Raw genomic sequence first — 110,905 nt, 5'->3', positions numbered from 1 at the left:
GCGGCTTGGCGCTCGGCGAAGCAGTGTTCCGCTCGCTCTGCGAGGCGCTGCAGGCCGGCAGCTACCGCGCCGGCGACCGCCTGCGCGAGGAAGAGGTCGCCCAGCGGCTGAAGGTCAGCCGCACCCCGGTGCGGGAAGCTCTCGGGCGGCTTGCGGCACGTGGGTTCGTCGAACCTGCCGGCGGCCGCGGCCTGATCGTACGCAACCTCGACATCTCGGAGGTGCTCGAGCTCTACGCCATGCGCGAGATCATGGAGGGCGCCGCCGCCCGACTTGCCGCCGAGCACGCGTCTGCGACCGAGGTCGACGCGCTCAGGGACATCGAGCAGACCTTCGTGGAAGCGTCGGGGACTGATCCCGCCGAGATGGCGCGGCTCAACCGCGCCTTCCACGAGGCGATCTGCCGCGCCGCGCGCAACCGCTATCTCGACAACGCTTCGCGGGAATTGCAGGACTGGATCGCCCTGCTCGGTCCAACCACGTTCACCGTATCCGGTCGCCCGTCGACCAGCCACGGCGAGCACCAGGCCATCATCGACGCCATCGCGGCTCGCGACGGCGGCAAAGCGGAGCAGCTCGCGCGCACACACATCCGCGAAGCGCTGCGCTGTCGGCTGAAGCTGTTGCAAAAACAATAGCAGAGCGCCGCCTCAGGCGACCAGTTCCGCGACGATCGCCTTCAACACGTCCCGCACATCGCCCGGACTGAGCCGCACCTGCAGTCCGCGCTGACCGCCATTCACGTACACGTAATCATGTGCGAGCGCGCTCTGCTCGATCACGGTGCGCACAAGCTTCCGCTGCCCGAATGGGCTGATGCCGCCAACCTTGTAGCCGGTGAGGCGCTCGGCCTCAGGCGGCTTCATCATCTGCGCCGACTTGCCGCTAACAACAGCGGCGAGCTTCTTCATCGAGACTTCCTGATCGGACGGGACGATCACGCAGACCGGCTTGCCGTCGACCAGCGCCATCAGCGTCTTCAAGACGCGCGCGGGATCCTCGCCGAGTGCGGATGCAGCCTGAAGGCCGATGCTCTCGGCGTCGGGATCGTAGTCGTAGGTGTGGACAGTGAAGGCAACACCGGCGGCCGTGAGCGCGCGTGTGGCTGGGGTGGCTTTGGACATGGACGATGTCTAGCACCGCCGCTGCGAGGAGCGAAGGGACGGCGACACGGGTGGACACATGCACCACAGCCTCAGCGTCGTCCCGGCGAAGGCCGGGACCCATAACCACAGGGAGGAGTTTGGAGAAGACTCGTCGTTCGGTACGCCCACCATCCGCTAACGAGACACCTCGCGGTATGGGTCCCGGCCTTCGCCGGGACGACACCGCAGGCATTGTGTCGCCAAATAACCGGCGAGCGCGCTGCCCTACTCCGCCGCGTCGCGCATCTCGGCACGTTCGGCCCTGGCCGCGCAGAACTTGAACTCCGGGATCTTGCCGAACGGATCGAGCGCCGGATTGGTCAGGAGATTGGCCGCCGCCTCCGCGTAGCAGAACGGCATGAACACCATGTTCTCGGGAACGTCGCGGTCGGAGCGGACCTTGACCTCGACCGCGCCGCGGCGGGTCTCGAGCCGGATGAAATCGCCGGGCGCGAGCTTCTTCCTGTGCATGTCCTTTGGCGACATGAACGCGACCGCCTCGGGCTCGATCTGGTCGAGCACCTGCGCGCGGCGGGTCATCGAGCCGGTGTGCCAATGCTCGAGCACGCGGCCGGTCGAGAGCACCATCGGATATTCGGCGTCGGGGATCTCGTCCGGCGGGATGACGTGAGCCGGAACGATCTTGCCGCGGCCGCTGGCGGTCGGGAAGCCCGTGGTGAAGATGATCTCGTTGCCGGGCACGTCGGGACCGTCGACGGGATAGGTCACCGCGCCTTCGCGCACCAGCCGCTCCCAGGTGATGTTCTTCAGCGACGGCATCAACTCCGCCATCTCGGTGAAGACCTCGCCGGGACCGGCATAATTCCACGGCAGCCCCATGCGCTTGCCGATCTCCTGGATGATCCAGAGATCCTGCCGCGCATCGCCCGGCGGCTTGATCACCTGGCGTGCGAGCTGCACGCGGCGATCGGTGTTGGTGAAGGAGCCTTCCTTTTCGGCAAACGCCGAGGCCGGCAGGATGACGTCGGCGTGGAACGCGGTCTCCGTGACGAAGAGATCCTGCACCACGAGATGGTCGAGCATGGCAAGCGCCTGGCGCGCATGCTGGAGATCGGGGTCGGACATCGCTGGATTTTCGCCCTCGATATACATGCCCTTGATCTCGCCGGCATGGATCGCGTTCATGATCTCGACCACGGTCAGACCGCGCACGGGATCGAGATCCTGGCCCCACAGCTTCTCGAAGGCGCCGCGCATGTCGTCGCGGCCGACCGGCTGATAATCCGGCAGGAACATCGGGATCAGACCGGCATCGGAAGCGCCCTGCACGTTGTTCTGGCCGCGCAGCGGATGCAGGCCGGTGCCGGGACGCCCGACCTGGCCGGTGATCAGCGCCAGCGCAATCAGGCAGCGCGCATTGTCGGTGCCGTGGACATGCTGGCTGATGCCCATGCCCCAGAAGATGATCGACGATTTTGCCCGCGCATAGGTTCGCGCGACCTCGCGCAGGGTCTGCGCCGGGACACCGCAGATCGGCTCCATCTTCTCCGGTGTGAACTCCTTGATCTTCTCCTTGAGCTCCTCGAACCCCTCGGTGTAGCCGGCGATGTACTGATCGTCGGTCAGCCCTTCGGTGATGATCGTGTGGATCATCGCGTTCAGCATGGCGACGTCGGAGCCCGGCTTGAACTGCAGATGCTTGGTCGCATGGCGCGACAGCGTCTGCCGGCGCGGGTCCATGACGAACAGCTTTGCGCCGTACTGCTTGACCGCGTTCTTGATGAAGGTCGCGGCGACTGGATGATTCACGGTCGGATTGGCGCCGATCACGATGATGACCTCGGCGTCCATCGCAGCCGAGAACGGCGCCGACACCGCGCCCGAGCTCAGGCCTTCGAACAGCGCCGCGACCGACGAGGCGTGGCACAGACGGGTGCAATGGTCGACATTGTTCGAGCCGAAGCCGGTGCGCACCAGCTTCTGGAACAGATAGGCCTCCTCGTTGGAGCCCTTCGCCGAACCGAAGCCGGCCAGCGCCTTCACGCCCTTCTCGTCGCGGATCTTGACCAGGCCTTTGGCCGCGATGTCGAGCGCTTCTTCCCAGCTCGCTTCGCGGAAATGCGTGAACGGATTGGCCGGATCAACCTGGTCGTTGGAATCCTTCTTCGCGTTGGGCAGCCGCACCAGCGGCTTGGTCAGGCGATGCGGATGATGGATGTAGTCGAAGCCGAAGCGGCCCTTGACGCAAAGGCGGTTGTGATTGGCGGGGCCGTCACGGCCCTCGGCATAGATCACCTTCTCGTCCTTGACCTCATAAGTCACCTGGCAGCCGACGCCGCAGAACGGGCAGAGCGAGTCCACCTTCTTGTCGGCATAGACGACACGGGTCTGCTTCTCGTCCAGCATTACGGCCGGCATCAGGGCCCCGGTCGGACAGGCCTGCACACATTCGCCGCAGGCGACGCAAGTGGACTCGCCCATGGGATCGTCGAAATCGAACACGATTTTCGAGCCGTGACTACGATAGGCCATGCCGATGACGTCGTTGACCTGGACCTCGCGGCAGGCGCGCACGCACAGGCCGCACTGGATACAGGCGTCAAGATTGACGCGCATGGCCGGATGGCTGGCGTCGGTCGCCCAACGCTCGGCGGCGGGGAAGCGACTCTCGGTGACCCCAGTGGTTTCGGCCCAGTGCCAGAATTTGGAGTCCGGATCGTGCGAGGTCTCGCGCGCCGGCTGGTCGGCGACCAGCAGCTCCATGACCATTTTTTGCGCTGAAACCGCGCGCGCGCTCTCGGTCTTCACCTTCATGCCGACCGATGGCGTGCGCTTGCAGGACGCCGCGAGCACGCGCTCGCCCTCGATCTCGACCATGCAGGCGCGGCAATTGCCGTCGGGGCGATAATCCGGCGCGGGCGAGTAGCACAGATGCGGAATCTCGCGACCCTGGCGTTTTGCGACTTGCCAGATCGTCTCGCCTGCATTGGCCTCGACCTGCTTGCCGTCGAGCTCGAACGTAATCTTCGTCATTCGGCCGCTTCCTTGAACTCGTCAGGGAAATATTTAATCACGGTGGCAAGCGGATTCGATGCCGCCTGTCCGAGCCCGCAGATCGAGGCATCGCGCATCGCCTGGCTCAATTCGTCCAGGAGAGCGCGGTTCCAGACCGGTTGCTGCATCAGCAGCGCGGCCTTCTGGGTTCCGACGCGACACGGCGTGCACTGGCCGCAGCTCTCGTCCTCGAAGAACTTCATCAGGTTCAATGCGGCCGCGCGCACGCTGTCCTTTTGCGACAGGATCACGATCGCGGCAGAGCCGATGAAGCAGCCGTATTTTTCAAGCGTGCCGAAATCGAGCGGGATGTCGTCCATCGCCGCCGGCAGGATGCCGCCGGACGCACCACCCGGGAGGTACGCGTAGAACTGATGGCCATCGGCCATGCCGCCGCAATATTCGTCGATCAACTCGCGCACGGTGATGCCAGCAGGCGCGAGCTTCATGCCGGGATTCTTGACGCGGCCCGAAACCGAGAAGCTGCGCAGGCCGTGCCGCTCATGCCGGCCGTGGCCCTTCCACCAGTCGGCGCCCTTCTCGATGATGTCGCGCACCCACCACAAGGTCTCAATATTGTTGATCAAGGTCGGCAGGCCGAACAGACCGACCTGGAATGGATAAGGCGGCTTGTGCCTGGGTAAGCCGCGCTTGCCCTCGATGCTTTCCAGCAGCGAGGATTCCTCGCCGCAGATATAGGCGCCAGCGCCGCGGCGCATGTGCAGCGTCGGACCGCCCGGCGGCAGCTTCGCGATCTCACGTTCGAGGATTTCGCGCGAGGCCGGATATTCGTCGCGCAGGTAGATGTAGATATCCGAGGCCTGCACCACATGCGCACCGATCAGCATGCCCTCGAGGAAACGGTGCGGATCGCTCTCGAGATAGACGCGATCCTTGAACGTGCCGGGCTCGCCCTCGTCGCCGTTGATCGCCATCAGGCGCGGGCCGGGTTCACCAAGCACCGCGCGCCATTTACGTCCCGTCGGGAAGCCGGCGCCGCCGAGACCGCGCAACGAGGCGTCGTCGAGCGCCTTCAGCAGGTCGTCCGTCGGTAGTTCGCCCGAGCACAGGCGATTGAGCAGCTTGTAGCCGCCGCCGGCGACATAGGCTTCATAGCCGATATAGTTGGGCAGATGCGCGTGGGTATCGCCAGCCTTCGCCGCCGCCATGACATTGGCGACCGTGGCGTGATCAACGAAGTTGTGTCCGACTTCCGCGGCAGGCGCCGTGTCGCAGCGGCCGACGCAGGGCGCACGCACCACGCGGATGCCGGGACCTGACGCGTCTTGCAAATCCGCGAGCAGCTTCTCTCCGCCGAGCATCGCGCAGGTCAGCGAATCGCAGACGCGGATCGTCAGCGGCGCGATATCGGGCTCGCCTTCCTTTACCACGTCGAAATGCGCATAGAAGGTCGCGGTCTCGAACACTTCGGCGAAGGCGAGCTTCATCTCGTCGGCGAGCGCGGCGAGATGCGCGGCCGATATCTGGCGGTACTGATCCTGGATCAGGTGCAGATATTCGATCAACAGGTCGCGACGCCGCGGTCGGTCGCCGAGCAACTGCGCGATCTCATGAGAGGCGGTGGGATCGACCTGCCGTCCCTTGGGTGTGGATTTGGCGCGCTTCCGTCCCTGGCCGGGATGTTCGAACTCGCGAACCTTGTGAACGTCGTCGTTGCTGCTCATGGAGACGTCGCGTTCTCTTCAAATGCGTGATGAGTTTGGACCGGACCGCCAAGGCGATCAGTCTTCATTTCCCGACTCGATCAAACGGAACCACCGGTTCCTGCGTCCCGCCGATCAAGCCAAATTCGACGCAACTCTAATCCCTGGTATGCCAGATGCAAGAGAATTTAGAGCGTCTCTAGAATGATTTAGGACGCAGGCGGTCGCCCGCCGTGCCCTTTTGCGCAAGCGTCGGATGGAACCCGATCTCAAGTCTTGCTCATGCACTCTTCAATGTAGAACCAGCGATCGTCGCCGGCGAGGCCCTTGGACTTCACGTCGGCGCGGCAGGCTTTCAGCTTCGGCTTGTTGGTTGCCCATTTCGCCTTCATGTCTTTCAGCTTCTGCATGGTGAGCTTCATCTTGCCAGGTTTGGCTTGCGTCGCTGCAGCAGGCGCCGCCGGCGGCGTCGCCGTCTGCGCGGATGCGGCATGAAGGCCAGCGACGAGCAACACGGCCGCGAGGCAAATTCGAAGGCAAATTCGGGTGCGAATCATTTCAATCCCCCTAAGTCCCATTTCTGATGATGTCCGAAAGGCCAACGAAGCGGGACGCCTGATGAGCATCCCGCTTCTGTCTCGACGACGGTCAGAAGATCTTGACCGCGCTCTCCAATGTCTTCCAAACACCCCAAAGCAGGGGGACGCCGACGAACGCCCAGAACAGCGCCGCCTTGGCGTCAAGCCCGCCAAATCCGATGCCGTAGGAGCCGTGCGGCCCCGCGGCGGCGGCGCTGGCGCTTGCAGCCTGCAACTTGGCGACATCGGCGTCCTTCATGTGCCACTTCGAATCGACCGGCTTGATCAGATAGTTGCAGATCAAGCCCGCAATCAGCATCGCACAGAGGATGTACATAGTCGTGTTGTAGAGCTGATCGCGCGGCACGCCTGCCGCGAGCTGGAACTCGCGGATGTAGTTGACGACGACGGGACCGATGATGCCTGCGGTGGACCACGCCGTCAGCAGCCGGCCATGAATGGCGCCGACGAACTGGGTTCCGAACATGTCGGCGAGGTAGGCCGGCACGGTGGCGAAGCCGCCGCCATACATCGACAGTATGATGCCGAAGCCAAGCACGAACAGGAGCTTCGAACCCATCGCGGCAAAGGTCGGCGCCAGCGCGTAGAGCACGATGCCGAGGATGAAGAACGTATAGTAGGTGTTCTTGCGCCCGATCTTGTCCGACAGCGATGCCCAGAAAAAGCGGCCGCCGATGTTGAACAGCGACAACAATCCGGCGAAGCCCGCGGCGATCGCGGCGATCTGCGCCTTCTGTCCCGCATCGAGCGCGTTGAAGCCCACCTCCGGCAGGCCGATCAGCTTGCCGGCGAAGATCTCCTGCAGCATCGGCGATGCCATGCCGATCACACCGATGCCGGCCGACACGTTCAGGCACAGCACCCACCAGATCAGCCAGAATTGCGGCGTCTTGTGCGCGTCGTTGAGATGGACGTTGGCCTTCGAGATCATCGCGTTGGCCTTCGACGGCGCGGTCCAGCCCTCGGGTTGCCAGCCGGGCGGCGGCAAGCGATAGCGGAACGCGCCGATCATCATGAACACGAAGTAGATGACGCCCATCGTGACGAAGGTCTCCCAGACGCCGACCGAGGTCGGGGTCTTGAAGTAGTTCATCAAGAGGTTAGCCAGCGGCGCGCCGATCATGGCGCCGCCGCCGAAACCCATGATGGCCATGCCGGTCGCCATGCCGCGACGGTCCGGGAACCACTTCACGAGCGTCGAGACCGGCGAGATATAGCCAAGACCGAGACCGATGCCGCCGATCACGCCCGAACCCAGCCACAACAGCCAGAGCTGATGGGTGTAAACCCCGATCGCACCGAGGAAGAGGCCGCCGCACCAGCACAAGGCCGAGACGAAGCCGGCCTTGCGCGGGCCTACGCGCTCCAGCCAGCCGCCCCAGACCGCAGCCGCGATACCGAGCAGCACGAAAAAGAGCGTGTACATCCACCCCATGCTGGCGACCTTCCAGTCGCAGCTGGTCGTGAACAGCTCCTGAAACAGTGACATGTCGGCACACGCCTTCGGCGCGGTGACTCCGATGGCGCGCGACAGCGGCAACCAGAACACCGAGAAGCCGTAGGCCATGCCGATACAGAGATGGATGCACAGCGCAGCCGGCGGCACCAGCCAGCGATTGAACCCGGCGGTCGCGATGGTCCGCTCGCGATCCAGAAAACCTGCGCCGGCACCCGAAAGTGTTCCAGCGCTCTCGATGGTAGACATGCATTCCTCCCCAAAAGCCGCCCTTCTGAACGGCCTGCCACGACGGTCCTGTTCCTCAGCCTGCAGCGCAGCCTTTGTCCCTGCTGCTCCGCACAATGATCGACGCGCGCCAGGATCGTCACGCGCATCCGAGACGTTAAACCCCTAACCGTGGGGACTATGCCCGACGCCACGGCCGGGCTTCTTTCGACGGCCCATTTGCTCCGCATATCGCAGGCACGACTCGACCTCCGCGTCTCGGCGGAGGACCTCAATTGGGGCAGAAGTGATGATCGATGTCGATAGACAAAAGGTAGGTATCAACCGAGTGACCGCGAGCTAAGTGGGCGGCGCACCATTGATATTTTCTATCGATCGATCGGCCTTCTCAATCAAGAACACGATGCGCGCGTCGTTGCGCTCGGTGATCTCTACCGTGTCGCCGGTCTCTCGGATCAGGTTCGGAATGTCAATCACCGACAGCGGATCGGTGCAGTACACTTCGAGCTGATCCCCCGGATGCAACGGCTTCAGCGCTTTGCGCGTCTTCAGGGCGGGCAGCGGGCATTTCAGTCCGGTGAGATCGAGCGTCGTTCTGGTCATCGGCGCAACATGGCGGGAGCGACCGATGGCGTCAACGCCGAGCCAGCACCAGCATCACGTTCAGACTCAGAGCAAATCGGCATAGGACAGGAAACCCACGCTCTGCCCCGGCTCGACACGCGTGACCTCCTCATCGAGCTCGATGAGGCCGTCGGTGTCGACCAGAGACGACAACAGCCCAGCCCCCTCGCGTGGAAACTTGATTGCCTCGAGTGCGCCGTCCTGCGTGCGCCGCAAGGAGGCGCGAACATATTCGCGTCGGCCCGCCTTCTTCTTGTAGGTGAATGCCGCACGCACCGGGATCGGCAACAGCGGCGCCGGCAGGCTGCCCGCAAGGGCCAGCACCGTCGGCCGCACCACATGCACAAAGGTGACGAAACTCGCGACGGGATTGCCCGGCAATCCGATCAGCGGCGTGCCCTCAATGATGCCCATCGCCACGGGCCGTCCCGGCTTGATCGCCATCCGCCACAACACCAGCGAGCCGATGCTTTCGACCGCGGCCTTGACGTGGTCCTCCTCTCCGGTCGAGACGCCGCCGGTGGTGAGGATCAGATCGTGCGTGCCTGCGACCTGCTTGAGGCCATTCGCAAGCGAGGTACGTTCGTCGCGCAAAATGCCGAGATCGCTGACCTCGCAGCCGAGCCGGCGCAGCATCGCCATCAGCATGAAGCGGTTGGAATCGAACAGCTGCGAGGCCGCGCGCGGCTCGCCGGGCGAGGTCAATTCGTCACCGGTCGAGAACACCGCGACACGGATGCGCCTGACGACGTCGAGCCCGACCAGGCCGAACGCCGCCGCGAGCGCGACATGTTGCGGCAGCAAGCGCTGGCCTGCGCGCAGCGCGACGTGGCCCTGGGGGATGTCCTCTCCCGCAGGGCGGACATTCGCGCCCGGCTTCAGCCCCGGCGGCAGCACAATTCGGCCGGCGTCATCGACGCGGACGTCTTCCTGCATGAAGACGGTTTCGGCATCCGGCGGCATCGGCGCGCCGGTGAAGATGCGCGCGGTGTGGCCGGCCTTGATCGGCGCTAGTGCCAGACCGCCAGCCTGGATGCGGCCGTCGAGCGGGAGTGCCCGCTCGGCGCTGTCCGGAAGATCGGCGTTGCGCACGGCGTAGCCGTCAACAGCGGAATTGGTGAAGGGGGGCAACGGCAGCGGCGCCGCGATATCGCGGGCCAGCACCCGCCCATCAGCATCGATGAGCCTTACGGTTTCGAGATCGACAATCGCGTTGACGCGGGTCGTGATCAGGCCAACCGCCTCGTCGACCGACATCATCGGTCCGCCGAAGGCAAAACAATCGTCCGACAATTGCGCCATGGTGCCTCGTCAGCGCATCGCAGCGCTTTTCGCGACCGCTTCCTCGACCGGCATCGCCGCGCGCAGCAGCAATTCCGCGGCAGCGGCGATATCGTCGAGATGGACGGTCGGCAGTCGCGTTTCAATGGCGACATCGGCCGCGATCCCGTAAATTCCGGGATCATCGGGAAACAGCAACGGCTTGTCGTTGGCCGCGCGATGCACCTCGATCTTGCGATGCGGCTCGCGCTTGAAACCCTCGACCACGACGAGGTCAACGGCTGACAATTTGCTCAACAGTTCCGGCAGACGCGGCTCCGCCGCCCCGCGCAATTCGTGCATCAGCGCCCAGCGATTTGACGAAGCAATCAGCACCTCGGCCGCGCCGGCTTCGCGATGGCGCCAGGAGTCCTTGCCGGGAACGTCGACGTCGAACTGGTGATGCGCATGCTTGATGACCGAGACGCGCAACCCGAGCGCATTGAAATGCGGGATCAGCCGCGTCAACAGCGTGGTCTTGCCCGCACCGCTCCAGCCCGCAAGGCCGATGACTTTCATTCCAGCTCCGTCTCCGCGAGCGACCAGGTCCCTGATGGAACCACTCTCTCTTCCGTCATTGCGAGCGCCGCGAAGCATCTACGAATGGATCCACAGCGGCAGCCCGGATTGCTTCGCTTCGCTCGCAATGACGAATGGGCGGCATTTCGTTCGCTCGCTAGCATGCTTATATCGGCTTGACTCGAATGTCATGCTAACGTCGCGGCCATGATGAAGATCGACAAAGCCCCAGTGCCCCTGATCGTCCCTGATACCGACGACCCGCGCCTCACCGAGAGCGTGACCGGGACCGACCAGTCCGGCGCCAGAATCGAGATCAAGGTGCCGGTGGAGCGCCCGCTGACGCTCTACCTGAATTCGCAGGAGATCGTCACCATGATGACGATCGGCGACTATCCGGAATATCTGGCGCTGGGCTATTTGCTCAACCAGAACATGCTGAAGTATAATGACGCGGTCACCGAGGTCGAATACGACGACGACCTCCAGGTGGTGGTGGTGCGCACCGAGCATCACACCAATTTCGAAGCCAAGCTGAAGAAGCGCACGCAGACATCGGGCTGCGCGCAGGGCACCGCCTTCGGCGATCTGCTGGAGGCGGTCGAGAGCGTGGCGTTGCCGAAGGCGGAGCTGCGGACCTCCTGGCTGTACCAGATGACGCAGACCATCAACACCATGCCCTCGCTCTATCTGGAGGCCGGTGCGATCCACGGCTGCGTGCTGTGCAGGGAGGGGGAGCCGCTCTGCTACACCGAGGATGTCGGCCGTCACAACGCCGTCGACAAGATCGCGGGCTGGATGTACCGCCACGGCGTCGATGCATCCGACAAGATCCTCTATACCACGGGACGGCTCACCTCTGAGATGGTGATCAAGACGGTCCGCATGGGAATTCCGATCCTGGTGTCGCGCTCCGGCTTCACCGCCTGGGGCGTCGATCTCGCCCGGCAGGTGGGCTTGACGCTGGTCGGCCGCGCGCGCGGCAAACGCTTCATCGCGTTGTCGGGGGAAGAGCGCATCGTCTACGACCAGAACCTCGCTTATGTCGAGGAGGAATCGGCCAAGCACAAGCGCAAGGGTGAAGGTGGTGACGATTAGCTGTCCGACCACGCAAGGCGTGCTGCTCGCCGGCGGCCTCGCGCGGCGCATGGGCGGCGGCGACAAGCCGATGCGCACTATTGGCGGCCGCACCATTCTGGAACGCGTGATCGCGCGCCTATCACCCCAATGCAGCGGGCTGATCCTCAATGCCAACGGCGATCCCGCCCGCTTCGCCGCGTTCGGTTTGCAGGTCGTCGCCGACGACGTGCCCGGCTTTCCCGGTCCACTCGCCGGCATCCTTGCCGCGCTCGACTGGACCGCGGCGAACCGGCCTGAGGTGGAATGGGTGCTCAGTGCCGCCGGCGACTGTCCATTCCTGCCGCGCCATCTGGTCGCGCGCTTGCATGACGAACGCATCGCGGCGAATGCCGAGCTCGCCGTTGCGGCGTCGGGCGGCCAGTCGCATCCGGTGATAGGCTTGTGGCGCGTTGGCTTGCGAGACGAACTGCGTCACGCGCTGGTGGTCGAGGATCTCCGCAAGATCGACCGCTGGACCGCGCGTTATCCGCTCGCGACCGTGACGTGGCCGAGCGAACCGCTCGATCCGTTCTTCAATGCCAATACGGTCGAGGATATCGCGGAAGCCGAGCGGCTCGCCGCACTGGATGCGGCGTCCTAACCAAGCTCTACGCCGGCCGGAATCCGGCCCGCTCCAGCGCGGCACGCGCTTCGTCCGAGCCGAGCGCATCGAGAAAGGCCCGCACGGCCGGACGCTGCTTCCGCGCCGTCACCAACGCGAAGTCATAATGCTCCTCCGCGAGCGGAATGAAACCGAGGCCGACCGCCTTGGCGACCGGCGCAATGGTCATGCCCCAGTCGGCGCGATGCTGCGCGACCGCCGCGGCCACCGCGTTGTGCGAGCGTGGCTGGTTCCAGTAGCCTTCCGGGCGCGCACCACCGAGCAACCGGTCGATCAGGATGCGCGTGCCGGCGCCCTGGTTGCGGTTGACCATGATGCAGGAGGGATCAGCGAGCGCCGCGACGACGGCGTCCTTCGCGCTGTGGCCTTCGAAACGCTTGTCGCCCTTGCGGAACACGATGCCCTGCATCCGTCGCCAGCCCGGCACGAGTTCGAGACCTTCGACGAGGTAAGGCGCATTGTAGGTCTCGCTCTTGTCGTCGAACAGATGGATCGGCGCCAGATCGCATTCGCCGCGCCGCGCCGCCGCAAGTCCGCCGAGACTGCCGACCGCGATCGAGCGCACGGTCAGCCCGGCATGCGCGAGTTGCGCCGTGACGAGATCGAGGCCGGCGCAATGACTGCCGACGATGACGAGATCGGGCACCCGCACATGCGGCGTGAACAGCGTCACCTCGGCTTCGGTCCCGGCCGGCATCTGGTCGGCGAGTGCGTCGATGCGCAGAAAACCGTCGGCCTGCGCGAACGACGTGATCGCACCGGACCCCTTGCCTGAGGGATAAGCGATCAAGCCGTCCTTGCCTTCGACCAGCGAGACCATGACGAATTCGGTGCGGCCGAGCTCGGAAGCAATGCGCACCGGCACGGTCGCGTTCACCTTGGCATCGGAGCGCGGCGGCAGTCCGGCCATTTTGCGCAGCACCGGTACGATCATGTCGTGAAAGGTGAACATCGCCGAGGTCGGAAAACCCGGCAGGATCACCACCGGCTTGCCGTCGCACACCGCAAGACACAGCGGCTTGCCGGGCTTGAGCGCAATGCCATGCGCGATGATGCCGGGCTGGCCGAGCCGACCGATGATGCGATGGGACAGGTCGCCCGCGCCTTTCGACGTGCCGCCGGAGAGCACCAGCATGTCGGCGTCCGCCAGCGCACGCCGCATGGCGGCTTCGAGCTGAGCTTCGTCGTCGGGAATGGCGCCGAGGAAAACCGCCTCTCCGCCGTTCTCGTCGATCGCAGCAGTGACGATCGCGCCGTTGGTATCGTAAATCGCAGCAGGCGCGAGCACCTCGCCGGGCGGAACCAGTTCGTCGCCGGTGGAGATCACGGCCACACGAGGTTTGCGCACGACGCTCACCTCGGCAAGACCGCAAGCCGCCAGCATGCCCACCTCGCGCGAGCCCACGATCGTGCCGGCGCGCAGCAGCGCCTCGCCGCGCGCGATATCGGATCCTGCGTAGGATATGAATTGCCCGGGCGAGGCGGCGCGACGGACGTCGATGGTGGCCGATCCCGCCGGCTGGGTATGCTCGACCATGACCACGGCATCGGCACCGCGCGGCAGCGGACCGCCGGTGGCAATCGGCGTTGCCGTTCCCGCCGCCACTTGCAGCGCGGGTACGGTGCCGCAGTGAATAGTCTCGCCATTCAGCCCGAGGCGAACTTGCGCACCTTCGCCGGCTGTCGCAAGGTCCGCTGAGCGCACCGCGAAGCCGTCGACGTTGGAACGGTCGAACGGTGGCACGTCGATTGGCGCAGTGATGTCTTCAGCAAGCGACGCGCCGAGCGCTGCTGCGAGCTTGCGTCTTTCGCTTGGGATCGCGCGAGGGAACAGCGCAGCCTCGAAGCGTGCCAGGGCCTCCTCGCGGGAAAGGATTTTCAGGAACTGTTCCTGTTCGAGTGCGCTGCGGACTTGCGATTGCGGGATCATGGTCATGCTAAACCCATATCATTCCCGCATCAGATAGGCATCGACCGGCGCGCCCGCTGCAAATCCCTCGTGGCCGGCGGGAACAAGCAGCCATGCATCAGCACGGGCCATTGCCTGGAGCGGCCATTCTCCTACCGCAAGCGGCACCCACGCATGATGTTCCTCGGCCAGCAGGACCATTTCGGCGATGCCGACGCTGGATGCAATTTTTCGCGCGAGCGGCAAGACTATCTGTCGGCGCGGCTGCCGCGCCGACAGAAGGTCGACGAGCGGCAGCACGAGCGCGAGCCAGACCGCGAGCGCATGGTCCGGCGATCCGGGCAAGCCGACGACAGGAATGGTTCCCAGCCGCCCGATCGCGGCGGTGCGTCCGGGCTGGAGCGCAAGACCATGGGCGATCACGTCACCACCCTGGGCCAGCGCCGTGACCGCGGCATCCTTGCGACCGACGCCGCTGCCGCCGATCGTCAGCAGGAGATCGCAGGTAGGCGTCCCCAACGTCTCCGCGATCGATCCCGCGTCTCGCGCGCCGGCCTCGCTCGTCTGCACATCCAGTCCAGCGGCGCGAGCAATGTCCGCGATCAAATGCATGGTCAGCGTTGCACCTGATACATTGACAATGCGCAGCCGCGGACGGCGCACGCTCAGCCGGTCCAGCCCGGCGGCGCGCGCGAGCAAAAGAGCGGCAGGACCGACCGGATACCCCTCTGCGGCGGCAGGCGTTCGTCCGTCGATGTCGCTTCCTGCGCGCCTGACGCCCTGCCCCGGCACGCCCTCCGCCAACACCTGGGCGAGCGGACCAGACACCTCGACTGCGTCAGCATCGAGCACACAGTCGCATCCCGCCGGCATCGCGTCGCCGGCATCGGCCCAGGCGGGCGCTGTCGGCAGCGGCAGCGGTGAATAGGAGGACGCGCCGACCAGATCATTGGCGCATAACGCCCAGCCGTCCGCGGCAGCGACGTCACGAGACGGTCGAGCCGCGAGCAGCGGATTGCCGGCCGCGATGCAGCCGGCCGCTTCGCTCAGCGGCAACTCCACCGGCGCGAGCGGATCAAGCCCTGTCAGCAACGCGGCGAGCGCGGCGTCGAGCGGCGTCAGGGATGGCGGCAGGCGCTGGGTCATTCGTCATGGTGGACCATGCATCGCCCGGTTTGGCAACCGCCGGCGATGCGACCGTCAGCCGCCCGACTTGTCCGCATTGGGGAAGAACAGCTGTTGTCCGTCGACCTGGTATCCGGCGATCGCCGCCTGCCCGTCCGGCGAGATCAGCCAGTCGACGAAGTCTTGCCCCAACTCCTTCTTGACGTTCGGAAACTTCGCGGGGTTCACCAGCATCACGCCATACTGATTGAGCAACCGCTTGTCGCCTTCGACGACGATGTCGAGATCGCCGCGATCCCGAAAAGCGATCCAGCTGCCACGGTCAGACAGCACATAGGCGTTCGCCGTGCGCGCTGCGTCGAGGGCTGAGGCCATGTCCTGCTTGGCTTCGCGATACCAGGCGCCCTTGGTGCGGGCGATGTCGATGCCGGCGACGATCCAGAGCGCGAGCTCCGCGGCATGGGTGCCCGAGCGGTCGCCGCGCGTCACGAACGGTACGCCCTTGGCCTCGATCGCCTTCAGCGCAGTCGCGATGTCCTTGCCCTTCACGCCGGCGGGATCGCTCTTCGGCCCGATCAGCACATAGTCGTTGTACATCACGTCGAAGCGCTTCACGGCAAAACCGTCGGCGACGAATTTCTCCTCCTGCGGCCGTGCATGCATCAGCACGACGTCGACTTCGCCCCTTCGTGCCCCCTCGAGCACCTCGTCGGCGCGCCGCGCGATCACCGTCACCTCGATGCCGGTCTTCTCACGGAAGATCGGCAGCAGATAGTCGAGCAGGCCGGACTCCTGCGTCGCTGTGGTCGTGGCCATGACGATGGCGCGGTCTTCCGCGGATGACGCCGCAACGCTCGCGGCGAGGCCGCAGAGAAGCGCGAATGCAACGGAGAGGCGGCGGACGGCCATGATCGGGTTCCCACTGGCTATGACGCGATCATGATGATGATCGATTGCGCCGCACTCGTGACGTGTTTGCACATTGTGCCCGCAGTGTCGGGAAATTCCGGCAATGCGCCGCGCGCCACTGGCCGCAAGGCACGCCCCACGCCAGCGATTCAGGATCGTTCACCAAAGCAGAGATCGCACGTGGGGATGTGTTGCAAAGCAGCGAGTTGATCGGGCATGGTCCTTGCTGACAAAACTTGAAATGCAGAATTCCACCTGCGTCGAACGTCAAAAAGAAGCAAGAATTTGCATAGGAATGCAGGATGGAATTCCTGACGACCAGCGAAGCCGCCGACTATCTTCGGCTCGGCGAACGCAAGCTTTACGAACTCGTCACCACCGGTGCGATCCCCTGCACCAAGGTGACCGGAAAGTGGCTCTTCCCGCGGCACGAACTCGACCTCTGGGTGCTGTCCGGACTGGCGCGTCCGGCCGGCATGCTGATCGCGGAGCCGCCGCCGGTCGTCGGCGGCAGCCAGGACGAGCTTCTGGATTGGAGTCTGCGCGAATCCGGCTCGGGCCTGGGATCGATGAGCGAGGGCAGCGCGCGCGGGCTCGAGCGCTTGCAGCGGGACGAGGTGATGGCCGTGGCAATGCACTTCCACAGCCTCGATGCCGACGGCAATCTTGCCGCCGATGCCAATGCGACGGCTCTGCGTGACGCTCCGGACCTGCATGATGCATTGCTGGTCGCGTGCGTGCGCCGCGAGCAGGGTCTCGTGCTGCCGCCGGGCAATCCCAAGCGGCTGCGCGGCCTTTCCGACGTGCTCGCGCTCGGGGTCAGGATGGCGATGCGGCAGCAGGGCACGGGCGCGCAGATGCTGCTCGATGTGCTGCTCAGGCGCGCCGGCGCCTCGACGCGCGATTTGCGCCGGATCGAGATGCCGGCCCTGACCGGGCCGGATCTCGCCGAGATCGTTCGCGCGGGACAGGCCGATTGCGGCATCGCGACGCGTGCGTCCGCGCGCTCGGCCGGCCTCGATTTCGTGCCGCTGGTCTGGGAGAACTTCGACCTCGCGATGCGGCACCGCAGCTATTTCCGCCCCGCCATGCAGGGCCTGATCCGGTTCCTCGGCGAAAAGCGGTTGCTCCAGCGCGCCGTGGAGCTGACCGGCTACGATCCCTCCCCGGCCGGACAAATCCGCTTCGCCGCCTGACGTTGACGCCCGCCCCCAAATAGTTGCAAAAGAAACCAATTCAGCCGGGCCATACCCGGGGGTACACCGGCCAACGCGCCGGATCAGGGGAGGACAAATATGAAGCCAACGAGATTTGGACTGCCGGTCGCTGCCGGCTTTGCAGCGACGTTCCTGGCGGCGACGCTGCTGCCGGGCGCCGCAATGGCGCAGGTGTCCGACGACGTCGTCAAGATCGGCGTGCTCACCGACATGAACGGTCCGGCCTCGGCGCCGACCGGCCAGGGTTCGGTGACGGCGGCGCAGATGGCGATCGACGATTTCGGCGGCACCGTGCTCGGCAAGCCGATCAGCATCGTCGTCGGCGACCACCAGCTCAAGGCCGATATCGGCGGCGCCATCGCGCGGCGCTGGTACGACGTCGACCAGGTCGATCTGATCGTCGACGTACCGGTCTCCGCGGTCGGGCTCGCGGTGCAGAACATGGCCAACGAGAAGAAGCGGCTGTTCATCACCCACTCCACCGGCACCGCCGATTTCCACGGCAAGTTCTGCTCGCCTTATGCGATCCAGTGGGTGTTCGACACCCGCGCGCTCGCGGTCGGCACCGCGGACGCGGTGGTCAAGCGCGGCGGCGACAGCTGGTTCTTCATCACCGACGATTATGCCTTCGGCCATTCGCTGGAGCGCGACGCCTCGGCGGTCGTGACCGCCAATGGCGGCAAGGTGCTGGGCTCGGTGAAGCCGCCGCTGGCGACGCCCGACCTCTCCTCCTTCGTGCTGCAGGCGCAGGCCTCCAAGGCCAAGATCATCGGCATCGCGGCGGGTCCGCCGAACAACATGAACGAGATCAAGACCGGCTCCGAATTCGGCGTGTTCAAGGGCGGCCAGCAGATGGCGGCGCTGCTGGCGCTGATCACCGACATCCACGGCCTCGGCCTGCAGGCAGCCCAAGGGCTGTTGCTGACGACATCGTTCTATTGGGACCTGGACGACAAGACCCGCGAATGGTCGAAGCGCTACTTCGCCAAGATGAACAAGATGCCGTCGATGTGGCAGGCCGGCGTCTATTCGAGCGTGATGCACTATCTCAACGCCATCAAGGACACCGGCACCGACGATCCGCTCAAGGTGGCCGCCAAAATGCGGGAAAAGCCGATCGAGGATTTCTTCGCCCGCAACGGCCGCTTACGCGAAGACAATCTGATGGTGCACGATCTGTGGCTGGTGCAGGTGAAGACGCCGGAGGAAAGCAAATATCCGTGGGACTATTACAAGATCCTCACCACGATCTCGGGCGACAAGGCGTTCGGTCCGCCGGACCCGGCGTGCGCGATGGTGAAGAAGTGAGGGTGTAGCGACGCCGCGCTGACGGTGCACCCTCTCCCCTTGCGGGAGAGGGTGGATTCGCGAAGCGAAGCCGGGTGAGGGGTTGTCTCCGCGAGTCCAACTCGCTGTTGAGTTCGCGGAGAGATACCCCTCATCCGGCGTTTCGCGCCACCTTCTCCCACAGGGGGAGAAGGAAGGAAGCGCCCTACTTCACTACCCCGATCTCGCGAAAGTACTTCATCACGCCGGGATGGATCAGCTCGGGCTTCGGCGCGGCGGCGACGGTGTTGGCGGCCGTGGTCTCGCAGGCCTGCGCGAGCTGCTTGCAGAATTTCGGCTCGACACCGTGAAGCGTCTTCGCCAAGCGATAGGCAACATCGTCGGGCAGATCTTCGCGCGTCAGCACAAAGCTCCAGGACCCGAGCGAGGCGATCGGCTCGGATTGTTTCGGGTAGCTGCCGGCCGGCACGGTGAGCGGCTTGAGGAACGCGTGCTTGGCGCGGATGCGCGTGATCTCCTCCCTATCAGGCGCGATGAAGCGCGCCCCTGACGCGCTCGAGGCTACCGCCGCAAAGCCGGGCCAGCCGATGCCGGCGCCCCAGAGTGCTGCGACGCGGCCATCCTCGACCATCGCGGGGCCGTCGCCGGCGCGGTCGAGATAGATCGCCTTGAAGTCCTCGTCCTGCTTCAGGCCGAGGCCATCGAGCACGTAGCGCGCCAGGATCGGCAGGCCCGAGCCCTTGGCGCCGAACGCGACGGGCTGACCGACGAGATCGCGAATGGTCTTGTACGGACTGTCCGCGCGCACCACGAACATGCCGGGGTTGGAATAGATCGCCGTGAGAATCTTCAACGAGACCTTCGCACGGCCGATGCCGGCGAAGGCTTCATAGGCCGGCTCGCCCGCGACCAGAGCGAGATCGAGCTCGCCCTTCTCCAGCAGCGGAATGTTCTCGTTGCTGCCCTTGGTGTTGCGCGGGGCGATGATCACTTGCGGATCGGCCGCGTTCATCGCTTGCGCGAAGGCGTTGCCATAGAGCGGAAAGCCGCCGCCGGGCGTCGCGGTGCCCAAGCTGATCGTCAGGCCAGGTGTCGTGGTCGGAATGGCGTTGCCTCCGGTTTGAGCGGCAGCGGGGCTTGAAAGCAGCGCCGCGCCGAGAAGGAAAACAAAAGCGAATCTCATGGTCGGTCCCGGCGGGGGCGCGTCAACATCGACTTGCGGCGATGTAGGCAGCGCCCCGATTTTGTGAAAGCATGCAGCCCAACGACAATAGAACAATGGGAGGCGTCATGTTGCGAATTTTGCGTAACAGTGTTTTCGGGCTGGTTTTCCTCGCAACGCTGTTGGGCGCCGCACCTCCCGCCTCTGCCGCTTATCCCGACCGTCCCGTGCACTGGATCATCGGCTTCTCCGCCGGCGGCCCGGTCGACATCGTGGCGCGGATCATGGCGCAGTGGCTGACCGACCGCTTCGGCCAGCAGTTCATCGTCGAGAACCGCACCGGCTCGGGCGGCAACATCGCGGCCGCTGCCGCGATCACCTCGCCGCCGGACGGCTACACGCTGCTGTTCGTCGCGCCCAACAACGCGATCTCGACCTCGCTCTACAAGAAGCTGCCGTTCGACTTCCTGCGCGACACCGTGCCGGTCGCCAGCATCATGCAGCTCACCAACATGCTGGTCGTCTCCAACGCCTTTCCCGCGAAGACGGTTCAGGAGTTCATCGACTACTGCAAGGCCAATCCCGGCAAGATCTCCTTTGCCTCGTCCGGCAACGGCACCTCGGTGCACATGTCGGCGGAGCTGTTCAAGGTGATGAGCAAGTGCGACATGGTGCACGTGCCCTATAGGGGATCTGCGATCGCGTTCCCCGACATCATCTCCAACAAGGTGCAGCTGATCTTCGACAACCTCCCCTCCGCGATGGAGCAGGCCAAGGGCGGCAATGTCCGCGCGCTCGGGGTGACCTCGCCGCAGCGCTGGCCGAGCGTGCCCGACGTGCCCGCGATTGCGGAGACGTTGCCCGGCTTCGAATCGGTCGGCTTCTACGGCATCTCCGCGCCGAAGGGCACGCCGGCCGACGTGATCGAGACCCTCAACAAGGCCGTCAACGAAGCGCTGAAGGACCCGAAGCTGGTCGCGCGCCTCACCGAGACGGGCGGCATCCCCAAGCCGATGACGCCGGCCGAGTTCGGCAAGCTGGTCACCGACGAGACCGAGAAGTGGCGCAAGGTGGTGGAGTTCGCCGGTGTGTCGGTGGACTAGCGCCGGGGAACTGCCGCAAGCCTCCAGCGCGCCAACGCGACATCGGAGGGGATCGGAAGACCCCCTCCCAACAAAATGTGCGAAAACAACCCCATGCACAGTAGAAACATCAAGCGATCACAAGGGGTTACAAAATCGAAAACCGAGCCCCCTGGCGCGATTGCCGGAGGGCGGGGCGAAGGCTCGGCGAGATGGGCTTGCGCCGTCGGGCAAAACAGGACTATAAGGGCATCATCGCCAATTTCGGTTATTCAAAAATCTTAGGCTTTGCCGCGCCGACGTTTCCATCCGCCGGAGCCAGCATTGCACCCCCGCCTCCGTCCCTGTAAACGAACCGCGCACCGTTGCCGGCCGCAGCTTTCGCGTCCGTCTCGCGGCGGGGCCTGTAGCTCAATGGTTAGAGCCGGCCGCTCATAACGGTCTGGTTGCAGGTTCGAGTCCTGCCGGGCCCACCAATGAAAGCACTTTTGTGCGGACCGCTTTGCCTCCCGAACGTTCTTGCATGGCAAAGTGGCTCCCTATGTGAGGTTCAGTTGCGACCAGAGGAATAGACTGCCGGCCGCTTGCGTCCCAAATCCTACAGACGTCTCGAACGGCCGTGGTATCGTACCGCGCAGCAGACTTCGCCGAATGGTAGATCGTCTGAAGAATTCACTGTCCGAACTGGAGTCGCCCACCTGCATGAGGTGCAGGATCGAGATGCGATGGTTCATGTCGAAGCTGGAGCGCCAAGAGCCGGTAACCACGATCGTCCATGGCTTTGTGAGTCCGGTGCGAAGGCGTTGCTGAAACCGAAACCGAGTTCAAGCCCGTCCGGGTTGTCCCTGACAAGCTCGCGGCGCCGAGAGCCGTCGCACACGCGGCCTAAGAAGGTATTACCGCACTGAAGTCCGGAGTACCGAGCGACGAGCAATCCTTCCTCGGAACAGCGCGGCTGGGCGGAACGTTGGCCTTCCATGGAAGCCTTTCTGCACCGCCTCTTCACGGCCAAGTCAGATTTTCCGGTCTGGGTGCGCTACCTCCCCACCCTCGGCCTCGTCGGTCTCGCCTTTTTCGCCAGGGTGATGGCGGATGAATACCTTCGATCCTACCCGCTCCTGCTTTTCATTGCCGCCATCTTCTTGTCATCTGTCCTTTTCGGCCGCGGGTGTGGAATTGTTGCGACAGCCGCGGCCGCCGTTCTCGCCATGACGTACCTCATACCCCGGCCGGCCTCGACCGCCGGGGGACGTTCTGCTCCAGGAGCTCGCACATCGAACGCGGGAACGACCTCGCCACTATCGTATCGATTCTCAGGCTGCAGGCCCGCTCCGAAACCGACCCGGGCGTGCAGAGGGCGATTGCGTCCGCGGTAAGCCGGGTGGACGTCGCAAAGGTTCACGACCGGCTGCGCGAGACGGCGGACACCAGCCGGATCGCGCTGGCGCCGGACATCGAGTCCTTATGCGCCAGCCTTGCGGATTTTCACCGGGGCGTGCGCACGATCTCGATCCGGGTCCGCTGCGAGGACATCTGGGTGAGGAGTTCGCAGGCGGCCTCGATCGGGCTGATCGTCAACGAACTGCTTCAAGTACGCATTTCCGGAGGGCCGCCACGGCTCGGTGGAGGTCGAGCTGCGGGCCAAGGAAACCCACGTTCAGGGACGACGGAATCGGTTGCTCCGCGGAAGCGAAGAGCGGACTTGGCACTCGGCTCATCAACCTCCTCGCCACCCACATGAAGGGCACCGTCGCGAGGAAGCCTCTTTCGCAAGGCTGCGAGGTGCAAGTCTCGATCGCGCTCGACAGCTGAAGACCGCGAAGCATTTTCGGATTTCCTCTGCAACCATGGACGGCTTGTGACGTAGATGATGTCGGAGCTTGCGAGAACACTATGGTCGATCGATCACCAAAACACGCCGAGGAACTGGACCGATTCCGCAAGCTTCACGCCGAGACGACGGATCCTTTGGCTGCGCGGCTGCTGCAGGACATTATATCCGAACTCGAAGCAGATCTGAATCCGCAGCGGCAGGAGACCGGTTCGAAGGTGGAACGCGGCTAGTTCTCATGCTCCGCCACGGCCGCTTGGATCGCTCGGTCAAGACCATCCAACTGGAAGGGCTTGCGCAGCATCGGTCTATTCTTGAAGCCCTCGGGTATATCTTCTTGCCCGTAGCCACTCGCGAAGACGAACGGAACAGATCTCTTCGCGAGAATTTCCGCGACGGGAGTGCTTGTCGGACCTCCGAGGTTGATGTCTAGGATGGCAATATCGAAGGCCGGATCGTGCGCAAGTCGCACCGCATCCTCGATCCGCCCTGCCTCGGCGACGACAGCGTGTCCAAGCTCCTCGATCATGTCGACGAGCATCATTCGGATCAAGGCTTCGTCTTCGACGAGGAAGAAAGATCGTCTGGGGCGGTTCACGTGGATCCTTGGAGAAGGTCGATGCTCCCGCAGCGGCCGGCACGACGCCCGGAATTCACGAGGGAAACGGATAAACGACCTCGACCGGGGTCGAGGTCGCCAACCTATGGGCTAGGTTTTGCTCCCGGCTGGGGCTTTGGGGGGCAAGGGGGCCGAGAGCAAGGACTCGACGCGGTGGAATGCCGATCGTTCCCTTGCGGATCGACGTAGCGCTCTCAGAACCTCGTCGTACGCGTGATGAGCCTGAGCCTGACTGCTGCGCGAGGCTGATCGGCTGCCTATCGTTGGCAGCCACACGAGGCCCGCTGGAGCGGCAGACTGAACTGTCGATCCATCCAGAATGGCGCCGCCCTTGCGGGCGGCGCCTAGATCATCGATCACCAGCGGCCGGTACCGAAGCTGAAGCCGATGCTCGGCCCGCCTCCGTAATAGCCGTATCCGCGATCGTAATAGCCCGGACCGCCGTAGGAGCCATAGCTCCTGCGCACGACGTAGCTGTCATCGTCGCCGTAGTAACGCTGCACATAGCGGGGACCGCGGGTGCGGAAGCAGCGGCCGTACTCGTTGCAGACCAGGCGAACCTGATCGACGTTTGCCGCCTCCTCCGATCCAACCAGACTGGGATTGAGCGGAGCTGCCGAGGCCGCCGACGCGAGCATGGCGGTGGCCGCAAACGCTACGAGAGCAATAGTCCTCATGTTCGTTCTCCTTATTGTGACGAGATCAATCGATCTCTTCGATGACGCGACGTTCCTGCGGTTCGACGATGTAAGTCCGGCTATCCCGGTTGATGTACCGGTACTCCCGCAGGCTCGGTGCGTCGCGATAGACCTCCTCGGGGAACGTCTCCACGTCTACGTCTGCCGGCAGGCGCTCACCCCTGCGGATTTCGGTGCGCGCGGTGCTGCCGGTGGTCTGCCGCTCGCGCTCGACGGGACGCGCCTCGGAACGCGCCTTGGCGTGCTTGCGGATCACTTCGCGATCGCGATCGCTGAACGTCACCTTGCGCTGTTCGGTGCGGGCCGGCGCAGCCGCGGTCGAACGACCCGAGTACGGGAGGACCGCGACGATCTGGTAGCTCGAAGGCTCCACGATCACGATCTCGTCCTTCACCAACACGAAGTTGTAGCCTCTGTACTGCGGCACGACCTCGACGACCTCCGCCGGGAGCGGCTGCAAGCGGACATCGCGCGGCACCGCCGTGCCCACCGACAACGAGAAGTTCACGTTGTTGAGGGGCTGCACGTTCAGATGCGAAATCGACGTGCTGATCCGGGTCCGTTGCTGATCGTTGATGTTCACCGACGCGTTCACGTTGGTGTTCGAGGAGCGATCGGCCGTGTTCTGCTGATTGTTCGGCTGCTGCGCCGTGTTGGTCGAACCGCTGCCCGCCGGGGACTGTGCCTGGTTGTTGCCCGGAGCAGGCGGATTGGCGCTCTGCGTCTGGGTATTCGTGTTCGAAGGAGAATTGGTCTGCGCCTGGTTGGAAGGCGTAGTTGTCTGATTGGACGGCTGATTGGTCTGAGCCTGGTTGGTCGAGTTGTTCGAGGCAGGCGCCTGCGTGGTGTTGGCGCCGGTACCCGAATTGGACGGCTGGCCTGCAGCGGTCTGACCGCTCGAGGACGGCGACTGCGTCTGGGCCGAATTCGTCGAAGGATTGGCGGACTGTGCGGATCCCAAAGATGAATTGGTCGGCGAAGTCGACGGCGTCGTGGATGTGGAATCCTGCTGACGAGACGGCGGATTGGAGTTCGACGTGCTCGGAGAAGACTGGGCAAAAGCGGAAGTCGCGATCGCGACTGCAGCGGTGGTAGCCAAAAATAAACGCTTGTTCATCTGAACCTCCTTAATGCGGACGTCGGACAACCTGGGGCGAGACGCGTGGTTCCATTCGGGGAAAACTAGGCAATTGCGCGAGATGTGCATTTTCTTTTATCCCGAAATTGTGCAAATCGTGAGAGTGGGAACTTCGGTCGCGCAGCGTCGTTGGCAATGACTACTTACGAGTCATTTTCACTTTGAGGAGAACACCATGAAGAAGCTTATCGTGTGCGGCGCTCTTGCCGCTTTCGCCCTCGGCACGCAGGCCGCCAGCGCCGCCGAGTTCTACATCGTGCGCGATGCCACCACCAAGAAGTGCACCATCGTCGACACCAAGCCGACCACAACCACCACGACGGTCGTGGGCGACGGCGTCTACAAGACCAAGGTAGAGGCAGAGTCCGCGGTCAAGACCACGAAGGTCTGCACCGAGCAGTAATAGTCGCGACGGCGGTAAGAGCCGTTTAAGCATTCTGACAACGATTGGAGGAAAAAATGCCCGTACTGATTTTGTGGGCCGTTCCAGCCGTCCTGGTTGTTGGCGGCGTCGGCTATTTCCTGGTTCACATGCACTGAGCGGATGACCCCGCACGGATGAACGGCCCGCCCAATGATTTGGGCGGGCCGTTTTTCATTGCGCCAGATCGGTACACTAGCCTGTGGGCACAAAAAAGGGCCCCGTAATGGGGCCCCAATTCGCCGAGAGCACTCGTCGCGCTTAGTTGTAGTCCGAATATTTGAACTGCGGTAGCGCCTTCAACTGCTCCTTATTGCCGCTCATGACGGCGTGGTCAGGAACCCAATCGTTCGCGGTGCGGTTCGTCGTGGTTGTGGACGCGGTCCCGGTCGTGGTGGTGTCGCGGGCCGGGGTCGACGTGCCGCTCGAGCTCGTTCGAACCGGCTCTTCAACGAACTTCAGCTTGTCCATGGAGACCGCGATGTCGTGCTCGCCCATGCCGAGGAAGCCACCGATGCCGATAACCACCGCGTTGATCTTGCCGTTCTTGTCGACGAGCAGTTCGTTGACATCGCCGAGCTTCTCGTTGGCCTCGTTGTAGACGTTCAGGCCCATCAGCTTCGAGGCGCGCCAATTTCCCTTGAACGCCATCTTCGCATCGGCGGGGTGGGCGGTGGCCGCCGGCGCCGTGCGATCGACGGGCTGAGTGGATTGCGCGAAAGCAGCGCCGCCGATCACAGCAGTGCCAAGCAACGCGACGGCAAGGAAGCTTTTCATGGATTATCTCCTCCAACGTGAGCCGCATCCGTTCGGATGCCCGGCTTCAACGCCCCGAATTACCGCTTGTTCCCGACGGGGAACGGATTGCCAAGGATTCGATCGCGCCTGTCCGACAAACCAGCCGCGCAATAGATCTCTCACGCGAGGCGTCCTCTGCGAGCGACCAAGTCGCGATATCGGGCGTCGTACTCCTTCGCCATCCGGCTTGCGGCGAAGCGCTCCTCGAACCGGGCGCGGACCACTCGTCTGTCCAGCCGGCCCAGTTCTTTCACTGCTCTGATCGCCTGCTCCTCACCGTCGACGATGAAGCCCGTGACGCCATCCTCCACGACTTCCGGTACCGAGCCTGATCGATAAGCGATCACGGGTGTCCCGCAGGCCATCGCCTCGATCATCACCAGACCGAACGGCTCGGGCCAATCGATCGGAAACAGCAGGCCCGCTGCGTTCGCGAGAAACGGCTGCTTCTTCGCGTCGTCGACCTCGCCGACGAGCTGAACCGCCTGGCCATCGATGTTCGGCTCGAGCTCGTTCTTGAAGTAGGCCGTCTCCGCCCGAGGGATCTTGGCCGCGATCCGCAGCGGCATCCGGGCCGCGCGCGCGATTCGTATAGCGTCCTCCGGACCCTTGTCCGCCGTCAGCCGCCCCAGAAAGGCCAGGTACGAACCTGGTTCGTAGGAGGGCCTAAACATGTCCTTGGTCAGTCCGTGCTGGATCGTCGCGATCCAGTTCGCTTCCGGAAGCGGCCGACGCTGGTCGGCGGAAATCGAGACGAATGGAGCGTCCGCAAAGGCACCGATTACCTGGGGCAGGCCGGGCAGATCGAGCCGACCGTGCATCGTCGTCAGGAAAGGCACGCCGGTCCGGCTCAGCACCGGAAGAGGCAACCAGTCGACGTGGGAGTGGATCACGTCGAAGTCGCGCGCGCGCTCGGCGATGGCCTCGATCAGAAGCGCGCAGGCGGCGTTCGGATCCGCACCCTTCCGCCCCAGGCGCAACGCGCGCGGCCACACCGCGTGGAGCTTTCCCTTCGTCTTCGAGTCCCCGCTTGCGAACAGGGTGACGTCGTGCCCGGATTCGACCAGTTCGTCCACCAGCCAGGCTATCACACGCTCGGTGCCGCCGTAGAGCTTTGGAGGTACGCTCTCGGCCAAGGGAGCAAGCTGGGCAATCCGCATCGGCTAGGCCCCGAACACGGACCGCAGGACCGTGACGATCCCAGCGGAAATGAGGGATGAAATCGCAAGCAGCGTCCAATTGGGCCTCGTGCTTCCACGGACCACGCGCGCTGCGAGCGTCTTCACGATCGTCAACATTCGTCTGGAGGAAGCCGCTGCAGGTAGGCTATCCCAAGCCAGCGAGTTCTTCGGTATCGCTCTCTCGCGCTTCCGACCTGCTGTGGAGGTGGCGCTCCAGAAGGCAGCGCCGGCTGTCATGCGCATCGACCTCGGGGTGCCGCGCCCGATACACCGTCCAGGCGGTCTCCGTGGCGTTCTTCAAGACGACTTCGTCGACCATACTTACTCTCTCCGGAGACCGAACCCAGTCGCTGCCAACTCAAGGCAATCTGGAAGGTTTCCAGTTTTTCCCGGAAGTATACGAAAGGAGGTGAGTCAGGAGGCGAGGATCCATTGCCCCCTCGCCGCGGGGGTGCAGCTGCAACCATTGCCTATTTTTCCCGTTATCGACAGGGCGCAGCAATGTGAAAGGAATCTCGATGAAGAAGATCGCGATGTCGGCGCTGCTGGTCGGCGCTCTTGGTCTGTCCTCGGTGGCCGCCACGTCTCCTGCAGAAGCCCACTGGCGAGGGGGCTGGGGACCGGGCATCGCCGGCGGCCTGTTGGCCGGCGCTGTGATCGGCGGGCTTGCCTCGTCGGCGTATGGATGGGGACCAGGTTATGGCTACTACGGTGGCCCCGGCTACTATGGAGCGGGCTATTACGGCGGACCCTATGCGTACGACTACGGGTATGACGAGCCGTATCGCTGGGGTGGCGGGTACGCCACCACGACTTACTACACGGCGCCCGTGTCCTACGGCTACCGCTACCGTCGAGTCGTGCGACCTGCATACGCCTATTACCGCGGATCCTACCCGGTCGTTCGGCACCGCTGGCATCGCCACCACTGGTGAGAGCGGTCCGTCTGAACGCAACGAAGGCCGCGCACCCGAAGGCGCGGCCTTTTCTTTCCGCTTACCACAATCCACCGGAAAAACGGGTCGTGCCGTTCGAAGGCAAGGCGTCGTTCGGGCGCTCTCGTCGCCGGCCTCGTCGAGCGCTTTGGATGCGGGCGCGCCTGTGATGCGATGCGTCCGGGCGGTTCTTTCTTGACCTCGGGCTACGGGTGGCGCAGCCGCGCGGAGAACGAGGGCGAAGCGTGGTGTCCGGCGTAGATTGAACGAAGTGAGAGCGAAGACGGACGAACTGCTGCGAGGCGGGCGAAGGCGGCTGCAACATCAATTGCTTGGGCCGCCACCAAATTTTTCGGTGGGCCGGCTGATTTTGTTGGTGCCAGACATGATCAATATCACGACACTCCCCGTTGCGACACGCGATGTCCGCGAGCGCATCCAGCGGCGGATGTGTGGCGCCGCTTCGGCCTCTTTCACACCTGCCTCTCTCATTTCGGGACTGACCATGCGCAAGCTTCTGGCAATATTGCTGATCTCGTGCTGGGCCAGTTTGGCTTACGCACAAAAGGCCGACCTCATTGTCACGAACGCAAAGCTCGTGACGCTGGATCCCGCATCGACGATCGCGCAGGCTCTCGCAGTCCGCGACGGCAGGATCGTTGCTATTGGCGGCAACGATGCCGTGGAAGGCCTGATCGGGCCCGCGACGCGCCGGGTCGACGCAGGTGGACGCACCATCATTCCGGGATTGATCGATTCCCATATTCACGCCGTGCGCGCCGGCCTCACCTACGCAACCGAGGTCAACTGGATCGGCGCAAAGACGATTCCCGAGGCCATGGAACGCTTGCGCCAGGCGGCAACAGCGCGCCCGGCATCCTGGATCATCGTGGCCGGCGGCTGGAGCGAATTGCAGTTTACTGAGAAGCGGCGGCCAACGCTCGCCGAGGTGATGGCGGCCGTTCCCGACAATCCGGCTTACATCCAGCTGTTCTATTCGGCGGTGCTGATGACGCCAAAAGCGCAGCAAGCCCTCGGGATGTCCGCGGATCAGTTGCCGGCCGGTATCACGACTGAGCGCGCCGCATCGGGCGACGCCACGGGGTGGCTCAACGGCTCCATCGTCAGTATCTCCGCGCTGTTCGATCGGCTGCCGAGGCCGAATTTCGAAGAGAATGTCGCCGGGACCCGGCAGTTCTTCACGGAGCTCAATCGTCTCGGCGTGACCGGGATCGTGGATCCCGGCGGCTTCAGCATCTATCCCAGCCACTACGCGGCCTTGCAAAAGCTCTGGCGTGACAAATCATTGTCGGTTCGCGTTGCCTTCAGCCTGTTCGCCCAGAATGTCGGCGCGGAATTCGACGAGTACAAGACTCTCACGCCGTTCCTGCCGATGGGATTCGGCGACGACATGCTGCGGTTCAACGGACTAGGCGAGCGGATCACCGGCGCCATGTACAACAACAATGCGCCTGACGCGGCCGCCAAGGACAAGTTCCGCGAGATCATTCGCTGGGCGGCCAAACAAGGGCTGACAGTCACCATCCACTGGCAGGAAGACAAATCCGTCCATCACCTCCTGGACCTCTATGACGAGGTCAACAAGGAGACGCCGCTCGCGCCGTTGCGCTGGTCCATCGCCCATCTCGACAACACCTCGCCCCAAACGCTGGCGCGCATGAAAGCCCTTGGTATCGGCTGGACCATGCAGGACGCGATGTATCTCGGAGGTGACCGTATCGTGGCGCAGGTCGGCGAAGCCGCCCGCAGCATGCCACCCCTCGTCACGGCGTTGCGCATGGGAGTCCATGTCGGGGCCGGCACGGATGCGCATCGGGTCGCATCCTACAATCCGTTCGTGGCGCTGCAATGGATGCTCGACGGCAAGACCGTCGGCGGACTCTCGACGCGCGGCCCGGACGAAACACCCAGCCGCGAAGATGCCTTGCGCCTCTACACCGTGGGAAGCGCGTGGTTCTGCTTCGACGAGACGCGGCGCGGCACGCTGGAGACCGGCAAGCTCGCCGACTTCGCGATTCTCGATCGGGATTTCATGTCCATCCCCGTCGAGCAGATCGGCGCCACGGCGTCTCTGCTGACGGTCGTGGGCGGCAAGGTCGTCTACGCAGCGGATGCTTTCTCGAGCGCAAAATAGAGCTGAAGGCTTGTTGTTCAAGGCGGCTGTCGGCTTACCGGCGCGATTGCATCTTTGCGCGGTTTCCGCAGGTGGCCATTTCGCACCAGCGACGGGATCTGTTTTTGGTGCGATCGATGAACAGCCAGTGGCAGTCGTGCTGTGGACATCGTTTCAATCGGTCGAGTTCGTCGCCGCGCAGCAGGTCGACCGCAGCCCAGGCAAGCGGACCAAGGATCCGGTCCCCGTGCGTGAATTCGATGGTGGCCGGCGAGCCGGTCAGCAATGCGGCCGTGAAGGTACGGGCCGCAACGTCATGGATCACCCCCAAGCCCAGCGCCGGCGGTTCGTCGCCGTCCGCGATCGCAGCGCCTACCTGGTCGATCGCGTTGCGCAGGCGCCGGCCATCGTCGGCCAGCAACGCCCGCTGCCTTGCATTAGGCGAAAAATCGACGCCCACCAGTCCAGCATCCCTTGCCCAGGCCAGCATTCCCTCGGCGTCGCGCAAGTGATCGGCCTCTTGGTCCGTGCCGCGCCAGCTGATCGTGTTGGCGAAATCGAGCGCCAGATTCCCCGCTACGCGGTGAAGCGGCGGCGGTCGATCGGCGATGCTGCGCAAACGCTTCACGTCGGACGTTCTTCCCAAGGCCGGAGCAGCGCCATCGCGGCGGCCACCAGCATGAGGGCAGCGCCGCCGATCTCGAGCCAGCCGATCGCCTCGCCGAACAACCACGCACCGGTGCCAAGCGCGATGATCGGAGAGACAAAGGCATACAGACCTGCGCGCATCGTACCCCATTCACGCAGCAGCACGAGATAGATCGTATAAGCCACGATCGTTCCGAGCAGCAACAGGAACAACAGGCTGCCGATTGCCGCCGGAGCGAGGAAAGCGTCGAGCGTGTCTCTCGATACGGGTTCCAGCACCAGCGAAAGGCCGAGCAGGGCGGCGCCGCCGATCGCCGCCTGCACCATCGTCAGCGCCAGGGGCTTCACCGGACCGACCAACGGACGCGCGACCACGCTGCCGAAGCAATAGCTCACGGTCGCGGCGACGATCGCCGCGAGCCCAAGGCCGCTCGCATCGGACTCGGCCCCGAGCCGCGCCCAGGACAGCCCGATGACACCCACACAACCGATCGCGAGCACGACGGCATGATGCCAGGTCGGCCTCTCCTCGCCGGTCAACGCGGCGAGGGCAAACAGCAGGACCGGAATCAGGGTAAGGTTGACCAGCCCCGACAGCCCTGATGGCACGTGCTGCATCCCCCAGAACAGCAAGCCGTAGGTGCCGGTGTTGACCAGCAGAGCTGAAACGATCGTTGGCCGTGCGCGGCCTTCGGCGAATGCGGCGCCGGCGCCACGCACTCCGATGGCCAGCAGTGCGGCCGCCAGCAGGTATCGCGCGGCGGCGAGCAGCAGCGGGGGTAGATCGCCGAGCCCGACCTTGATGGCGGCCCAGGTCAGCCCCCAGATCAACGACATTGCGGCGAAGAGGACAAAGTTGCGCACCGTCGTGCTCAGCGCATGCCGTACCGATCGACCAGAACGCGGTGGATTTCCACCCTTTGAGGGAGTTCGATCAGGAGTTCGGGATCGCGGTCGAGGTGATGCACCTTGGTCGGCTCGCCCTTGGTGAAGGCAGTCATTGCCTGCATGTCGAACCAGTAAGAGATGGTCGTGAACCATGTCTCCTCGTCAAGGTCCTCGCGCAGCAGCCGGACGCCGAGCGCCGTCTTCTCGAGCGGCGGAATGCCTTCAGCGCGCAGATATTGCTCGTAGCTGTCGGCGATGTCCCGCCGGGTACGACCACGCCAGATTCGTGCGATGGAAGGATTGGTTGGCATGCTTGCTTCCTCCTTTGGGCAGACAGGGACACCAGCGCGGCGAAGGCCGCGCCGTGGGACGATCAGGCATGGACACGCGCAAGGAAGGCGCGGACCAGTGGCAGCGCCTCATCGAAATGCGTCTCGAGCAGCCAGTGTCCGGCGCCGTCGAGCAGGTGCAGATCGACATCGGGCAAGTCGCGGCGATAGGCGCGGGCGGACTCGGCCGGCATGTATCCGTCTTCGGGGCCCCACACCACGAGCGTGGGGGGACGGTGCTCGCGCAGATACGCCTGATAGCGCGCGAACCAGCCGAGATTCTCCTCCAGCTTCTCCATCAGCCCGACGCAGACCTGTCGGCGCACTGGCGTGTCCATGAGTGGCCAATGAAGCTTCCAGAGGTCGGGCGGCACCCGGGCAGCGACGTCGTCCGTCACTTCGCCAACGAACTCCGCACGAAAGCCATCCTCGCTAACAGCCTCCTCGAGCGGGCGGTGCCTCGCCGGCGTCTTGTCGGCCCACCAGGCCTTGATCGTCGCGTATTTCGGGCCCAGCACATCCTCATAGATATCGCCGTTCTGGATGATGAGCGCGGCGATCCGCTCGGGGTGAGCGATCGCGTGCCTTAGCCCGATCTGGGAGCCGTAATCGTGGAGCCACAAGGCGTATCGTCCGAGGCCGAGCGCATCGGCGAGGCCGGCCAGCACGTCTGCATAGGCGTCGAAATCATAGGCGAATTCCGACGGGTCGGGCGTGCCGCTGTAACCAAAGCCCGGCCAGTCGAACGCGATCGTCCGCCACCGGTCGGCGAGCGCCGGCATCAGCCGGCGGAACTGGAAGGAGGAACAGGGATAGCCGTGCGGCAGCAGCAGGACCGGCGCGCCGGCGCGTCCCGCTTCGCGATAGAAGATCGACATCCCGTTCAACGCCAAGCGCCGGTGCGCGAGCCCGCTCGCCATTCAAGGCCTCCATCATCTGACACCACCTAAATGCATTTAGGCGGTGAACGTTCCGACGCCGGGGAGCCGTGTGGCGACGAACAATCGGCGCGATCACGCGCCATCGTTGTGCGGGTGGTGCCGAAGCCGACATGAGCGTAGGGCTTATCTGGCACCGTTCGGCTGTTCCGCTGGGCTGCCCCACCAGAAACGCTGCGTGTTCTCGCCGAGAACCCGCCCATACAATGCTCAATCAACCGCTCTTTCGCGGCAGGAGCCGTCCATGACCAATGAAAAAGGCCCGAACATCAAGAAGAAGCAGAAATGCAAGAACTGCGAAGGCAAAGGCCTGCTCAAGAAGGGCGAAAAGGTGGTGAAGTGCCAGCGCTGCAAAGGCACGGGCGTGCGGTGATGATGAAGTGATGGCCTCCAATGCGGACGGCGTACTTTCCCAGGTTGCGCAGGCTCGCGACTGACGTGCACCGCATCTGACATCACGATTGGCACTTCCTGCGGCAAGACGCGTTGCGGTCTATTCGAGGGAGCTGCAGATGACCAAGACCGACACGGAGGGCGTAAAGACCGGGACACCGCCGACGGGTTCGGCGGCGCTCAACCCCGGGGATGAAGCCGCACCGGGGACGATGGGCACCGGCGAAGATGTGTGTCTGGATTGCCATGGCAAGGGGCGGATCGACGGCGCGCCCTGCGTGACGTGCGGCGGCAGCGGGACCGTGATCCGGGCCGTCGGCGGGGCCTGAGCAAAGCGCGGGCCGCGCGGCGCTTGCGCCCGGCTGTGGCTTTCGATTGCGCCTTCATTGTTCCAGCAACGAACGGCCCTCGCCCGTGTTTTCCGGATGCGAGACACAATGAGGCGCACCATGACCAAAGATGCCGGACTGAAGCCCGACGATTTCCCCATCGAAGCCGACAAGGACAAGCTCAGGACCCACAAGGGCGAGCCGGTGGCCTCGGCCGAGTCGGACACGATCGCGGATCAGATCGCCGAACGGCTGAACGAGCATGCCCACCAGGAAGAGCAGGATCGTTGGTCGGCCTAGGCAATTCGCCTTGCCGACACCCATCCGGAAAGAGCAACGGATAGTTTGTAGGACCGAGCTCGCAGGAACGACGTCGTTGGAACGACCTGGGGCCGTTGCGTATTGGGCCGCGCCGGGTCCTTGCCATTCCGGCAATGGCGGCCTCGGCTCGAAGCCCCGCCCCCGGGCCACAGGCCGGGGCCGCCTGACGGGGGATCGGCCCGGCATCTCAGGCCGTCTTGGAGGACTGCGCGAGAGACCATGGAGGCGCCCACACCAGGGATGCAAAACCCGCTTCGACAGGCGCGGCTCTACGGCTACCTGATCGAACGCGAGGGCGCGCTGTTTCATCCCGGCGGCAGCCACCCGCTGTGCAGCGCGGGCATGACGCGACGCATGATCGAGGCGGGCTGGCTGGTGAAAACCGGCGACCGCTACGAGTTGACGCCGCAAGCGCAGGAACGGATCGCTCCGCGCGCGATGAGCTCGGGATGACTCATCGTCGCTTGTCGCGGGATTTCCGCTCCCGCCCAGGAACAGGTGCGTGCCGAGATCTTTGCCTCGCATGGCATGTGACGACGTCAAGCACAGGAGCGGACATGAAAAAACTGGTTCTCGCAGGGCTCGTTGCGGCTCTCGCATTCCCCTCTTCCGCATTCGCGCAAGGCGGCGCGGGTGCGTCCAGGACCGGGTCGAGCATCGACTCCTCAGGCACCGGCGGCACGACGGGAGCGGGAGCCTCCGGCCTCAACACGTCATCGGACAACAATGGCGGCGGCGCGAACGCACCGGCCAAGTCCTCCACGACCCGGCCAGGCGACAACGACACCAGGCAAACCCAGGGCGGTCAGCAGGCCATGCCGGGCTCAGGCTCGACGGGAGCGAACCGCAAATAGGCGCGCCGCGAACCGCTGACCGATTGCCCTCACGCAAAAGGCCCGGATGATGATCCGGGCCTTGTCTCGTCACCACCAGGGATCCCAATAGGGCGGTGGAGCGTAGGCGTAAGGCACATAATAGGCCCGCCGCACGACGCGCGGTCCATAATAGCCGTAGGGCGGGCCATAGTAGCGCGGGCCATAATAGGCATCGGCCGCCAGCCCCGCCGCAAGCGCACCGGCAACAAGACCGAAGCCGATGCCGGGACCGCCCCAATGGCCGTGCCAGCCGCCGCGCCAGCCATGGGCTTGCGCCGGCGAGGCCGCCGCCACGAACAGGGCCGAGATCATCGTCAGGACCAAAGGAAGTTTCTTCATATGCGACTCCCAGAACTTGGAAACCGACCGCAAAACGCCAGACCGGAATTGAAGTTTCCGAGCGTTCCGGAAAATTTTGCAGCGAGCCGACGGACGCGAATGCGGCCGCCGGCCGCGCGCGGGCGAGAGCGGCGGCTCCCGCCCGCCGCTTCATGCTTACTTGCCGTTGATCGCGATGCGCCTCACCTTCTGTTGTGCCGCCGGTGACTTCGGCAGGGTGACGGTGAGAACGCCGTTGTTGAAGGAAGCCGCGACCTTGTCCTGGTCGACGTCATCGACCGGAATGCGCCGCACGAAACGGCCATAGTAACGCTCGCTGAAGAGACGCTCCTTGTCTTCCGTTTCGCTCTTCTTCTCGCCGCTGATCGTCAGCACGCCGTTTGCAAGCTCGACGTTGACGTCCTTCTGTTCGAGACCGGGAAGCTCGGCGACGACCTTGACTTCCTTGTCGCTCTCGTCGAGTTCGACGTTCGGCCAGCCCATTGCGGTCGAGGAGCCGAACGGACTGAGATCAAAGCTGCGGAAGGCGTCGTCGAACAGCCGGTTCATCTCACGATGAAGCGCAAGCAGCGGGTTGCCGGCTTCGCCGCGTTGAACGGCCATGTTGCGTGAGCCGTTGTTCCACGGAATGAGATCGCGTAGTGCCATTGTCGTTTCTCCTTATCTCCTGTCTTATTTGTCGATTGGCGCAGCTCGGCGCGCGGCGAGGGCCACGCACGCGCTGCAAAGCCCGGACGATCAACTCGTCAGGCCGCCTGCTTGTGCTCGATTTCGGGTCGGCATTGCCGGCAGCATCGATCGCGATGCGACGCGGCGGAACGGCGGTCGAAACCGATGGTCGAACGCCAGAGGGGAGACATATCGTCGGTTCTCATAACCACATCCTCCTGTGAGCAACATGGATTAAGAGCATCACCGGGGCGAGCCCCGATGGCCTTGCCGGACCCTGCTTTGGCGTCCGGCACCGCACTCGCATGCGGCTGCCAAAAGAATTAGGAGGCGCCGATTTGGTTTCAAGAGCCGGCTGCCAGGCGCCCGCCGATAGCAGCCCGAACCTTTTCGAACGCGCGCATTTCGATCTGCCGCACCCGCTCGCGTGAAACGCCATATCGTGCGGCGAGTTGCTCAAGTCTCAGCGGCGGCTCGGAGAGCCAGCGCGCCTCGAGAATGTCGCGCTCGCGCGGCTTGAGGACGCCCATGGCGCTGGCGAGGGCTTCACGCCTCCGTCTGGTTTCTTCCTGCTCGGCGTACGCGGCTTCAGGACTGGACGCGGGGTCGACGAGCCAGTCCTGGACTTCGCCGCCGTCGGCGTCGCGCACCAAGGCATTGAGCGACAGGTCGCCGCCGAGGCGCCGGTTCATCTCGATGACGTCGTTCTCCTGCACGCCGAGCCGCCGCGCGATCCGGCTGGCGTGCTCGGGGCGGAGATCACCATCCTCCAGGGCGGAAATTTCCGCCTTGGTCCGGCGAAGCTTGAAGAACAGCTTCTTCTGCGCCCCGCTGTTGGCAATCCTGACCAGCGACCAGGACCGCAGGATGTATTCCTGGATCGACGCCTTGATCCACCACATCGCGTAGGTCGCGAGCCGAAAGCCGCGCTCCGGCTCGAAGCGCTTGACGGCGTGCATCAGGCCGACATTTCCTTCGGAAATGATGTCCGCAACCGGCAGGCCGTAGCCGCGATATCCCATCGCAATCCTGGCAACGAGCCGCAGATGGCTTGTGACGAGATGATAGGCTGCCTCGCGGTCGCCGTGCTCGCGCCATCGCTTGGCGTAGGCGATTTCCTGATCGGGCCGCAGCATCGGAAACTTGCGAATTTCCGCCAGGTAATGTGTCAATCCGCCCTCAGACGACAGCATCGGAACAGTTGCAGTGCTTCCCATTGCCCACCTCTTCGAGTTGGTCTGCTTACGCTCCAAAATCGACATGACAAAAAATGGTTTCGGCCGACGATGTAACGACCGGTGGGGCCGGCGCGTGAGTTTGCGGCGGCTCTGGCCGGGTCACGAGATAGAGCTCGCCCGCCACCAACAGGAGGGCAGCGACGGCCAGGGCCAACATGCCGAGCACCAGATCGCTGTAGTCATCCATGCGCGTTCGAAAGTATGTCGATGTCGAAGATCGGCAGCCATCGCTTTTGGCTGTCCGCGACGTCGAACGTCGTCACCGGAATTTTGTTCCGGACTTTCGGCGCCCCGCCGGGACGCGGCCTCACCCCGCCAGCGAATTCCTCGTCGCGCGAAGAATATCGTCCGACAGCTTGGGATCGTCCACGGCGCGGGCAAGCACGAGGGCTCCCACCATGGAGGCGGCGGCGGCGAGCGCCTTGTCCTCGCGCTGGCGTGGCTTCAGATCGGTGGCCATTCGGCTGCTCAGCAAGCCGATCACGCCGCGCACGCCGGCGGTGAAACGCTGCTTCAGGCCGCTGCTTTGACGTGACACTTCACAGGCGAGCGCAGCGAAGGGGCAGCCGGCGGCGGGATCGTCGCGATGCCCCGGCGAGAGATAGTGCGAAACATAGTCCTCGAGCTCGAAGGCCTCGGGGAATTCCTGACCCTTGGCGTCGATCGCATGGGCCACCGCCTCCTCGACCAGCCGCTCCTTGGAGCCGAACTGGCTGTAGAGGCTGCCGTGCGTCATCCCGGCCGCCTCGGCGAGTGCGTCGACACCGACGCCGGCGATGCCGCGCTCCCGCAGCAGGCGCGAGGCAGTCTCGAGAATATGCTCGCGATTTTTGGCGGCCTGTTCCTTTGAGACGCGCATGGGACCGATCCTTAGAGGCGGGGCTTGACTTTTATAATTACGATCGTCATGTGTATCAATAGTTACGATCGTAATCAAACGATTTCAGGCCCGGTAGTGGCGTCGGAGAGGCATTATGAACAGGATTACAACGAAGATCGCGCTAGTGACCGGCGCCTCCTCAGGCATCGGCCAGGCGACGGCGGAGCGACTCGCGAACGCCGGCTACAAGGTGTTCGGCACCAGCAGGCGGGGCGCGCAGGCGGGCAAGCAGGCGTTCGAGATGCTGGCTCTCGACGTCACCAGCGATGCATCGGTGGAAGCCGCCGTCGGCGAAGTGATCCGGCGCGAGGGTCGCATCGACCTGCTCGTCAACAACGCCGGCTTCGGCGTTGCCCCTGCCGGCGCGGAAGAGAGCTCGATGGAGCAGGCGCGCGCGATTTTCGAGACGAACTTCTTCGGCCTGATCCGGATGACGCGCGCCGTCGTGCCGCACATGCGGCGCCATGGAAGCGGCCGCATCATCAACATCGGCTCAGTGCTCGGCTTTCTGCCGATGCCTTACGGCGCGCTCTATGCCGCGACCAAGCACGCCGTGGCAGGCTATTCGGAATCGCTCGACCATGAACTGCGCACGCGGGGCATCCGGGTCTCCGTAGTCGAGCCCGCCTACACCAAGACGCCGTTCGACGCGAACTTCATGGAGCCCGACGCCACGCTCGACGAATATCGCGAGGCGCGCGCCGGCGTGACCAAGCGGGTGAACGAGGTGATGGCGACGGCCGAACAGCCCGGCGTCGTGGCCGATGCCGTGCTGAAGGCCGCGAGCGCGGTGCGCCCGCAACTCAAATACGCGGCCGGCAGCCTTGCGAAGCGCCTGCGATTTCTGCGCCGGTTCGCGCCCGCAGCCCTGGTGGATGCCGGAATCCGAAAGGATTTGCGGCTGGATGCGACGGCGGCGCTGCAGCCCGCCCGCACCGCGCGGGCTTTCTGAGGGCCGCAATCTTGCCAGTGCGAAGAACCTTCGGACCGAGAGAAAAAATGAGAGCCCTCGTGTTCAAGCGCTACGGCAAGCCGGACCAGATCGCGTTGGCCGATATCCCGCGGCCGACGCCGAAGCCGAACGAAATCCTGGTCCAGGTTCATGCCGCGGGGTTGAACCCGATCGACAACATGATTCCGAAGGGAACGTTCAAGCCGATCCTGAAGTTTGAACTGCCGGCCACGCTGGGCAGCGACCTGGCGGGCGTCGTCGTCGAGGTCGGAAGCCGCGTGACCCGCTTCAAGCCGGGCGACGCCGTCTTCGCCAGCATCTTCGATCTCGGCACAGGCGCTCTCGCCGAATTCGCGACCGTGCCGGAGGATGCCGCCGCGCTCAAGCCGCCGAACCTCGACTTCGTGCACGCGGCCTCGATCCCGATGGTCGGCCTGACATCGTGGCAAGCTCTTAGGGAGCGCATACGTCTCAAACCCGGCCAGAAAGTCTTCATCCCCGCCGGCGCCGGCGGGATCGGCACGTTCGCGATCCAGCTCGCGAAATATTTCGGCGCCAAAGTGGGGACGACGACCAGCACTGGAAATATCGATCTGGTGCGCAGCCTCGGGGCTGACGAGGTGATCGACTACAAGACCCAGCAATTCGAGGAAGTGCTGCGGGACTACGACGCGGTGCTGGGCACGCTCAGGGGCGATGCGGTCGAGACATCGCTTCGGATCCTGAAGCGGGGGAGCAGGATTGCCTCGCTGGTCGGGCCGCCGGACGCCGCGTTCGCGCGCGACCGCGGGATGAACGTCGTCATGGTGTTCCTGTTCGGATGGCTGAGCCGCAAGATCATTCGCCGCGCCGGCAAGATCGGCGCGGAGTATTCGTTCGTGTTCGTGCACCCGGACGGCAGGCAACTCGCCGAGATCGGCGAGCTTCTCAAGGCGGAGCGTATCCGGCCGGTGATCGACAAGGTCTTTCCGTTCGAACAGGCGAAAGACGCGCTGGCCTATCTCGAAAAGGGACGAGCCAGGGGGAAAATCGTCGTCCAGATGAGATGAGGGCGTGGATCCGCCCCGCGCGCAATCGCCTCAGTCCCCACCCCGCCACCGCTCCGGCACGCTCTTGAGCCCACACCCTCGTTCATCGTCGTTTCGAAAACGCAGATGCGTTTTCCGATACGCACGATCGCCCATGTCGGGCCTGATGCAATCTTCTGCATGATACCACATCATTGCTGCAGCGCTCTCATCAGCACGGGAAGACAGAATCCATGATGTCACAATCTGACGAGTCCGCGCCGATGGCGGACATTCCGTACGGTGAGCGGACGAAGATCACCATCGAGCGCAAAGGCCACATCGTGCTGATCGGCATCAACCGGCCTGGCATCGACAATCGGCTGGACCCGGAGGCGACAGAGAGCCTGGCGAGAGCCTACTACCAGTACGATCGAGATCCCTCGCTGCGTGCAGCGGTTCTGTTCGGCTACGGCGAACGCTTCTCCAGAGGCGTCGATGTCGACGCCTACAAGGCATTTGTTCAATCGGGAAAGACGATGATGGAGGGACCCGGCTTCATCGACCCTCTCGGGCGGACCAAACCGGCGCTCACCAAGCCGCTGATTGTCGCGGTGCATGGCGATACCTGGAATATGGCGCACGAAATCTTCCTCGTTGCGGACATCCGCATAGCATCGGAAGACACGGATTTCGGCCAGGACGAGAACACGCACGGCCGCTTTCGGCGGCTCAACCGTTCGCTTCCCACGAGAAGCCGGCTGGGGAAATGCCATGCGGTTCATTCTGACGGGCCATCATTGGGATGCGAACGAAGCGCTCCGGATGGGAACGGTTCAGGAGGTGGCAACAAACCGCGACGCCGCTCGCGCGAAGGCCGTCGAGATCGCCGAGAAGATCGCCGAGAAGATCGCCGCATGCGCTCCCCTCGGCATCAAGACCTCGATTGCGTCCTCGCACCTTGCGCTCGAAGACCCCGAGGCCGCGCTTGCCCAACTTGGCGACCAATATCGTGCGCTGCTCACGACCAGGGACTTCCAGGAAGGGCGGGATGCCGAGGCACAGAAGCGTCCACCCGTTTACGAAGGACGGTGAGAGCTTCACCCACTCTCACCCCTCCACTCTATAGAGTCTCCATTTTTCCGGCACGCCCTTGAGCCGGTGAATGCCGTGATCTTTCAGGTTGATCGCCGACTGCGACGCCATCAGCTCCTTCACCGCGCTCGACACCAGCACCTCGCCGGCGCTCGCCTTTGCGGCGACGCGGGTGCCGATGTGGAAGGCGAGGCCGACCGCCTCAGTGCCGCTCACGGTGTATTCGCCGGCATGCAGGCCGACCCTGATCTCGAGGCCGAGCGTACGCACGGCCTTCTGGATCGCGGTCGCGCAATTGATTCCGGCGGCCGGCGTCTTGAACGTCGCCAGCACGCCGTCGCCCGTCGTCGTGACTTCCTTGCCGCGCGAGCTCTTCAGCTCCTTGCGGACCGCCGCGTAATAATGGCCCATGATCTTGGTCCAGCGGACATCGCCGAGCTTTGCGGCTTTTGCGGTGGAGCCGACGATATCGACGATCAGGATCGTGGCAAGCGCCCGCTTGAGCTCGGTGTTGCCTGCGGCCGGTCGGCGCCGGAGCACGATCGCGCCGGTCAGCGGTTCATAGCGATGATTGCGGCGCCGCGCGATCGCGGCCTTGGCGTAATCCTGGGCACGCTGCGCGCTGCCGCAGCGAATTGTCTTCTGCTGCGGCAGACGCGTCCAGTAGACCTTTCGTCCGTCACCCGCGCCGTGGACTTCCACGGCGCCCCATTTCAGGAGGATCGCCGTGCCAACGCGCCGGACACACCACGCCTTCGACGTGTAACCCGATACGTTCGACTGATGGATTCCGATGCGGAGGAATTTTGGCATGTACTGCGGCCGATCGATGACACGCTTGGACGAAACGCTTGGTTGCGCTTCGCACCGAGCGTAGTCACACAATCCTGCGTTGGCAACAGGACTCGATGTCGCCCGCTGCTTAGCCGGGGGCCTCCGTCATCTTCAAAACGCAAAAAGCTCGATCGGATCGCTGAAGCCGCGCACCTCATATTTTCCGACATGCTCCAGCTCGAACTCTCGCTCGACCAGCTCGGCAAAGTCGCGTGACAGCAACACTTTCTTTCCCACTTGCTTGGTCAAGGCTTCGAGGCGTGAGGCCATGTTGACGGCGGGACCGATCACGGTGAAGTCGAGCCGGGTGGACGATCCGATATTGCCGTACATGACGTCGCCGACATGGACGCCGATGCCGTAGTTCAGCGGCGCTCGGCCGGTGCCGTCGTTGCGCGCGTTCAACGCGATCATGGCCTGCCTGGCTTCGGTCACGGCATGCAGCAGGTTTGCGCAGGCCTTGGGCTCGCTCAGCGGAAAGATGGCGAGCAGGCCGTCACCGATGAATTTCAGGATCTCGCCGCCATGCCGCGCGATCGGCTCCGACATCGCGTCGAAATAATCGTTGAGCAGATCGATGACGTCGTCGCGCGGCCAATTGTCGGAAATCTTGGTGAAGTCGCGCAGATCGCAGATCATGATCGCGGCGCGCACCGTCGTACCGGTACCGCGCCGCGTGGCGCCGGCCAGGATGAGCTCGCCGGCATGGGAGCCGACATAGGTCTCGAGCAGCGTTCGCGCCAATCGATTCTTGACGCGGATCTCGCTGACCAGCGCCAGCACAGGCAACAAGTTCTTGAGGGCAGCGACATGGGTGTCGTCGAAGCCGCCGGGCCGGTTGGTCGCGAAGGTGACGAGATGGCGCTTGCCGAGCGTATGATAGAGCGGCCAGGCCACATAGTCGGTGAGGCCCTGCGCGCGCATCTCGCGGTAGAGCGCGTGCTTGCGGCCGAGCGCTGGGTCCTGCTCGAGATTTTCGCGCAACTCGGTCGCGCCGTCGAACATTTCGTTGGCGGGACTGCCGATATATTCAGACCGCTCGCGGACGTCATGGTCGACCCGTGCAATCTCTGCCTCGCGCATGCCGTCGGCCCACATGAAGCGGGCGCCCAGCCATTGCGGGTGCTGGATCAGCACGTGAAGGGTTGAGCGCGCCAGCGGAATGCCGGCCTGCTGAAGCCGGATGCACATCTCGGCAAAGATATTGTCGATAAAGCGCTGGTCGCGCGTGCCGTTGATCAACCAGTCGACGACGCCGTCGGACAGCGTGGCGGATTTGTTCTCTGGCGCGGTCATATCTGCCCGTTCATATCGTGGCCGCCCATATCGTGCTTTGGCTTTTGGGCGGCGGCTGCATCAGGGCAGATATCGTGCTCCGGCGCGACGGCGTCAACCTAGCCAGTTGCACGGATTGTGCGCATCGCTCTGGTGGGCTGGAACGCCGTTCAGCCGACGATCTGGATAGAGCCCAGCACGGCCAGCCCCGAGACGAGCGCAAGCGTCGATGCCCCCGTCAGTTCGACTTTCAAGGTGTTTTCGTGCGAAATCGAAAAATCCGTGCCTTCGAGACGGATAGTGCAGTCGCCGCGCGCCGCATAAATTAGATGCGTGCCGGCGGAAAATCGCCGCTCACCGGGCTCCTTAAGCGCTTCGAGCTCAAGCGCGACCGCACCGCGCCGGCCCATCAAATTCACCACCTCGACTCGCCCTTCCTCGAGCCGGGTCACGATCTCGAGCTCGCCGGTGAAGCGCACCGTCGTAAACGGCTCGCGCTCGTCGAATTCCTCGGTGGGCGACTTCAGCACCAGCCCGCGTCCGCCGACCACCATCTGCAGGCGGTCGATGCCGGGCATATGAGAGAATGGCCCCGGCGCCACAATCGGCGTGGTCGCGAAGCGCCAGAGCAGGCTGTCCCAATCCTTCACGGATTCAGCGCGATGGGCATCCGCAATATCGGTGAAGATGCCGCCGCCGTTCTTCCAGGGCGAGCGGGCGTAGTCTTCGGATTTCAGCAGTGTGGTTTTCATGCCTTTGAGGCTTATCAGATGAGCAGGCCCTGCGAAACTGTCGCGTCGAGCCGCAGCCTGTTACGGATCGACGTCACATCCCGCTCAGGCCGCTATCGACCGCGAGCGTTTGCGCGGTGACGTAGACGCTCTCGTCCGAGAGGAAGAACAGCACGGCATAGGCGATTTCCCAGGCGGTGGCCTGGCGGCCGAACGGGACGTGACCCTTGCCGCGCGAGGGGCGGCCGGCGCCGGCCTCGCGACCGTTCGGCGTGTCGACGAGACCGGGATAGACGAGGTTGGCGCGGATGCCGCGGCGCGATCCGAGATGGGCGATGTTGCGCATCAGGCCGCCGAGCGCGGCTTTCGAGGAATCATACACCGCCATCTGCGAGCCGGCCTTCAGAGCGGCGATGGAGGAGATGAAGACGATCGATCCGCCGTTGCCGAATTCCGGCAGGCCCGCGCGGCAGCACAGCATCGGACCGCGAACGTTGACGTCGTAGATCGCATTCCACTCCTCGGGGCTGACGGCGTCGAGGCCGACCTTGCCGAAGGTGCCGATGTTGAGGACCATGCCGTCGAGCCCGCCCATGGCGCGATGTGCTTCCTCGATCATGCGCTGGACGTCGGATTCAGAGGTGACATCGGCCGTGATGGCAAAGCCCTCGCCGCCTTCGTCGGTGATGTGCTTGACGGTCTGCTGCGCGGAGGTGTGGTTGAGATCGGCGACCGCGACCTTCGCGCCCTCGCGCGCGCAAAGAATGCTCATGGCGCGGCCGTTGCCGATCGGATCGGTGGCGGCGTCGAACACACGCTGGCCACCGCCGACGATCAGGATGCGACGCCCCTCAAGGCGTCCCCTGCCCGGCGCTTCGCCCAGCGATTCCGCACTCGGCGCGCGAACATAGCGCTCCAGCCTGGTCTCGGAATTCTCACGCATGCGCGCCGCCTATCTCTTGCCGCTGTCGTAGACCTTCATGCCGGCTGCCGGGTCGAGATCGGTCTCGGTCGCCTCGGTGACACGCGCCATCATCATGTAGAAGCCGAGCGCGACAATGGATTCGACGATCTCCTGGTCGCTGAAATGCGCGCGCATGGCGGCGAAGATCTGCTCGGGAACGCGAACGTGCTCGACCACTTCGCGGCCGAATTTCAGCAGCGCGCGCTCGGCCTCGCTCAAACCGGCAGCATCGTAATCGGCGCGCTCGACCGCATCGATCTGTGCTTGCGTGCAGCCGACACCAAGCGCGATCGGCACGTGCTGGCGCCATTCATAGGCACCGCCTTCGAGCTGGGCGGCCTGAAGGATCAGGAGCTCGCGATGGACCGCACTGAGCTTCTGCTTGTGCAGGATCGAATTGCCGAGCCGCATCGCCGGGATCATGTTGGCCTCGGCATGGGCCATCATGCGGAAAATATTCAGCTTGACCGGCATGCGGTCGAACGAGGCGCGGATGTCGCCGCTCGTCGTCTCCGGATCAATCAGGGGCAGCCTTGCCACGAGTCTCTCCCTTGGCTTTTCGTTTCTTATTGTCCTGTGTCCCGCCATCCGCCGCGATCAGCGACAGGAAGAAGGTGAGATAGCTGTCGATCGCCTCGATCACCTTCGGCCGCGGCGACGGTGCCGCGCCCATCACGTAATGCTCGAGACGGATGTAGATCAGCCCGGCCGCGAACAGCCGCGCGGTCTCGCGTGGGTCCGGCGTCGAGACGAGACCGGCGAGCGCAAAGCCGCGGAAATAATCCGTCATCATGCTCTGCTCGCGCGCATAGAAATGATCGGCGAATTTGGCGCGGATGCCGGGCACGCGGTTGCGCTCGGCGGTGATCACTTTCTGGAACTGGTGCTCGCGCGGATCGGACCATTGCTCGACGAGATCCAGTGCAAACTGGCGGCAGAACGCGGCGGGCTGGCGCGCGAGCTGCTTGTAGCGCGGCTCTTCCAGCCGGCTCGCCGAGCTGGCCGGGCCGTGCTCGCTGACGATCGCCTCGAGGATCGCGGCCTTGCCGGCGAAGTGATTGTAGAGGCTGCTCTCGCGAATGCCGACGCGACGCGCGAGCTCGCGCATCGAGGCGCCGCCATAGCCGCTCTGCGCGAACAGATCGAGCGCCTCGGCGAGAATGCGCGCGCGGGTCGTGGGCGCAGCCGCTTCCGCCGCGCTGGTGGTGTGGACAGCCATGCGGGCTTGACTAACGAACGATCGTTCGCTAGTCAACCGCCGGCACGATCGCTCGTTCGGTCTTGCGCTTCAACTCCGCTGTCAAAAGAAGCGGAGAGCAATCTGGGGAGATCAGGTCATGGCGCGCTTCGTCCATTTTCGTCTGCTGCGCGCCGCAACTTTGTCATTGGTCATAACGTTCTCGGCAGTGCTGCCTGCGCGGGCCGAGGATCCGGCCGCCTATCCCACGCACAAGATCAGGATGCTGCTGCCTTATGCGGCCGGTGGCGGCGGCGACGTGATCGGACGACTGCTCGGCGACAGGATAGGCAAGACGCTCGGACAGAGCGTCTATATCGAGAACCACACCGGGGCTGCCGGCACGCTCGGCACCCAGATGGTCGCGGCGTCGGCGAATGACGGCTACACCATCACCGTAGGCGGCATGACCACGCATGTGCTGGCGCCGGCGATCTATCCGAAACTGCCTTACGATTCGATCAAGGATTTCACCACGATCGGGCGCATCGGCACGTCCTCGATCATGCTGGTGGCGACCAAGGATTTTGCCGCCAACGACATCAAGGGCCTGATCGCGCTGGCCAGGAAGGGCGAGCCGATCCAGTACGGAAGCTGGGGCGTCGGCTCGACCGGACAGTTCTGCGCGGAAATCCTGATGCAGCAGACCGGAATCAAGATGGACCACGTGCCGTTCAACGGCATCGCCAAACTGGCCGGCGATCTGCTCGGCGGCCACATCTCGCTGGCGACGCTCGACATGGCGACCGCGACGCCGCTCGTGAAGGACGGCTCGATCAAGGCGCTGGCCGCCTGCGGCGAACGCTCGCCGAGCCTGCCGGATGTCGCAAGCTACAAGGAACAAGGCGTGCCGTTCGACCGCAGCCTGTCCTGGGCGATGTATGCGCCTGCGGGGCTTGCCGAACCGATCGCAAGAAAGCTGTCCGCGGCGCTGAAGGACGCGCTCGCCGATGCCGACGTGAAGGAGAAGCTGCTGGGGCTTGGCATCACGCCGCAATTCGTGCCGGGCGACGAGCAGCGTGACATCAACGCCAGCGACATCGCGGCCTGGAAGCAGGTTGCCAAGGACGCGGGCATTGAACTGAAGTGATCAAGCTGACAAGAGGAGCGCGGGCATGAGCCGCATCTTCGGCGCGGTACGCCAGAACGGTTATGTGGTGCGGGACATCCACTCCGCGATGAAGCACTGGATCGAGGTGATGGGCGTCGGTCCCTGGTACTACATGGACCGCGTCAAGACCGACTGGTTTTGCCATCGCGGCGAAAACTCCGCCGTCGAGATGAGCATCGCGCTGGCCAATTCCGGCGACCTCCAGATCGAGCTGATCCAGCAGCGCAACGACGCGCCCTCGCTATATAGGGAATTCCTCGAGTCCGGCCACGAAGGCCTCCAGCACATGTCCTACTGGAGCCACGACTACCAGGCGCTCTACGACAGGGCGCTCGGGCTCGGCTACAGGATCGGCCACGAGGGCCAGATCGGCGGCGACAGAGGACGCTTTGCCTATTTCGACACCCAGGCCCATCCAGGCACCGTGATCGAGATCTCCGACATCAGCGGCACCAAGGGGCCGTTCTTCGAGAAGGTCCGGCAGGCGGCGGCCAACTGGGACGGCACGCGGCCGATCCGCGAGGTCGGCGCAAGCCGATGACGCCGGCGGCCAGCAAGGCGATGCAGGCATCGGCCGGATTCACCGCGCTACTGGCGCGGTAGACGGCAATCCATGGTAACGTGAGCCTCGTCTCCGAACTTCAGCGAGGCAAGCATGTCCAACACTGACAAGGTTTTCGCCGGCTCGATCCCGAAGCTTTACGACGAATATCTGGTGCCGATGATCTTCGCCGTTTACGCCGACGACATCGCAAGACGTGTCGCGGCCCGGTCTCCCTCCGTGCTGCTCGAGATCGCGGCAGGCACCGGCGCCGTGACGCGCGCGGTGGCGGCGGCGCTGCCGCGCGGCGTTCGTTATGTCGCGACCGACCTCAACGAGCCGATGCTGGCTGTCGCGGCGCAGCGTCAGGCAGACGACGATCGCATCTCGTGGCGCCAGGCCGACGCATCGGCCCTGCCCTTCGACGATGCAGCCTTCGACGTGGTCTGCTGCCAGTTCGGCGCCATGTTCTTTCCGGACCGCGTGAAGGCCTACGGGGAAGTGAAGCGCGTCCTCAACGGCAATGGCACGTTCGTGTTCAACGTCTGGGATCGCATCGAGGACAATGTGCTGACGCATGAAGCGACCGTCGCGCTCGAAAAGCTGTTTCCCGACGACCCGCCTCGTTTCATGGCCCGGACGCCGCACGGCTATCACGACAAGGCCGTCATCAGAACCGACCTCGAACGCGCAGGCTTCCGTGACATATCGATCGAAACGCGAGCTGAAATAAGCCGGGCCCCGTCGCCCGAGCACGTCGCGATCGCGCTCTGCCAGGGCACGCCGCTGCGCATCGAGATCGAGGCACGCGATGCCAGCAAGCTTCAGGCTGCGACCGACATCGTTGCCGAGGCGATCCGAACGCGCCATGGGTCCGGACCGATCGAAGGCAAGATCCAGGCTATCGTCATCGAGGCGCGGCGATAGTGGCGAGCTTCGATCCGCCCGCTCCTACCAGAAGCCCCGCTGCATCGGCTGTGCCGGCTGATAATATTGATACTGGCCGCGCCGGCGCGGATTGACGGGCTGCGGATTCGGATCGCGCTGGAAGAAGAAGCCGAAACCGTTGCCGCCATTGTCCCAGCCGTCATCGCTCGCCATGGCCATCGGAGGCGCGGTCGGCTTGCGCGTGATGAAACCGCCCTGGGGCTGGTTGCTCAGCACTGCGACGAACTCGGTGCGGTAGTTGGTCTCGCTGCTCAGCGGCTCGTCCGAGATGATGATCGAGGAGCGCGGCAACGCGGTCGGCGCGATGCGATCGAGCACCTCCTGTGGGATGGTGATGCGGTCGAGTGCGTTCTTGGCGTTGTCGCTGTCTTCGATCGTGACCACGCTCCAGCGCAGGCCGGTGTCGGTCTTCGCCATCGCGGTGAAGATATGCGTGCCGAGCGGCTGATCCGGATTGCGGATCGTGACGGGAACCTCGATGCTGGTGTCGAACACCTCGCCGCCGCCGTCCGGTGCCGGCTTGTGCGTGTTCCGCCGCACGTAGAGCTTCTGCGTCGCGCGGCTGATGTAGACCGAGACCGGCTCGAGTGCGAGCTTTGCGTCGGTCGCGGCCTTCACGGCATCGGCCTTCCTGGCCGCTGCCGCCTTGGCGGCCTCTTTCGTGGCAGCCACCGCGTCGCGCTTCGGTTGTGCGGCGCTCTTGGCGGCATCGAGCTGCGTCGCCGCGTCGGCGGCCTTGGTGGCGGCCTTCTGCTTCAGCTCCTCGGCCTTGGCGCGGGCCTGATCGGTCTTGGCGGCCGCGAGCTGCCTGTCGGCGAAGGCGAGCTCGGCGTCGGCGCGGGTCTTCTGCTGTTCCAGCTTGCGCAACGAGGCCGGCAGCGATGCCGCCTCTTTCGCGGCCGCCGTCGCGGCCTTCTTGGCCTCGTCGGCCGCCCTTGTGGCCTCCTCGGCCTCGCCGGAGAGCCTGCCAATTTGGCCCGGCGCCGCCGCAATGGCGTCCCGCTTCGGCATGAACAGTGCGGGATGAACGATGTCGATCGGAGCCGCGTCGTTCGGCGAGATGATCACCCGCATCCCGATGTTGGTCTTGTCGAACAGGCCCTCCGCAAAGCCGAACGGCATCCGCACGCAGCCATGCGAAGCGGCGTAGCCGGGCAGCGGCCCGCCATGCAGCGCGATGCCGTTCCAGGTGATGCGCTGCATGTTCGGCATCCAGGCGTCGTCATACATGGTCGAGTGGTGGTCCTTGTCCTTCTCGATGATGGCGAAGACGCCGGCCGGCGTCTCGCGTCCCGTCGTGCCGGTGGAAACCGGCGCGCGAAAAATCCAGCCCTCGGCGTCGTAGAAGGTGACCTGCTGGCTCTTGATCGACACGATCGCCATGATCGGTTCGCCGGCCTCGCGCGGTGCCACCGCCTCGGCCGGCTGACGCGCCTGCTTGGCCGCATTGGCCGGAGCCACGGCCGCAAAGGCGAGCATTGCCGCCAGGGTCACAATTCCGGGGGGCCCCCAACGCCGCATCGCCACGGTGGATTGCGCCGTTGTCATCAGGTTTCTCATGCCATCCTCGGTCGAAATGCCAGTCCGCCGGTCATTGATCAGATTGCGATCTTTGAATTAAGAAATCGCAGCCGCCTTACGTTCCGTCTGTGGCGACATTCGGCACGTTCCGGCGATAAATCTCATATACGACGGTTAACGCAGGCGGAAGGGCGCCGCGCGGCCGAAGCTGGCGGTCTATCGCTGCGACAGAATGACCGGGGATCGGTGACACGGCTGCCAGCGCCCGGCGTCGGACGGCGAAGCCACGTTGAACGGCCGCTAGACGCCCATCGCGTTCCGATCGCGCGAATTCACGCCGGTCGGCGGCCGCGCGGGGCGGCGTAAAGCTAAGCCACTGGAGTCAAGGCTGCCTTTTCAAACAAGGCTGCCTTGCCAAACAAGGCTGCCTCTCCAAAGGAGACGAGCCGCTGCCGTTCCTCGTCCCACAAGGTCAGCCGCACGGTCCGCAAACTCTGGAGCAGCGTGATCCGCCCGACACCAGCGAACTGCGGATGGTCGCGCAATACGTCCTGCAAGCGATAGCAGGGAATTCGACTGGACAAATGATGGATGTGGTGGACGCCGATATTTGCCGTGAACCATCGCAAGACACCCGGCAATTGGTAGTGAGAGCTGCCGTGCAGCGCGGCGTCGTGAAAGTTCCAGGTCTCGTCGTGGGCCCAATGCGTGTGCTCGAACTGGTGCTGGACGTAGAACAGCCACACACCGATCGACGCCGCCAGGACAACGATCGGCAGATGCACAAGCAGCAACGGCCCATAGCCGACCAGCCAGATCATCGTGACGGCGAGGACCGCGAGGGCGATGTTCGTGCCCATCGTGCTCAGCCAGGGTTTCCAGCCGCGACGCATCATCCCGACCGGCAATCGGTGCTTCAAGATGAACAAATACGAGGGACCGGCGCCAAACATCACGAGGGGATGTCGATACAAGCGATACAGCGTCCGGCGCCATCGCGACCGCCCGAGAAATTCGCGCGTGGTCAACGTATCGATGTCGCCCAAGCCCCTGTGGTCGAGATTGCCGGAATTCGCGTGATGGCCCGCATGGTTATGCCGCCAGTAGCCGTATGGCGTCAGTGTCATCACGCCGATGGCACGGCCGACCCAATCGTTGGCAACGCGGCCGCGGAAGAACGAGCCGTGTCCGCAATCGTGTTGGATCATGAAGAGGCGGACCAGCAAACCCGCCGCGGGCACCTCGAGCAGGAGGGCAAACCAATAGCCCTGGTCAAGAGCGACCCAGATCAGAGCCCAGATGACGACGAACGGGATCGCCGTGATCGCCAGTTCGAGGACACCCCGCGTATTGTCAGGCTCGCGATAGCGGGCAAGCAACTGCGCCGATGCGCGGATTTCCGGCGTTCCTTGGGTCATATCTGCTCTGCTCCCGACATGCCGCCCAAGAAGCACAGTTATGGCCACGGACGCAACAAAATCGCCCTCCGCCCTAGACCCGGGCGGCTGTGCGCTTCCGGTCGGAACCGAGCCATCGCCAGGCCAGGCGGCGCTTTCAGAGCTTCAGACGCTGAGGCCGAGCCTCGTCAGGCATCGCGGCTTAAACGCCCAGCGCCTTGCGGTTGAAGGTTCGCAGGAAACGCAGCGACAGCGTCCGGACGTTTGCGATGTTCAGCAACCACGCGGCAGCGGCATAAGCGAGCCCGCCGGCGAGGCTCACGAGCATGAGCGGGACGAGGCCGATGCCATTGACCTGGGATCGTGCCACGAGGATCGCAGCCGCCATCGCCGCGGCGGAGACCGCAACGCCGGCGAGGCGGTGGAGGTCGAACGGGACCGGATGGGCGCGATGCATCAGCACGACGGCAACGAGGAAACCGATCGCTTCGGTTGCAAGGGTCGCCAGCGCCGCGCCGTAGAGACCATGGCCGGCCACCAGCACGAACATCAACGCCACGCTGACGACCAGCGTCAGGAACGACTGCGCCGCCAGCATGAACGGTCGCTCGGCAAGCTGGAAGCTGATCTGCACATAGAACTGATTGGCGATGCCGAACAAGCGCGCGAGCACCAGGGTCGGCAGCAATACCGACACGCCGGCGCGGAAGTCGACGCCGACGAGCGTGCCGGCGACCTGATCGGCTGCGAGCGCGAGCCAGACCGCGACGGGCGCAACTACGACGAGCAGAAGTTCGAGGCTCTCGGTCAGCCGCTCCCGCGTCGTCTCGATGTTCTTGTCCGACATTGATCGGAACACCAACGGCACGGTCGCCGCGGCGACGCTGGAGGCGATCATGACCATGAACTGTCGCGGCAGATCGGCGGCGACGCCAAAGATTCCGGCGGCGTCCTTGCCGAGCAAATAAGCCACGATGAGGCGGTCGCAGGCCGAGTAGACCGCAACCGACAATCCGGCCAGCGTCAGCGGCAGGCCGTAGCGCGCGAGCTGCACGAACTGGCTGCGCTGAAAGCGCGCGATCCTGGTGCGGTCACCGAGAAGGTTCAGGATGATCCCGGCGAGCGAACCCAGGCCGAATGCGGCGAGCAGTCCCAGTCCACCCCAGCCGAGCCAGATGCCGAGCAGGCCGAAACCGACGCTCGACACGCTGCGCACGATCGAGATCGCCGCGAACCTGTAAGGGCGCAGTTTTGCGCGCTCGAACTCCTGGCCGACATCGACGGCATTCGCCATGATCGCGACGAACATGCTGGCAAGCAGCAGCCCAACGCTGAGATCATTGCGGAACAGGAAAACCAGCGGCGTGGTGGCGCAGAGGACGGCAACGGTGAGCGCGAAGGCGACCATTGCAGTGCCGCGGAAATCCACCTCGGCCGACATCGCCTGATAGCGCGACACCGACAGCTTGATCCAGGCGAAGAAGATCGCGCCTAGAATGCCGGCCAGGCTGATGCCGACGACATAAACGCCGTACTCCGCCGGCGTCAGCAGTCGCGTGTAGGCCGTGACGGCGAAGAAACCCACCGCCGCAGGCAGGATGTAGGCGACGAGATAAATCGAGAAATGGCGGTTCAGCATGCGAGCACGGGACCGGCAACATTGTTGCGAGTGTGACGGCCGTTCATCAATTGGACCATGGCGGGGCGAACGAATTGCGCCGCAACATCTCTCAAGAGTGTCACATAAGTCTGGAGATCGGGCGGCGAATCCGGTTCTGAAGCCGCTTTCGCGGGTTAGCGTTAAATTTGCCCTTCCCTGACGGCGCCACGGCCACCGAAAGGAACCGTGATTTCGCACTGGCAAAGTTAACCCAACGAGGGAAATCCCCGGCGTTGCAAGGCGTCGCTTGGTACGGTGGCGCGTTGGCTCCGATAAGGAATGCCGTGACCAGGCTCGACAGACGCGAATTTCTCCTCGGCAGCGCCGCAGCACTCGCGGCGGGCGCATCGGCGTCCGCAGCGCCGGCGTCGAAACTCGCCCAGCGCTATCAGGGATTTGGTGCCGCGGCCACGCTCTGGGATCTGCAAGCGGATCCCAGGCTCGGCGAAGCCATCAGCACCTACTGCACACAAGTCGTGCCGGTGCTCGAGCTGAAATGGCCGATGCTGCGTCCGGACGCGCACACCTTTGCCTTCGAACGCGCCGACGCGATCCTGGATTTCGCCCGGCAGAACGACCTGACGATGCGCGGCCACGCGCTCGCCTGGTATCACGACATTCCGGACTGGACCAAGCAGATCAAGGATACCAAGGGCGTCGAGCGCGCCTATGTCGACCACATCGGCACCGTCGTCTCCTATTACAAGGACAAGCTGACGTCGTGGGACGTCGTCAACGAGCCGATCCCGGACAATCCGCACAGCCCGAAAGACCGACGCGAGTCGTTCTGGACGCAGCATCTGGGCAACCGCTGGATTCCGCTGGCGTTCCGCACGGCGGCCGCGGCCGATCCCTTCGTCAAGCTCGCGATCAACGAATACGACATCGAGTCGGCTAAGGACACGTTCATCGCGAAGCGCGCGGCCTACCGCCATCTCATCATGGAGCTGCTCGACCAGGGCGTGCAGTTGCACGCCGTGGGACTGCAATCGCATCTGCATGCCGAGCTCGAGATCGACACCCATGGGCTTGCCGAATTCGTCACCGAGCTGCGCGCCTGGGGCCTCGAGGTGCTCGTCACCGAGCTCGATGTCGACGACCAGAAGCTGACGGGGACGCCGGCGGAGCGCGATGCCATCGTCGCCAAGCGCGTCGATGATCTCCTGACCGCGATCTCGACCAGCGGACCGGTGCGCTCGATCCTGACCTGGGGCCTCTCGGACCGCTACAGCTGGATCAACGGCACCTTTGCCCGCGCCGACAAGCAGCCGAACCGTCCTTTGCCGCTCGACGGCGAGTTCAAGCCGAAGCCGTTCATGAACGTGATCAGCAAGTTCACGAGAGACGTGTAAGGTCTAGCGAGCTTTCGGCACTTCGAACTGGGCCTCGTCGCCCATGTGCTCGGGCGAAAGACTCGGACCGCGACGGTCGCGCGAGCTGAGGCGGAACACGTCGCGGATGTCGTCGATGGAGGTCGACGAATAGGACTGGATGCACAGCGCGACCTGGTCGGGCGAAGCGGCCCGCATCATCGCTTCGATGGCGGCCCGGTCGAGGCGCGTGTCGTCCCAATGCGAGACCGCGATGCTGTCTTCGGTGACCCGATGAGCGGCCAGATGCGCGGGCGAGTTCGCGACGAAATGGCCGTACATGAGATATTCCGAGAACTTCTTCTTCCGGCACAGTGCCAGAACCCAGTTCAATCCCGTTGCCGACTTGATCGAATCGGTCATCGCGCGCGCGGTGTCCCTGTCCCAGACCAGCGCGTTGCCGACATAGTCGTCCGCGGGGAAGGACCGGTCCTTGATGCCAAGGAGCTGATCGACGGTGCGGAGCCACAGGACATGCAAGGGGTGGGCGGCGTCGATCCCGTTGCGCGTGACGAACAGCGGGGTCTTCTCGGCGCCGGCATACTCACCGACGTCGAATTCGCGGAAGAACAGATTGTCCGAATCCAGGATGCAGACGCGCTGCTCGGGCGCGTTGAGGACGCCGGCGATCTTGAGGATCTGCTGAATGTGCCAGCCATGAACAGGTGACGACAGCAGCGACAGCCAGACGCGCCGTTTGCTGATGAACTGCAGAGCCGGCGGCAACGCCCACAGCCATTTCGGCAAATAGCGCGAGGCCGGAACGATGACGCGCTTGTCGGAAGCGAACCGCGCGAACAGCGGCAGATCCTCATCGTTAACGAGAACATAATGCCGTGTGTAGCCCGTCAACCAGGTGTCGATGCTCTCGCTGAGCAGCGAAAAGCGCTCGATATCCTTGGCGTAGCTGGCGGTCAGCAGGGCAACGGAATGCATGGCGCGCGCTCGTATGGCGATCAGGCCGCAGTCATAGCGGCGCCGAGACGCGTTGGATACTTACATTCGCAATCAAGGTAAAATGAAACGAAGCATTAGCCATCCGACGGCAACCCCTGCTCGATGCCGCGAAAGCGCAGCGGCGCCAGCGCGGAGGCGCGCTGCCACCAGTCGGCGACGCGGTCGTCGAGCGCGGTCAGACCGCGGCCTTGGCCGGGAAATATCCGGATCTGCTGCACCGCCTCGGCTTCGAACCCCCTGCCCTTGCGGGTGATCTTGAGGGCGGCGCCTTCGCGGTCCCGCTGGGTCAGCGGCACCAGAAGCCGGCCGCGCGGACGAAGCGACCGAAGCCAGAGCGGATGCGGCTGCGAGAAGCCGGCATGAACGATGATCACGTCGGCGGGTTCGCCGATGTCCTCGCATCCGTCGCCATGGACGACCGCGACGTTGCGATAGGCGCCAAGATAGGTTGCGGCGCGCGCCGCAAGCCGCTCGTCGCATTCGATTGCCTGCACCCTGCCCTTGGGCCCCACGATCTTCGACAGCACGGCTGAGAAATAGCCGAGCCCGCAGCCGATTTGGACCACACGGTCTTTTTCCCCGACGTCGAGCAAATCGATGAAATGCGCCCACAGGCTCGGAAGTCCGGTATCAAGCTTGCGGCGCGCATCGATCGCGACCAGCACATTGTCCTGGAGATGAACGGGATCGGCATCCGGCGTCAGCCGATAGTTGCGCGCCGCCTCGGTCTTGATGCGCCACGGCCCCTTCGCCAGAAACTTTTCGCGCGGAACAGTGCCGAGGGCTTCGAGCAGGCGCGTTGAAGAGATCCGCTCGCGTTTTGAGATCAGCTCCACGTAACGCGCACGCGCGGCGGCAAGATCGCTCATCTCACGGAATCGGCCCGTTTACGAACAAGCGCGTCCACGCCGAGCTCGTCGATCAGTTGCATCGCCTGTTTCAGGTCCGGCGTGGAAAAGCCCTCGCTGAACTTGCCGATGATCGGTACGAGCAGGAGACGAGCGTGCTCGCGCTTGCCGGCTTGGTGCGACAGTCGCGCGAGGCTGACGGCGGTGCGAAGCTCCCAGGACAGAGCGCCCTGCTTGCGCGCGATCTCCAGCGACAGGTTGAACAGGTCCTCGGCCTCCTGCACCGAGGCCGGATTCTCATCCGACAGGGTGATCTCGCCTTGCAGGCGGTAGACTTCGGCGAGGTAGGAGTGGTCGCCGGTCCGTCTTGCGGTCGCGAGCGCACCGTCCAGCGCGCGCAAGGCGGCATCGCGCATTCCGACCTTGGCGTAGGCCTCCGCGAGCAGGCAGCGGAACCAGCAGCCGGCGAGCCAGGAATCCATCGCTTCGTATTCGTCGAGGCCGAACCGCATCTGGCTGAGGCCTTCGTCGGCCTCGCCGAGCTGCGCCAGCGCCCAGCCGCGCAGGATCGCGGCCTGCTGCTTCCAGTGCAGGAAATTGTGCTCCGTGGCGATGATCATGGCGCGGTTGGCATGGTCGCGCGTGCCCTCAACATCGCGCAAATGCTGGCAGAGATAGGCGCCGAACACGAGCGCGAAGGCGAGCGTGAATGGGTGGCGGATCTTCTCGGCGTTCGCGATCGCCTGTTCGCTGTGCTGGCGCGCCGCGTCGGGCCGGCCGAGGAACCACAGGAGGTAGCCGAGATAGGACAGCGAGACGACACCGGGATCGGTGCCGTGCCGCTCCATCAGATCGGAGTGCAGGTCGGGGCTGTAGAGGTTGATGCAGCGGTGCAGATGATGCTGGGACGCGGCAAAGCGCCCGCGATAGAGCATAGTCATCGCGATCGAGCGATGCGCCTCGATCAGATAGCCGGTCTGCTGCGCCGGTTGCGTCCCCTCGTTCAGCCGCTCGCGCTTGGCGAACTTCAACAGCTCGACGCTGAGATCGTGCGCGCGGGTCAGATCGGCGCGGATGAAATGACAGACCCAGAGCCCGCGCGTGGCGGCGAAGGCCTTTTCGTCGTCGTCGAGCTGCTGGCCGAGTTCGAGGGCGCGGACGTAGTTCTCCTCGACCTCCTGCACGGCATAGCCCTTGGCGGCGATCAGCGCGTTGCCGAGCGCGATGCGCAATTCGAGCTCCATCTCATCGGCGCCCTGCATGCGCGCATTGGCCTGCACGACGCCGAGGCCGCGGCCCAGATGCCCGATCGCCTCTAGATTGGCGCCACTCTTGGCCGCCTGCTTGCCGGCCTTTAGCCAGAAGCTGGCGGCGCTCTCGCTCTGGCCGGATTCGGTCATATGATGGGCGAGCAGTTCCGGTTCGCGCTCGGTCTTCTCGGGATACATCTCGGCCAGCACCTGGGCGATCCGGGAATGCAGCTTGCGCCGCTCGCTGTGCAGCAAGCTCGCATGCGCGGCGTTCTGAATCATCACGTGCTTGAAGGAGTAGAGCGCGTCGGGCGGATGGCCGCGGCGCATGATCAGTCCGGCCTCCTCCAAATGATTGAGCGCGGCCTCGATCTGTTCGGCGGGTGTGTTGGCGACCGCGTGCAGAGTCTCGTAGGAGAATTCGCGGCCGATGGTGGCACCGATTTGCGCGATCCGCTTGAACGGCCCCATCCGGTCCAGCCGCGCCATCAGCGAGTCCGTCAGCGTCGCCGGGATCGCAAGCTGCCGCCACGGACCCGACAGCACGTAGCGCCCGTGCCGCTCGGTCAGGAGGTTGGATTCGAGAACCGTCTTGGTCAGCTCCTCCAGGAACAGCGGCACGCCGTCGGTCTTGACGATGATCTCCTCGATGACCTCCTTGGGAAGCTCGCGTCCCGCCACGCGCTCGACCAGCGTCGCGCGCAACTGCCGGCTCAACCGGTTCAGCACCAGGGTCGTGATATGCGAATGGGCGTTCCAGCTCGGCTGGAATTCGGTGCGCGCGGTGATGATGACCAGGATTGCCCGGTTCTGCGCCCGGTCGACCAGGAGATCGATCACCTCACGGGACGTCGGGTCGATCCAGTGCAGATCCTCGAATGCGATCACCAGCGGCTGCTCGCGCGCAAGGCCGAGGAAATGATTGACCAGCGCCGCGACGGTCGCATCCTTTTGCTGCTGCGGCGACAGCTCGAGCGGCGGATAGCGGTCGCCGGTCGGAATGGACAACAGCACGGCAAACAGCGGCGCAACCTGCTCGATGTCGCCATGAGCGGCGGCGATCGCGGTCTCCAGGCTCGCCAGCGACTGAACGGACGCATCCTCGCGATCGAGACCGAGAGAGAATTTGAGCTGCTCGGCGAACGGATAGAACGCCGTGGAGGTGTAATAGGGCGAGCACTGGAACGAGACCTGTCCATGGCGATCGCCCGCGATCCGGTCGAAGATCTCCTGGATGATGCGCGACTTGCCGATGCCGGGCTCGCCGAACTTGACCACGACCTGGCCCTCGCCCTCCTTGGCCTGCTGCCAGCGCCCCATCAGCAGCGCAATCTCCTCCTCCCGGTTGACGAGTGGGGTCAGCCGCGTGCCCATGGCGGCGGCGAAGCGGGTCTCCACCCGCGAGGCGCGCATCACGTGCCAGGCCTGGGCTTTCTCCGAGATTCCCTTAAGCACGTGGACGCCGAGATCGCGGTAGTCGAACTTCCCCTTCAGCAGCGACTGGGTCGACGTGGAAATCACCACACCGTTGGGCGGCGCCAGGCCCTGCAGGCGCGCGGCGAGATTGACGGTTTCTCCGACCGCGGAGTCGCGCTCTTCGGTGCCCTGTCCGACGAGGTCGCCAACCACGACGAGACCGGTTGCGATGCCGATGCGGACGGCGGGTGAGTGGCTGAGCGCGCCACGCGGCTCGATCGCGCGAGCGGTCGACAGCACCCGGACGATTTCCAGCCCCGCACGCACGGCGCGCTCGGCGTCGTCCTCATGTGCGGTCGGATAGCCGAAATAGACCAAAATACCGTCTCCGACGAAGCGGGCAGCAAAACCTTCGTAATGCTTCACGACGCGGACACAGGTTTCGCGGAAGCTCGCGATCATGTCGCGCACGTCTTCCGGATCGAACTGCACCGAGAGCGAGGTGGAATCCACCATGTCGCAGAACATGGTGGTGAGCTGACGCCGCTCGGCGCCGACCTCCGTCCGGATTTGCGGGCGCGCCATCGCGTCGGGCTTCTCCGCGGTTTCGGCCCGGAACAACGCGGTCATGGCGCGCTGGAGCCGCTTCCGATCGCCGAGCGGCAATCCGAGCTCGACCAGATCGGATTCGGTCAGGTCCGCCATGACGTCGAGATCGAGACGGTGCTGCGCGAAGAGATCAGTATAGTGGCTAAGACCGATACCCTCGAGCCAGCGCTTCAGCCCGCCTTCCGCTCCCGTGCCCGGCTCATTCTCCAGCATGGTGATTCCGCCCGACCAATCACTCCGTCGAAGGGCTTAGGGCCCCGCAACCACAGATTTTGGGGCCAAAACTTCACCTCAGACTGGACGCGTTTCCTAACTTCTTGGAAGAATAGCCCAATCGGATCAAAAGGGAACGGAATTGTCGGACGCCACACGCCCAGCCCCGCGGGAAGCGAGTACGACGGCCGAAGCGAAGATATTCGAGGATATCGGCGGTCTTCTCGATTTCCATGCCCGCAAGATGCCGGTGGCCCCCGCCCTCCTCGCCCCCGGCCGGCCGGTCCTCAACTACGGCGGGATTGGCGTGCGGACGCAGGATCTCGTCCGCACGCTGCGCGGGCTCGGCATCGCTTCTACCGACCGCATCGCGGTTGCGCTGCCGCGCGGTGCCGACAGCGCACTGGCCCTGATCGCGGTAGCCTCGAGCTGCGCTTGCGTTCCCGTCAATCCCGATCTGACGGCGGACGAGCTGCAACGCTATTTCAGCGAATTGAAGCTGACGGCGCTCGTCACCCGGGCCGACACGAACTCGGCGGCCCGCGATGTCGCCAAGGCGCTCGATATTGCGGTGATCGATTTCGTGCCGGGGCCGCAAGACGATCTCGGCGGCTGCGCGTTGGTCGGGCCGGCGGTCGGACCGGCGAGCAGCAGCGGCGCCTCGCGCGGCGACGACGACGCGTTCATCCTGCTGACCTCGGGCACGGCGGCGCGACCGAAGATGGTGCCGCTGACGCATCGCAATGTGTGCCTCTCCGCCTACAATGCCGGCCGCGCGCTCTCGCTCGCGTCCCACGATCGTCTGCTCAACGTCCTGCCGCTGTTTCACGCCCATGGTCTGATTTCCGGCCTGCTGACGGCGCTGGCCGCGGGCTCCAGCGTAGTCTGTACCGAGGGTTTCGACGCAGCCTCCTTCTTCGGCTGGATGCGGCAGCTGCAACCGACCTGGTACACGGCAGTGCCGACCATCCATCGCGCGCTGCTGACGGCGGCGGAAGCCAACCCGGATCTTGCCCGATCGTCGTCGCTGCGCGTGATCCGCTCCGCCTCGGCCTCGCTTACGCCTGCGATCCTCGACGGGTTGGAGGCGACGTTCGGCGTTCCCGTGCTCGAAACCTACGGCATGACGGAGGCGGCCTCGCAGATCGCGGCCAACCCGTTCGAGCTGCGCAAGGTCGGATCGGTCGGCCGCGCCGCGGGCCCCGAGATCACAATCATGGACGAGACGGGCCGCGCGCTCGCCAGCGGCCAGCACGGCGAGATCATGCTGCGCGGACCCAACATGAGCCGCGGCTACTATAATGACGAAGCGGCGACGCAGGCTGCCTTCCGCAACGGCTGGTTCCGGACCGGCGATCTCGGCTATCTCGATGCCGACGGCTATCTCTTCATCGTCGGCCGCATCAAGGACGTCATCAACCGCGGCGGGCAGAAGATCTCGCCTCTGGAGGTGGAAGAGGTTCTGCTCAGCCATCCGGCGGTGCTGGAGGCCGGCGTGTTTGCCGTCCCGCACCCGAAGCTCGGCGAGAACGTCGCCGCAATCGTGGTGCTGCGGCCGAATTCCGAGGCGACTTCGGACCAGTTGCGCCAGTTCGCCCGGAAACGGCTCGCGGCCTACAAGGTGCCGAGCCTGATCCGCAGCGTCGCGACGCTGCCGAAAGGCGCCAGCGGCAAGGTCAAGCGCAATGCGCTCGCCGAATTGATTGCAACGGACGGCGGCGAGGAGGAGGCCCGTCTGCCGCGCAACGCGCTGGAGACCGAGCTCGCCGGGATCTGGGCCGATCTGCTGGAGCTGCCGCAGGTCGGGGGCGATCAGGACGTCTTTGCGCTCGGTGCCGACTCGCTCGCGGTGACGCAGATGCGTTCGCGCCTGCGCGAACGCTTCAATGTCGATTTCTCGTTCGAGGACGTTTTTGATTGCGCCACGGCCGCCGCGCTTGCGGCCCGGATCGAGACCGCCGCAATCCATCGCGAAACGATGCTACCGGCCTGGCGCCAGGCCGGGGAAGCAGACGCGCCGCTGTCGTTCCAGCAGCAGCGGATGTACGTGCTCTCGCGGCTCGACCCCACGCGCTACAATTATAACGTCGTCGAAGTCGCGCTCCTCAAGGGTGGGCTCGACGTCGCCGCACTTTCTGCGAGCCTCACCGCCGTATCGGCGCGCCATGAGGCGTTGCGGTCGGTCATCGTCGAACGCGAGGGCGAGCCGGTGCAGCTTGTGCTGCAATCGCCACCGCGGTTCGAGCGGATCAAGCTCAAGCCCTGCCCCGCGAACAAGCGGGTCGCTGTTGTCAGGCGCGAAGCACTCCGGCTCGCGCAACATCCGTTCGACCTTGCGAACGAGGCACCGCTGAAGGTCACGCTGCTCTCGTTCGACAAGAGCAGCCATGTGCTGGTGGTCAACGTCCACCACCTCGTCACCGACGGCTGGTCGCAGCGGCTGTTCTGGGAAGAACTCGCCGCCCATTATTCGGCAGCGCGCAAGAACGACGTGGCGGCACTGCCTTCGCCCGCCTTCCAGTATCGCGACTTTGCGCTCTGGCAGCAGAGCTGGGCGCAGACGCCGGCGGCCAAGGAGCAGCTCGATTACTGGCGGGTGCAACTGGACGGCGTCACCACGCTGCCGCTGCGAACCGACCGCCCAAGGCCGGAGGTCTGGAGCGGCCACGGTGCCCGTCACTATCTCGAATTCTCCAAAACCCTGTCGGCCGACCTGCGCGCGCTGAGCCAGAACCAGGGCGTCACGCCCTTCATGACCCTGCTCGCCGTGTTCCAGTGCCTGCTGTTCCGTCACACCGGACACGAAGATGTCGCGACCGGATCGCTGATCGCCAACCGCAATCAGATCGAGAGCGAGCGCCTGATCGGACTGTTCGCCAACACCCTGATCCTGCGCAATGATTTTGGCGGCGATCCGAGCTTCGGCGACATGTTGCGCCGGGTACGGCAGGTCACGCTCGATGCCTATCGCAATCAGGATCTCCCGATCGAGGAAGTCCTGCGCTCGCTTCAGATCGCACGAAGGACGGACGGCAATCCGCTGTTCCGGATCATGTTCATCCTCCAGAATGCCTCGATCGAGGCGGCACGATTCTCCGGTCTGTCGACGCGGCGGATCGAGATCGATCCAAAAGTGGCGCGATTCGACATCACGCTCGAACTGGTCGAGGCCGACGGCCGTTTCACCGGCTTCTTCGAATACGCCACCGATCTGTTCGACGCGGCGACGATCGAGGGCATGGCCGCTCAGTTCAAAACCCTGCTCAAATCCGTCATCGCCGATCCAGAGCAGCGCATCTCCCGCCTGGCACTCCTGACCGAGGTCGAACGCCGGCAGCTGCTGGCGCAGGGCCGGGGCGTGCCAGCCAATTTCGTCGCGCGCGGCAATTTGAGCGAAGGTTTCGATCGCCAGGTCAAGAAGACGCCGAACGCGATCGCGGTGTCGGACGTCCGCACATCCCTGAGCTACCGCGAGCTGGCGCGCCGCAGCCAAGCGGCTGCGCGCTGGCTCACTCTCGAAGGCGTCGGCGCCGAGGCCGTGGTCGCCTTGCTTGCAGATCGCGGGCCCGACCTGCTCGCCGCGATGATCGCCGTGCAACGCGTGGGCGCCGCCTTCCTCAATCTCGATCCCGACCAGCCGCGGGAACGGCTCGCAACCATCCTCGGATCGAGCGGGGCCCGCATGCTGCTGATCGGACGGGCGCAGTCATCCATGGCGGAGGCGCTGCTCGAACCGCTGGTCGAGCGCATCCAAATGGCCGAGCTCAAGGACGCGATCGCGCCAGCGTCGGCCAAGCCGGCCCCCGCAAAGCGGCGCGCGGCGTCGAGCCTTGCCTATCTCATCTACACCTCCGGGTCCTCCGGCGCGCCCAAGGGCGTCATGATCGAGCAGCGCGGGCTGTCAAACCATCTGGCGTCGCTCATCTCCGAGCTGAACCTCTCGTCCCGGGACGTGATCGCGCAGACCGCGCCACAGAGTTTTGTCATCTCGGTGTGGCAGTTCCTCGCGGGGCCGATGGTCGGCGCGCGCGTCCACATCTGCGGGACCGCGATCGTGCAGGACCCGATTTTGCTCGCGCGCGAGATCGAGCGCGAGGGCATCACGGTGCTCGAGATCGTCCCATCGCTGCTGCGCGTGATCCTCGATCGCATGGACGAGGCACAAATCCGACGCGCCTTTGCGAGGCTGCGCCTTCTGATCTCGACGGGCGAACCGCTGCCCGTCGATCTGTGCAAGGCCTGGTTCGCCCGCTGTCCGAAAGTGCCGCTGATCAACGCCTATGGTGCGTCGGAATGTTCCGACGACGTCTCGCTGCATCGCCTGACCAAGGCGCCGGCGACCGACATAGGCCATGTCCCGGTCGGCGCGCCGCTGCCGAACATGCAGCTCTACGTGCTCGACGCAAACCTGCAGCCGCAGCCGGTCGGCGTGACCGGCGAGCTCTGCATCGGCGGCGCCGGTGTCGGCCGCGGCTATGTCAACGATCCCGCGCAGAACCGGCAGCGCTTCCTGCCCGATCCGTTCTCGCGCAAAGCAAGCAGCCGGCTGTACCGGACCGGCGACCTCGCCCGCCGCCGTGCCGACGGCACGATCGAATGCCTCGGTCGCGCCGACCATCAAGTCAAGGTCCGCGGCTACCGTATCGAGCTCAAGGAGATCGAGAACGCGCTTGCCGACCATCCCAGTGTGCGCGCCGGCATCGTCGAGCCGCGTCGCGAAGCGAGCGGCGATGTCAGGCTGATTGCCCATATCGTCGCAAGATCCGGCAGCCGGAGCAGCGCCAGCGAGCTGCGCGACTTCCTGAAGAGCCGGCTGCCGGACCATGCCATCCCGTCCGCGTTCTTGTTCCTGGATCAGGTGCCGCTCAATGCCCATGGCAAGATCGATCGGACCGCGCTGCTGGCGCCGGCGCAGCAGGAAACGTTCGGACCGGATGCGGCCGTGCCGGCGCGGCGCTTCACCGAAAAGGTGCTGTCCGACATCTGGATCGACCTGCTGAAGGTCGAGAGCCTCGGCGTCACCGACAATTTTTTCGACCTCGGCGGCCATTCGCTGCTAGCGGGCCAAGTCATGGCGCGCGTCGCTCGGGCGCTCGGCGCGTCGCTGCCGATCAAGACCATCTTCGAGGCACCGACGATCGACGAGCTTGCCCGGCGGGTCGACGAGGCCGTGGCGGCAAAGCCGCGCAAGCCGGCCCCAACTGTAGCGAGGTTGGCTAGTGCGAGCCTGGCCGAAGGCAGCCCTCTCTCGATCGCGCAGGACCAGATGCTGCGGATCGAGCAGAATCTTCACGGACTGCCGCTGTTCAATCTGCCTTTCGCTTTCCGTCTCCAGGGGCCGCTGAATCCGGCCGCCCTGGCGCAGGCGATCGACGACATCGTGCGCCGGCACGAATCGCTGCGGACCCATTTCGGCTGGAGCGGCGGGGAGCCCGTCAGCCGCATCGCCGCGCCCGGCGCCCTCGGCCGTGTCCTGAGTGTCGAGACGATCGGCGACGGTCAGCCCCATAACAACAAGCGGCGCAAGGCGCTAGAGCTCCGCAAGATCAATCTCCTGATCGAACAAGAGACCTATGTCCCGATCGACACCACGCGCGCGCCGCTGCTGCGCGCCCGGCTGTTGCGGCTCCACGATGGCGATCACGTGTTGCTGCTGACGCTGCACCACGCCGTCGTCGATGGCTGGTCGATCGGCGTGCTGTTCGAGGAATTGTCCTACCGCTATGCGGCGCTGGCCGGATATTCGTCGGTGCCGCTGCCGAAACCGCCGCCGGCCTTTTCGGACGTGGCGCGCTGGCAGCGCTGGTGGTGCGGCACCGACGCCGCCCGCCGTCAGGCGGCCGACTGGACCGAGAATTTGCGCGGGGCGGCTCCCCTCTTCGAGGGCGAATCAAGGCCGGGCCCGTCCAGGGGGCACCATCCGGTCAGTCTCAAGCGTGAGCTGATCGGCCGGCTCGCGGCTTTCGCCGGCCAGCACAATTGCACGGTGTTCATGTGCCTGCTGGCCGGCTTGAAAGCCGTGCTGCTGGCGCGGACCGGCCGCCACGACATCTCTATCGCCACCGCCATGGCCAATCGCGCCCAGCCGGACACCGACCGGATCGTCGGTCCGTTCGAGAACACGGTGATTGTTCGTACCAAAATCACGCCGGAGCTGTCGTTCGCGCAGGCCGTAGTCCGGGTCCGCCAGAGCGTGCTTGACGCGCATGCGCGCCAGGAGCTGCCTTTCAACATCCTGGCCGATCATCTGGAGCAGGAGGGGGTCAATCCAGCCTCGCTGCTCCAGGTCTATTTCACCCTGCAAAATCCGCTGCGCCAGCCGCTCGATCTGCCTGATCTCACGACAGGATCGATCGGCAACATCGCCCGCGAAGGCCAGCCGGTGCTGCCGATCGACCAGACATGGCTGTCGCTGATGCTCAAGGAGCGGCCGACGGGGATCACCGGTTCGTGCAATTACAAGAGCGAGCTGCTCGACGGCGCTACGGTCGGCCAGTGGATGGAGGATCTCCTCGCGCTGCTCGCGGCCGCCCTCGCCCAACCCAACACACCGCTCGGCCGATTGCTCAATCGCAGGGCGGCATGACCGGCCGTACATCACGGACGAATACGGGGTCACTCGTCAAAGCTGTGAATGACCAAGTTGCATCTTGATTATTTGGCGCCATCGCGCAAGATTATTCTCGCGTTTTGATTTGGACGAGTATTTTCAACCGGGGAGTTCGTTATGGGTTTCATCAAATTTACCAAGGGCACCTCGTTGAGCGACAAGGACCGCAAGGCCCTGCAGAAGTTGCTCGGCGCCGAGAAGAAGAAGCTGCAGTCCGCGCTGAAGGACGTCGACGCCAGCATTTCGATGTTGGGCGGCTCCAAGAAGTCCAAGAAGAAGAAGAAGACGTAAGACTCGTCGGCCGGGACGCCGCACGAATCTTCAGGCTTCAGTTTTCGGGCTTCATTTTTCACATTTGGCCGCTCGCGTGTCGAGTTGGGGTCTCGCACAAGCTTGCGCCCGTAAACCGGCCAGCAATCGACAAGGATTCGCCCGAGTGGACCGCTAGAAGCGGTCCGCTTAGTTGATTCTTGCTCAGTTGATTCTTCCGTCATGGCAGGGGATTTGGCCCCGGCCTGGCGCCATGGGCCCAATTGATGGCAGACGACAGAATTGAACTGTTTGTCGGATTGATCGAGAATTTTGACACGCCAGGTGCGATCGATACGTGCCGGCGCCTGCTCTCGGTCGACGAACGGGTACGAGCCGACCACTTCGTGTTCGAGCGGCACCAGCGACAGTATATTTTCGCGCACGCGATGTTGCGCCTTGCGCTCTCGCACGTCGCACCTGAGGTCGCACCGACCGACTGGTCATTTGCGGCCGGGCGTTACGGGCGGCCGTTTGTCGCATCACCCAGGACATCGAGCACGCTGCATTTCAGCCTGTCGCACGCCGACGGCTGCGTCGCCTGCGTCGTGTCGGGGCATGAGACCGTCGGCGTCGATGTCGAGACCGTGTCGCGTCGGGTGGCGCCGCTGTCGACCGCGCTTCGGTTCTTCGCGCCGGAAGAGGTCGAAACGCTGCGCAGGCTGCCGGAGCCCGCCGCGACCGAGCGCTTCTTCGACTACTGGACGCTGAAAGAAGCCTATCTGAAGGCCAGGGGTTTCGGCCTCAATTTGCCGCTCGACGCCTTCGCGATGCAGGTATCGCGCGAGGCCATCGAGATCAGCTTCAAGCCCGATATCCCCGACGATCCGCAAGGCTGGCGATTCCAGCTGATCTCGCCGTCGCCCTCGCATCGTCTCGCGATCGCGGACGGCTCCCGCGCCACCGGCGGCCTTCCCATCACCCGCAATGGATGGCCGCTACAGGAGGCGGCTGAATGACGCCGCGGCGGCTGCGCGTCTTTCCCGCGATTTCGCGCAACCGCGACCCCAAGAAATATGTCGACGAGCTGATGCGGGTGGCGCAGTTCGCCGATCGCAACGGCTTCGAAGGCATCCTGCTATTCGAAGGCAACGACGTGTTCGTCGAGCCCTGGGCGATGGCCCAGCACATCATCGGCGAGACGACCCGATCCTCGCCGCTGATCGCGGTCAATCCGGTCTACATGCACCCGTTCACGGCGGCAAAATTCGTCTCGTCCTTTGCGCAGCTCCACGGCCGCAAGGTCTATCTCAACATGATCACGGGGACGGCGGTCAGCGATCTGCAGGGGCTCGGCGACGAGCAGTCGCACGCCGATCGCTATGTCCGGCTCGGCGAATTCGTTGCGCTGATGCGCCAGCTGCTGGCAAGCCCGCGTCCGACGACTTTCGAGGGCCGGTTCTACCGCGCCAGCAACCTGCAACTTCGGCCGCGCCTGCCGCCGGAGCTGATGCCGGAATTTCTGGTCGCAGGCCAGTCCGAGCCGGCACAGCGCGTCGCAAAGGAGACCGGCTGCATCAAGATGCAGATGTTGCCGCCGGATCTCGACCGCGGCCTCGATGCGCCGGGCATGAATTTTGGAATTTTCGCCCGCGAGGGACGCGACGAGGCGCGGCAAGCGGCAAAGGCGCGTTTCCGCGATAATGCCGACGATCGCGAGCTGCTCGCGCTCACCGTGGAGAACAGCGATTCCGTGTGGAAACGGCGCCTCTACGAGAGCCAGAGCGGCGAGCTCGCGGACAATGGCTATTGGCTGCTGCCGTTCCTGACCTTCCAGGCCGACTGCCCCTACCTCGTCGGCAGCTACGCGGAGATCGGCGCGAAGCTGAAGGAGTTTGCCGCGAAGGGGCTGACCACGATCATGCTCGACATGGTCGCGGACGAGACCGAGATGCAGCACGTCTGCAAGGCGCTTGCGGCAAGCGGGATGTTTTGAGTTGTGGATGAAGTCGACCTAACCATCCACATCGTCATTGCGAGCGTAGCGAAGCAATCCAGAGTCCCTCCGCGGAAATCGCAATGACGGAGAATGATGGGCTACTCAGCGAGAATCAGCGCGCCTCTTCGAAGCCGGCCAGCACCGAGGTCAGGTTCGCGCCGAGGATGTCCGAGAGGTAGCCGCCCTCCTGCACGAACACGGTCGGCAGGCCCATCTTCGCGATGGCCTGTCCGATGCGGCGGAAGCCCGGCGTGGTGACGGCGAGACCCTTGAGCGGATCGTGCTCGGAGGCGTCGAGGCCGAGCGCGATGACGAGGGCGCCGGGCGCAAAGGACTCGATCGCCTTGCGCGCGACGTCCATCGCCTGGATGTAGCCGTCATCGCCGGTGCCGATCGCCAGGGGAATGTTGAGATTTGTGCCAAGGCCGGGACCTTCGCCGCGCTCATGCGCATAGCCCCACACGTAAGGATAATACGCGACGGGATCGGCATGGATCGAGACCGTGTAGACATCCGGCCGCGCGTAGAAGATTCCTTGCGTGCCGTTGCCGTGATGGACGTCGACGTCGAGGATCACGACACGCTCGTGCCTCTGCCGCAGATGCGCCGCCGCGATCCCGCTGTTGTTGAGGAAGCAGAAGCCGCCGGCCATGTCGCGATAGGCGTGATGGCCGGGCGGCCGGCAGAGCGCATAGGTCGCATCCTCGCCGTCCATCACCATCTGTGCCGCGGTGACCGCGACGTCGGTCGCAGCGCAGGCCGCAGCCCAGGTGCCCGGGCCGATCGGCGCCGCGGTGTCGGCGGTGTGCCAGCCGAGCTTGCCGGTGATATGGGTGGGATAAGTCGCGGCATGGCGCACCGGATGGATATTGCCGATCATCTCCGGGCCGGAATCGCCGAGCGCGGTCCAGGCCTCCCAGGCCTCGCTCAGGAACGACAGATATTCCGGACTGTGGATGCGCGCACGCGGTCCCTGCCCGAATGTGGTCGGCTCGACCAGTTGATGCTTGCCGTCCTTGAGCCCTTTGAGCAGGCGGTCGGCACGTTCGGGCTGCTCGGTGGTGCGCTTGACCACACCGCGAACCAGGAAGAATTGCGGATCGTGGCTGCGATGCAGCTCGGTATGGACGGCTTTCACTCGAACACTCCGTGGTCGCTTTGAGGGTGCCACAGATGTCTAAATCCCCGCGGCGGCGAGATGCAAGCAAGAAGAATGCCGCCCCTGTCGCACCGCCCTGCGCCGGAAGCAGATCCCTCGTGAAGCTCAGCAGCGCCCGCGCTGAAGGCAGTGCTCGCGGCCCTGCTGGTCGGTGCGGAAGGACTCGACGAAGCCGCCCTGACGCTGAGTGACGAAGATCGTCTTGCCGTCGTGGCCTCCGAAGGCGAGGTTGGTCGGCTCCTTGGCTCTCAGCGTGATCTCCCGCTCCACCGCGCCATTGGCCTTCATCAACGTGATCGTGCCCTTGAGGATGCGCGCAACATACAGGCGGCCAGCGATGTCGGTGCGCAGGCCGTCGACAGTGTCGGGCTGAAATGCCTTGACGAGTCTTGGACTGGTGAGCTCGTTGCCGGCGACCGTATAGGACCAGATCTGACCGCTGCTGGATTCCCCGACATAGAGCGTCTTGTCATCAGGGCTGAGATCTATGCCGTTGGTCGTGCCCATCGCGCGCGGCGCCGACATCAGCTGTCCCTGCACCGTTCCGTCGGCTCCCTTCGCGATGCGCCAGATGTGGCCTTCGCGACCTTTCCAGTTCGGATCGCTCGCGTAGATCGTGCCGTCGCGGGCGATGGTGATGTCGTTGGGCTGGTTCATCTCGTCGGAGTGAAACCAGATGGCGGGCTCGGTCGATCCCTTCGGGATCGCGAAGATGTTGTGCTTCTTGTAGTCGGCGATGAACATGGTGCCGTCGCGCGCGAAGCGGATGGCATTGCCGACGCTGCCCTCGGGCAGCGCCGTGAACGGCTCGGACGCCGTGCCGCCGACGGGCAGCTTGCCGATGGTGCCGGGCTTGCCGAAATTGACGACGAAGAGATTGCCGTCGAGATCGGCGGCCGGCCCTTCGATGCCGAACGTGTATTCGCCTGATGGCGTCACCTGCACGCTTTCGAACAGTTTCGTTTCCGCTCGGGCCGGTGCCGTCGCAAGGACGAGAACAACGCTACTGCACAGGCACCAGAAATTCCTGCCGGATGTAATAGCCATCGCCGTCGCTGCACTCGCCATTCAGATAGGCATCGGCCGGTCGGAAGAAGCGGCTGAAACCGGGTTTGTCTACAGCATTCCTTTGTGTCACGACGACGACCTTGGCAGCCGGTATTTCGCCGCATTCCTTGTTCGTTTTGCCAAAGAACTTGCGCTGCGGCGGGCCGGACTTGATCCGCATCCGGATGCCTGGAACCATTCTTGACACCAGCAGATCCGCCGTGTCGAGCAGGCGCGTGTAACCGGGTTCGGCCTTCGGCAGGCCGTCGCCACCCGGCGGCATCAGTTTCTTCGCGCCCAACCCACGAAGCCGCGTGCGCAACTTTCCGGAATCGGGATCACCAGGATAGATCCAGCCATCCTGCGACAGCATGAAGCGAAGCACCGTCGCGTCCTTCTGAGCGTCCGATAGGCCCGGCTTCAGGCCGAAATCCGAGTGACAGCCGACGCAGTGCTTTTCGACGAGGCCCTTGCGCAAATTGGTGAGCCGGACGCTGTTCTGCGCGTCCCTGGCCACGAAGACCGCCAGTTGCTCGATCAGCGCCTGTCTACGCACGTCGCAGGGCAGCGGCGACGGCGCATCGCCCGCGGCGCGGTCGATCCGGATCACGGTCTGGTTCTTGTCCTCGACCAGCCAGATTGCGCCGTCCTCCGCGACCGTCATGCCGACCGGCGCACCTTGCGGCCGCGCGCCGTTGACGCGGTGCCAGCCTGCGATCAGCTCCTCGAACGGCGCGGCGGCGACGGCGCCGGCCTCGGTCTGAAAGCTGTGGGTCGGATCGGCCGCGCAACTGACATGATAGCGTACCGGCGCCGGGGCGGGCTTCGGGAAGCCGTGATCGTCGACGTCATAGACGATGACGCGGCTGCCGGTCGGGCGATAGCCATGCAGGCCGACCAGCAGCTTGCCCTCGAGCTCCGGAAATTTCGCGCCGCGATAATAGAGCATCGCGAGCGGCGCGCCGTGCGGCGGCAGCAGCGAGAACGGCGCCTTGTAGAGAGCGTTGGCGGTGCACAGCGATTTGTAGACCCCCGACCGCAATACGATCCTGAATTCGAGACTCGGCGTCGACAAATCGTAGCAATAGGGCCAGCCGTAATGCCTGCCCTGCTCGATCGCGTTGATCTCCTCGTTCGGCTTGAAAATGTCAGGCAGGTCGCGGCCGTTCTCGCCTTGCAGGAAGGCATAGCCCGCATCAGGGAAGTTCGGATGCAGCGCCAGCGCCATCGAGTTGCGCAGGCCGCGCGCATAGACACCGTGCGGCGGGTCGGGTTCGCCAGGCTTCAACGCCGGGAAGATACCGCCCGGGGGCGGCGTGAACAGCCAGATCGACGCCATTGCGGAAACGCCCTCGGCCGCCGCGCAAGGTCTCGTGATCGGCGCCGGCGTGATGCAGTCGTCGCTGTGCGAGCCGACATTGACGAACAGCCGGCCGTTCTTATCAAAGACAAACTGCTTGAATGGATGCGCGCTCTCGTCGAGCTTTTTGCCGTCGGGCAATGTGATCCGGCGGCCGGGCATGTGACGGACGACGGTCTCGACCGTGTCGCGCGGATTGTCGGCGAGCGGATCGAACCGGAAGATCGTCTCCGCGCTCGAGGCATAGAGCTTCTTGTCCGGGCCGATCGCGAGGCCGAACGGATATTCGATTGCAGTCAGCAACTCCTTGAACCGCTGTCCCTGGGGTGCCCGCGGGTCGAGCAACAGCAGCCGGCCATCGGTATGGCCCCAGCCCGCCATGTCGGCGACCACGAACAGGTCACGACCGGGCACCTGGATGATCGAGCGCGGGAATTTCAGCCGATCCTCCTCGCTGGCGACGAGGCCAGCGCAAAATCCCGCCTTCATGTCGATCTGGATTCTGGGAAAGGCGAGATCGGCGCTGCCGCAGCTCTCCGTGCCGATCGCATAGCCGCTCTTGCGGACCGGTTCTGATGAGCCTACCGAGGCGAGGGTCAGGAGGACCACCAAGGCGCCCGTGCATGCGCGCAGGCTTCGGCTTTCACGCCAAAATGTGAGGTGGTTCACGGCGCCTCCCGGACGTTCCGTCCAGGGTTGTTCCATGCCGCGGGAACGCCGTCCAGTTGATCAACACCCCCTTGTGATCAAACCAGCAGGGGGCTTGGCGCCGACCAATCTCCGTAGATTCCCTTACCGGGCTCGACCCGAATGTTTCGCGAAGGCTTGGAATGGTATCGGTTTGCCGTCCCAATCGCTCCCAATAGGAGACGCATATGGTCCAGGTCTATTTTCACTGCTCCAACTTGGACGGCACGCTGATCGATCGCAGCGGCACAGCCGTGACCAACCTGACCGAGGCGCGCGACCGTGCCGCCCAGATCATGAACGCGATGATCCTGACGCCCGGCGCTGAGGATTGGCGCGACTGGGTAATCCATGTCAGCGGCTCCGACGGCGAGGAGATCTTCGACCTCCCCTTCACTGCCATGCTCGGCAAGCCGCACTGAGGTGATGCCATGTTGCTCGCGTCACTGACCCTGCTCCGCCAGCCCCTGAACTTCATCGCCAGCAAATGGCTGACGCTGATCCGGATCGCGGGCAATCCCTACCGCCCCGAGCTCCACTACATGCGCGGGCCTGGCCCGAAATGGCACGCCAGGTATCAGGCCAGCCGGCTGGATCGCGCGCGCTGAGCCCTGCGGCTTCCGCTTCCCACTGATCGGTCTCATAACTCGTCATGCCCGGGCCTGTCCCGGGCTTTCTCGTCTTGGCATCTACGTCTTGCCGACTGCGCCACCCCCGCTGTTACACACCAGCCATGCCGCGTCGCCCTTTCGATGTTCTCGATGGGGGCGATGTGCCATTCTTCGCGGAGCTCAGCGCAACGAAGCCAAACCGAAGACAGCACACAGACATCATCATGCCGCACCAGTTCAGCCACACCCAAACCGTCCGCAAGCCCGCCGTCACATCCAAAGGCGGCATCGTCGCCGCGCAATCGCGGCGGGCGGCCGAAGTGGGGGCGCAAGTGCTGGCGGCGGGCGGCGACTGTGTGGACGCGATCGTCGCCACCACCTTCGCGCTTAACGTGCTGGAGCCCTGGAACAGCGGCATGGGCGGCGGCGGCGCGATGGTGCTCTACCGTGCCGCGGAAAATCTCTACGAGGTGATCGACTACGGCATGTGCGCGCCGCAAAGCCTGCGCGCCGCCGACTATCCGCTCAGCGGCGAAGGCGCGGCTTCCGACCTGTTTCCCTGGCAGCGGGTGAAGGACGACCGCAACATCCACGGCCCCGGCTCGATCGCCGTGCCCGGCGTCGTCGCCGGCATGGAGGAGGCGCATCGCCGTCACGCCAGGCTGCCGTGGAACGATCTGGTCGCGCCGGCCGTCGCCCTCGCCGGCGAAGGCCTGCTGGTCGATTGGTGGACCACGCTGACGATCGCGGCATCGGCGTCCGATCTTCGGCGCTATCCCGCGAGCGCGACAACGTTCCTGAAGGACGGCCTCCCGCCGAGCGCGCCGTGGGGCATCAAGTCCGAGACGCGGCTGCCGCTGGACACGCTGAAGGCGACACTGGCGCACCTCGCCGACGCCGGTCCGCGCGATTTCTACCAGGGCGACCTCGCCAGGAGCATCGCGTCCGACATCAAGGCTGACGGCGGCGCGCTATCGGTGGAGGACCTCGCCGCGTTCCGAGCCCATCTGCGCGATCCGCTGGCGATCCCCTATCGTGGCGGCAACGTGTTTGCGACGCCGGAACTCACAGCCGGACCGACAATGGCGCATGCGCTGCGCCTGTTGCAGCAGAACCTGAAGCCGGGAAGCGCGCCCGACGCGGCCGCCTATGCCGAATATGCCGCCGCGCTGCAATCGGCCTATCGCGAGCGGCTCAAGGATATGGGCGATGCCGACGGCAAGCGCTCGCTCGGCGCGGAATATCTGGCGCCCGCCTGCACCACGCACTTCTCCGTGGTCGACCGCCACGGCAACATCGCGGCGGTGACGCAGACGCTGCTGTCGTCCTTCGGCTCGAAATACGTCACGCCGCACACCGGCATCGCCATGAACAACGGCATCATGTGGTTCGACCCGAAGCCAGGCACCACCAACTCGCTCGCCTCTGGCAAGCGCTGTCTCACCAACTACACGCCCGTCATCGCCGAGGCCAAGGACGGCAGACGGCTCGCGGTCGGTGCCTCCGGCGGTCGCCGCATCCTCCCGTCGGTGATGCAGATCGTGTCGTTTGCGATGGATTTTGGCATGGATCTCGATGCCGCAATCCATCAACCGCGCATCGACGCCAGCGAAGGCGCGATCGTGATCGGCGATACCAGGTTGCCGGCGGACACACGCGAGACGCTCGCGGCGCGATTCGACTATGAGGAAGCGCGGGTGCAGTCCTTGCCGCAGAAGTTCGCCTGCCCGAGCGTCGTGATGCGCGACGGCGACACCAATTCCGGCGCGGTCGAGATCTTCCAGCCCTGGGCCGACGCGGTGGCGGAGGGCTGAGCCTAGATCCCCAGCCGGTCGCGCAGGCGACCAGCGATCACTGCCGTCGTCACGCCGACCGGCCAGAAGGCATGCATCGGGATCGGCTTGATGCCGGTGACGGGCATGTCGAGCTCGGCCTTGGCGCCGCCGATCAGACGCCGCGCGAGCTGCGCGCCCATCGCGGTCGAGAGCGCGACGCCGCGACCGTTGCAGCCGAGCGAGATCAGGATGTTGTCCGCGGGCTCGTGCACGTGCGGGTAATGATCCGCGGTGATGGCGAGCCGGCTGTTCCAGCCATGGGTCCAGGCCACGCCCTTGAGCTGCGGCCATAGCCGTTCGGCGTATCGCATGAGATAGGCGACGTCGCGCGGCGAACTGATCCAGCGCATCGGGCCGCGGCCCCCCATCAAGAGGCGGTTCTGCTGATCGATGCGGTAATAGACGGTGATGTGGCCGCTCTCGTAAAGGACGGGACGCGTCGGCATGATCGAACGGGCCACGTCGTCAGAGAGCGGGGCCGTGGCCGCGATCGAGGAAAACACCGGCACGATGGTGCGGCGAAGCGCCGGCCAGAGATCGTCGGTAAAACCGTTGGTCGCGAGCAGCACCTTGTCGGCATGCACCACCGCGCGCGGCGTCTCGATGCGCCAGCGGCTGCCCTCGCGACGGAGTGATAGTGCGGGTGTTTCGCCGTGCACCTTCGCGCCTGCCGAGATTGCAGCACGCGCGAGACCACGGGCGTAGCTGAGCGGATGCAGATCGCCGCCGCGCGCATCCAGCATGGCGCCGATATAGCGATCCGTGCCGGTCATCCCGCGCAATTGCTCGCGATTGAGATACGACACCGGCATGCCGCGGGCGATACACTGTTGTGCGGTTTTCTCGATGGCGGCCGCGCTGGCCTCGTTATAGGCCGCGCGCAACGTACCGTTCTGCCGCGCTTCGCACGGGATCTGGTAACGGCGGATCAGATCATGCGTAAAATTCGTGGTGCCGTAGGAGAAGTCGATCATGCGGCGGCCGAGCTCAGCGCCGAAATCGGCCTCGATCTGATCGGGGTCGTGCTTCAGTCCCGGATTGGTGTGGCCGCCATTATTGCCGGATGCGCCCCAGCCCGGCTCCTGCGCCTCCAGCACCAGTGCCTCGACACCCTGCTCCGCCAGGTGCAACGCCGTGGACAGGCCGGTGTAGCCGCCGCCGACGATCGCGACCGAGACCGTCCTGTCGACGTCGAGCGGCGGCGTAGTCGGCGGCACGACGGCGGTGTCGGCGTAGAGGGACGGCGGCAGAGGCAGGCGCGTGGTCATGGCGAAGACCGGTCAGAGCGGATGCAGCACGCGGCGCAAAAAGTCCTGCGTGCGCGGATGCTGGGGTTGATTGAGCAGCGACTTGGCCGGCCCCTGCTCGACGATGACGCCGCCGTCGATGAACAGCACGCGGTCGGCGACGTCGCGGGCAAAGCCCATCTCATGGGTGACGACGACCATGGTCATGCCGTCGTCGGCGAGCTTGCGCATCACGCCGAGAACGTCGCCGACCAATTCAGGATCGAGCGCCGAGGTCGGTTCGTCGAACAGGATGGCCTTGGGCTGCATCGCCAGCGCCCGTGCGATCGCGACGCGCTGCTGCTGGCCGCCGGAGAGCTGGGGCGGATGCTCGTTGGCTTTCTCGGCAAGGCCCACCTGGGCGAGCAGCGCGCGGCCACGCTCGAATGCGGCAGCGCGTGGCTCCTGCTTCACATAGAGCGGACCTTCAACCACGTTCTCCAGCACCGTCCGGTGCGGAAACAGATTGAAGCGCTGGAACACCATCGAGACCTGGGTGCGGACTTTCACGATCGACGGCGCGTCGCGGTCGACCTTCAATCCCTCGACGCTGATCTCGCCGCGGTCGTAGCTTTCGAGACCGTTGATACAGCGCAAGATGGTGGACTTGCCGGAGCCGGAGGGGCCGACGATGCAGACCACCTCGCCTTTCTGCACGGACGCCGTGATGCCCTTGAGTACCTCGTTCTCGCCAAAGCTCTTGTGGACGTCGGTCAGCTCGATCATTTCTTGCCGGCCCGCTTCTCGAAGTGACGGACCAGCAGGATCAGCGGAATGCTCATGGTGAGATACATCAGCGCGACCAGCGTGAACACGTTGGTATTCTTGAAAGTCGAGGACGCGATCAGCTTGCCCTGAAGGGCAAGCTCGGCGACCGTGATGGTCGAGGCCTGCGAGGAATCCTTCAGCATCATGATCATGACGTTGCCGTAGGGCGGCAGCACGATCCGCACCGCCTGCGGCAGCACGACCCGGCGCATGGTCAGCCACCAGCCCATGCCGATCGATTGCGCCGCCTCGATCTGCCCTTTGTCGATGGCCTCGATGCCGGCGCGGAAATTCTCCGCCTGATAGGCCGAGTAGGCGATGCCGAGCCCGAGGATCGCGGCCTGCAACGCGGACAGGGTAACGCCGAGATCGGGCATCACGAAATAGAGGTAGAACAACAGCACGATGATCGGAATGCCGCGGATCACGTTGATCAGGCTGGCGCTGAGCAGCGACAGGACGCGGATGCCGGAGACCCGCATCATCGCCCAGACGAGGCCAAGAACCGTCGAAAGCAGCAGCGAGCCGATGGTGACGACGATCGTCAGCGCGACGCCGCTCATCAGGATCGGGAAGAATTCGGCCGCGTCGTGCCAGAAGCCTTTCATCGATCAGCTTTCATCGATGGCCTCTGCCGATCAACCCTGTGCCTTCAGACCCCATTTATCGAGGATCTTGTCGATGGTGCCGTTGGCCTTCAGCTTGGCGAGCGAAGCGTTGATCTTGCCGAGCAGCGCGGCCTCGCCCTTGCGCACGCCGATGCCCACCGAACCGACGGTGACGGGCTTGTAGCCATCGACCAGGCGCACCTCGGGGAAGCCGCCCTGCTTCAGATTGTAGGCGAGGATCGGATAGTCGGCGTAACCGGCCTTGAGGCGGCCGGTGTTCACGTCGCGCAGGATGTCGGGGATGGTGTCGTAGGCCTTGACATCGGCGAACAGGCCGGACTTCTTCAGCGCGTCGACGAAGGCGGTGCCGACCTGAGCGCCGACCGTCTCGCCCTTCAGATCGTCCTGGGTGGCGTAGGCCTTGGTGTCGCTCTTGGGGACCACGAGGCCTTCGCCATAGGTGTAGATCGGGTCGGAGAAGTCGACGACCTCCTTGCGCGGCGCTGTGATGAACATCGCGGCCGCGATGATGTCGATCTTGCTTGATGTCAGCGACGGGATCAGGGCCGAGAACTGCATCGGCTCGATCTGCACGTTGAAGCCGGCATCCTTGCCCACTTCAGTGACGAGATCGACCATGATGCCCTGGATGCTATTGGTCTTGGTGTCGAGGAAGGTGAAGGGAATGCCTGTCGGCGTCGAGCCGACCTTCAGCACTTGCTGCGCCGAGGCCGGCGCTGCTGCGGCAATCGCGAGTGCCGCGAGCGCGGCCAGACCAAAACGCTTCATCGCATCCCCCTTGGGCCCGACCGATGGCGGCGCTCGCAAACCTCGTCATCGCAGACGTTGCGGGCAAAGCCGTTTCGGCCTATTTTCACCAATATGAAAATTTGGTCACACTTCTGCGGCCGATGCAAGTGGTTTTCATGCACATGAAGGAAGCGGTTTGACGTGAGCGGTGGCAAGAGAATGCACAGGCCGGCCGCCGCAAAGCCGGTGAAGAAGGTGAAGGTGAAAGCCTCCGCCCGGGCTATCGCCAAAGCGGCCGAGCCGGCGATGGATGTTGCGGTCGGCCGCCGCATCCGCGATCTCAGGCGCATCAGGCAATTCTCGCTCGAGACGGTTGCCTCGCGCACGGAGCTGTCGATCGGTTTCCTCAGCCAGATCGAGCGCGGACTGTCGTCGCCGTCGCTGCGCGTGCTGGCCACGCTCGCCGACGTGCTCGGCGTCGGCATCGCCGCGCTGTTCGGCGCCAGCCCGAACGCCGACGGTGCACCAGATCAGGTGGTCACGCGCGGACTGCAGCGGCCCGAGCTGAAGCTCTGGCGCACCGGCGTGTCCAAGCAGTTGCTGAGCCCCGCCAGCCCCGACAACCGGCTCAACCTGTTCCTGGTGCATCTGGAGCCGGGCGGCTCCACCGGTGACGAGCTCTACACCCATGACGGCGAGGAAGCCGGCCTCGTTCTCGAAGGCGAGATGATGCTGACGGTGGACAGCGAGACGTGGTCGCTGAAGACGGGCGACAGTTTTCGGTTTGCAAGCCGTCGGCCGCACCGGTTTTCAAATCCAGCCAATGACGCGAAGGCGGTGGTGCTGTGGGTGAATTGCGTGACGGGGACGGCGTAGCGCAGCCGTCATTGCCAGCGAAGCGAAGCAATCCACATTCTCACCGCAGAGACACTCTGGATTGCTTCGTCGCGAGAGCTCCTCGCAATGACGGGAGGATAGAGTCTTAGCCAAACCGGTACTTGTACCGGTCCACTGTCAGCGCACTCACATCAATGTCCGGCTTTTTGCCTGACAGCATGTCGGCGAGCACGCGGCCGGAGCCGCAGGACATGGTCCAGCCTAGCGTGCCATGGCCGGTGTTGAGGTGAAGGTTGGCGTATTGCGTCGGGCCGATCACGGGCGGGCCGTCCGGCGTCATCGGGCGCAGGCCGCTCCAGAACGTCGCCTTGGAGAGATCGCCGCCTCGCGGGAACAGATCGGTCAGCGAGTGATCGAGCGTGGCGCGCCGCGCACCATAGAGCTGGCTCGAGAAGCCGGAGATTTCGGCGGTGCCGCCGACGCGGATGCGATTGCCGAGGCGCGTGATGGCGACTTTATAGCTCTCGTCCATCACCGTCGATTCCGGCGCGCCGGAAGCGTCCTTGATCGGTACCGTGATCGAATAACCCTTCACGGGATAGACTGGCAGCGAAATATCGAGCGGCGCGACCAGCCGCGACGACCAGCTTCCGAGCGCGAGCACGTAAGCGTCTGCCTGCAACATCCCAGCGCTGGTCGCGACGCCGCTGACGCGCGCCCCGTCGGTGACGATGCGGTCGATGCCGGTATTGAACATGAAGCGCACGCCGAGCGCTTCGGCATGCTTGGCCAGTGCCTGCGTGAACATGTGGCAGTCGCCGGTCTCGTCCTGCGGCAAGCGTAGTCCGCCCGCGACCTTCTCTTTCACGCCCGCCAGAGCCGGCTCGGCCGCGATGCAGCCCTCGCGGCTCAACACCTCGAACGGCACGCCGTATTGCTTGAGCACGGCGATGTCCTCACCGGTGCCGTCGAGCTGGGCCTGGTAGCGAAACAGCTGCAGCGTGCCCTGCGAGCGCTCGTCATACTGGATGCCGATGTCGCGGCGCAGGTCGCGCAGGCAATCGCGGCTGTATTCCGCGATCGGAATCATCCGGCTCTTGTTGATCGCGTAGCGTTCGCTGGTGCAGTTGCGCAGCATCTTGAGCAGCCAGACCCACATCACGGGATCGAGCTTCGGCCGGATCACCAGCGGGCCGTGCTTCATCAGCAGCCATTTGACCGCCTTCACCGGGACGCCGGGACCGGCCCAGGGCGAGGAATAGCCGGGCGACACTTCGCCGGCATTGGCAAAGGAGGTCTCGAGCGCCGGTTCGGGCTGACGGTCGACAACCGTCACCTCATGGCCGGCACGCGCGAGGTAGTAGGCAGAGGTGACACCGATGACACCGCTGCCGAGGATCAGAACTTTCACGCTTGGTCAAACTCCCGCGGCATCACGCTCGCCGCTGCAAGAGGAACTCGGCAACGGCGAGAGCAATTATCAGGCCACCCGCTTGATGGCATCGCCGAGGATCGACACGATATCGTCGATGTGGCTCTTCTCGACGATGAGCGGAGGCGACAGCGCAAAGCTATCGCCGCTCATGCGGAAGTACAGCCCGCGATTGAAGCAGTCGACCATGACGTCGTAGCCACGCACGCCGACGGTGCCGTCACGCGGCGACAGCTCGACCGCGCCCATCAGGCCGCAATTGCGGATATCGACGACGTTGGGCAGGCCCTTCAGCGAATGCAGCGCGTCGCGCCAGTATTCAGAGATCGAAGCACCGCGCGTCAGCAGGCCTTCATCCTTGTAGATGTCGAGCGTCGCGATGCCCGCGGCGCAGGCGACCGGGTGCGCCGAATAGGTGTAGCCGTGGAACAGCTCCATCGCGTTCTCCGGGCCGACCATCAGGCCGTCGTGAACCTTGCGGCTCGCAAACACGGCGCCGCAGGGAACGGTGCCGTTGGTGATGCCCTTGGCCGTCGTCATCATGTCAGGCGTGACGCCGAAGAAGTTGGCGGCGAACGGCGTGCCGAGGCGGCCGAAGCCGGTGATGACCTCGTCGAAGATCAGGAGAATACCGTGCTTATCGCAGATGTCGCGCAGGCGCTGGAGATAGCCCTTCGGCGGCGGCAACACCGCGGTCGATCCGGGCACTGGCTCGACGATGACGGCGGCGATGGTCTCGGCGCCATGCAGGGCCACCAACCGCTCGAGATCATCGGCGAGCTCGGCGCCATGCTCGGGCTGATCCTTGGCGAAGGCGTTGCGGGTGAGATCGTGGGTGTGACGGATGTGGTCGACGCCCGGCAGCAGGGTCGCGAAGGCGCGGCGGTTGGCGACCATGCCGCCGACCGAGGTGCCGCCGAAGCCGACGCCGTGATAGCCGCGCTCGCGGCCGATCAGACGGGTGCGGCTCGCCTGGCCGTTGGCGCGGTGATAGGCGAGCGCGATCTTCAGCGCGGTGTCGACCGACTCGGAGCCGGAATTGGTGAAGAAGATGCGATCGAGGCCCTTCGGCGCGATCTCGGCCAGACGCTCGGCGAAGTCGAATGCCAGCGGATGGCCCATCTGGAACGACGGTGCGAAATCCAGCGTCATCAGCTGGCGCTCGACGGCGGCGGCGATCTGCTTGCGGCCGTGGCCGGCATTGACGCACCAGAGGCCGGCGGAGGCGTCGATCACCTTGCGGCCGTCGACGGTGGTGTAGTGCATGCCCTCGGCCGAGGAGAACAGGCGCGGCGCCTTCTTGAATTGCCGGTTGGCCGTGAACGGCATCCAGAACGAGTCGGTCTTGATGGTGTTCGGAATCTGATGAAGGGTCACGGGCCACGCTCCTTTGCTGACCTGCTACCAGAGGCACGGCTTGAAAAGCGCAACAAGTCCTTTTCTGAGAGGCTGCAAGCCATTGATTTAACTGGGGCTGCCGGTCCATATTTGCGCGATCCGCAACACCTGCAACACGGGACAGGGACATGAGCGTCGATATCGGTGGACGGCTGCGATTCATCCGGGCGCGCCAGAAGCTGTCGCAGCGCGAACTCGCCAAGCGCGCCGGCGTCACCAATTCGACGATCTCGCTGATCGAATCCAACCAGATGAACCCGTCGGTCGGCGCCCTCAAGCGCATCCTCGACGGCATTCCGATGGGGCTCGCCGAATTCTTCGCGCTGGAGCCGGAGAGCCGGCGCAAGATATTTTACCGCGGCGAAGAGCTGACCGAGGTCGGCAAGAAGCCGATCTCCTATCGGCAGATCGGCGACAATCTGTTCGGTCGCAGCCTGCAGATTCTGAAGGAGCGCTACGAGCCCGGCAGCGACACCGGGCGCGTTCACCTCGTCCATGACGGCGAGGAAGGCGGCATCGTGATCTCGGGAAAGCTCGAAGTCACCGTCGAGGACGAGCGCCGCATCCTCAATCCGGGCGATGCCTATTACTTCGAGAGCCGGCGTCCGCATCGCTTCCGCTGCGTCGGCGGCAAGCCGTGCGAGGTGATCTCGGCCTGCACACCGCCGACATTTTGAAGTTATCCGCGATCCTACGGAGCCACCGGTATCTTACGGAGCTTGAGCCATCTCAATTTCCGCAGCCTGATCCTCTATATATTTCGAGCCATAGCCAAGCAGCCTCCGCTTTCCGGAGCCGCTTCGTAACAGGGCTCGCTATGAAGATCACGCTCGCAAATGCAGAGGCCGCACTCGATGAAGTGCAGCGCGACAACGACAAGCTCCATTCGGAGGAGCTGCGCAAGGCCATCGCGAACTACATCGAGTCGCAGCGAGAAGCGCTCAAGGCTCTTCGCAAGAAGCTGCACTAGCAGGCGGAGAGCGAGACGGCCTCGCCCGCCGCTGCTTAAAGGCTACGTCAGCAACTCCTCGATCCGGATCGGGAAACGGCGGACACGGACGCCCGTCGCATGCCACACCGCGTTGGCAACCGCGCCCGCACTGCCGGTGATGCCGATCTCGCCGACACCCTTGATACCGAGCGCGTTCACGTGCGGGTCGTGCTCATCGACCGTGATCACGTCGAGCGGCGGCACGTCGGCATTCACCGGGATATGGTACTCGCCGAGATTGGCGTTCATGATCCGGCCCGTGCGGCGGTCGGTGATGGCTTCCTCGTGCAACGCGAAGGACAGGCCCCAGATCATGCCACCGAACAGCTGGCTCTGCACCATACGCGGGTTGACGATGCGTCCCGCGGCGAAAGCGCCGACCATGCGGGTGACGCGGACCTGGCCGAGCTCGGGATCGACCTTCACCTCCGCGAACACCGCGCCATGGGCATGCATCGCATACTCCTCCATTGCCGCCGGATTCGGCGCGCCGGTGCCACGCGCCTCGACCTCGGCCACGCCTGCGCGCGCGAGAATCTCGGCGTAGCTTTCGCCGCGGCTCTCGTCGTCGCGCCGGATCAACCTGCCATCGCGCGCGATCACCCCGGCATTGCCGGCGCCAAACAGCGGCGAGCGCTCATCGTTGGTGGCGAGATCGGCGAGTTTTGCAATCACGGCGGCGCCTGCGCTGTGGATCGCGGCACCCGCGGTTGCCGTGTGTGCCGAGCCGCCGGCGATGCCGGCATCGGGCAGGTCGGATGAACCCGCCTTGAACTCGACGCGGTCGATATCAAGCCCCAGTTCGTCGGCCGCAATCTGCGCCAGCGCCGTCCAGGCGCCCTGCCCCATGTCATGCGCGCCGATTTCCATGGCGCCGGAGCCGTCGCGGCGAAGCACTGCGCGTGCCTCGGCCTGGAACATCAGCGCCGGGAACGTCGCGGTGCCCATGCCCCAGCCGACCAGAAGGCCATCGTCGTCGCGCATCTGCCGCGGCTGGAGCGATCGCTTCGCCCAGCCGAAGCGCGCCGCTCCCTGCTCGTAGCAGGCGCGCAATGCCTTGGACGAGAACGGCTTGCCGGTGATGGGCTCAACCTCGGCATAGTTCTTCAGACGAAAGGCGAGCGGATCGATGCCGCAAGCCCACGCCATCTCGTCGATCGCGCTCTCTAGCGCGATCGAGCCGGTGGCCTCGCCGGGCGCGCGCATGAACAACGGCGTGCCGGTGTTGACGCGCACGGCATCATGCGAGGTGCGGATCGCGGGCGCCGCATAGAGCGTGTGCGAGGCATCAGCCGCGGGTTCGTAGAAATCGTCGAACGTGCTCGACACGGTCCTCGCATGGTGATCGAGCGCGGTCAGGCGCCCCTCGCCATCTGTGCCGATGCGCAGCCGCTGCCGCGTCGGCGCGCGATGGCCGACCGGGCCGTACATCTGCTCACGGCGCAGCACCAGCTTGACCGGTTTGCCGACGAGCTTTGCCGCCATAATGCCGAGCACCGGAGGGCCGGCCATGAGCCCCTTCGAGCCGAACCCGCCGCCGAGGAACGGGCTGCGGATGTGGATCTTGTCGTGTGCGATGCCGAACAATTCGGCAACGCGCGCCAGCGACAGCATGAGACCCTGGGTCGGCATGTCGATGTGCAGACTGTCGCCGTTCCAGGCAGCCACGATCGCATGCGGCTCCATTGCGTTGTGATATTGCGGCGGCGTTTCGTAGATCGCGTCGATCCGCTTGTCGGCGGAGGCAAGCCCCGCCTCGACATCGCCGCGGTGATTTTCCGTGGGGTTGCCGACACCGACGACCGGCGGCACGAAGCTTTCACCCGCATCGAGGCCGATGAGCGCGGGCAGCGTCTCGTAGCGCGGCGCCAGCAGCGCCGCGCCTTCCGTCGCAGCCTCCAGCGTCTCGGCGATCACGACGGCGATCGGCTGGTTGGCGTAGCGGACCTCATTGCTCTGCAACACCTCCATCCGGAACACGAAGGGGTTGGTCTTGATCTCGGGATCGATCGCGAGCCCAGGCTTGTGGTCTGGCGTCATGACATCGACGACGCCGGGGTGGCGCTTGGCAGCGGCGACATCGAGCGAAGTCACGCGGCCGCGCGAAATGCTGGCGACGGCCATCACCGCAAACAGCATGCCGGGCGGATGATTGTCGGCGGCGTAGGTTGCCTGGCCCTTGACCTTGAGGACGCCGTCGCGGCGGGTCAGCGGCTGGCCGATGTTCGAGCCATGGCGCAGATGGGCGGGTGCGCTGGTGAGATTAAGCTCGGGCATGAATGGCTCCGGACGTCGAGGCAAAGGGAGAGGCCGGCAGCGCGGGGATGCGCACGGGCGTACCGGCGGCGGCGAGGCTCAGCGCGCGCACGACAATCCGGCGCGCGAGCTCGATCTTGAAGGCGTTGTCGCCCGACGGTCTTGCGTCGGCGAGCGCGCGCGAGGCGGCTTCCTGGAAAGCGTCCACCGTGGGCGCGACGTTCCTGAGCACGTCCTCTCCAGCGCGGGCGCGCCAGGGCTTTGCCGCGACGCCGCCGAGCGCAAGCCGCGCCTCCACGATCTTGTCGTTCTCGATCCGCAGCGCAGCCGCAGCCGAGACGACGGCAAACGCGTAGGACGTTCGATCGCGGACCTTAAGATAGCGCGCATGCGCGGCAAAGCCCCGCGCCGCAGGCGGCAGGCGCACCGCGACGATGAGATCACCCGGTTCGAGCGCCGATTCACGCTCGGGCGTATCGCCGGGCAGGCGATGCAATTCGTCGAGCGCGATCTCGCGCCGCCCGTTCCTGCCCTCAATCTCGACGATGGCGTCGAGCGCAACCAGCGGCACGCAGAAGTCGGACGGATGCGTGGCGATGCAGTTTTCGCTCCAGCCGAGCACGGCGTGGGTGCGGTTCTCGCCGTCGCGAGCGTCGCAGCCGCTGCCGGCCTCGCGCTTATTGCAGCGACTTGCGGTGTCGTAGAAATAGGCACAGCGCGTCCGTTGCAGTAGATTGCCGCCCGCGGTCGCGGCATTGCGCAGTTGCGCCGATGCGCCGGAGAGCAGCGCTTCGGCGACGGCCGGATAGGCCTTGGCAAAGTCTGCGTCATGCGCAAGATCGGCGTTGCTCACCAGTGCGCCGATGCGGATACCACCGTCGGCAAGGCGCTCGACCCGATCGAGTCCGTCGAGATGGGTAACGTCGACCAGACGATCCGGACGGCTGACGCCGCCCTTCATCAGATCGAGCAGATTGGTGCCGGCGGCGAGATAGACCGCGCCCGGCTGCGTCGCGGCCGCGACGGCTTCGGCGACCGTGGCCGGCCTGACGTAATCAAATTGCTTCATGCGGAGCGCCTCTGATTGGATTCGTCCATGCCGGCCTGCGCGTCGAGCACGGCATCGACGATACCGGCATAGGCGCCGCAGCGGCACAGATTGCCGCTCATGCATTCGCGAATGCGCTCGGGATCGTTGCCGGCCTGCGCCTCGCTCATCATGCCGATGGCGCTCATGATCTGGCCGGGCGTGCAGAAGCCGCACTGAAATCCGTCATGGGCGATGAAAGCGGCCTGCACGGGGTGAAGCTGGTCGCCGCGCGCCACGCCCTCGATGGTGAGAATGTCGGCGCCGTCATGACTGATGGCCAGCGCGAGACAGGAGTTGATGCGCTTGCCGTCGACGAGAATGGTGCAGGCGCCGCATTGGCCACGGTCGCATCCCTTCTTGGTTCCGGTCAGGTGGAGGCGCTCACGCAGGAGATCGAGCAGCGTGACGCGCGGATCGTCGAGGACGAAGTCGCGCCGCGCACCGTTCACGGTGAGGCTGATGGAGAGGTTCATACAAGGCTCCGATCAGGAATAGACATGAGTGATCGCGCAGCGCGCCACCGCCGTGGCCGCCGTCGATTCCGCGCCGCCCGAACATGATCCGAGCCAAACGTCTTCAGCGAAGATACGGAGGTAGCCTCCGCTTAACAAGGGCCGGCGGGAAATATTTGGAATTCGTCAAAAGCCCGTGCGCATCAACGCGATGCAGCCCCACAAGGGTTCAATCTAACCAATTCGTGATCTACATTGCCTGGATGGACGAGCACACCGACCGGACCCGCAAGCCCCGCGCCGATGCCGTGCGCAATCGCGAGCGCGTGCTCGAGGCGGCCAAGGCCGTGTTCAACGCGGGTGGTCCGGAGGCGAGCCTGGAGGCGGTGGCAAAACGCGCCGGTGTCGGCATCGGCACGCTCTATCGGCATTTCCCGACCCGCGAGGATTTGTTCGAGGCGGTGTACCGGCGCGAGGTCGAGCAGCTCAGCGAGCTCGCCGAGCAGTTGAAGAACGCCAGTGACCCGGTCGACGCGCTCAGGCGCTGGCTGCGCTCAGGAGTCGAATTCGTTGCCACCAAGAAGGGCATGGTGGCAGCCCTGGCACTCGCGGTGCAGAGCGGGTCGGAGTTGCATGCCTTTTCCTTTGAGCGCCTGACCAAGGCGATCGGCTCGCTGCTCGATCGCGCAGCCGCGGCCGGCGCGATGCGCGCGGACATCAGTCCCGAGGACTTGCTGCGCGCGTTCTTCGGCATGTGCTACATGCACGACCAGCCCGGCTGGCAATCCTCGGTGCTGCGGATGCTCGACGTGTTCGTCGACGGTTTGCGGGTGCAGCCTGTCGTGAAAGCCGGGGTACGCGCGGCCGCAAAGCCCGCGAAGCCGGCTGCAAAGCGGAAGCGATAGCCCGCGAGATGTGCTAGGATCGGCGCCGCCGGGATTTCAACGCGGAGCCTGTCATGCGCATCGCCGCCTTGCTGGTCTTTCTCAGTGTCGCCTTCGGTCCCATCTCAGCGCGCGCCGACGATGTCGCGACGGCACAGAGTATCATCCGCGCCCAGGAGCAGGCATTCGGCCGCGACGACGCGCGCGGGGCCTATTCCTACGCCGCTCCTGCGATCCAGGAGATCTTCCCGACGCCCGACATCTTCATGTCCATGGTGCAAAACGGCTACCCGCCGGTGTACCGGCACAAGAGCTTTGAATTTGGCGGCAGCAAGAGCGAGGGCAGCCGGATTGCCCAGCACGTCCATATCATCGATGCCAATGGCGAGGCCTGGGAAGCGCTCTACACGCTGGAGCAGCAACCGGACGGCAGCTACAAGATCACGGGTTGTTCGTTGCTGAAGGCGGGACAGGCAGTCTAGGTCGCAAAACCCGGACCGGTCCTGACTGCATTGATCCGCGAGCGGATCAGCAGCGTCAAGACGATGCCGATATTGAGCGCGTTCCACGCCACGCCGTTGGCGAACGCCGCGGCGTAGGAACCTGTCGCGTCGAAGATGACGCCCGAGACCCAGCCGCCGAAGGACATGCCGAACACGGACGCGAAGATCACGATGCCGACGCGGGTTGCGGCCTCGCTCGCCGGCATCGCCTCGCGTACGATGATGGCATAGCTCGGCACGATGCCGCCCTGGAACAGGCCGAACATCGCTGAGATCAAATAGAGCGAGGTCAGGCCGTCGAAGAACAGATAGAACACGAGTGCGAAGCCTTGCGCCACCGCACCGATCAGCAGTGTGGGGATGCCGCCGATCTTGTCGGCGAGGTAGCCCGAGCCGATCCGGCTGACGATGCCGCAGGCCATCATCAGCGACAGCATCTCGGCGCCGCGCGCCACGCCATATCCGAGATCGCCGCAATAGGCGACGATATGCACCTGCGGCATTGCCATGGCGACGCAGCAGGAAATGCTGGCGATCGAGAGCAGCACCGTCAGCGTGTTGGTCGAGAGCTTGAGGTCGACCCGCGGCGGCGCTGCATTGGCATGATCGTGAACCTTGTCGTCGCCCATCTGCGCGCGCAGGACCAGCACCAGGATGGTCATCAGGCTGACGCAGACGAGGCCGATGCCGATATGAGTGAAGCGCCAGCCGATCGTCTGCATGCCCGTGCTCACGAGCGGCGGCCACATCGTGCCGGCGACATAATTGCCGCTGGCGACGATCGTCACGGCCAGGCCGCGATAGCGCTCGAACCAGTGCGAGGCCTCCGCCATCAGCGGCGCAAAGGTCGCCGACGTGCCGAGCCCGATCAGGAAATACGCCGCCACGAACTGCCAGAGCTGGGTCGACAGACCCGCCAGCACATTGGCGACCCCGAGGAAGGCAATGCTGATCGCCATAGCCGCCACGATGCCGAAGCGGTCGGTGATCCTGCCGGCGATGACGCCGCCAAGCCCGAAACCGAACATCATCAGGGTGAAAGCCAGCGACACCGCGCCGCGCGTGGCGGAGAATTCGGCTTGCACCGCGGGAATCATGACGACGATCGCCCACATGCCGACGCCGCCGATCGAGCCGATCAGAAGCGCAATGACGAGGCGCATCCAGGCCTGACGCGAATCAGGGGTGAATGCTTCGGGTGTTTGTCCTGACTGATTTGGTGCGTGCACGGGCGGGACCATGGCCCGCGGATCACCACAGGGTCAACCATTGTGGCGCGATATTGGGCATGCACGGTGCACTGCGGTAAGATGGAGCTTGGCGAACGCGCGTTTTGTCATTATTTTGCAAATCAGCGCATGCAACACGGCGGCGCGGAGAGCATGTCGGCGGAATGTTGCTGCGATTGACACGATCGATGCGGATCAAGGTGGGGCGCTTCATTGCCTTCGCCTATCTGTTCTGCGTGATCGCGCCGGCCGCAAGCCTCGCCTGGGGTAGCGCTCCAGCACCGTGCCTCGACGACGCGCTTCTCGCCGACCGCGTGCCGGTGCATCACCAGATGCAGGCCGGCCACACGCATCACGGCGCCTCGCATGACCACGCCAGGCCGCATGCGCATCATCAGGGCGCCGCGCAGGACGCGCCCCCCACCCCTCATCATCACGGCGGCAAGGGTACGGCGGGACCGTGCTGCGCGATGATGTGCGTGAGCGCGCTGCCGGCCGACCTGCCCAGCGTCGCAAAGTCGCTTCAGCCGGTTTCCGCCTGCTCGCCCGAGATCGTGGCCAGCCTGCACAGCGCGGCGCCGCCCCTGCACTACCGCCCTCCGATCGCCTGATCTGACGCGCGACGACGTCAGGCCGAGCGCGCATCCGCGCGCGCGCACCTGTGGTCTCCAGACAGATCAGGGATGACTCATGCTTACGCTTTCCGGGGCGAAGTCCGCCGCTGCATCCGCGGCGCGGGGACGACACTTTCGATTCAATTGGCCGCTGCTGGCCGCGACGGCCTTGGCGTTGTCCGGCTGCATGCCGGCAACGATACAAGTCGCTGGCGCTGATCCTGCCGATCCCGCGGCCAAGATCGCGCGCGCCGGCTATCGTTCGACGATTGCGCCCTACACCAGCCTGCGGCCCGCGACGCCGGCACCATGGCGCGAGCGCAACGAGAGCGTCGCGCCGCAGCTCAAGCAAGACCGGTAGGAGCGCGCCATGACACATCGTCTCGCGCTAAGCCTGCTCGGTCTCACCTCGTTTGGACTTGCAGGCTGCGCCGCCTTCTCGCCCGACAGCGGCATGAAGGCCGTCTCGGAACTGACGAGCCAGACCATCAACAAGGATGTCGCCTTTGTGCGAACAACCGAAGGAGCCGGCGCGGTCGACGCGCGCGTTCGCCAGCTGCTGTCGCAAACACTCAGCATCGAGACCGCCGTGCAGATCGCACTGCTCAACAACAAGGGGCTTCAGGCCGCTTATAACGAGCTGGCGCTGGCCGAGACCGATCTCGTCGAGCAGAGCCTGCCGCCCAATCCCGTGTTCTCGGTCTCCCGGATCTCGGGCAACGGTGCCAGCGAAATCGAGCGTCAAATTGTCGGCGACATCCTCGCGCTCGCCACCCTGCCGTTCCGCTCGGAAATCGCCCGCGACCGTTTCCGCCAGGCGCAATTGCGCGCAAGCCTGGCGACGTTGCGGCTTGCCGCCGATGTCCGCCGCGCTTATTGGCGCGCCGTTGGCGGCAACGAGATGGTGGCGTTGCTGACGGATGCGAAGGCGACGGCGGAATCAACCGCGCAGCTCGCGGTCAAGCTCGGCGAAACTGGCTCGATCAACAAGCTCGATCAGGCCCGAGAACAGGTGTTTTACGCCGAAACCACCGCCGAGCTCGCCACCGCGCGACAGACGGCGACGAGCGCGCGCGAAAAGCTGGCGCGCCTGATGGGGCTGTGGGACGGCGGGCTCGACTTCCGGCTGCCCAATCAACTGCCGCCGCTGCCGCGCCGGCCGCAGGCTTTGCCGTCGATCGAAGCCGACGCGGTCGCCCATCGCATCGACCTGCAGATCGCGCGGCTCGAGCTGAGCGCGCTCGCAAAGTCGCTGAACCTCACGGAGGCGACGCGCTTCGTGACACTGCTCGATCTCGCCGGCATCTCCCGCCGCACCCGGGATCCGGAAGGCGCGCCGTTCCGCGAGCGCGGCTTCGACGTGCAGTTTCAGATCCCGATCTTCGACGGCGGAGAAGTGCGGGTGCGGCAGGCGGCGGAGACCTACAATTTCGCCTTCAACCGGCTGACCGAACGCGCCGTGAATGTACGCTCCGAGGCGCGCGATGCTTATCGGGTCTATCGCTCCGGCTACGACATCGCCAGCCACTATCAGCGCGAGATCATCCCCTTGCGAAAAATCATCACCGAGGAGATGCAGCTCCGCTTCTCCAGCATGCAGGTCGATATCTTCGCGCTGCTCACCGAGGCGCGGCAGCGGCTCGCGTCGCTGCGCGGTGCAATCGATGCCAGGCAAAGATTTTTCCTTGCCCAATCCGACTTGCAGACCGCCGTCAATGGCGGCGGCGCGCCTGCTGACGGCGACAATTCAACCACTCTCGCCGCGGCAGCGCCTGCCGATGGCGGTCACTGACATGGAGGCCAACATGTTTTCCCGCCGAGGATTTTTGGGTAGCGCCGCGCTCGCCGGCGCATCCGTCGTCAGCGGCCGCGCCCAGGCCGCCTCGATTCCGGAAGCCCCGCACATGGACAAGGTCGTGATGCAGCCGCCGCTGCACCCCGTCAGCGGGCCGGACTATCGACCCGTCGTCACGCTGAACGGCTGGTCGCTGCCGTTCCGGATGAACGGCGACTGGAAGGAATTCCATCTCGTTGCCGAGCCCGTGGTGCGCGAATTCGCCGAGGGCATGAAGGTGAATTTGTGGGGCTATAACGGCCAGTCACCGGGCCCGACGATCGAGGCCGTCGAGGGCGACAAGGTCCGCATCTTCGTGACCAACAGGCTGCCCGAATACACCACCGTGCACTGGCACGGCATGATCATTCCCAGCGGCATGGACGGTGTCGGCGGACTTACCCAGCCGCACATCCAGCCGGGAAAAACCTTCGTCTACGAGTTCGAGATGAGGAAGAGCGGGACCTTCATGTACCATCCGCATTCGGACGAGATGGTGCAGATGGCGATGGGCATGATGGGCATGGTCGTCGTGCATCCGCGCGACCCGAGCTTTCGGGCCGTGGACCGCGACTTCGTCTTCGTCATGAGCACCTATCGCGTCGATCCCGGCACTTATCTGCCGAAGGTCAACGAGATGACCGACTTCAACATGTGGACCTGGAATGCGCGGGTGTTTCCCGGCATCGATCCGCTGCCGGTCAGGCTCGGCGACAAGGTGCGCGTGCGCATCGGCAATCTCAGCATGACCAACCATCCGATCCATTTGCACGGCCACAGCTTTGCGGTGACCTGCACCGACGGCGGCTGGATTCCGGAGAGCGCGCAATATCCGGAGACGACGACGGACGTACCGGTCGGCGCTGTCAGGGTGTTCGACGTGCTCGCCGACAACCCCGGCGACTGGGCGTTCCACTGCCACAAGTCGCATCACACCATGAATGCGATGGGACACGACATGCGCAACATGATCGGGGTGTCGCGCAAGGATCTCGCCAAAGCCGTCGGCAAGCTCGCGCCTGACGGCATGGCGATGGGCTCGACCGGCATGGCGATGGGCAACATGGAGATGCCCGCGCCCGACAACACGCTGCCGATGATGACCGGCACCGGTCAGTTCGGCCCGATCGAAATGGGCGGCATGTTCACGGTGATGAAGATCCGCGAGGGCCTCGCGCGCGACGATTACCGCGATCCCGGCCCCTACCAATTCCCGCAGGGCACCGTCGCCTACGAGGTCACGCCGCCGGCCCCGGAGCCCGTGCGGCAACAACCAGGCGGACCGCCGATGAAGAACATGAAGATGTGAGCGTTTCGATGAACCACCACCAACTGGAGCTACCAATGAAGCCGACGATCAAGCTCGGTCTCGCGCTGGCCGCGCTTTCCACCGCGCCGGCCTTTGCCCACGACCAGCACGGGCACGGCACCTTTTCGGCCGGCGAGCCCGGCGATTCCAAAAAGCCCGCGCGCACCATCGAGATCCTGCTGAACGAGATGGACTACGCACCCGCCAGGATCGAGGTCAAACGCGGCGAGCAGATCCGCTTCGTGCTGCGCAACGTCGGCAAGGAGGACCATGAATTCCTGCTCGCCACCACAAAGGAGAATCTCGCGCATGCGGTGGAGATGAAGAAGCACCCGCACATGGAGCATGACGATCCCAACGGGGTCAGGCTCGCGCCGAGCAAGACAGCCGAGATCCTCTGGAAGTTCAGCAAGGCCGGCACGTTCGAATTTTCCTGCCTGATTCCCGACCACCGCGACTATGGCATGGTCGGCCACGTCACCGTGAAGTAACGCAAGGGAGGCTCCCATGAACCGCATCATCCGTATCGCCGCCGCGCTGGCGCTGGCCGTCGGGCTTGCCACAGGTGCCCGGGCAGCCCAGGGCGCCGCGATCAGCGGCGAGGTCAAGAAGATCGACGAGGGCGCCGGCAAGATCACGCTCAAGCACGGGCCCGCGAAAAACCTCGGCATGGATGAACCCATGACCATGGTCTACCGCGTCAAGGACCCGGCCGTGCTCAAGCAGGTGAAGGTCGGCGACAAGGTGACTTTCGAAGCCGAGGAGGCGGCTTCGGGGTACATGGTGACCCGGATGGAGAAGGCGAAGTAGGGCTGCTTGCTCCGTCCGCCGATTTCGGCTCCAGACGCTTCCACAACGTCATGGCCGGGCTTGTCCCGGCCATCCACGCCTTCGGCGGGACAAGCCCGGGCATGACGGCTGCTTGCCTGCCAGACGGCCGAAATACCCCGGTCAGCCCCCATGCCGCACCCTTTATTAACCCTTTGCTAACCATACACCCGGCAAGAATTGCCCAGTGGAGTCGAGTGTCGTCAGCCGCGTAGAACGGGAGTTCCCGTGGACGCCAGTGCGGTGCCTCACTTTCGGAACGGCGGCCCCTCGGCCGCCGCGCAGACATTTGGGGCGCGCGGACGGCAGTCGCGCGGAGGGGCAGCTACCATGGTCGACGTCACCGCAGGACAGGGCGTAGGCAGCACGAACGCCGGTTTCCCGACCCTTGCCGAAGTCGGCAACATCCTCAAGCGCGGCGATATCGCGCTCGCGCTCGGCGTTCTCACCATCCTGGTGGTGCTGATCCTTCCGCTGCCTGCGATCGTGCTGGACCTGTTCCTGGCGATTTCGATCACACTCTCGATCCTGATCCTGATGACGTCGCTGTTCATCCAGGCGCCGCTGGAATTCTCCGCTTTTCCGACCGTTCTGCTGATCTCGACCATGCTGCGGCTGTCGCTCAACATGGCCTCGACCCGCCTGATCCTGTCGCACGGGCACGAGGGCACGGATGCCGCCGGTCACGTCATCGAAGCCTTCGGCAGCTTCGTGATGGGCGGCAATTTCGTCATCGGCATCATCGTCTTCGCCATCCTGATCATCGTCAACTTCGTCGTCATCACCAAGGGTTCGGGCCGTATCGCCGAAGTCGCGGCACGCTTCCACCTCGACGCCATGCCCGGCAAGCAGATGGCGATCGACGCCGACCTCTCCGCCGGCCTGATCGACGAGACGGTCGCCAAGCAGCGGCGCAAGGATTTGGAGGACGAGAGCGGCTTCTTCGGCGCCATGGACGGTGCCTCCAAATTCGTCCGCGGCGATGCCATCGCCGGCCTCCTGATCGTCTTCATCAACGTCGTCGGCGGCATGATCATCGGCGTGGCGCAGCAGGGTCTGTCCTTTGCCGATGCCGGCCGCAGCTACACGCTGCTGACCGTCGGTGACGGCCTCGTCACCCAGGTGCCGGCGCTGATCGTTTCGACCGCGGCCGGCCTGCTCGTCTCCAAGGCCGGCGTGTCCGGCGCCGCCGACAAGGCGTTGATGAAGCAGTTCTCCGGATATCCGCAGGCGCTCGCGATGTCCGCGGCGGTCATGCTGGTGCTGGCGGCCCTGCCGGGCATCCCGACCCTTCCCTTCCTGGCGCTCGGCTCCGGCGCCGGTGCGCTCGCCTGGCACGCCCGCAACCGCAACCGGGCGACTGCCAGGGCTGAGGAAGTCGCGAAGACCGCACCTGCGCCGGGAACGCCGGGCGCAGCCGGCTCCGCTGCGGCGGAGGAGCCGATCTCCGCGGCGTTGAAGATCGACGATCTCAAGATCGAGCTCGGCTATGCCCTGCTGCCGCTGGTCAATGGCCCCGACGGCACCGACCGCCTCACCGAGCAGATCAAGGCGCTGCGCCGCTCGCTCGCGATCGAGATGGGTTTTGTGATGCCCGCCGTGCGCATCCTCGACAACGTCCAGCTCGAAGCCAACACCTACATCATCAAGATCAAGGAGGTCGACGCCGGCACCGGCAAGATCTGGCCGAACCAGTTCATGGTCATGGACCCCGGCGGCAGCCAGGTGCAGGTGCCCGGCATCCACACCACCGAGCCGACCTTCGGCCTGCCCGCGACCTGGGTCGATGCCAGCCTCAAGGAGGAGGCCTCGCTCAAGGGCTATACCGTCGTCGACGCCGCGACCGTGCTCTCGACCCACCTCACCGAGCTGCTCAAGGCCAACATGTCGGACCTGCTCTCCTATGGCGAGGTGCAGAAGCTGCTCAAGGAGCTGCCGAAGGAGCAGGGCGAGCTGGTCAAGGACATCGTGCCCGGACAGGTCACCGTCTCCGGCATCCAGCGCGTGCTGCAGCTGCTGCTCGCCGAGCGCATCTCGATCCGCGACCTCTCGACCATCCTCGAAGGCATCGCCGACTCGCTCGCCTTCTCGCGCAATCCGGCCACCATGGTCGAGCACGTCCGCGCCCGCCTGGCGCGGCAGATCTGTGCGCAGAACACCTCTTACAGCGGCTACCTGCCGCTGATCGCGCTGTCGGCCCGTTGGGAACAAGCCTTCGCCGAATCCATTATCGGCCAGGGCGAGGAGCGCAGCCTCGCGATGCAGCCCTCGAAGCTGTCGGAGTTCATGACCGGCGTGCGCGACGCCTTCGAGCGCGCGGCGCGTGAAGGCGAGGCCCCGGTGCTGGTCACCTCTGCGGCAATTCGTCCCTTCGTGCGGTCCCTGGTCGAGCGGTTCCGGGCCCAGACGACCGTGCTGTCGCAGGCTGAAATCCACCCCAGGGCGAGGTTGAAAACGGTCGGAAGCATCTGATTTGCCTTAAGAAGCCGTGTGTTTTTTGGCCACAGGCAAATGGTTTTTCAGGTTTTGGCGCCTTGCCGATCGACGGCGGGCAAGGCGCTTGGCAGACACATTACAGCTTTGAAATAATTGCTAAATTGCACGATCAAGGGTCGTTTCTGATCGCGGCTTCTCACGTACTGTCACGCCCTTGTGATCGCCTCTTGGGAACGAATCCCCCCAATACTAGGTTGTTGGGCACCGGAAGCATGAACCTGCCCAAGCACGCAGGCGACTACTTCGGGTAGATGGCGGCAGGAGCCTTCCATGAACCACTCGATTTACAGCGCAGATCGCTCGACCCACCTCAAGATCGTGGTTGTCGCGCTCGTTGCCGGCATCACGGTGGCGGGTCTCGGGATCACCGCGCGTACGAGTTCAGATGAAGGCCTGACCCAGACCGCTCGCGTCATGAAGGCGGGCAAGCCGATCGCTATCACCAGCTCGAACGTTTCCCTCGTTCGCTAAGGAGATTTGAGTTTCAGGAATTCACGCGGCTCTTTATCAGCCCCCCAAAGTCGCCACGTGGATATGTAGACGACCCCAACCCCAAGTCGACTACAGAAAGCGCCCGCCCCCCACGGGCGCTTTCTCATGTTTGGGGTATGTCGTCACCGTGAGCGCACGCGCGTGCAGCTGCGTCATTGCGAGGAGCTCTTGCGACGAAGCAATCCAGAATCCCTCCGCAGAGACATTCTGGATTGCTTCGTTACGCTCGCAATGACGATGGAAAACGTACCGCCGTCATCCCGCAACAGGCACGGATACTACCGCGCCCCATACGTCGGCGGCGGCGCCTGCACGGTTGGGACTGCCGTAGCGAATAGCTCGTCCTTGCTGCCCGACAACGGCGGATAGATGCGCTTGCGGTTGATCGTCTGCTTGGTTGCCTTCGCGGCCGCGCCGGTGGCGCGGACTTCGCGGTCCCACCCTTCCGTATAGAGTGCGCCCCAGCCGCCGAGATCGAGCACGGTCACGTACCAGTCTATCCGCAGCGACAGCATCGGCAGGCCCGCGAGATCGGCGACCACATTGTGGCCGGCGAAGCGGCCCATCGGACGCGCGAACTGGCAGGACATCACGGTCGGATGCAAGCCGTCGACCACGCTCGAGGCGACGTCGCCGGCCGCGAACACGCCGCCGGCATCCGCAACCCGCATCATGGGATCGACCAGAAGACGCCCGAGGCGATCGCGTGCGTCCGGAAAGCTTGCGGCCAAGGGGCTCGCGCGCATCCCGGCACACCAGATCACCGTCCGCGTCGGAATGAACTCGCCCGAGCTCAGACGCAGTCCGGCGGCCTCGACGGAGACGACGCGCACGCCGAGCCGCGTCTCGACGTCTAGCGAGGCCAACGCCGTCGCGATGACGGGACGCGCATGCGCGCCGATCGTGGCGCCCACCACCGGATTGGGATCGACCAGGATGATGCGGCGGCTGCCGGTAATGCCGGCGCGCGCCAGCCTGTCGGGCATCTCGGCCGCGACCTCGATACCGGTGAAGCCGGCGCCGACCACGACGATCGTCGAGCGCCCCGGCGAAGGCGCGCTGCGTCCGAGCGAATTGAGATGATCCTCGAGGCGGAGCGCTGCTGCATAAGTGTCGACATCGAAAGCATGCTCGGCAAGGCCGGGAATGTCGGGACGCATCACTTCGCTGCCGAGCGCCAGCACCAGCCGGTCATAAGCCAGCGTCTCGTCGCCGCCATCCGTCACCAGCGAAATCTCGCGCCGTACCGGATCGATGGCTTCGACCTCGCCGATCCCGTGACTGACGCCGATCGGATCGAGCAGCTGCGGCAGCGGAAGCGCGACCTCGCTGAGGTCGGCCTCGTAATTGCGGACGCGGATGTTGTGATAGGGATTGCGATCGATGACACGAATCTCGATGTCACCGCCGGCCGCGCCGATCTCCTCGCGCTTGCGTGCGGCACCGATGGCCGCCCACAGACCTGCAAACCCGGCGCCGAGCACGACGATACGCGCCATGTCCGTTGACTGCATTTCCCAAGAGAGCGACGACGAAGCGACGAACGATCAGGCGGTCTGACCGCGCAGACAAATATAGCTCATCCTGCCGGATGGACCAACTGCGGTGATACCGGCGCGCCGCACAAATTCTCGGCGCGGCTCAGGCCTCGCGCAGTTCCGACGGCGTCGCGGCAAAGCGCTTGCGGAAGGCGCGGTTGAAATAGGACAGATCGGAGAAGCCTGACGAATGCGCGATGTCGCTGATCTTGCGGGTCCTGGCGCGGGGATCACTGAGCAGCTTGCGCGCCTGCAGCAGGCGCTGTTCCAGCACGAACTCGGTGAAGGTCGTTCCGGCCTGCTCGAACAGACGCTGTGCCTGGCGCGGGCTCAAGCCGGAGCGCGTGGCAATCTCGGACAGGCAGAGATCGTTGCGGCCAAGCGCAGCCATCACGTCGGCGCGCATGAGATCGAGACGGGCCGCCGCATGACCTCGCCCGCGCGCGAGACTTGCATGTTCGGCGTCGGTGCCGAGCAGGAGGCCGACGAGATCGACCATGTGCTGCGCGGTGAGGCGCTGGCCGACGGCGTCGAGATGCGGCGCATGATGGGCGGCAAGGGAGTGGTAGCGCAAGATCGTCTCGGCGAGCGCGCCGTCCGAGAGCAGTTGCGACAGCTTGTCCTCGGCGCGCGGATTGATCTCGAGCAGCGCGCGGCGCGGCATGCGGATGGTGGTGAAGCGATCTTCCTCGGTGTGGCCGATGGTGCCGGTGATGCCCATGTCGACGAGCACCATTTGCGCGGGCGCAAGCTCCACGGCATGGCCGTTCTGCCCGACGCGGACGAGGCCCGCATGCGCGGCGATCAGGACGAGATCGTCGCTGCCGTCGGCAAGATGGCTCTGGGTGCGTGAATATTGCGCGGAGGCGCCTTCGGGAATGGCGAGCGCGATATTGTCGACCACGCTGACCTGGAGCCGGCAATCGATGCTATCGCCTCGGCTCGGCCCGATATCGAGGCCGCAGGCCCCGAAAGTCCGCTCGCGCCAATGCTCGAAGGCCGGGCCGTGTGGCAGCCCCGCATATTGGTGAATGAAGATGCCCGACGTTTTCGCTGCATCCATCTGATTTCTCGCCCCTCTCCGGCACCATGATTGGGGGGCGCCGACTGCAAATCCGGGCATTTGACGCCGCGAAGCGCGGAGAGGTTCAAATCGAGGGCGGATTCGGCGGAATTTGTCGGAAGACGACGGCGGGACGGACCGTGGCGACAGAACCGATCAGGCATTGCCACCACGATGTTGAAGCGTCCAATGCCCCCGGTGTCGTCCTGGACAAGCGAACAGAGCGAGCGCCGATCCAGGACCCATTACCCCGAGATTGAGTGGTTGCTCACCCGTGTTGCCAGCGCTCACTCTTGCAACAAGCTCTTGGGGCAATGGGTCCTGGCTTTCGCCAGGACGACAATGGAAACCTACTTCTTCGCGGGCGCCTGCGGCTGTGACGGCGGCACGGTTTCGATCAGCTTGCCGGAAAACACCGGCGCCGAGGTCGGCTGGCCGTTGGGCGAACCGCCCGCCTGCTCGAGCGTGACGGCGTAGGTCGCGCCGTTGACGACGTCGGCATCGTACGAGCCGAGCACCGGTCGTGCGGTGAAATCGCCGGCGCCGATCACGCCGAGCGAACGCGGACGCGGCAGCTTGTCGGAGATCAGCCAGAGCTCGAAACTCTTGCCGGGCTCCGGTGTCGCGCCCACTTTACGCACCGTAAAGTTCTTGGTCGCGCCGTCGATGGTGAGGATGAAGGCGGGACCTCCGCCCTGGCCCTGCAACAGGGCGACATATTGCGACGACGCCGGGAGCGGCGCCGGTGTCTTCACCTCGACGGTCTGGATGCGCGGTGCCGGTCGCAAGCCGCCCGGCAGCGCGTCGGGCAGGAAGATCTGAAGCGACAGCGTCACGAGCAGCGCGGCCGCGAGCGCGCCGACGGCGGATGCGATGGTGCGCCAGCGCTTCACGCGGCCCTCGAGCCGGATCACGTTGCTGTTGTCGGCAACCGGCGGCGGTGGCGCACGCGCGACCTCCGGGTCCGGCGCGTGGACCTGCGGCATGAATATCGGCACGACGTCGGGAATCGCATCGGTCTCAAGTCGCGCCGCGGCAGGCTGCTCCGCTTCAGGAGGCTGCGGCGCCGGCGGCATATTCTCCGACGGCACCTGCGGAGGCACGGTCTCGGGCGAGGAATATTCCGGCACAGGTGGCGGCGGCGCTGCGTCCGGCAGTGCTGGCGGATCCTGCGCAAAGCCCGTCCGCGCGAGCTCGGACCTGATGTTCTCCCACACGATCGGACGCGGCTCGATCGAGCCGACCATCTGGTTGAGGACGCCGAGCCGGAATGCCCACGCCTGCACGACATCGGCGAACGCCTTGTCCACCGCCATCATTGTCTCGACCTGCGCGCGCTCGCCGGCGTCGAGCGTGCCGAGCGCATATTCCGCGGCGAGCGCGATATGGTCCTCCGTATAGGCCATCACTTGCGGTCCAGACCCACCCTCACCGTATGAGCTCCCGTAGCCCGAATCTCATAGCCCGAGACATTCGCGAATATCCATCATGCTGCGCCGAAGCCACGTCTTCACCGTGTTGACGGGCGCCGCGAATTTCTCCGCCAATTGCTCGCGGCTCCAGCCGTTGTAATAGGCGAGAAGCACGAGCCTCTGACGGTCCGGCTCGAGCCGGCCGATACATTCCAGCAGCCGCTTCAATTCCTCGGTCATCTCCCTCCGCGCCAGCGGATCGGGGCTGTCGCTTGCGACTTCCATCGCCTGGGGCTCTTCCTCGATGGAGACTTCCGTCTTCTTGCGCACGATGTCGATGGCGCGGTTGCGCGCGATCGACGCCATCCATGTGATCGGCGACGCGAGAGCGGGATTGAACTGGCCGGCGCTGTTCCAGATCTTGACGTAGGTCTCCTGAATGACCTCCTCTGCGAGATCCTGTCGGCGCAAGATACGGAGCACGACGCCATAGAGTTTCGCGCGCGTGGCGACGTAGAGGCGCTCGAACGCGGCCTGATCGCCCTGCGCCATCGCCCCAATCAGCCCGACCAGCTCTGCTGGCGTCAGCATTCAGCCCCCCAATGCGCGGCCCGTCGCATTCCGCGCAGGCGCTGGCACTCCGCCACCATAGCGCGCGACAAAGCCGACCACCAAGGGGGCGCGGCGCCACACTGTGGACAGGGCATGCGAAAACCCGGACCTTGGGGTCCGGGTTCTGCAAATTCTCGCAGGTCTGGCGGCTAGCGTCTCAGGCGACGGCGCCCATGCGGGCACGCATCAGGCCGATGCTGTCGAGATCGGCCTGCTCGCGGGCGTTTTCCTCGGCGCGTTCGCGGGCCTGATCGCGCTCGTCAAGGAGCTCGACCTTCTTCAGCTCCTCGAAGGCTTCGGCCAGCGCAGCCTTGGCTTCGTCGAGCTGGCCCTTCAGCTCGTCGGCCGAGCGGGTCAGGTTCTCGCGACGCTGGATGGCAGCCTTGGCGTAGGTCGGATAGGCGAAGTGCGAGGGATCGTTGATCCCGGCGCGCTCCTGCTCGGTCGAGATCTCGCGTTCAAGATCGGTCGACATCCGCTGGAAGTCGGCGATCATGGTCTCGATCTGGGTGACCCGGCGGCGCTTCTCGTCGACCTGAAATTTCTTCAGGCGGATGAGTGTATCACGTGACTTCATCGACTCGTACTCCCCAGAAGTCCCTTGGCTGCACGTGGGACAACACCGGTCTCCCCACAGGCCCGACGGGGGCCAAGACCGGCTCTACTACTCTGTGGGATGGGATGATGACGGGACAAAGTTAGCGTTCCGTTTCCAAATCACCAAGGATTTGCGCCAACTGGCGGTAGCCGTCCGCCAGCGATGCATTTTCATCCTTGCGCTGGCGCAGGAAGGCCTCCAGCGGCTCGTGCAGGCGGATCGCCTCGTCGACCTCGGGGCTGGAGCCGGCGCGGTAGGCGCCCAGACGGATCAATTCTTCCATGTCGGCATAGGTCGCCATCACCGCCCGCGCCTTCTGGATGGTCGGCCAGAACTGCGGGTCGGCCGATTTCGGCATGGTGCGGGAGATGGATTTGAGGATGTTGATGGCGGGGTAGCGGCCGCGCTCGGCGATCGAGCGCTGCATCACGATGTGTCCGTCGAGGATGCCGCGGACGGCATCCGCAATCGGCTCGTTATGGTCATCGCCATCGACCAGCACCGTGAAGATCGCGGTGATGGCGCCCTCCCCGAGGCCCGGACCGGCGCGCTCCAGAAGCTTCGGCAGCTCGGTGAACACGGTCGGCGTGTAGCCCTTGGCGGTCGGCGGCTCGCCAGCGGACAGGCCGATCTCGCGCTGGGCCATGGCAAAGCGCGTCACCGAATCCATCAGGCAGAGGACGTCCTGCTCCTCGTCGCGAAGATACTCGGCGACCGCAAGCGTCAGATAGGCGGCCTGGCGGCGCATCAGCGCCGGCTCGTCGGAGGTCGCGACCACGACCACGGAACGGGCCAGGCCCTCCTCGCCAAGGTCGTCCTGCAAGAATTCCTGCACCTCGCGGCCGCGTTCGCCGATCAGCCCGATGACGCTGACGGCGGCATCGACGTTGCGCGCAAGCATCGACAGCAGCACCGACTTGCCGACGCCGGAGCCTGCGAAGATGCCCATGCGCTGGCCGCGGCAACAGGTCAGAAAGGTGTTCATCGCGCGCACGCCGAGATCGAGCGGCGCGCCGACGCGCTTGCGCGAGTGCGCCGGCGGCGGCGAATTGCGGTACGGCATCGGCGCCGGGCCCTGCGGCAGCGGCCCCTTGCCGTCGATCGGCTCCCCCAGCGCATTGACGACGCGGCCGAGCCAGGCCGCGCAAGGCCGCACCTGATTTGCGGCATTGGCGATGACGGCCTTGCAGCCGCGCTGTACGCCGTCCAGACCGGCGAACGGCATCACGACGGCGTTGTTGCCGGAGAAGCCGATCACCTCGCAGGGGATGGAACGGTTGCCGCCGGTCTCGATCACGAGCCGCGCGCCGACCGACATCGCATGGATCGGACCGGCGACCTCGACCATCAGGCCGCGCACGCCGACCACACGGCCATAAATATTGATGCCGTCAATGTCGCCGATCTGTTCGGCAAGAGCCTTCACAAGAGGGCCTTCATGAGGTGATCGCCTTCATAATCCGGGGTTTCGTGGCGAGAACCTTAAGTTTCGCCATATTTCTGAACGGCGCTTAACTTCGTGTTTACCCGCATCGTTAATCATTGCGTCACTGTCTTTGTGACTGAGCGTGGCTCCCCTTCAGAAGAAGGCTGAGTCGCGGGAGTCGGTTAGGCCCGTCTCTTAAAGTGGAACTTGAACGCAACCGGATAACGAAAGCTGCTTCGCACACAAGACCTTAGGGCGATTCGACGAAAATTGCATCTACAGGGCTTGCGTTCCAGAATCAGAATTTGTTAACCATCTGTTGTCAGGATCCGAATCAGTTGTTCAAAGGCGTTTTGTTGTGTGCCGCGAATGCGGCCGACCTGACGCCCAGGAGCGGCGACTATGGGGAACTGGCATGCGCGTTTTGCTGATTGAAGATGACAGCGCCGTCGCGCAGTCGATCGAGCTGATGTTGAAGTCTGAGAGCTTCAACGTCTACACGACCGATTTGGGGGAAGAAGGCGTCGATCTCGGTAAATTATACGATTACGACATTATCCTTCTCGACCTCAACCTGCCCGACATGTCCGGCTACGACGTGCTCAAGCAGCTTCGGGTCTCCAAGATCAAGACACCCATTCTGATCCTCTCCGGCCTCGCCGGCATCGAGGACAAGGTCAAGGGTCTCGGCGTCGGCGCCGACGACTACATGACCAAGCCCTTCCACAAGGACGAGCTGGTTGCCCGCATCCACGCGATCGTGCGCCGCTCCAAGGGCCATGCCCAGTCGGTGATCCAGACCGGCGACCTCGTCGTCAACCTCGACACCAAGACCGTGGAAGTCGGCGGTCAGCGCGTGCATCTGACCGGCAAGGAATACCAGATGCTGGAGCTGCTCTCGCTCCGCAAGGGCACGACCCTCACCAAGGAAATGTTCCTCAACCACCTCTATGGCGGCATGGACGAGCCCGAGCTGAAGATCATCGACGTCTTCATCTGCAAGCTCCGCAAGAAGCTCGCCAATGCCTCCGAAGGCCGCAACTTCATCGAGACCGTGTGGGGCCGCGGCTACGTGCTGCGCGAGCCGCACGAGGTCGAAGAGCGCATCCCCGCCTGATCCTGGGTTTTACCCGCGAGCCCTTCGGGGCTTGCTCCTCCCAGCCTGGACCCCGCCGCAAATGGCGGGGTTTTGTTTTTTGGGGACGCGAACGGGGCCTCATCGTCCTTGCGCCGTTGAACCGCTATCCTTCCCCCGCCGACGAATGGTCGCTGCACGATGGGGGAACGATGATCCTGCAATCACTGGCCGGCCTGCCCGCCTTCCTGGTCTATTTCTGCACCGGGCTGATCGCGATCGTGGCGTACCTGTTCGTCTACACCCGCATCACGACGCATAACGAATTCCAGCTGATCCGCGACAACGATCCGGCTGCGGCGATCGCACTCGGCCTCAGCCTGCTCGGCTTCGTGGCGCCGCTTGTCAGCGCGATCGCGCATTCGGCCAATGTGCTGGACTGCCTGATCTGGGCGATGATCGCGCTGATCGTCCAGATCGTCGTGTTCTTCCTGGTGAGAGTGCCGGTGCCGAACCTGTCGGCGCGGATTGCCGCCGGCGAACTTGCAGCTGCCATCTGGCTCGGGCTGTCCTCGCTCGCCGCAGGCCTGCTCAACGCCGCCTGCATGATCTACTGACATGACCGACAAGCGCTCCAAAAAGGAGTTCGGCAAGCGCCGGCCGGCGGCCGGACCGCCGCCTGCACAACAGCCGGTGAAGCGCTCCGGCCATGTCGCGCTGCTGGTGATGGGCACGATCGCGGTCGGCACCACCGCCTACACACTGATGCCGCGGCAGAATTGCGAGCCCTCCCCTGCCGGCATGGACCCGGCGGTGCAAGCGAGCACCTCGTGCAGCAGCAGCCGCAGCTCCTCCAGCGGCGGCGGCAGTTCGTCGCGATCGAGTTTCTTCAGCAGCGACTCCTCGAGCCATTCCTCGTCCGGAACGTCGTCCGATTCAGGCTCCGGCGGCGTGAGCCGCGGCGGCTTCGGCTCGTTTGGCCATGGCTTCTCCGGCGGCGGCTGACCCATGTAACGCATCGTCTGCCCCGAGCGCGACGACTGGCGGCAGACCGCCGAACAATGCGGCTTCGCCTTCCACACCATCGACGGTGAGCGCTATTGGGACGAGCGCGCCTATTACGCCTTCACGCTCGACGAGATCGAGCGTGGCATCGAGGCGCCGACCGGCGAGATCGACGCGATGTGCCTGGAGCTCGCCGGCCGCGTGATCGGCGACGAGCGCCATCTGCAGCGCTTGAAGATACCGGAGGCGTTCTGGAGCCTGATCGCCGAGAGCTGGGCACGAGACGACCGCAGCCTCTATGGCCGGCTCGATCTGAAATTCGACGGCAAGGGACCGGCAAAGCTGCTCGAATACAACGCGGATACGCCGACCTCAATTTTCGAAGCCGCGGTCTTTCAATGGACCTGGCTCGAACAGGCGATCGAACGGCGCATCATCCCGTCGCGGGCCGACCAGTTCAACTCCATCCACGAACGATTGATCGAAGCCTGGAAGCAGATTGCCGCTAGCCGCCACGTCCATCTCACCGGCACCACGGGCAATGAGGAGGACGCCGGCACGCTCGCTTATCTCGAAGATACCGCGCGCCAGGCGGGACTGACGACCACGCTGCTCGACATCGAGGCGATCGGCTGGCGCAATGATACCGGCGGCTTCGTCGATCTCGGCGACCGCGACATCACGCTCGCCTTCAAGCTCTATCCTTGGGAATGGATGTTCCACGACGCCTTTAGCGCAAAGCTCAAGGATGCACAGACACGCTGGATCGAACCGCCGTGGAAGGCGGTGCTCTCCAACAAGGGCATCCTGCCGCTGCTCTGGGAGATGTTTCCGAACCATCCCAATCTGCTACCGGCGTTCTTCGAGGACGATCCGCGGGCAGCCGAGCTCGGCAGCTCCTATGTGCGCAAGCCGCTGCTGTCGCGCGAAGGGGCCAATGTCACGCTGGTGTCTGGTGGAATGCCGCTCGACGAGCAGGCAGGCCCCTACGGCGCCGAAGGATTCGTGCGGCAGGCGCTCGCGCCGCTGCCGAATTTTTCCGGCTTCTATCCCGTGATCGGAAGCTGGCTGGTGGATCACGAACCCTGCGGCCTGTCGATCCGCGAGGACGAAAGCCCGATCACCGGCAACGGCTCGCGGTTTCTGCCGCATGCGATCTTGTGAGGTGCGCTCTTCATTCCTTCTCCCCTTGTGGGAGAAGGTGGCGCGAAGCGCCGGATGAGGGGTTCTATCCGCGAGTTCAAGTGTCGGTGGGCTCGCGGATAGAACCCCTCACCCGTCTCGCCGCTACGCGGCGAGCCACCCTCTTCCGCAAGGGGAGAGGGGAAGAACGCATCTCACCGCGCCGCTGCTACCTTCAATGACGGCGGCATCAATCCACCCATCGGGCGCCCGGAGCGCGTCGGATTGAGCTGATAGAGGCCACGACGATCGGCGATCGGGCGGAACGCGTCGGTAATTCCGACGACGGATTCGGCGGCGCCCAACAGCAGCGTGCCGTCGGCTTCCAAAACCTTCGCCATGCGCTCGAAGATCACGGCCTTGGTGTCCTGGTCGAAATAGATCAGCACATTGCGGCAGAAGATCACGTCGAACGTGCCGAGATGGGAGAAGTCCTGCAACAGATTGAGCTGGCGGAACTGCACCATCGCGCGAATGTCGGCATTGAGCTGCCAGACTTCGCCCGCTTGCGTGAAGTATTTCATCAGGTGCTGGATCGGCAGGCCGCGCTGCACCTCGAACTGGCTGTAGACGCCGGCCTTGGATTTCTCCAGCACCTCCTGCGACAGATCGGTAGCGACGACCTCGATGCGCCAGCCGGCGAAGGCTGCGCCCATCTCCTTCACGCACATCGCAATCGAATACGGCTCCTGTCCCGTCGACGACGCCGCCGACCAGATGCGCAGCGACTTGCGCGCCGCGCGCGCTCGAAGCAGTCCCGGCAGGATCGTTTCGCGCAAGTGATCGAACGGGATCTTGTCGCGGTAGAAGAAAGTCTCGTTGGTGGTCATCGCTTCGACCACATCGCTCGCAAGCCGTCCGTCGCCATTCCTGATCTTCAGCACGAGATCGGGAATCCCGGCGAGGCTCGCCTTGCGGGCCAGCGGCAGCAGCCGGCTCTCGACCAGATACTGCTTGTCCGGGGAGAGATCGAGGCCGGAGCGCTCTTTCAGGAATTTGCGCAGATAGTCGTAGTCAACCGGCGTCACGAGCGGTCTCCCGCGAACAGGCGATTAACCCGGGCGCCGATCTGGTTGAGCGGCAGGATCGCCGCACAGATGCCGGCATTGGCCGCTGCGCCCGGCATGCCCCAGACCACGCTGGAAGCTTCGTCCTGCGCGATCACGCTGCCGCCGGCGGCGACGATGTCCTTGCCGCCGCGCATGCCGTCCGAGCCCATGCCCGTCAGGATCACGGAGAGGATGGCGCCATGCCAGATGTCGATGGCGGAAGTGAACAGCGGATCGACCGCGGGCTTGCAGAAATTGACGGCGGGACCGTCGTCGAGCGCGATCGCCACGTCGGCGCCGCTACGCACGACGCGCATGTGCTTGCCGCCCGGCGCAAGATAGATGCGGCCCGGCTTCACCGGCTCGCCGTCGACCGCCTCCGCCGCCGGCTTCCGGCTCGTGCGTGCCAGATGCTCAGCGAGAATGGTGGTGAAGGTCGGCGGCATGTGCTGGGTGATCAGCACCGGGACACGGTCGATCACGGGACCGAGCTCGGCGACGAGCGCCATCAGCGCCTGAGGACCGCCGGTCGATGAGCCGATCAGCAGCACCTTCGGGGCCTGGGTCGAAAACGGACGCGTGGACAGCACCGAGGACGACGACGGCGCATGGACGGCCGGAGCGGCCGCGGACGCGGCAGGCCGCGCGACAACCGGCCCACGTGTCGCCGGAGCCGGGCTTGCGGGCGCGAGCGGCGGGCTCGCAACCGCGGCCTTGCGGCGCAGCCGTGCGCCGAGGTGGCGGATTTTCTGGATCAGGTCGTGATGAAAGATGTCCGCAGCCGAAGCCTCGCGCGTCGATTCCGGCTTCGGAATGTAGTCGGCGGCGCCGAGCGACAACGCCTTGAAGCTGATCTCCGCGTTGCGGCGGGTCAGCGTCGAGGCCATGATGATGACGAGATCGCGCTTCTTCGCCAGGAGTTGCGGCAGCGCCGAGATGCCGTCGAGCTCGGGCATTTCGATATCGAGCACGGCAACATCGGGATTGATGCGTTCGATCTGGTTGACCGCCTCGAGCCCGGTGCGCAGCGAGGCCGCGACCTCCATGTCGTGCTCGGCGCCGATCCAGCGCGAGATCAGACCGCGGATGACGACGGAGTCATCGACGACCATCACCCGCAACGGTCCGGCTTCCCGCGACGAGCCCGGGGTCGAATTACCTGCGAACGCAACACTCATTACTCACCAACTCAGACTGAAACGGTCAGTTGAAAACAAACGCCGAAGGAGCCGTTCAGCCTCCAGGGCGGTCGCTCAGATAAGGCCGACTTCCTGGAATTTCGCCGTCACGATGTCCTTGTCGAAGGGCTTCATGATGTACTCGTTGGCGCCAGCGTGCAGCGCGCGCGCGATATGCGCGACGTCGTTCTCGGTGGTGCAGAACACCACCTTGGGCTGGTCGCCGCCGGGCATGCGCCGGAGATGGCCGAGGAACTCATAGCCGTCCATCACCGGCATGTTCCAGTCCAGCAGCACCGCATCGGGCAAGCCGCGCTTGCAGGCCTCCAGCGCCTTCTCACCGTCCTCGGCTTCGAGGATCTGGAAGTCGAGGCCCTCCAGGATCCGGCGCGCAACCTTGCGGATGACGCTGGAATCATCAACGACGAGACAAGTTCGCATGTGAACCTCTGCTTCCCCCCTTTTGCGGGGGCACTTCCAATTGCAGGTACGTCGGCGGATGTGCCGGCGTATCAGGCCGCCATCATATCGGGCGCGAGCTCGAGGACGCGATCGACGTCGAGGACGACCATGAGCTGGCCGTCGAGACGGTGGACACCGCCGGCGAGCTTGG

Annotated in this window: 108 protein-coding genes, 1 tRNA gene and 2 pseudogenes (1 of these 111 cut by a window edge); 49 read left to right on the top strand and 62 right to left on the bottom strand. The window is 64.7% G+C overall.

Going from position 1 to position 110,905, the window contains the following annotated elements; genetic code table 11:
* Window positions 1-638: the 3' portion of a GntR family transcriptional regulator gene (locus tag AC0L3B_RS22410; RefSeq protein ID WP_473381055.1), read on the top strand. It extends 46 nt beyond the left edge of the window; 638 of the gene's 684 nt are visible here — the last part of the coding sequence; its start codon lies off the left edge, out of view; it ends in the stop codon at window positions 636-638.
* 12 nt (window positions 639-650) lie between these two features.
* Here the strand turns inward: AC0L3B_RS22410 and ybaK are convergent, their stop codons facing one another.
* The 8 genes from ybaK to mobB all read right to left on the bottom strand — a co-directional run bounded on the left by ybaK (window position 651) and on the right by mobB (window position 10,570).
* A complete protein-coding gene (gene ybaK / locus AC0L3B_RS22405) occupies window positions 651-1,124 on the bottom strand; it encodes a Cys-tRNA(Pro) deacylase (RefSeq protein WP_247397726.1) in 474 nt (157 codons plus the stop codon).
* 246 nt (window positions 1,125-1,370) lie between these two features.
* Window positions 1,371-4,139 carry a formate dehydrogenase subunit alpha gene (gene fdhF, locus AC0L3B_RS22400; protein WP_473381054.1) on the bottom strand — a complete coding sequence of 923 codons (2,769 nt, stop codon included), beginning with the start codon at window positions 4,137-4,139 and terminating at the stop codon, window positions 1,371-1,373.
* On the bottom strand, window positions 4,136-5,845 hold the full coding sequence (locus AC0L3B_RS22395) for an NADH-ubiquinone oxidoreductase-F iron-sulfur binding region domain-containing protein (RefSeq protein ID WP_018456151.1): 1,710 nt from the start codon (window positions 5,843-5,845) through the stop codon (window positions 4,136-4,138). The genes fdhF and AC0L3B_RS22395 overlap by 4 nt, the downstream gene beginning before the upstream one ends.
* 248 nt (window positions 5,846-6,093) lie before the next feature.
* Window positions 6,094-6,381 carry a hypothetical protein gene (locus AC0L3B_RS22390; RefSeq protein ID WP_026233096.1) on the bottom strand — a complete coding sequence of 96 codons (288 nt, stop codon included), beginning with the start codon at window positions 6,379-6,381 and terminating at the stop codon, window positions 6,094-6,096.
* Window positions 6,382-6,472: 91 nt separating this feature from the next.
* The gene (locus tag AC0L3B_RS22385) at window positions 6,473-8,128 is read right to left on the bottom strand and encodes an OFA family MFS transporter (protein ID WP_018456153.1); all 1,656 of its coding nucleotides are present in this window, start codon (window positions 8,126-8,128) and stop codon (window positions 6,473-6,475) included.
* Between the two features lie 318 nt (window positions 8,129-8,446).
* Window positions 8,447-8,710, bottom strand: coding sequence for a sulfurtransferase TusA family protein (locus AC0L3B_RS22380; RefSeq protein ID WP_018456154.1), 264 nt, complete (start codon window positions 8,708-8,710; stop codon window positions 8,447-8,449).
* Window positions 8,711-8,776: 66 nt separating this feature from the next.
* Window positions 8,777-10,033, bottom strand: a complete 1,257-nt coding sequence (locus tag AC0L3B_RS22375; RefSeq protein ID WP_204513743.1) for a molybdopterin molybdotransferase MoeA — start codon at window positions 10,031-10,033, stop codon at window positions 8,777-8,779.
* Between the two features lie 9 nt (window positions 10,034-10,042).
* Window positions 10,043-10,570 carry a molybdopterin-guanine dinucleotide biosynthesis protein B gene (gene mobB, locus AC0L3B_RS22370; RefSeq protein ID WP_473381053.1) on the bottom strand — a complete coding sequence of 176 codons (528 nt, stop codon included), beginning with the start codon at window positions 10,568-10,570 and terminating at the stop codon, window positions 10,043-10,045.
* 207 nt (window positions 10,571-10,777) lie between these two features.
* Between mobB and fdhD the strand changes: the two genes are divergently transcribed.
* Entirely contained in the window at window positions 10,778-11,668 is an 891-nt protein-coding gene (gene fdhD / locus AC0L3B_RS22365) for a formate dehydrogenase accessory sulfurtransferase FdhD (protein ID WP_018456157.1), read from the top strand.
* Window positions 11,613-12,290 carry a molybdenum cofactor guanylyltransferase MobA gene (gene mobA / locus AC0L3B_RS22360; protein WP_249799859.1) on the top strand — a complete coding sequence of 226 codons (678 nt, stop codon included), beginning with the start codon at window positions 11,613-11,615 and terminating at the stop codon, window positions 12,288-12,290. Before fdhD ends, mobA begins: the two co-directional genes overlap by 56 nt.
* Window positions 12,291-12,297: 7 nt before the next feature.
* Here mobA and AC0L3B_RS22355 read toward each other — a convergent pair whose 3' ends face one another.
* From AC0L3B_RS22355 to AC0L3B_RS22345, 3 genes are read right to left on the bottom strand one after another with little or no spacing between them, the layout of a single operon-like run.
* Window positions 12,298-14,247 carry a molybdopterin biosynthesis protein gene (locus AC0L3B_RS22355; protein WP_085350467.1) on the bottom strand — a complete coding sequence of 650 codons (1,950 nt, stop codon included), beginning with the start codon at window positions 14,245-14,247 and terminating at the stop codon, window positions 12,298-12,300.
* Between the two features lie 12 nt (window positions 14,248-14,259).
* The gene (locus AC0L3B_RS22350) at window positions 14,260-15,366 is read right to left on the bottom strand and encodes a molybdopterin-binding protein (protein WP_085350466.1); all 1,107 of its coding nucleotides are present in this window, start codon (window positions 15,364-15,366) and stop codon (window positions 14,260-14,262) included.
* 54 nt (window positions 15,367-15,420) lie between these two features.
* Window positions 15,421-16,254 (bottom strand): ABC transporter substrate-binding protein, encoded by an 834-nt coding sequence (locus AC0L3B_RS22345; protein WP_247442227.1) that lies wholly within the window; start codon window positions 16,252-16,254, stop codon window positions 15,421-15,423.
* Between the two features lie 302 nt (window positions 16,255-16,556).
* Here AC0L3B_RS22345 and AC0L3B_RS22340 point away from each other — a divergent pair, with 302 nt between their 5' ends.
* Both AC0L3B_RS22340 and AC0L3B_RS22335 read left to right on the top strand, forming a co-directional pair.
* Window positions 16,557-17,450, top strand: a complete 894-nt coding sequence (locus AC0L3B_RS22340) for a substrate-binding domain-containing protein (RefSeq protein ID WP_473381052.1) — start codon at window positions 16,557-16,559, stop codon at window positions 17,448-17,450.
* Between the two features lie 99 nt (window positions 17,451-17,549).
* On the top strand, window positions 17,550-18,779 hold the full coding sequence (locus tag AC0L3B_RS22335) for an ABC transporter substrate-binding protein (protein ID WP_018456163.1): 1,230 nt from the start codon (window positions 17,550-17,552) through the stop codon (window positions 18,777-18,779).
* A 184-nt stretch (window positions 18,780-18,963) separates the two neighbouring features.
* Here AC0L3B_RS22335 and AC0L3B_RS22330 read toward each other — a convergent pair whose 3' ends face one another.
* Window positions 18,964-19,941, bottom strand: a complete 978-nt coding sequence (locus AC0L3B_RS22330) for a TAXI family TRAP transporter solute-binding subunit (protein WP_473381051.1) — start codon at window positions 19,939-19,941, stop codon at window positions 18,964-18,966.
* 107 nt (window positions 19,942-20,048) lie between these two features.
* Here AC0L3B_RS22330 and AC0L3B_RS22325 point away from each other — a divergent pair, with 107 nt between their 5' ends.
* The 4 genes from AC0L3B_RS22325 to AC0L3B_RS22310 all read left to right on the top strand — a co-directional run bounded on the left by AC0L3B_RS22325 (window position 20,049) and on the right by AC0L3B_RS22310 (window position 23,066).
* On the top strand, window positions 20,049-21,023 hold the full coding sequence (locus AC0L3B_RS22325; RefSeq protein WP_473381050.1) for a Bug family tripartite tricarboxylate transporter substrate binding protein: 975 nt from the start codon (window positions 20,049-20,051) through the stop codon (window positions 21,021-21,023).
* Between the two features lie 379 nt (window positions 21,024-21,402).
* Window positions 21,403-21,478: transfer RNA gene (locus AC0L3B_RS22320), tRNA-Ile, on the top strand.
* A gap of 692 nt (window positions 21,479-22,170) precedes the next feature.
* Window positions 22,171-22,743: a histidine kinase dimerization/phosphoacceptor domain -containing protein gene (locus AC0L3B_RS22315; RefSeq protein ID WP_446482020.1), complete on the top strand. Its 573-nt coding sequence runs from the start codon at window positions 22,171-22,173 to the stop codon at window positions 22,741-22,743.
* A gap of 152 nt (window positions 22,744-22,895) precedes the next feature.
* Window positions 22,896-23,066 carry a hypothetical protein gene (locus AC0L3B_RS22310; RefSeq protein ID WP_162847249.1) on the top strand — a complete coding sequence of 57 codons (171 nt, stop codon included), beginning with the start codon at window positions 22,896-22,898 and terminating at the stop codon, window positions 23,064-23,066.
* On the opposite strand, the gene AC0L3B_RS22305 is transcribed toward AC0L3B_RS22310, so the two are convergent.
* The 3 genes from AC0L3B_RS22305 to AC0L3B_RS22295 all read right to left on the bottom strand — a co-directional run bounded on the left by AC0L3B_RS22305 (window position 23,063) and on the right by AC0L3B_RS22295 (window position 25,267).
* Window positions 23,063-23,437 (bottom strand): response regulator, encoded by a 375-nt coding sequence (locus AC0L3B_RS22305; protein ID WP_085350358.1) that lies wholly within the window; start codon window positions 23,435-23,437, stop codon window positions 23,063-23,065. The genes AC0L3B_RS22310 and AC0L3B_RS22305 overlap by 4 nt on opposite strands.
* 371 nt (window positions 23,438-23,808) lie before the next feature.
* Entirely contained in the window at window positions 23,809-24,129 is a 321-nt protein-coding gene (locus AC0L3B_RS22300) for a hypothetical protein (protein ID WP_085350357.1), read from the bottom strand.
* Window positions 24,130-24,154: 25 nt separating this feature from the next.
* Window positions 24,155-25,267: a DUF1236 domain-containing protein gene (locus AC0L3B_RS22295; protein WP_473381085.1), complete on the bottom strand. Its 1,113-nt coding sequence runs from the start codon at window positions 25,265-25,267 to the stop codon at window positions 24,155-24,157.
* A gap of 196 nt (window positions 25,268-25,463) precedes the next feature.
* Here AC0L3B_RS22295 and AC0L3B_RS22290 point away from each other — a divergent pair, with 196 nt between their 5' ends.
* Window positions 25,464-25,691, top strand: coding sequence for a hypothetical protein (locus AC0L3B_RS22290; protein WP_085350355.1), 228 nt, complete (start codon window positions 25,464-25,466; stop codon window positions 25,689-25,691).
* Between the two features lie 279 nt (window positions 25,692-25,970).
* Here AC0L3B_RS22290 and AC0L3B_RS22285 read toward each other — a convergent pair whose 3' ends face one another.
* The 3 genes from AC0L3B_RS22285 to AC0L3B_RS22275 all read right to left on the bottom strand — a co-directional run bounded on the left by AC0L3B_RS22285 (window position 25,971) and on the right by AC0L3B_RS22275 (window position 28,007).
* A complete protein-coding gene (locus AC0L3B_RS22285) occupies window positions 25,971-26,486 on the bottom strand; it encodes a PRC-barrel domain-containing protein (RefSeq protein WP_085350354.1) in 516 nt (171 codons plus the stop codon).
* A 140-nt stretch (window positions 26,487-26,626) separates the two neighbouring features.
* Window positions 26,627-27,667, bottom strand: coding sequence for a glycosyltransferase family 4 protein (locus AC0L3B_RS22280; RefSeq protein WP_085350353.1), 1,041 nt, complete (start codon window positions 27,665-27,667; stop codon window positions 26,627-26,629).
* A 166-nt stretch (window positions 27,668-27,833) separates the two neighbouring features.
* The gene (locus tag AC0L3B_RS22275; RefSeq protein ID WP_240543238.1) at window positions 27,834-28,007 is read right to left on the bottom strand and encodes a hypothetical protein; all 174 of its coding nucleotides are present in this window, start codon (window positions 28,005-28,007) and stop codon (window positions 27,834-27,836) included.
* 184 nt (window positions 28,008-28,191) lie between these two features.
* On the opposite strand from AC0L3B_RS22275, the gene AC0L3B_RS22270 reads away from it, so the two are divergent.
* On the top strand, window positions 28,192-28,623 hold the full coding sequence (locus tag AC0L3B_RS22270) for a hypothetical protein (RefSeq protein WP_240543239.1): 432 nt from the start codon (window positions 28,192-28,194) through the stop codon (window positions 28,621-28,623).
* A 505-nt stretch (window positions 28,624-29,128) separates the two neighbouring features.
* Entirely contained in the window at window positions 29,129-30,778 is a 1,650-nt protein-coding gene (locus AC0L3B_RS22265) for an amidohydrolase (RefSeq protein WP_247489636.1), read from the top strand.
* A gap of 34 nt (window positions 30,779-30,812) precedes the next feature.
* On the opposite strand, the gene AC0L3B_RS22260 is transcribed toward AC0L3B_RS22265, so the two are convergent.
* The 4 genes from AC0L3B_RS22260 to AC0L3B_RS22245 form a co-directional block, all read right to left on the bottom strand.
* Entirely contained in the window at window positions 30,813-31,385 is a 573-nt protein-coding gene (locus AC0L3B_RS22260) for a CGNR zinc finger domain-containing protein (RefSeq protein WP_473381049.1), read from the bottom strand.
* Window positions 31,382-32,269, bottom strand: coding sequence for a DMT family transporter (locus AC0L3B_RS22255; protein ID WP_473381048.1), 888 nt, complete (start codon window positions 32,267-32,269; stop codon window positions 31,382-31,384). Before AC0L3B_RS22255 ends, AC0L3B_RS22260 begins: the two co-directional genes overlap by 4 nt.
* 8 nt (window positions 32,270-32,277) lie before the next feature.
* On the bottom strand, window positions 32,278-32,604 hold the full coding sequence (locus AC0L3B_RS22250; RefSeq protein WP_473381047.1) for a hypothetical protein: 327 nt from the start codon (window positions 32,602-32,604) through the stop codon (window positions 32,278-32,280).
* A 62-nt stretch (window positions 32,605-32,666) separates the two neighbouring features.
* On the bottom strand, window positions 32,667-33,542 hold the full coding sequence (locus AC0L3B_RS22245; protein ID WP_473381046.1) for an alpha/beta fold hydrolase: 876 nt from the start codon (window positions 33,540-33,542) through the stop codon (window positions 32,667-32,669).
* 262 nt (window positions 33,543-33,804) lie between these two features.
* On the opposite strand from AC0L3B_RS22245, the gene AC0L3B_RS22240 reads away from it, so the two are divergent.
* From AC0L3B_RS22240 to AC0L3B_RS22220, 5 genes are all read left to right on the top strand, one after another.
* Entirely contained in the window at window positions 33,805-33,933 is a 129-nt protein-coding gene (locus AC0L3B_RS22240; protein ID WP_473381045.1) for a hypothetical protein, read from the top strand.
* A gap of 139 nt (window positions 33,934-34,072) precedes the next feature.
* Window positions 34,073-34,282, top strand: a complete 210-nt coding sequence (locus tag AC0L3B_RS22235) for a hypothetical protein (protein ID WP_085359684.1) — start codon at window positions 34,073-34,075, stop codon at window positions 34,280-34,282.
* A gap of 120 nt (window positions 34,283-34,402) precedes the next feature.
* On the top strand, window positions 34,403-34,582 hold the full coding sequence (locus AC0L3B_RS22230; RefSeq protein WP_247372493.1) for a hypothetical protein: 180 nt from the start codon (window positions 34,403-34,405) through the stop codon (window positions 34,580-34,582).
* Between the two features lie 240 nt (window positions 34,583-34,822).
* Window positions 34,823-35,056 carry a hypothetical protein gene (locus tag AC0L3B_RS22225; RefSeq protein ID WP_204513728.1) on the top strand — a complete coding sequence of 78 codons (234 nt, stop codon included), beginning with the start codon at window positions 34,823-34,825 and terminating at the stop codon, window positions 35,054-35,056.
* Window positions 35,057-35,160: 104 nt separating this feature from the next.
* On the top strand, window positions 35,161-35,457 hold the full coding sequence (locus AC0L3B_RS22220; protein WP_026232997.1) for a hypothetical protein: 297 nt from the start codon (window positions 35,161-35,163) through the stop codon (window positions 35,455-35,457).
* Between the two features lie 69 nt (window positions 35,458-35,526).
* On the opposite strand, the gene AC0L3B_RS22215 is transcribed toward AC0L3B_RS22220, so the two are convergent.
* The 5 genes from AC0L3B_RS22215 to AC0L3B_RS22195 all read right to left on the bottom strand — a co-directional run bounded on the left by AC0L3B_RS22215 (window position 35,527) and on the right by AC0L3B_RS22195 (window position 38,583).
* The gene (locus AC0L3B_RS22215; RefSeq protein ID WP_473381044.1) at window positions 35,527-35,817 is read right to left on the bottom strand and encodes a hypothetical protein; all 291 of its coding nucleotides are present in this window, start codon (window positions 35,815-35,817) and stop codon (window positions 35,527-35,529) included.
* Between the two features lie 156 nt (window positions 35,818-35,973).
* The gene (locus AC0L3B_RS22210; RefSeq protein ID WP_317245041.1) at window positions 35,974-36,465 is read right to left on the bottom strand and encodes an Hsp20/alpha crystallin family protein; all 492 of its coding nucleotides are present in this window, start codon (window positions 36,463-36,465) and stop codon (window positions 35,974-35,976) included.
* A 365-nt stretch (window positions 36,466-36,830) separates the two neighbouring features.
* Window positions 36,831-37,703: an RNA polymerase sigma factor RpoH gene (rpoH, locus tag AC0L3B_RS22205; protein WP_473381043.1), complete on the bottom strand. Its 873-nt coding sequence runs from the start codon at window positions 37,701-37,703 to the stop codon at window positions 36,831-36,833.
* Between the two features lie 25 nt (window positions 37,704-37,728).
* On the bottom strand, window positions 37,729-37,911 hold the full coding sequence (locus AC0L3B_RS22200; RefSeq protein ID WP_018455661.1) for a hypothetical protein: 183 nt from the start codon (window positions 37,909-37,911) through the stop codon (window positions 37,729-37,731).
* A gap of 120 nt (window positions 37,912-38,031) precedes the next feature.
* Window positions 38,032-38,583: a TetR/AcrR family transcriptional regulator gene (locus AC0L3B_RS22195; RefSeq protein ID WP_204513726.1), complete on the bottom strand. Its 552-nt coding sequence runs from the start codon at window positions 38,581-38,583 to the stop codon at window positions 38,032-38,034.
* A 115-nt stretch (window positions 38,584-38,698) separates the two neighbouring features.
* Here AC0L3B_RS22195 and AC0L3B_RS22190 point away from each other — a divergent pair, with 115 nt between their 5' ends.
* The 4 genes and pseudogenes from AC0L3B_RS22190 (at window position 38,699) to AC0L3B_RS22175 (ending at window position 41,658) form a co-directional block, all read left to right on the top strand.
* Entirely contained in the window at window positions 38,699-39,556 is an 858-nt protein-coding gene (locus AC0L3B_RS22190) for an oxidoreductase (protein WP_473381042.1), read from the top strand.
* A 47-nt stretch (window positions 39,557-39,603) separates the two neighbouring features.
* Window positions 39,604-40,605 carry an NADP-dependent oxidoreductase gene (locus AC0L3B_RS22185; RefSeq protein ID WP_018455665.1) on the top strand — a complete coding sequence of 334 codons (1,002 nt, stop codon included), beginning with the start codon at window positions 39,604-39,606 and terminating at the stop codon, window positions 40,603-40,605.
* Window positions 40,606-40,817: 212 nt separating this feature from the next.
* A pseudogene (locus AC0L3B_RS22180) lies at window positions 40,818-41,228 on the top strand (enoyl-CoA hydratase-related protein); the annotation flags it as partial.
* A gap of 109 nt (window positions 41,229-41,337) precedes the next feature.
* Window positions 41,338-41,658 carry an enoyl-CoA hydratase-related protein gene (locus tag AC0L3B_RS22175; RefSeq protein WP_473381041.1) on the top strand — a complete coding sequence of 107 codons (321 nt, stop codon included), beginning with the start codon at window positions 41,338-41,340 and terminating at the stop codon, window positions 41,656-41,658.
* A 15-nt stretch (window positions 41,659-41,673) separates the two neighbouring features.
* On the opposite strand, the gene AC0L3B_RS22170 is transcribed toward AC0L3B_RS22175, so the two are convergent.
* From AC0L3B_RS22170 to AC0L3B_RS22145, 6 genes are all read right to left on the bottom strand, one after another.
* Window positions 41,674-42,471, bottom strand: a complete 798-nt coding sequence (locus AC0L3B_RS22170) for an adenylate/guanylate cyclase domain-containing protein (RefSeq protein ID WP_085350342.1) — start codon at window positions 42,469-42,471, stop codon at window positions 41,674-41,676.
* A 132-nt stretch (window positions 42,472-42,603) separates the two neighbouring features.
* Window positions 42,604-43,788 carry an adenylate/guanylate cyclase domain-containing protein gene (locus AC0L3B_RS22165; protein WP_473381040.1) on the bottom strand — a complete coding sequence of 395 codons (1,185 nt, stop codon included), beginning with the start codon at window positions 43,786-43,788 and terminating at the stop codon, window positions 42,604-42,606.
* Between the two features lie 149 nt (window positions 43,789-43,937).
* Window positions 43,938-44,519, bottom strand: coding sequence for a HutD/Ves family protein (locus tag AC0L3B_RS22160; protein WP_317245045.1), 582 nt, complete (start codon window positions 44,517-44,519; stop codon window positions 43,938-43,940).
* Between the two features lie 73 nt (window positions 44,520-44,592).
* A complete protein-coding gene (locus AC0L3B_RS22155) occupies window positions 44,593-45,441 on the bottom strand; it encodes an SDR family NAD(P)-dependent oxidoreductase (protein WP_473381039.1) in 849 nt (282 codons plus the stop codon).
* Between the two features lie 9 nt (window positions 45,442-45,450).
* A complete protein-coding gene (locus AC0L3B_RS22150) occupies window positions 45,451-46,002 on the bottom strand; it encodes a carboxymuconolactone decarboxylase family protein (protein WP_446482009.1) in 552 nt (183 codons plus the stop codon).
* A complete protein-coding gene (locus AC0L3B_RS22145) occupies window positions 45,980-46,681 on the bottom strand; it encodes a TetR/AcrR family transcriptional regulator (protein WP_018455672.1) in 702 nt (233 codons plus the stop codon). The genes AC0L3B_RS22150 and AC0L3B_RS22145 overlap by 23 nt, the downstream gene beginning before the upstream one ends.
* Window positions 46,682-46,799: 118 nt before the next feature.
* Between AC0L3B_RS22145 and AC0L3B_RS22140 the strand changes: the two genes are divergently transcribed.
* The 3 genes from AC0L3B_RS22140 (at window position 46,800) to AC0L3B_RS22130 (ending at window position 49,278) form a co-directional block, all read left to right on the top strand.
* Complete coding sequence (locus AC0L3B_RS22140) at window positions 46,800-47,789, top strand: Bug family tripartite tricarboxylate transporter substrate binding protein (protein ID WP_473381038.1); 990 nt, start codon at window positions 46,800-46,802, stop codon at window positions 47,787-47,789.
* Window positions 47,790-47,814: 25 nt separating this feature from the next.
* Window positions 47,815-48,351, top strand: a complete 537-nt coding sequence (locus AC0L3B_RS22135; protein WP_085350337.1) for a VOC family protein — start codon at window positions 47,815-47,817, stop codon at window positions 48,349-48,351.
* Between the two features lie 114 nt (window positions 48,352-48,465).
* On the top strand, window positions 48,466-49,278 hold the full coding sequence (locus tag AC0L3B_RS22130) for a class I SAM-dependent methyltransferase (RefSeq protein ID WP_473381037.1): 813 nt from the start codon (window positions 48,466-48,468) through the stop codon (window positions 49,276-49,278).
* A 24-nt stretch (window positions 49,279-49,302) separates the two neighbouring features.
* Here the strand turns inward: AC0L3B_RS22130 and AC0L3B_RS22125 are convergent, their stop codons facing one another.
* The 3 genes from AC0L3B_RS22125 to AC0L3B_RS22115 form a co-directional block, all read right to left on the bottom strand.
* Window positions 49,303-50,859 carry a L,D-transpeptidase gene (locus AC0L3B_RS22125; RefSeq protein WP_247441313.1) on the bottom strand — a complete coding sequence of 519 codons (1,557 nt, stop codon included), beginning with the start codon at window positions 50,857-50,859 and terminating at the stop codon, window positions 49,303-49,305.
* A gap of 329 nt (window positions 50,860-51,188) precedes the next feature.
* A complete protein-coding gene (locus AC0L3B_RS22120) occupies window positions 51,189-52,238 on the bottom strand; it encodes a fatty acid desaturase (RefSeq protein ID WP_018455677.1) in 1,050 nt (349 codons plus the stop codon).
* Window positions 52,239-52,419: 181 nt separating this feature from the next.
* Window positions 52,420-53,856 (bottom strand): lipopolysaccharide biosynthesis protein, encoded by a 1,437-nt coding sequence (locus tag AC0L3B_RS22115; protein ID WP_473381036.1) that lies wholly within the window; start codon window positions 53,854-53,856, stop codon window positions 52,420-52,422.
* A gap of 305 nt (window positions 53,857-54,161) precedes the next feature.
* Here AC0L3B_RS22115 and AC0L3B_RS22110 point away from each other — a divergent pair, with 305 nt between their 5' ends.
* On the top strand, window positions 54,162-55,229 hold the full coding sequence (locus AC0L3B_RS22110; protein WP_473381035.1) for an endo-1,4-beta-xylanase: 1,068 nt from the start codon (window positions 54,162-54,164) through the stop codon (window positions 55,227-55,229).
* Between the two features lie 3 nt (window positions 55,230-55,232).
* On the opposite strand, the gene AC0L3B_RS22105 is transcribed toward AC0L3B_RS22110, so the two are convergent.
* From AC0L3B_RS22105 to AC0L3B_RS22095, 3 genes are all read right to left on the bottom strand, one after another.
* The gene (locus AC0L3B_RS22105) at window positions 55,233-56,183 is read right to left on the bottom strand and encodes a DUF6492 family protein (protein ID WP_473381034.1); all 951 of its coding nucleotides are present in this window, start codon (window positions 56,181-56,183) and stop codon (window positions 55,233-55,235) included.
* Between the two features lie 95 nt (window positions 56,184-56,278).
* Window positions 56,279-57,073 carry a protein-L-isoaspartate O-methyltransferase family protein gene (locus AC0L3B_RS22100; protein ID WP_446482007.1) on the bottom strand — a complete coding sequence of 265 codons (795 nt, stop codon included), beginning with the start codon at window positions 57,071-57,073 and terminating at the stop codon, window positions 56,279-56,281.
* The gene (locus tag AC0L3B_RS22095) at window positions 57,070-60,540 is read right to left on the bottom strand and encodes an ATP-binding protein (RefSeq protein WP_473381033.1); all 3,471 of its coding nucleotides are present in this window, start codon (window positions 60,538-60,540) and stop codon (window positions 57,070-57,072) included. The genes AC0L3B_RS22100 and AC0L3B_RS22095 overlap by 4 nt, the downstream gene beginning before the upstream one ends.
* Window positions 60,541-60,682: 142 nt before the next feature.
* Here AC0L3B_RS22095 and AC0L3B_RS22090 point away from each other — a divergent pair, with 142 nt between their 5' ends.
* The 4 genes from AC0L3B_RS22090 to AC0L3B_RS22075 all read left to right on the top strand — a co-directional run bounded on the left by AC0L3B_RS22090 (window position 60,683) and on the right by AC0L3B_RS22075 (window position 69,395).
* Window positions 60,683-67,126 (top strand): amino acid adenylation domain-containing protein, encoded by a 6,444-nt coding sequence (locus AC0L3B_RS22090; RefSeq protein ID WP_473381032.1) that lies wholly within the window; start codon window positions 60,683-60,685, stop codon window positions 67,124-67,126.
* A 141-nt stretch (window positions 67,127-67,267) separates the two neighbouring features.
* Window positions 67,268-67,441, top strand: coding sequence for a hypothetical protein (locus tag AC0L3B_RS22085; RefSeq protein ID WP_007600599.1), 174 nt, complete (start codon window positions 67,268-67,270; stop codon window positions 67,439-67,441).
* A gap of 245 nt (window positions 67,442-67,686) precedes the next feature.
* Window positions 67,687-68,418 (top strand): 4'-phosphopantetheinyl transferase family protein, encoded by a 732-nt coding sequence (locus AC0L3B_RS22080; RefSeq protein ID WP_018455684.1) that lies wholly within the window; start codon window positions 67,687-67,689, stop codon window positions 68,416-68,418.
* Window positions 68,415-69,395 carry an LLM class flavin-dependent oxidoreductase gene (locus AC0L3B_RS22075; protein ID WP_018455685.1) on the top strand — a complete coding sequence of 327 codons (981 nt, stop codon included), beginning with the start codon at window positions 68,415-68,417 and terminating at the stop codon, window positions 69,393-69,395. Before AC0L3B_RS22080 ends, AC0L3B_RS22075 begins: the two co-directional genes overlap by 4 nt.
* Window positions 69,396-69,510: 115 nt before the next feature.
* Here the strand turns inward: AC0L3B_RS22075 and AC0L3B_RS22070 are convergent, their stop codons facing one another.
* The 3 genes from AC0L3B_RS22070 to AC0L3B_RS22060 form a co-directional block, all read right to left on the bottom strand.
* The gene (locus AC0L3B_RS22070; protein ID WP_018455686.1) at window positions 69,511-70,536 is read right to left on the bottom strand and encodes a histone deacetylase family protein; all 1,026 of its coding nucleotides are present in this window, start codon (window positions 70,534-70,536) and stop codon (window positions 69,511-69,513) included.
* Window positions 70,537-70,662: 126 nt separating this feature from the next.
* Window positions 70,663-71,604, bottom strand: coding sequence for an SMP-30/gluconolactonase/LRE family protein (locus AC0L3B_RS22065; protein WP_026233001.1), 942 nt, complete (start codon window positions 71,602-71,604; stop codon window positions 70,663-70,665).
* Window positions 71,561-73,633, bottom strand: a complete 2,073-nt coding sequence (locus tag AC0L3B_RS22060; protein WP_473381031.1) for a PQQ-dependent sugar dehydrogenase — start codon at window positions 73,631-73,633, stop codon at window positions 71,561-71,563. The genes AC0L3B_RS22065 and AC0L3B_RS22060 overlap by 44 nt, the downstream gene beginning before the upstream one ends.
* 206 nt (window positions 73,634-73,839) lie before the next feature.
* Between AC0L3B_RS22060 and AC0L3B_RS22055 the strand changes: the two genes are divergently transcribed.
* The 3 genes from AC0L3B_RS22055 to AC0L3B_RS22045 all read left to right on the top strand — a co-directional run bounded on the left by AC0L3B_RS22055 (window position 73,840) and on the right by AC0L3B_RS22045 (window position 76,076).
* Complete coding sequence (locus AC0L3B_RS22055) at window positions 73,840-74,073, top strand: DUF6894 family protein (protein ID WP_007606355.1); 234 nt, start codon at window positions 73,840-73,842, stop codon at window positions 74,071-74,073.
* 9 nt (window positions 74,074-74,082) lie between these two features.
* A complete protein-coding gene (locus tag AC0L3B_RS22050; protein ID WP_018455689.1) occupies window positions 74,083-74,259 on the top strand; it encodes a hypothetical protein in 177 nt (58 codons plus the stop codon).
* Window positions 74,260-74,486: 227 nt separating this feature from the next.
* On the top strand, window positions 74,487-76,076 hold the full coding sequence (locus AC0L3B_RS22045) for a gamma-glutamyltransferase family protein (protein WP_456652717.1): 1,590 nt from the start codon (window positions 74,487-74,489) through the stop codon (window positions 76,074-76,076).
* Between the two features lie 2 nt (window positions 76,077-76,078).
* On the opposite strand, the gene AC0L3B_RS22040 is transcribed toward AC0L3B_RS22045, so the two are convergent.
* From AC0L3B_RS22040 to AC0L3B_RS22025, 4 genes are read right to left on the bottom strand one after another with little or no spacing between them, the layout of a single operon-like run.
* Window positions 76,079-77,365 (bottom strand): NAD(P)/FAD-dependent oxidoreductase, encoded by a 1,287-nt coding sequence (locus AC0L3B_RS22040; RefSeq protein ID WP_247410374.1) that lies wholly within the window; start codon window positions 77,363-77,365, stop codon window positions 76,079-76,081.
* Window positions 77,366-77,377: 12 nt separating this feature from the next.
* Complete coding sequence (locus AC0L3B_RS22035) at window positions 77,378-78,109, bottom strand: amino acid ABC transporter ATP-binding protein (RefSeq protein ID WP_377827909.1); 732 nt, start codon at window positions 78,107-78,109, stop codon at window positions 77,378-77,380.
* Entirely contained in the window at window positions 78,106-78,759 is a 654-nt protein-coding gene (locus tag AC0L3B_RS22030) for an amino acid ABC transporter permease (protein WP_018455693.1), read from the bottom strand. The genes AC0L3B_RS22035 and AC0L3B_RS22030 overlap by 4 nt, the downstream gene beginning before the upstream one ends.
* A 30-nt stretch (window positions 78,760-78,789) precedes the next feature.
* On the bottom strand, window positions 78,790-79,548 hold the full coding sequence (locus AC0L3B_RS22025; protein ID WP_018455694.1) for an ABC transporter substrate-binding protein: 759 nt from the start codon (window positions 79,546-79,548) through the stop codon (window positions 78,790-78,792).
* Between the two features lie 180 nt (window positions 79,549-79,728).
* Here AC0L3B_RS22025 and AC0L3B_RS22020 point away from each other — a divergent pair, with 180 nt between their 5' ends.
* Complete coding sequence (locus tag AC0L3B_RS22020) at window positions 79,729-80,385, top strand: helix-turn-helix domain-containing protein (protein WP_018455696.1); 657 nt, start codon at window positions 79,729-79,731, stop codon at window positions 80,383-80,385.
* A 106-nt stretch (window positions 80,386-80,491) separates the two neighbouring features.
* Here the strand turns inward: AC0L3B_RS22020 and AC0L3B_RS22015 are convergent, their stop codons facing one another.
* Both AC0L3B_RS22015 and aptA read right to left on the bottom strand, forming a co-directional pair.
* Window positions 80,492-81,757 carry a D-amino acid dehydrogenase gene (locus tag AC0L3B_RS22015; protein ID WP_247372446.1) on the bottom strand — a complete coding sequence of 422 codons (1,266 nt, stop codon included), beginning with the start codon at window positions 81,755-81,757 and terminating at the stop codon, window positions 80,492-80,494.
* A 69-nt stretch (window positions 81,758-81,826) separates the two neighbouring features.
* Window positions 81,827-83,155 carry an omega-aminotransferase AptA gene (gene aptA, locus AC0L3B_RS22010; protein ID WP_085350327.1) on the bottom strand — a complete coding sequence of 443 codons (1,329 nt, stop codon included), beginning with the start codon at window positions 83,153-83,155 and terminating at the stop codon, window positions 81,827-81,829.
* A 149-nt stretch (window positions 83,156-83,304) separates the two neighbouring features.
* Here aptA and AC0L3B_RS22005 point away from each other — a divergent pair, with 149 nt between their 5' ends.
* A complete protein-coding gene (locus tag AC0L3B_RS22005) occupies window positions 83,305-83,853 on the top strand; it encodes a cupin domain-containing protein (RefSeq protein ID WP_007600574.1) in 549 nt (182 codons plus the stop codon).
* 140 nt (window positions 83,854-83,993) lie between these two features.
* Window positions 83,994-84,146 (top strand): hypothetical protein, encoded by a 153-nt coding sequence (locus tag AC0L3B_RS22000; protein WP_018455699.1) that lies wholly within the window; start codon window positions 83,994-83,996, stop codon window positions 84,144-84,146.
* 42 nt (window positions 84,147-84,188) lie between these two features.
* Here the strand turns inward: AC0L3B_RS22000 and AC0L3B_RS21995 are convergent, their stop codons facing one another.
* From AC0L3B_RS21995 to AC0L3B_RS21985, 3 genes are read right to left on the bottom strand one after another with little or no spacing between them, the layout of a single operon-like run.
* Window positions 84,189-86,444 carry a xanthine dehydrogenase family protein molybdopterin-binding subunit gene (locus AC0L3B_RS21995; RefSeq protein WP_085357880.1) on the bottom strand — a complete coding sequence of 752 codons (2,256 nt, stop codon included), beginning with the start codon at window positions 86,442-86,444 and terminating at the stop codon, window positions 84,189-84,191.
* On the bottom strand, window positions 86,431-87,492 hold the full coding sequence (locus AC0L3B_RS21990) for an FAD binding domain-containing protein (protein WP_085357878.1): 1,062 nt from the start codon (window positions 87,490-87,492) through the stop codon (window positions 86,431-86,433). Before AC0L3B_RS21990 ends, AC0L3B_RS21995 begins: the two co-directional genes overlap by 14 nt.
* Complete coding sequence (locus AC0L3B_RS21985; protein WP_085357876.1) at window positions 87,489-87,986, bottom strand: (2Fe-2S)-binding protein; 498 nt, start codon at window positions 87,984-87,986, stop codon at window positions 87,489-87,491. Before AC0L3B_RS21985 ends, AC0L3B_RS21990 begins: the two co-directional genes overlap by 4 nt.
* 242 nt (window positions 87,987-88,228) lie before the next feature.
* Here AC0L3B_RS21985 and AC0L3B_RS21980 point away from each other — a divergent pair, with 242 nt between their 5' ends.
* On the top strand, window positions 88,229-88,870 hold the full coding sequence (locus AC0L3B_RS21980) for a TetR/AcrR family transcriptional regulator (RefSeq protein ID WP_377830634.1): 642 nt from the start codon (window positions 88,229-88,231) through the stop codon (window positions 88,868-88,870).
* A 53-nt stretch (window positions 88,871-88,923) separates the two neighbouring features.
* Window positions 88,924-89,331 (top strand): DUF4864 domain-containing protein, encoded by a 408-nt coding sequence (locus AC0L3B_RS21975; RefSeq protein WP_473381030.1) that lies wholly within the window; start codon window positions 88,924-88,926, stop codon window positions 89,329-89,331.
* Here AC0L3B_RS21975 and AC0L3B_RS21970 read toward each other — a convergent pair.
* On the bottom strand, window positions 89,328-90,593 hold the full coding sequence (locus AC0L3B_RS21970; protein WP_026233006.1) for an MFS transporter: 1,266 nt from the start codon (window positions 90,591-90,593) through the stop codon (window positions 89,328-89,330). The two genes, AC0L3B_RS21975 and AC0L3B_RS21970, sit on opposite strands and share 4 nt — an antisense overlap.
* Window positions 90,594-90,769: 176 nt before the next feature.
* On the opposite strand from AC0L3B_RS21970, the gene AC0L3B_RS21965 reads away from it, so the two are divergent.
* The 8 genes from AC0L3B_RS21965 to AC0L3B_RS21930 all read left to right on the top strand — a co-directional run bounded on the left by AC0L3B_RS21965 (window position 90,770) and on the right by AC0L3B_RS21930 (window position 98,133).
* Window positions 90,770-91,192, top strand: coding sequence for a hypothetical protein (locus AC0L3B_RS21965; protein WP_473381029.1), 423 nt, complete (start codon window positions 90,770-90,772; stop codon window positions 91,190-91,192).
* A 79-nt stretch (window positions 91,193-91,271) separates the two neighbouring features.
* Entirely contained in the window at window positions 91,272-91,556 is a 285-nt protein-coding gene (locus AC0L3B_RS21960; RefSeq protein ID WP_018455708.1) for a hypothetical protein, read from the top strand.
* A gap of 9 nt (window positions 91,557-91,565) precedes the next feature.
* Window positions 91,566-92,987, top strand: coding sequence for a TolC family protein (locus AC0L3B_RS21955; protein ID WP_473381028.1), 1,422 nt, complete (start codon window positions 91,566-91,568; stop codon window positions 92,985-92,987).
* Window positions 92,988-93,000: 13 nt separating this feature from the next.
* Window positions 93,001-94,338, top strand: coding sequence for a copper oxidase (locus AC0L3B_RS21950; protein WP_085357890.1), 1,338 nt, complete (start codon window positions 93,001-93,003; stop codon window positions 94,336-94,338).
* A 35-nt stretch (window positions 94,339-94,373) separates the two neighbouring features.
* Window positions 94,374-94,829, top strand: a complete 456-nt coding sequence (locus AC0L3B_RS21945; RefSeq protein ID WP_473381027.1) for a cupredoxin domain-containing protein — start codon at window positions 94,374-94,376, stop codon at window positions 94,827-94,829.
* Between the two features lie 16 nt (window positions 94,830-94,845).
* The gene (locus AC0L3B_RS21940; RefSeq protein WP_377827918.1) at window positions 94,846-95,148 is read left to right on the top strand and encodes a copper-binding protein; all 303 of its coding nucleotides are present in this window, start codon (window positions 94,846-94,848) and stop codon (window positions 95,146-95,148) included.
* A gap of 348 nt (window positions 95,149-95,496) precedes the next feature.
* Window positions 95,497-97,638: a flagellar biosynthesis protein FlhA gene (flhA, locus tag AC0L3B_RS21935; RefSeq protein WP_085383680.1), complete on the top strand. Its 2,142-nt coding sequence runs from the start codon at window positions 95,497-95,499 to the stop codon at window positions 97,636-97,638.
* Window positions 97,639-97,932: 294 nt separating this feature from the next.
* A complete protein-coding gene (locus tag AC0L3B_RS21930) occupies window positions 97,933-98,133 on the top strand; it encodes a hypothetical protein (protein ID WP_018455714.1) in 201 nt (66 codons plus the stop codon).
* A 299-nt stretch (window positions 98,134-98,432) separates the two neighbouring features.
* On the opposite strand, the gene AC0L3B_RS21925 is transcribed toward AC0L3B_RS21930, so the two are convergent.
* The 6 genes from AC0L3B_RS21925 to fliI all read right to left on the bottom strand — a co-directional run bounded on the left by AC0L3B_RS21925 (window position 98,433) and on the right by fliI (window position 104,803).
* Window positions 98,433-99,653, bottom strand: coding sequence for an NAD(P)/FAD-dependent oxidoreductase (locus AC0L3B_RS21925; protein ID WP_473381026.1), 1,221 nt, complete (start codon window positions 99,651-99,653; stop codon window positions 98,433-98,435).
* 142 nt (window positions 99,654-99,795) lie between these two features.
* Window positions 99,796-100,755 (bottom strand): helix-turn-helix transcriptional regulator, encoded by a 960-nt coding sequence (locus tag AC0L3B_RS21920; RefSeq protein WP_473381025.1) that lies wholly within the window; start codon window positions 100,753-100,755, stop codon window positions 99,796-99,798.
* 350 nt (window positions 100,756-101,105) lie between these two features.
* Window positions 101,106-102,161 (bottom strand): anti-sigma factor, encoded by a 1,056-nt coding sequence (locus AC0L3B_RS21915; RefSeq protein WP_085350319.1) that lies wholly within the window; start codon window positions 102,159-102,161, stop codon window positions 101,106-101,108.
* Between the two features lie 51 nt (window positions 102,162-102,212).
* Window positions 102,213-102,758 carry a sigma-70 family RNA polymerase sigma factor gene (locus tag AC0L3B_RS21910; protein WP_018455718.1) on the bottom strand — a complete coding sequence of 182 codons (546 nt, stop codon included), beginning with the start codon at window positions 102,756-102,758 and terminating at the stop codon, window positions 102,213-102,215.
* Window positions 102,759-102,936: 178 nt separating this feature from the next.
* The gene (gene fliJ, locus AC0L3B_RS21905) at window positions 102,937-103,356 is read right to left on the bottom strand and encodes a flagellar export protein FliJ (RefSeq protein WP_007606301.1); all 420 of its coding nucleotides are present in this window, start codon (window positions 103,354-103,356) and stop codon (window positions 102,937-102,939) included.
* Between the two features lie 121 nt (window positions 103,357-103,477).
* On the bottom strand, window positions 103,478-104,803 hold the full coding sequence (fliI, locus tag AC0L3B_RS21900) for a flagellar protein export ATPase FliI (protein WP_473381024.1): 1,326 nt from the start codon (window positions 104,801-104,803) through the stop codon (window positions 103,478-103,480).
* A gap of 415 nt (window positions 104,804-105,218) precedes the next feature.
* On the opposite strand from fliI, the gene ctrA reads away from it, so the two are divergent.
* The 4 genes from ctrA to AC0L3B_RS21880 all read left to right on the top strand — a co-directional run bounded on the left by ctrA (window position 105,219) and on the right by AC0L3B_RS21880 (window position 108,047).
* Window positions 105,219-105,920 carry a response regulator transcription factor CtrA gene (gene ctrA, locus AC0L3B_RS21895; RefSeq protein ID WP_007600544.1) on the top strand — a complete coding sequence of 234 codons (702 nt, stop codon included), beginning with the start codon at window positions 105,219-105,221 and terminating at the stop codon, window positions 105,918-105,920.
* Window positions 105,921-106,090: 170 nt separating this feature from the next.
* The gene (locus AC0L3B_RS21890; protein ID WP_018455720.1) at window positions 106,091-106,495 is read left to right on the top strand and encodes a DUF350 domain-containing protein; all 405 of its coding nucleotides are present in this window, start codon (window positions 106,091-106,093) and stop codon (window positions 106,493-106,495) included.
* 1 nt (window position 106,496) lies between these two features.
* Window positions 106,497-106,883: a hypothetical protein gene (locus tag AC0L3B_RS21885; protein WP_018455721.1), complete on the top strand. Its 387-nt coding sequence runs from the start codon at window positions 106,497-106,499 to the stop codon at window positions 106,881-106,883.
* A gap of 12 nt (window positions 106,884-106,895) precedes the next feature.
* A complete protein-coding gene (locus AC0L3B_RS21880) occupies window positions 106,896-108,047 on the top strand; it encodes a glutathionylspermidine synthase family protein (RefSeq protein ID WP_473381084.1) in 1,152 nt (383 codons plus the stop codon).
* 173 nt (window positions 108,048-108,220) lie between these two features.
* Here the strand turns inward: AC0L3B_RS21880 and AC0L3B_RS21875 are convergent, their stop codons facing one another.
* From AC0L3B_RS21875 to AC0L3B_RS21860, 4 genes and pseudogenes are all read right to left on the bottom strand, one after another.
* Window positions 108,221-109,093, bottom strand: a complete 873-nt coding sequence (locus tag AC0L3B_RS21875) for a CheR family methyltransferase (RefSeq protein WP_473381023.1) — start codon at window positions 109,091-109,093, stop codon at window positions 108,221-108,223.
* Entirely contained in the window at window positions 109,090-110,292 is a 1,203-nt protein-coding gene (locus tag AC0L3B_RS21870) for a protein-glutamate methylesterase/protein-glutamine glutaminase (protein ID WP_085350315.1), read from the bottom strand. The genes AC0L3B_RS21875 and AC0L3B_RS21870 overlap by 4 nt, the downstream gene beginning before the upstream one ends.
* Window positions 110,293-110,367: 75 nt before the next feature.
* Window positions 110,368-110,733 carry a response regulator gene (locus AC0L3B_RS21865; protein ID WP_007600538.1) on the bottom strand — a complete coding sequence of 122 codons (366 nt, stop codon included), beginning with the start codon at window positions 110,731-110,733 and terminating at the stop codon, window positions 110,368-110,370.
* 71 nt (window positions 110,734-110,804) lie between these two features.
* Window positions 110,805-110,905, bottom strand: a pseudogene (locus tag AC0L3B_RS21860) (chemotaxis protein CheW); the annotation flags it as partial.

This window comes from Bradyrhizobium sp. Kon56, from assembly GCF_055807635.1.
The sequence above is the reverse complement of the archived record's forward strand: the minus strand, read 5'-3'. Positions and strand labels throughout refer to the sequence as shown.

What these genes read in the sequence shown, in the direction of transcription:
- ybaK (WP_247397726.1), bottom strand. Translation starts at nt 1,124, where the DNA reads ATGTCCAAAGCCACCCCAGCCACACGCGCGCTCACGGCCGCCGGTGTT.
- fdhF (WP_473381054.1), bottom strand. Translation starts at nt 4,139, where the DNA reads ATGACGAAGATTACGTTCGAGCTCGACGGCAAGCAGGTCGAGGCCAAT.
- AC0L3B_RS22395 (WP_018456151.1), bottom strand. Translation starts at nt 5,845, where the DNA reads ATGAGCAGCAACGACGACGTTCACAAGGTTCGCGAGTTCGAACATCCC.
- AC0L3B_RS22390 (WP_026233096.1), bottom strand. Translation starts at nt 6,381, where the DNA reads ATGATTCGCACCCGAATTTGCCTTCGAATTTGCCTCGCGGCCGTGTTG.
- AC0L3B_RS22385 (WP_018456153.1), bottom strand. Translation starts at nt 8,128, where the DNA reads ATGTCTACCATCGAGAGCGCTGGAACACTTTCGGGTGCCGGCGCAGGT.
- AC0L3B_RS22380 (WP_018456154.1), bottom strand. Translation starts at nt 8,710, where the DNA reads ATGACCAGAACGACGCTCGATCTCACCGGACTGAAATGCCCGCTGCCC.
- AC0L3B_RS22375 (WP_204513743.1), bottom strand. Translation starts at nt 10,033, where the DNA reads ATGGCGCAATTGTCGGACGATTGTTTTGCCTTCGGCGGACCGATGATG.
- mobB (WP_473381053.1), bottom strand. Translation starts at nt 10,570, where the DNA reads ATGAAAGTCATCGGCCTTGCGGGCTGGAGCGGTGCGGGCAAGACCACG.
- fdhD (WP_018456157.1), top strand. Translation starts at nt 10,778, where the DNA reads ATGATGAAGATCGACAAAGCCCCAGTGCCCCTGATCGTCCCTGATACC.
- mobA (WP_249799859.1), top strand. Translation starts at nt 11,613, where the DNA reads ATGTCGAGGAGGAATCGGCCAAGCACAAGCGCAAGGGTGAAGGTGGTG.
- AC0L3B_RS22355 (WP_085350467.1), bottom strand. Translation starts at nt 14,247, where the DNA reads ATGACCATGATCCCGCAATCGCAAGTCCGCAGCGCACTCGAACAGGAA.
- AC0L3B_RS22350 (WP_085350466.1), bottom strand. Translation starts at nt 15,366, where the DNA reads ATGACCCAGCGCCTGCCGCCATCCCTGACGCCGCTCGACGCCGCGCTC.
- AC0L3B_RS22345 (WP_247442227.1), bottom strand. Translation starts at nt 16,254, where the DNA reads ATGGCCGTCCGCCGCCTCTCCGTTGCATTCGCGCTTCTCTGCGGCCTC.
- AC0L3B_RS22340 (WP_473381052.1), top strand. Translation starts at nt 16,557, where the DNA reads ATGGAATTCCTGACGACCAGCGAAGCCGCCGACTATCTTCGGCTCGGC.
- AC0L3B_RS22335 (WP_018456163.1), top strand. Translation starts at nt 17,550, where the DNA reads ATGAAGCCAACGAGATTTGGACTGCCGGTCGCTGCCGGCTTTGCAGCG.
- AC0L3B_RS22330 (WP_473381051.1), bottom strand. Translation starts at nt 19,941, where the DNA reads ATGAGATTCGCTTTTGTTTTCCTTCTCGGCGCGGCGCTGCTTTCAAGC.
- AC0L3B_RS22325 (WP_473381050.1), top strand. Translation starts at nt 20,049, where the DNA reads ATGTTGCGAATTTTGCGTAACAGTGTTTTCGGGCTGGTTTTCCTCGCA.
- AC0L3B_RS22310 (WP_162847249.1), top strand. Translation starts at nt 22,896, where the DNA reads ATGGTCGATCGATCACCAAAACACGCCGAGGAACTGGACCGATTCCGC.
- AC0L3B_RS22300 (WP_085350357.1), bottom strand. Translation starts at nt 24,129, where the DNA reads ATGAGGACTATTGCTCTCGTAGCGTTTGCGGCCACCGCCATGCTCGCG.
- AC0L3B_RS22295 (WP_473381085.1), bottom strand. Translation starts at nt 25,267, where the DNA reads ATGAACAAGCGTTTATTTTTGGCTACCACCGCTGCAGTCGCGATCGCG.
- AC0L3B_RS22290 (WP_085350355.1), top strand. Translation starts at nt 25,464, where the DNA reads ATGAAGAAGCTTATCGTGTGCGGCGCTCTTGCCGCTTTCGCCCTCGGC.
- AC0L3B_RS22285 (WP_085350354.1), bottom strand. Translation starts at nt 26,486, where the DNA reads ATGAAAAGCTTCCTTGCCGTCGCGTTGCTTGGCACTGCTGTGATCGGC.
- AC0L3B_RS22280 (WP_085350353.1), bottom strand. Translation starts at nt 27,667, where the DNA reads ATGCGGATTGCCCAGCTTGCTCCCTTGGCCGAGAGCGTACCTCCAAAG.
- AC0L3B_RS22275 (WP_240543238.1), bottom strand. Translation starts at nt 28,007, where the DNA reads ATGGTCGACGAAGTCGTCTTGAAGAACGCCACGGAGACCGCCTGGACG.
- AC0L3B_RS22265 (WP_247489636.1), top strand. Translation starts at nt 29,129, where the DNA reads ATGCGCAAGCTTCTGGCAATATTGCTGATCTCGTGCTGGGCCAGTTTG.
- AC0L3B_RS22250 (WP_473381047.1), bottom strand. Translation starts at nt 32,604, where the DNA reads ATGCCAACCAATCCTTCCATCGCACGAATCTGGCGTGGTCGTACCCGG.
- AC0L3B_RS22245 (WP_473381046.1), bottom strand. Translation starts at nt 33,542, where the DNA reads ATGGCGAGCGGGCTCGCGCACCGGCGCTTGGCGTTGAACGGGATGTCG.
- AC0L3B_RS22240 (WP_473381045.1), top strand. Translation starts at nt 33,805, where the DNA reads ATGACCAATGAAAAAGGCCCGAACATCAAGAAGAAGCAGAAATGCAAG.
- AC0L3B_RS22235 (WP_085359684.1), top strand. Translation starts at nt 34,073, where the DNA reads ATGACCAAGACCGACACGGAGGGCGTAAAGACCGGGACACCGCCGACG.
- AC0L3B_RS22230 (WP_247372493.1), top strand. Translation starts at nt 34,403, where the DNA reads ATGACCAAAGATGCCGGACTGAAGCCCGACGATTTCCCCATCGAAGCC.
- AC0L3B_RS22225 (WP_204513728.1), top strand. Translation starts at nt 34,823, where the DNA reads ATGGAGGCGCCCACACCAGGGATGCAAAACCCGCTTCGACAGGCGCGG.
- AC0L3B_RS22220 (WP_026232997.1), top strand. Translation starts at nt 35,161, where the DNA reads ATGAAAAAACTGGTTCTCGCAGGGCTCGTTGCGGCTCTCGCATTCCCC.
- AC0L3B_RS22215 (WP_473381044.1), bottom strand. Translation starts at nt 35,817, where the DNA reads ATGAAGAAACTTCCTTTGGTCCTGACGATGATCTCGGCCCTGTTCGTG.
- AC0L3B_RS22210 (WP_317245041.1), bottom strand. Translation starts at nt 36,465, where the DNA reads ATGGCACTACGCGATCTCATTCCGTGGAACAACGGCTCACGCAACATG.
- rpoH (WP_473381043.1), bottom strand. Translation starts at nt 37,703, where the DNA reads ATGGGAAGCACTGCAACTGTTCCGATGCTGTCGTCTGAGGGCGGATTG.
- AC0L3B_RS22200 (WP_018455661.1), bottom strand. Translation starts at nt 37,911, where the DNA reads ATGGATGACTACAGCGATCTGGTGCTCGGCATGTTGGCCCTGGCCGTC.
- AC0L3B_RS22195 (WP_204513726.1), bottom strand. Translation starts at nt 38,583, where the DNA reads ATGCGCGTCTCAAAGGAACAGGCCGCCAAAAATCGCGAGCATATTCTC.
- AC0L3B_RS22190 (WP_473381042.1), top strand. Translation starts at nt 38,699, where the DNA reads ATGAACAGGATTACAACGAAGATCGCGCTAGTGACCGGCGCCTCCTCA.
- AC0L3B_RS22185 (WP_018455665.1), top strand. Translation starts at nt 39,604, where the DNA reads ATGAGAGCCCTCGTGTTCAAGCGCTACGGCAAGCCGGACCAGATCGCG.
- AC0L3B_RS22175 (WP_473381041.1), top strand. Translation starts at nt 41,338, where the DNA reads ATGCGGTTCATTCTGACGGGCCATCATTGGGATGCGAACGAAGCGCTC.
- AC0L3B_RS22170 (WP_085350342.1), bottom strand. Translation starts at nt 42,471, where the DNA reads ATGCCAAAATTCCTCCGCATCGGAATCCATCAGTCGAACGTATCGGGT.
- AC0L3B_RS22165 (WP_473381040.1), bottom strand. Translation starts at nt 43,788, where the DNA reads ATGACCGCGCCAGAGAACAAATCCGCCACGCTGTCCGACGGCGTCGTC.
- AC0L3B_RS22160 (WP_317245045.1), bottom strand. Translation starts at nt 44,519, where the DNA reads ATGAAAACCACACTGCTGAAATCCGAAGACTACGCCCGCTCGCCCTGG.
- AC0L3B_RS22155 (WP_473381039.1), bottom strand. Translation starts at nt 45,441, where the DNA reads ATGCGTGAGAATTCCGAGACCAGGCTGGAGCGCTATGTTCGCGCGCCG.
- AC0L3B_RS22145 (WP_018455672.1), bottom strand. Translation starts at nt 46,681, where the DNA reads ATGGCTGTCCACACCACCAGCGCGGCGGAAGCGGCTGCGCCCACGACC.
- AC0L3B_RS22140 (WP_473381038.1), top strand. Translation starts at nt 46,800, where the DNA reads ATGGCGCGCTTCGTCCATTTTCGTCTGCTGCGCGCCGCAACTTTGTCA.
- AC0L3B_RS22135 (WP_085350337.1), top strand. Translation starts at nt 47,815, where the DNA reads ATGAGCCGCATCTTCGGCGCGGTACGCCAGAACGGTTATGTGGTGCGG.
- AC0L3B_RS22130 (WP_473381037.1), top strand. Translation starts at nt 48,466, where the DNA reads ATGTCCAACACTGACAAGGTTTTCGCCGGCTCGATCCCGAAGCTTTAC.
- AC0L3B_RS22125 (WP_247441313.1), bottom strand. Translation starts at nt 50,859, where the DNA reads ATGAGAAACCTGATGACAACGGCGCAATCCACCGTGGCGATGCGGCGT.
- AC0L3B_RS22120 (WP_018455677.1), bottom strand. Translation starts at nt 52,238, where the DNA reads ATGACCCAAGGAACGCCGGAAATCCGCGCATCGGCGCAGTTGCTTGCC.
- AC0L3B_RS22115 (WP_473381036.1), bottom strand. Translation starts at nt 53,856, where the DNA reads ATGCTGAACCGCCATTTCTCGATTTATCTCGTCGCCTACATCCTGCCT.
- AC0L3B_RS22105 (WP_473381034.1), bottom strand. Translation starts at nt 56,183, where the DNA reads ATGCATTCCGTTGCCCTGCTGACCGCCAGCTACGCCAAGGATATCGAG.
- AC0L3B_RS22100 (WP_446482007.1), bottom strand. Translation starts at nt 57,073, where the DNA reads ATGAGCGATCTTGCCGCCGCGCGTGCGCGTTACGTGGAGCTGATCTCA.
- AC0L3B_RS22095 (WP_473381033.1), bottom strand. Translation starts at nt 60,540, where the DNA reads ATGCTGGAGAATGAGCCGGGCACGGGAGCGGAAGGCGGGCTGAAGCGC.
- AC0L3B_RS22085 (WP_007600599.1), top strand. Translation starts at nt 67,268, where the DNA reads ATGGGTTTCATCAAATTTACCAAGGGCACCTCGTTGAGCGACAAGGAC.
- AC0L3B_RS22080 (WP_018455684.1), top strand. Translation starts at nt 67,687, where the DNA reads ATGGCAGACGACAGAATTGAACTGTTTGTCGGATTGATCGAGAATTTT.
- AC0L3B_RS22075 (WP_018455685.1), top strand. Translation starts at nt 68,415, where the DNA reads ATGACGCCGCGGCGGCTGCGCGTCTTTCCCGCGATTTCGCGCAACCGC.
- AC0L3B_RS22065 (WP_026233001.1), bottom strand. Translation starts at nt 71,604, where the DNA reads ATGGCTATTACATCCGGCAGGAATTTCTGGTGCCTGTGCAGTAGCGTT.
- AC0L3B_RS22055 (WP_007606355.1), top strand. Translation starts at nt 73,840, where the DNA reads ATGGTCCAGGTCTATTTTCACTGCTCCAACTTGGACGGCACGCTGATC.
- AC0L3B_RS22050 (WP_018455689.1), top strand. Translation starts at nt 74,083, where the DNA reads ATGTTGCTCGCGTCACTGACCCTGCTCCGCCAGCCCCTGAACTTCATC.
- AC0L3B_RS22045 (WP_456652717.1), top strand. Translation starts at nt 74,487, where the DNA reads ATGCCGCACCAGTTCAGCCACACCCAAACCGTCCGCAAGCCCGCCGTC.
- AC0L3B_RS22040 (WP_247410374.1), bottom strand. Translation starts at nt 77,365, where the DNA reads ATGACCACGCGCCTGCCTCTGCCGCCGTCCCTCTACGCCGACACCGCC.
- AC0L3B_RS22035 (WP_377827909.1), bottom strand. Translation starts at nt 78,109, where the DNA reads ATGATCGAGCTGACCGACGTCCACAAGAGCTTTGGCGAGAACGAGGTA.
- AC0L3B_RS22030 (WP_018455693.1), bottom strand. Translation starts at nt 78,759, where the DNA reads ATGAAAGGCTTCTGGCACGACGCGGCCGAATTCTTCCCGATCCTGATG.
- AC0L3B_RS22025 (WP_018455694.1), bottom strand. Translation starts at nt 79,548, where the DNA reads ATGAAGCGTTTTGGTCTGGCCGCGCTCGCGGCACTCGCGATTGCCGCA.
- AC0L3B_RS22020 (WP_018455696.1), top strand. Translation starts at nt 79,729, where the DNA reads ATGCACAGGCCGGCCGCCGCAAAGCCGGTGAAGAAGGTGAAGGTGAAA.
- AC0L3B_RS22005 (WP_007600574.1), top strand. Translation starts at nt 83,305, where the DNA reads ATGAGCGTCGATATCGGTGGACGGCTGCGATTCATCCGGGCGCGCCAG.
- AC0L3B_RS22000 (WP_018455699.1), top strand. Translation starts at nt 83,994, where the DNA reads ATGAAGATCACGCTCGCAAATGCAGAGGCCGCACTCGATGAAGTGCAG.
- AC0L3B_RS21995 (WP_085357880.1), bottom strand. Translation starts at nt 86,444, where the DNA reads ATGCCCGAGCTTAATCTCACCAGCGCACCCGCCCATCTGCGCCATGGC.
- AC0L3B_RS21990 (WP_085357878.1), bottom strand. Translation starts at nt 87,492, where the DNA reads ATGAAGCAATTTGATTACGTCAGGCCGGCCACGGTCGCCGAAGCCGTC.
- AC0L3B_RS21985 (WP_085357876.1), bottom strand. Translation starts at nt 87,986, where the DNA reads ATGAACCTCTCCATCAGCCTCACCGTGAACGGTGCGCGGCGCGACTTC.
- AC0L3B_RS21980 (WP_377830634.1), top strand. Translation starts at nt 88,229, where the DNA reads ATGGACGAGCACACCGACCGGACCCGCAAGCCCCGCGCCGATGCCGTG.
- AC0L3B_RS21975 (WP_473381030.1), top strand. Translation starts at nt 88,924, where the DNA reads ATGCGCATCGCCGCCTTGCTGGTCTTTCTCAGTGTCGCCTTCGGTCCC.
- AC0L3B_RS21970 (WP_026233006.1), bottom strand. Translation starts at nt 90,593, where the DNA reads ATGGTCCCGCCCGTGCACGCACCAAATCAGTCAGGACAAACACCCGAA.
- AC0L3B_RS21965 (WP_473381029.1), top strand. Translation starts at nt 90,770, where the DNA reads ATGCGGATCAAGGTGGGGCGCTTCATTGCCTTCGCCTATCTGTTCTGC.
- AC0L3B_RS21960 (WP_018455708.1), top strand. Translation starts at nt 91,272, where the DNA reads ATGCTTACGCTTTCCGGGGCGAAGTCCGCCGCTGCATCCGCGGCGCGG.
- AC0L3B_RS21955 (WP_473381028.1), top strand. Translation starts at nt 91,566, where the DNA reads ATGACACATCGTCTCGCGCTAAGCCTGCTCGGTCTCACCTCGTTTGGA.
- AC0L3B_RS21950 (WP_085357890.1), top strand. Translation starts at nt 93,001, where the DNA reads ATGTTTTCCCGCCGAGGATTTTTGGGTAGCGCCGCGCTCGCCGGCGCA.
- AC0L3B_RS21945 (WP_473381027.1), top strand. Translation starts at nt 94,374, where the DNA reads ATGAAGCCGACGATCAAGCTCGGTCTCGCGCTGGCCGCGCTTTCCACC.
- AC0L3B_RS21940 (WP_377827918.1), top strand. Translation starts at nt 94,846, where the DNA reads ATGAACCGCATCATCCGTATCGCCGCCGCGCTGGCGCTGGCCGTCGGG.
- flhA (WP_085383680.1), top strand. Translation starts at nt 95,497, where the DNA reads ATGGTCGACGTCACCGCAGGACAGGGCGTAGGCAGCACGAACGCCGGT.
- AC0L3B_RS21930 (WP_018455714.1), top strand. Translation starts at nt 97,933, where the DNA reads ATGAACCACTCGATTTACAGCGCAGATCGCTCGACCCACCTCAAGATC.
- AC0L3B_RS21925 (WP_473381026.1), bottom strand. Translation starts at nt 99,653, where the DNA reads ATGGCGCGTATCGTCGTGCTCGGCGCCGGGTTTGCAGGTCTGTGGGCG.
- AC0L3B_RS21920 (WP_473381025.1), bottom strand. Translation starts at nt 100,755, where the DNA reads ATGGATGCAGCGAAAACGTCGGGCATCTTCATTCACCAATATGCGGGG.
- AC0L3B_RS21915 (WP_085350319.1), bottom strand. Translation starts at nt 102,161, where the DNA reads ATGGCCTATACGGAGGACCATATCGCGCTCGCCGCGGAATATGCGCTC.
- AC0L3B_RS21910 (WP_018455718.1), bottom strand. Translation starts at nt 102,758, where the DNA reads ATGCTGACGCCAGCAGAGCTGGTCGGGCTGATTGGGGCGATGGCGCAG.
- fliJ (WP_007606301.1), bottom strand. Translation starts at nt 103,356, where the DNA reads ATGAAGTCACGTGATACACTCATCCGCCTGAAGAAATTTCAGGTCGAC.
- ctrA (WP_007600544.1), top strand. Translation starts at nt 105,219, where the DNA reads ATGCGCGTTTTGCTGATTGAAGATGACAGCGCCGTCGCGCAGTCGATC.
- AC0L3B_RS21890 (WP_018455720.1), top strand. Translation starts at nt 106,091, where the DNA reads ATGATCCTGCAATCACTGGCCGGCCTGCCCGCCTTCCTGGTCTATTTC.
- AC0L3B_RS21885 (WP_018455721.1), top strand. Translation starts at nt 106,497, where the DNA reads ATGACCGACAAGCGCTCCAAAAAGGAGTTCGGCAAGCGCCGGCCGGCG.
- AC0L3B_RS21870 (WP_085350315.1), bottom strand. Translation starts at nt 110,292, where the DNA reads ATGAGTGTTGCGTTCGCAGGTAATTCGACCCCGGGCTCGTCGCGGGAA.
- AC0L3B_RS21865 (WP_007600538.1), bottom strand. Translation starts at nt 110,733, where the DNA reads ATGCGAACTTGTCTCGTCGTTGATGATTCCAGCGTCATCCGCAAGGTT.